106 protein-coding genes and 2 pseudogenes are annotated in these 115343 nt (G+C 52.5%); 53 read left to right on the top strand and 55 right to left on the bottom strand.

Annotation, left to right across the window (positions count from 1 at the left end; translation table 11 throughout):
- Positions 1-749, top strand: a 749-nt coding sequence (locus EDI29_RS04660) for a LysR substrate-binding domain-containing protein (protein ID WP_206664356.1), incomplete at its 5' end; no start/stop codon positions are given.
- A gap of 210 nt (positions 750-959) precedes the next feature.
- Positions 960-1088 carry an entericidin A/B family lipoprotein gene (locus tag EDI29_RS04665; protein WP_039347108.1) on the top strand — a complete coding sequence of 43 codons (129 nt, stop codon included), beginning with the start codon at positions 960-962 and terminating at the stop codon, positions 1086-1088.
- A gap of 93 nt (positions 1089-1181) precedes the next feature.
- On the opposite strand, the gene EDI29_RS04670 is transcribed toward EDI29_RS04665, so the two are convergent.
- From EDI29_RS04670 to aas, 3 genes are read right to left on the bottom strand one after another with little or no spacing between them, the layout of a single operon-like run.
- Positions 1182-1637 (bottom strand): GNAT family N-acetyltransferase, encoded by a 456-nt coding sequence (locus tag EDI29_RS04670; protein WP_137739944.1) that lies wholly within the window; start codon positions 1635-1637, stop codon positions 1182-1184.
- Positions 1638-1648: 11 nt separating this feature from the next.
- Positions 1649-2872, bottom strand: a complete 1224-nt coding sequence (gene lplT, locus EDI29_RS04675) for a lysophospholipid transporter LplT (protein ID WP_137739945.1) — start codon at positions 2870-2872, stop codon at positions 1649-1651.
- Positions 2869-5040, bottom strand: a complete 2172-nt coding sequence (aas, locus tag EDI29_RS04680; RefSeq protein WP_103160673.1) for a bifunctional acyl-ACP--phospholipid O-acyltransferase/long-chain-fatty-acid--ACP ligase — start codon at positions 5038-5040, stop codon at positions 2869-2871. The genes lplT and aas overlap by 4 nt, the downstream gene beginning before the upstream one ends.
- Positions 5041-5673: 633 nt before the next feature.
- Between aas and EDI29_RS04685 the strand changes: the two genes are divergently transcribed.
- The gene (locus EDI29_RS04685; protein ID WP_137739946.1) at positions 5674-7329 is read left to right on the top strand and encodes a methyl-accepting chemotaxis protein; all 1656 of its coding nucleotides are present in this window, start codon (positions 5674-5676) and stop codon (positions 7327-7329) included.
- A 42-nt stretch (positions 7330-7371) separates the two neighbouring features.
- Here the strand turns inward: EDI29_RS04685 and EDI29_RS04690 are convergent, their stop codons facing one another.
- From EDI29_RS04690 to EDI29_RS04710, 5 genes are all read right to left on the bottom strand, one after another.
- On the bottom strand, positions 7372-7824 hold the full coding sequence (locus EDI29_RS04690) for a GNAT family N-acetyltransferase (protein WP_180999007.1): 453 nt from the start codon (positions 7822-7824) through the stop codon (positions 7372-7374).
- Between the two features lie 62 nt (positions 7825-7886).
- Positions 7887-8654: an FCD domain-containing protein gene (locus EDI29_RS04695; RefSeq protein ID WP_103160671.1), complete on the bottom strand. Its 768-nt coding sequence runs from the start codon at positions 8652-8654 to the stop codon at positions 7887-7889.
- An 89-nt stretch (positions 8655-8743) separates the two neighbouring features.
- The gene (locus EDI29_RS04700) at positions 8744-9061 is read right to left on the bottom strand and encodes a PTS sugar transporter subunit IIB (protein ID WP_048262149.1); all 318 of its coding nucleotides are present in this window, start codon (positions 9059-9061) and stop codon (positions 8744-8746) included.
- A 29-nt stretch (positions 9062-9090) separates the two neighbouring features.
- Complete coding sequence (locus EDI29_RS04705) at positions 9091-10527, bottom strand: glycoside hydrolase family 1 protein (protein ID WP_137739947.1); 1437 nt, start codon at positions 10525-10527, stop codon at positions 9091-9093.
- Positions 10528-10551: 24 nt separating this feature from the next.
- The gene (locus EDI29_RS04710; protein ID WP_102117277.1) at positions 10552-11889 is read right to left on the bottom strand and encodes a PTS sugar transporter subunit IIC; all 1338 of its coding nucleotides are present in this window, start codon (positions 11887-11889) and stop codon (positions 10552-10554) included.
- A gap of 253 nt (positions 11890-12142) precedes the next feature.
- On the opposite strand from EDI29_RS04710, the gene EDI29_RS04715 reads away from it, so the two are divergent.
- Together EDI29_RS04715 and EDI29_RS04720 are read left to right on the top strand one after the other, a co-directional pair.
- Complete coding sequence (locus tag EDI29_RS04715) at positions 12143-12487, top strand: PTS lactose/cellobiose transporter subunit IIA (protein ID WP_103160668.1); 345 nt, start codon at positions 12143-12145, stop codon at positions 12485-12487.
- Between the two features lie 120 nt (positions 12488-12607).
- Positions 12608-13621 carry a LacI family DNA-binding transcriptional regulator gene (locus tag EDI29_RS04720; protein ID WP_137739948.1) on the top strand — a complete coding sequence of 338 codons (1014 nt, stop codon included), beginning with the start codon at positions 12608-12610 and terminating at the stop codon, positions 13619-13621.
- 60 nt (positions 13622-13681) lie between these two features.
- Here the strand turns inward: EDI29_RS04720 and EDI29_RS04725 are convergent, their stop codons facing one another.
- The 5 genes from EDI29_RS04725 to EDI29_RS04745 form a co-directional block, all read right to left on the bottom strand.
- The gene (locus EDI29_RS04725; RefSeq protein ID WP_137739949.1) at positions 13682-14836 is read right to left on the bottom strand and encodes a CdaR family transcriptional regulator; all 1155 of its coding nucleotides are present in this window, start codon (positions 14834-14836) and stop codon (positions 13682-13684) included.
- A 325-nt stretch (positions 14837-15161) separates the two neighbouring features.
- Complete coding sequence (pyk, locus tag EDI29_RS04730) at positions 15162-16604, bottom strand: pyruvate kinase (RefSeq protein WP_137739950.1); 1443 nt, start codon at positions 16602-16604, stop codon at positions 15162-15164.
- A 99-nt stretch (positions 16605-16703) separates the two neighbouring features.
- Positions 16704-17861, bottom strand: a complete 1158-nt coding sequence (locus tag EDI29_RS04735; protein ID WP_206664357.1) for a glycerate kinase — start codon at positions 17859-17861, stop codon at positions 16704-16706.
- A 12-nt stretch (positions 17862-17873) separates the two neighbouring features.
- Positions 17874-19178: a GntP family permease gene (locus tag EDI29_RS04740; RefSeq protein ID WP_137739951.1), complete on the bottom strand. Its 1305-nt coding sequence runs from the start codon at positions 19176-19178 to the stop codon at positions 17874-17876.
- Positions 19179-19566: 388 nt separating this feature from the next.
- Positions 19567-20148 carry a helix-turn-helix domain-containing protein gene (locus tag EDI29_RS04745; protein ID WP_241664891.1) on the bottom strand — a complete coding sequence of 194 codons (582 nt, stop codon included), beginning with the start codon at positions 20146-20148 and terminating at the stop codon, positions 19567-19569.
- Positions 20149-20298: 150 nt separating this feature from the next.
- Between EDI29_RS04745 and EDI29_RS04750 the strand changes: the two genes are divergently transcribed.
- Complete coding sequence (locus EDI29_RS04750; protein ID WP_137739953.1) at positions 20299-21258, top strand: DMT family transporter; 960 nt, start codon at positions 20299-20301, stop codon at positions 21256-21258.
- On the opposite strand, the gene lysA is transcribed toward EDI29_RS04750, so the two are convergent.
- Complete coding sequence (gene lysA / locus EDI29_RS04755) at positions 21255-22517, bottom strand: diaminopimelate decarboxylase (RefSeq protein WP_137739954.1); 1263 nt, start codon at positions 22515-22517, stop codon at positions 21255-21257. The genes EDI29_RS04750 and lysA overlap by 4 nt on opposite strands.
- A gap of 120 nt (positions 22518-22637) precedes the next feature.
- Here lysA and EDI29_RS04760 point away from each other — a divergent pair, with 120 nt between their 5' ends.
- The gene (locus EDI29_RS04760; RefSeq protein ID WP_137740173.1) at positions 22638-23561 is read left to right on the top strand and encodes a LysR family transcriptional regulator; all 924 of its coding nucleotides are present in this window, start codon (positions 22638-22640) and stop codon (positions 23559-23561) included.
- Positions 23562-23574: 13 nt separating this feature from the next.
- Here the strand turns inward: EDI29_RS04760 and EDI29_RS04765 are convergent, their stop codons facing one another.
- On the bottom strand, positions 23575-24492 hold the full coding sequence (locus tag EDI29_RS04765) for a LysR family transcriptional regulator (protein WP_137739955.1): 918 nt from the start codon (positions 24490-24492) through the stop codon (positions 23575-23577).
- Positions 24493-24600: 108 nt separating this feature from the next.
- Between EDI29_RS04765 and EDI29_RS04770 the strand changes: the two genes are divergently transcribed.
- The 3 genes from EDI29_RS04770 (at position 24601) to EDI29_RS04780 (ending at position 27083) form a co-directional block, all read left to right on the top strand.
- Positions 24601-25482 (top strand): MBL fold metallo-hydrolase, encoded by an 882-nt coding sequence (locus EDI29_RS04770; protein ID WP_137739956.1) that lies wholly within the window; start codon positions 24601-24603, stop codon positions 25480-25482.
- Positions 25470-26126 carry a DsbA family protein gene (locus EDI29_RS04775; RefSeq protein WP_137739957.1) on the top strand — a complete coding sequence of 219 codons (657 nt, stop codon included), beginning with the start codon at positions 25470-25472 and terminating at the stop codon, positions 26124-26126. The genes EDI29_RS04770 and EDI29_RS04775 overlap by 13 nt, the downstream gene beginning before the upstream one ends.
- A gap of 258 nt (positions 26127-26384) precedes the next feature.
- Positions 26385-27083, top strand: coding sequence for a tetratricopeptide repeat protein (locus tag EDI29_RS04780; RefSeq protein ID WP_167494479.1), 699 nt, complete (start codon positions 26385-26387; stop codon positions 27081-27083).
- A gap of 184 nt (positions 27084-27267) precedes the next feature.
- On the opposite strand, the gene EDI29_RS04785 is transcribed toward EDI29_RS04780, so the two are convergent.
- Positions 27268-27648: a hypothetical protein gene (locus tag EDI29_RS04785; protein ID WP_137739959.1), complete on the bottom strand. Its 381-nt coding sequence runs from the start codon at positions 27646-27648 to the stop codon at positions 27268-27270.
- A gap of 383 nt (positions 27649-28031) precedes the next feature.
- Between EDI29_RS04785 and EDI29_RS04790 the strand changes: the two genes are divergently transcribed.
- From EDI29_RS04790 to pspG, 3 genes are all read left to right on the top strand, one after another.
- Positions 28032-28811, top strand: a complete 780-nt coding sequence (locus EDI29_RS04790; RefSeq protein ID WP_137739960.1) for an ATP-grasp domain-containing protein — start codon at positions 28032-28034, stop codon at positions 28809-28811.
- Between the two features lie 181 nt (positions 28812-28992).
- Positions 28993-30015, top strand: a complete 1023-nt coding sequence (dusA, locus tag EDI29_RS04795; RefSeq protein ID WP_137739961.1) for a tRNA dihydrouridine(20/20a) synthase DusA — start codon at positions 28993-28995, stop codon at positions 30013-30015.
- A gap of 177 nt (positions 30016-30192) precedes the next feature.
- Positions 30193-30465, top strand: coding sequence for an envelope stress response protein PspG (gene pspG, locus EDI29_RS04800; RefSeq protein ID WP_137739962.1), 273 nt, complete (start codon positions 30193-30195; stop codon positions 30463-30465).
- 24 nt (positions 30466-30489) lie between these two features.
- Here pspG and EDI29_RS22700 read toward each other — a convergent pair whose 3' ends face one another.
- Entirely contained in the window at positions 30490-30630 is a 141-nt protein-coding gene (locus tag EDI29_RS22700; protein ID WP_167494480.1) for a hypothetical protein, read from the bottom strand.
- A 201-nt stretch (positions 30631-30831) separates the two neighbouring features.
- Positions 30832-31815: a quinone oxidoreductase gene (locus tag EDI29_RS04805; protein ID WP_137739963.1), complete on the bottom strand. Its 984-nt coding sequence runs from the start codon at positions 31813-31815 to the stop codon at positions 30832-30834.
- Between the two features lie 236 nt (positions 31816-32051).
- Here EDI29_RS04805 and dnaB point away from each other — a divergent pair, with 236 nt between their 5' ends.
- The 3 genes from dnaB to EDI29_RS04820 are packed head-to-tail and all read left to right on the top strand — an operon-like array spanning position 32052 to position 35213.
- Positions 32052-33458, top strand: coding sequence for a replicative DNA helicase (gene dnaB, locus EDI29_RS04810; RefSeq protein WP_010279223.1), 1407 nt, complete (start codon positions 32052-32054; stop codon positions 33456-33458).
- A 41-nt stretch (positions 33459-33499) separates the two neighbouring features.
- Positions 33500-34582, top strand: coding sequence for an alanine racemase (gene alr, locus EDI29_RS04815; protein WP_137739964.1), 1083 nt, complete (start codon positions 33500-33502; stop codon positions 34580-34582).
- Positions 34575-35213, top strand: coding sequence for a hypothetical protein (locus EDI29_RS04820; RefSeq protein ID WP_137739965.1), 639 nt, complete (start codon positions 34575-34577; stop codon positions 35211-35213). The genes alr and EDI29_RS04820 overlap by 8 nt, the downstream gene beginning before the upstream one ends.
- A gap of 91 nt (positions 35214-35304) precedes the next feature.
- Here the strand turns inward: EDI29_RS04820 and EDI29_RS04825 are convergent, their stop codons facing one another.
- Complete coding sequence (locus EDI29_RS04825; RefSeq protein ID WP_137739966.1) at positions 35305-36690, bottom strand: amino acid permease; 1386 nt, start codon at positions 36688-36690, stop codon at positions 35305-35307.
- Positions 36691-37051: 361 nt separating this feature from the next.
- Here EDI29_RS04825 and EDI29_RS04830 point away from each other — a divergent pair, with 361 nt between their 5' ends.
- The 4 genes from EDI29_RS04830 to EDI29_RS04845 all read left to right on the top strand — a co-directional run bounded on the left by EDI29_RS04830 (position 37052) and on the right by EDI29_RS04845 (position 40286).
- Positions 37052-37531, top strand: coding sequence for an Lrp/AsnC family transcriptional regulator (locus tag EDI29_RS04830; RefSeq protein WP_039306464.1), 480 nt, complete (start codon positions 37052-37054; stop codon positions 37529-37531).
- Positions 37532-37782: 251 nt separating this feature from the next.
- Positions 37783-38397, top strand: coding sequence for a YitT family protein (locus EDI29_RS04835; protein ID WP_137739967.1), 615 nt, complete (start codon positions 37783-37785; stop codon positions 38395-38397).
- 59 nt (positions 38398-38456) lie between these two features.
- The gene (locus EDI29_RS04840; RefSeq protein WP_137739968.1) at positions 38457-39650 is read left to right on the top strand and encodes an amino acid aminotransferase; all 1194 of its coding nucleotides are present in this window, start codon (positions 38457-38459) and stop codon (positions 39648-39650) included.
- A gap of 132 nt (positions 39651-39782) precedes the next feature.
- The gene (locus tag EDI29_RS04845; protein WP_137739969.1) at positions 39783-40286 is read left to right on the top strand and encodes a M48 family metallopeptidase; all 504 of its coding nucleotides are present in this window, start codon (positions 39783-39785) and stop codon (positions 40284-40286) included.
- A 562-nt stretch (positions 40287-40848) separates the two neighbouring features.
- Here EDI29_RS04845 and EDI29_RS04850 read toward each other — a convergent pair.
- Positions 40849-41268, bottom strand: coding sequence for a secondary thiamine-phosphate synthase enzyme YjbQ (locus EDI29_RS04850; RefSeq protein ID WP_137739970.1), 420 nt, complete (start codon positions 41266-41268; stop codon positions 40849-40851).
- A gap of 16 nt (positions 41269-41284) precedes the next feature.
- Positions 41285-44119 (bottom strand): excinuclease ABC subunit UvrA, encoded by a 2835-nt coding sequence (gene uvrA, locus EDI29_RS04855; RefSeq protein WP_137739971.1) that lies wholly within the window; start codon positions 44117-44119, stop codon positions 41285-41287.
- 249 nt (positions 44120-44368) lie between these two features.
- Here uvrA and ssb1 point away from each other — a divergent pair, with 249 nt between their 5' ends.
- The 4 genes and pseudogenes from ssb1 (at position 44369) to EDI29_RS04875 (ending at position 48059) form a co-directional block, all read left to right on the top strand.
- Positions 44369-44911, top strand: a complete 543-nt coding sequence (gene ssb1, locus EDI29_RS04860; RefSeq protein WP_014701314.1) for a single-stranded DNA-binding protein SSB1 — start codon at positions 44369-44371, stop codon at positions 44909-44911.
- 233 nt (positions 44912-45144) lie between these two features.
- Positions 45145-46986, top strand: coding sequence for an amidohydrolase (locus tag EDI29_RS04865; protein ID WP_137739972.1), 1842 nt, complete (start codon positions 45145-45147; stop codon positions 46984-46986).
- Between the two features lie 135 nt (positions 46987-47121).
- Positions 47122-47214 (top strand): annotated as a pseudogene (locus tag EDI29_RS22940) (GNAT family N-acetyltransferase); the annotation flags it as partial.
- Positions 47215-47468: 254 nt separating this feature from the next.
- A complete protein-coding gene (locus tag EDI29_RS04875; RefSeq protein ID WP_137739973.1) occupies positions 47469-48059 on the top strand; it encodes a hypothetical protein in 591 nt (196 codons plus the stop codon).
- Positions 48060-48066: 7 nt separating this feature from the next.
- On the opposite strand, the gene EDI29_RS04880 is transcribed toward EDI29_RS04875, so the two are convergent.
- The 6 genes from EDI29_RS04880 to EDI29_RS04905 are packed head-to-tail and all read right to left on the bottom strand — an operon-like array spanning position 48067 to position 55851.
- A complete protein-coding gene (locus EDI29_RS04880; RefSeq protein WP_039470141.1) occupies positions 48067-49104 on the bottom strand; it encodes a LacI family DNA-binding transcriptional regulator in 1038 nt (345 codons plus the stop codon).
- Positions 49104-50156 (bottom strand): carbohydrate ABC transporter permease, encoded by a 1053-nt coding sequence (locus tag EDI29_RS04885; RefSeq protein ID WP_010295141.1) that lies wholly within the window; start codon positions 50154-50156, stop codon positions 49104-49106. Before EDI29_RS04885 ends, EDI29_RS04880 begins: the two co-directional genes overlap by 1 nt.
- A gap of 8 nt (positions 50157-50164) precedes the next feature.
- On the bottom strand, positions 50165-51163 hold the full coding sequence (locus EDI29_RS04890) for a carbohydrate ABC transporter permease (protein WP_039470140.1): 999 nt from the start codon (positions 51161-51163) through the stop codon (positions 50165-50167).
- Positions 51164-51186: 23 nt separating this feature from the next.
- Positions 51187-52278, bottom strand: coding sequence for an ABC transporter ATP-binding protein (locus EDI29_RS04895; protein WP_137739974.1), 1092 nt, complete (start codon positions 52276-52278; stop codon positions 51187-51189).
- Positions 52279-52280: 2 nt separating this feature from the next.
- A complete protein-coding gene (gene bglB, locus EDI29_RS04900) occupies positions 52281-53387 on the bottom strand; it encodes a beta-galactosidase BglB (RefSeq protein ID WP_137739975.1) in 1107 nt (368 codons plus the stop codon).
- A gap of 1 nt (position 53388) precedes the next feature.
- Complete coding sequence (locus tag EDI29_RS04905; protein ID WP_137739976.1) at positions 53389-55851, bottom strand: hypothetical protein; 2463 nt, start codon at positions 55849-55851, stop codon at positions 53389-53391.
- 441 nt (positions 55852-56292) lie between these two features.
- Here EDI29_RS04905 and EDI29_RS04910 point away from each other — a divergent pair, with 441 nt between their 5' ends.
- From EDI29_RS04910 to EDI29_RS04940, 8 genes are all read left to right on the top strand, one after another.
- Positions 56293-57600: an ABC transporter substrate-binding protein gene (locus EDI29_RS04910; RefSeq protein WP_137739977.1), complete on the top strand. Its 1308-nt coding sequence runs from the start codon at positions 56293-56295 to the stop codon at positions 57598-57600.
- Entirely contained in the window at positions 57597-58148 is a 552-nt protein-coding gene (locus EDI29_RS04915) for a glucosamine kinase (protein WP_137739978.1), read from the top strand. Before EDI29_RS04910 ends, EDI29_RS04915 begins: the two co-directional genes overlap by 4 nt.
- On the top strand, positions 58145-59050 hold the full coding sequence (locus EDI29_RS04920; RefSeq protein WP_137739979.1) for a glucosamine kinase nucleotide-binding domain-containing protein: 906 nt from the start codon (positions 58145-58147) through the stop codon (positions 59048-59050). Before EDI29_RS04915 ends, EDI29_RS04920 begins: the two co-directional genes overlap by 4 nt.
- A gap of 41 nt (positions 59051-59091) precedes the next feature.
- Complete coding sequence (locus EDI29_RS04925) at positions 59092-60915, top strand: metallophosphoesterase (protein WP_137739980.1); 1824 nt, start codon at positions 59092-59094, stop codon at positions 60913-60915.
- Positions 60916-61038: 123 nt separating this feature from the next.
- On the top strand, positions 61039-61215 hold the full coding sequence (locus EDI29_RS22705) for a hypothetical protein (RefSeq protein WP_167494478.1): 177 nt from the start codon (positions 61039-61041) through the stop codon (positions 61213-61215).
- A gap of 326 nt (positions 61216-61541) precedes the next feature.
- On the top strand, positions 61542-62252 hold the full coding sequence (locus tag EDI29_RS04930; protein ID WP_137739981.1) for a metal ABC transporter ATP-binding protein: 711 nt from the start codon (positions 61542-61544) through the stop codon (positions 62250-62252).
- Positions 62249-63103 carry a metal ABC transporter permease gene (locus EDI29_RS04935; protein ID WP_137739982.1) on the top strand — a complete coding sequence of 285 codons (855 nt, stop codon included), beginning with the start codon at positions 62249-62251 and terminating at the stop codon, positions 63101-63103. The genes EDI29_RS04930 and EDI29_RS04935 overlap by 4 nt, the downstream gene beginning before the upstream one ends.
- Positions 63104-63143: 40 nt before the next feature.
- On the top strand, positions 63144-64022 hold the full coding sequence (locus EDI29_RS04940; RefSeq protein ID WP_137739983.1) for a metal ABC transporter substrate-binding protein: 879 nt from the start codon (positions 63144-63146) through the stop codon (positions 64020-64022).
- A 116-nt stretch (positions 64023-64138) separates the two neighbouring features.
- Here the strand turns inward: EDI29_RS04940 and EDI29_RS04945 are convergent, their stop codons facing one another.
- From EDI29_RS04945 to EDI29_RS05000, 12 genes are all read right to left on the bottom strand, one after another.
- Positions 64139-65638, bottom strand: a complete 1500-nt coding sequence (locus tag EDI29_RS04945; protein WP_137739984.1) for a helix-hairpin-helix domain-containing protein — start codon at positions 65636-65638, stop codon at positions 64139-64141.
- 30 nt (positions 65639-65668) lie between these two features.
- Positions 65669-67417, bottom strand: a complete 1749-nt coding sequence (locus tag EDI29_RS04950; RefSeq protein ID WP_137739985.1) for a PP2C family serine/threonine-protein phosphatase — start codon at positions 67415-67417, stop codon at positions 65669-65671.
- Entirely contained in the window at positions 67417-68457 is a 1041-nt protein-coding gene (locus EDI29_RS04955) for a TerY-C metal binding domain-containing protein (protein WP_005975029.1), read from the bottom strand. The genes EDI29_RS04950 and EDI29_RS04955 overlap by 1 nt, the downstream gene beginning before the upstream one ends.
- Before the next feature lie 130 nt (positions 68458-68587).
- On the bottom strand, positions 68588-69226 hold the full coding sequence (locus EDI29_RS04960; protein WP_107168046.1) for a vWA domain-containing protein: 639 nt from the start codon (positions 69224-69226) through the stop codon (positions 68588-68590).
- Positions 69227-69871 (bottom strand): TerD family protein, encoded by a 645-nt coding sequence (locus tag EDI29_RS04965; protein WP_137739986.1) that lies wholly within the window; start codon positions 69869-69871, stop codon positions 69227-69229.
- Positions 69872-69898: 27 nt separating this feature from the next.
- Positions 69899-70537, bottom strand: a complete 639-nt coding sequence (locus EDI29_RS04970; protein WP_107168044.1) for a vWA domain-containing protein — start codon at positions 70535-70537, stop codon at positions 69899-69901.
- A 274-nt stretch (positions 70538-70811) separates the two neighbouring features.
- On the bottom strand, positions 70812-71279 hold the full coding sequence (locus EDI29_RS04975; RefSeq protein ID WP_137739987.1) for a tellurium resistance protein TerW: 468 nt from the start codon (positions 71277-71279) through the stop codon (positions 70812-70814).
- Positions 71280-71619: 340 nt separating this feature from the next.
- The gene (locus EDI29_RS04980) at positions 71620-72573 is read right to left on the bottom strand and encodes an HpcH/HpaI aldolase/citrate lyase family protein (protein ID WP_137739988.1); all 954 of its coding nucleotides are present in this window, start codon (positions 72571-72573) and stop codon (positions 71620-71622) included.
- Positions 72573-73655, bottom strand: coding sequence for a cysteine protease StiP family protein (locus tag EDI29_RS04985; RefSeq protein WP_137739989.1), 1083 nt, complete (start codon positions 73653-73655; stop codon positions 72573-72575). Before EDI29_RS04985 ends, EDI29_RS04980 begins: the two co-directional genes overlap by 1 nt.
- Positions 73648-74430: an HAD family hydrolase gene (locus tag EDI29_RS04990; protein WP_137739990.1), complete on the bottom strand. Its 783-nt coding sequence runs from the start codon at positions 74428-74430 to the stop codon at positions 73648-73650. The genes EDI29_RS04985 and EDI29_RS04990 overlap by 8 nt, the downstream gene beginning before the upstream one ends.
- Positions 74423-75565, bottom strand: a complete 1143-nt coding sequence (locus EDI29_RS04995) for a phosphoribosyltransferase domain-containing protein (RefSeq protein ID WP_137739991.1) — start codon at positions 75563-75565, stop codon at positions 74423-74425. The genes EDI29_RS04990 and EDI29_RS04995 overlap by 8 nt, the downstream gene beginning before the upstream one ends.
- Before the next feature lie 6 nt (positions 75566-75571).
- The gene (locus tag EDI29_RS05000) at positions 75572-76636 is read right to left on the bottom strand and encodes an ATP-grasp domain-containing protein (protein WP_137739992.1); all 1065 of its coding nucleotides are present in this window, start codon (positions 76634-76636) and stop codon (positions 75572-75574) included.
- Between the two features lie 321 nt (positions 76637-76957).
- Between EDI29_RS05000 and EDI29_RS05005 the strand changes: the two genes are divergently transcribed.
- The 6 genes from EDI29_RS05005 (at position 76958) to EDI29_RS05030 (ending at position 81522) form a co-directional block, all read left to right on the top strand.
- On the top strand, positions 76958-77539 hold the full coding sequence (locus tag EDI29_RS05005; RefSeq protein ID WP_137739993.1) for a TerD family protein: 582 nt from the start codon (positions 76958-76960) through the stop codon (positions 77537-77539).
- Positions 77539-78693, top strand: coding sequence for a TerD family protein (locus EDI29_RS05010; RefSeq protein WP_137739994.1), 1155 nt, complete (start codon positions 77539-77541; stop codon positions 78691-78693). The genes EDI29_RS05005 and EDI29_RS05010 overlap by 1 nt, the downstream gene beginning before the upstream one ends.
- Positions 78694-78716: 23 nt before the next feature.
- The gene (locus tag EDI29_RS05015; protein ID WP_005975059.1) at positions 78717-79172 is read left to right on the top strand and encodes a tellurite resistance TerB family protein; all 456 of its coding nucleotides are present in this window, start codon (positions 78717-78719) and stop codon (positions 79170-79172) included.
- 25 nt (positions 79173-79197) lie between these two features.
- A complete protein-coding gene (locus EDI29_RS05020) occupies positions 79198-80241 on the top strand; it encodes a TerC/Alx family metal homeostasis membrane protein (protein ID WP_137739995.1) in 1044 nt (347 codons plus the stop codon).
- A gap of 52 nt (positions 80242-80293) precedes the next feature.
- Positions 80294-80872, top strand: a complete 579-nt coding sequence (locus EDI29_RS05025; RefSeq protein ID WP_107168034.1) for a TerD family protein — start codon at positions 80294-80296, stop codon at positions 80870-80872.
- Between the two features lie 74 nt (positions 80873-80946).
- The gene (locus EDI29_RS05030; RefSeq protein ID WP_014701349.1) at positions 80947-81522 is read left to right on the top strand and encodes a TerD family protein; all 576 of its coding nucleotides are present in this window, start codon (positions 80947-80949) and stop codon (positions 81520-81522) included.
- A gap of 44 nt (positions 81523-81566) precedes the next feature.
- Here the strand turns inward: EDI29_RS05030 and EDI29_RS05035 are convergent, their stop codons facing one another.
- The 4 genes from EDI29_RS05035 to dtnK all read right to left on the bottom strand — a co-directional run bounded on the left by EDI29_RS05035 (position 81567) and on the right by dtnK (position 85650).
- Positions 81567-82250 (bottom strand): HAD-IB family hydrolase, encoded by a 684-nt coding sequence (locus EDI29_RS05035; protein ID WP_137739996.1) that lies wholly within the window; start codon positions 82248-82250, stop codon positions 81567-81569.
- Between the two features lie 15 nt (positions 82251-82265).
- On the bottom strand, positions 82266-83087 hold the full coding sequence (locus EDI29_RS05040) for a DeoR/GlpR family DNA-binding transcription regulator (RefSeq protein ID WP_137739997.1): 822 nt from the start codon (positions 83085-83087) through the stop codon (positions 82266-82268).
- Between the two features lie 261 nt (positions 83088-83348).
- Entirely contained in the window at positions 83349-84329 is a 981-nt protein-coding gene (locus EDI29_RS05045; RefSeq protein ID WP_137739998.1) for a D-threonate 4-phosphate dehydrogenase, read from the bottom strand.
- Complete coding sequence (gene dtnK / locus EDI29_RS05050; RefSeq protein ID WP_137739999.1) at positions 84322-85650, bottom strand: D-threonate kinase; 1329 nt, start codon at positions 85648-85650, stop codon at positions 84322-84324. The genes EDI29_RS05045 and dtnK overlap by 8 nt, the downstream gene beginning before the upstream one ends.
- A gap of 235 nt (positions 85651-85885) precedes the next feature.
- On the opposite strand from dtnK, the gene EDI29_RS05055 reads away from it, so the two are divergent.
- The 10 genes and pseudogenes from EDI29_RS05055 to EDI29_RS05100 all read left to right on the top strand — a co-directional run bounded on the left by EDI29_RS05055 (position 85886) and on the right by EDI29_RS05100 (position 96765).
- The gene (locus EDI29_RS05055) at positions 85886-87022 is read left to right on the top strand and encodes an iron-containing alcohol dehydrogenase (RefSeq protein ID WP_137740000.1); all 1137 of its coding nucleotides are present in this window, start codon (positions 85886-85888) and stop codon (positions 87020-87022) included.
- Positions 87023-87090: 68 nt separating this feature from the next.
- Positions 87091-87975 (top strand): dihydrodipicolinate synthase family protein, encoded by an 885-nt coding sequence (locus EDI29_RS05060; protein WP_137740001.1) that lies wholly within the window; start codon positions 87091-87093, stop codon positions 87973-87975.
- 38 nt (positions 87976-88013) lie between these two features.
- The gene (locus EDI29_RS05065) at positions 88014-89429 is read left to right on the top strand and encodes a sodium:solute symporter family protein (RefSeq protein ID WP_137740002.1); all 1416 of its coding nucleotides are present in this window, start codon (positions 88014-88016) and stop codon (positions 89427-89429) included.
- A gap of 3 nt (positions 89430-89432) precedes the next feature.
- On the top strand, positions 89433-90620 hold the full coding sequence (locus tag EDI29_RS05070; protein ID WP_137740003.1) for a sialidase family protein: 1188 nt from the start codon (positions 89433-89435) through the stop codon (positions 90618-90620).
- Positions 90621-90685: 65 nt separating this feature from the next.
- The gene (locus EDI29_RS05075) at positions 90686-91153 is read left to right on the top strand and encodes a NanQ anomerase/TabA/YiaL family protein (RefSeq protein WP_137740004.1); all 468 of its coding nucleotides are present in this window, start codon (positions 90686-90688) and stop codon (positions 91151-91153) included.
- 32 nt (positions 91154-91185) lie between these two features.
- Positions 91186-91875, top strand: coding sequence for an SDR family NAD(P)-dependent oxidoreductase (locus EDI29_RS05080; protein ID WP_137740005.1), 690 nt, complete (start codon positions 91186-91188; stop codon positions 91873-91875).
- A gap of 659 nt (positions 91876-92534) precedes the next feature.
- Positions 92535-94910, top strand: a pseudogene (gene cutC / locus EDI29_RS05085) (choline trimethylamine-lyase); the annotation flags it as partial.
- Positions 94911-95001: 91 nt separating this feature from the next.
- A complete protein-coding gene (cutD, locus tag EDI29_RS05090) occupies positions 95002-95952 on the top strand; it encodes a choline TMA-lyase-activating enzyme (protein ID WP_137740174.1) in 951 nt (316 codons plus the stop codon).
- Positions 95953-96004: 52 nt separating this feature from the next.
- A complete protein-coding gene (locus tag EDI29_RS05095; protein ID WP_137740007.1) occupies positions 96005-96421 on the top strand; it encodes a DMT family transporter in 417 nt (138 codons plus the stop codon).
- A 17-nt stretch (positions 96422-96438) separates the two neighbouring features.
- A complete protein-coding gene (locus EDI29_RS05100; RefSeq protein ID WP_137740008.1) occupies positions 96439-96765 on the top strand; it encodes a DMT family transporter in 327 nt (108 codons plus the stop codon).
- A gap of 4 nt (positions 96766-96769) precedes the next feature.
- Here the strand turns inward: EDI29_RS05100 and rbsK are convergent, their stop codons facing one another.
- The 9 genes from rbsK to EDI29_RS05145 all read right to left on the bottom strand — a co-directional run bounded on the left by rbsK (position 96770) and on the right by EDI29_RS05145 (position 106476).
- Entirely contained in the window at positions 96770-97726 is a 957-nt protein-coding gene (gene rbsK, locus EDI29_RS05105; RefSeq protein WP_137740009.1) for a ribokinase, read from the bottom strand.
- Complete coding sequence (gene alsK / locus EDI29_RS05110) at positions 97723-98616, bottom strand: allose kinase (protein ID WP_137740010.1); 894 nt, start codon at positions 98614-98616, stop codon at positions 97723-97725. Before alsK ends, rbsK begins: the two co-directional genes overlap by 4 nt.
- Positions 98613-99305 carry a D-allulose 6-phosphate 3-epimerase gene (alsE, locus tag EDI29_RS05115; RefSeq protein ID WP_137740011.1) on the bottom strand — a complete coding sequence of 231 codons (693 nt, stop codon included), beginning with the start codon at positions 99303-99305 and terminating at the stop codon, positions 98613-98615. Before alsE ends, alsK begins: the two co-directional genes overlap by 4 nt.
- Positions 99305-100351 (bottom strand): ABC transporter permease, encoded by a 1047-nt coding sequence (locus EDI29_RS05120; RefSeq protein ID WP_137740012.1) that lies wholly within the window; start codon positions 100349-100351, stop codon positions 99305-99307. Before EDI29_RS05120 ends, alsE begins: the two co-directional genes overlap by 1 nt.
- A 17-nt stretch (positions 100352-100368) precedes the next feature.
- Complete coding sequence (locus EDI29_RS05125) at positions 100369-101358, bottom strand: ABC transporter permease (RefSeq protein WP_137740013.1); 990 nt, start codon at positions 101356-101358, stop codon at positions 100369-100371.
- Complete coding sequence (locus tag EDI29_RS05130; protein WP_137740014.1) at positions 101351-102871, bottom strand: sugar ABC transporter ATP-binding protein; 1521 nt, start codon at positions 102869-102871, stop codon at positions 101351-101353. Before EDI29_RS05130 ends, EDI29_RS05125 begins: the two co-directional genes overlap by 8 nt.
- A 4-nt stretch (positions 102872-102875) precedes the next feature.
- Positions 102876-103859, bottom strand: coding sequence for a substrate-binding domain-containing protein (locus EDI29_RS05135; RefSeq protein WP_137740015.1), 984 nt, complete (start codon positions 103857-103859; stop codon positions 102876-102878).
- 24 nt (positions 103860-103883) lie between these two features.
- Positions 103884-104714: a DeoR/GlpR family DNA-binding transcription regulator gene (locus EDI29_RS05140; protein WP_137740016.1), complete on the bottom strand. Its 831-nt coding sequence runs from the start codon at positions 104712-104714 to the stop codon at positions 103884-103886.
- A gap of 571 nt (positions 104715-105285) precedes the next feature.
- Positions 105286-106476, bottom strand: coding sequence for a LacI family DNA-binding transcriptional regulator (locus EDI29_RS05145; protein WP_137740017.1), 1191 nt, complete (start codon positions 106474-106476; stop codon positions 105286-105288).
- Between the two features lie 298 nt (positions 106477-106774).
- Here EDI29_RS05145 and EDI29_RS05150 point away from each other — a divergent pair, with 298 nt between their 5' ends.
- Genes EDI29_RS05150 through fsa form a run of 4 tightly spaced genes read left to right on the top strand, consistent with a single transcriptional unit; the run spans position 106775 to position 109521 of the window.
- Positions 106775-107218, top strand: coding sequence for a PTS sugar transporter subunit IIA (locus EDI29_RS05150; RefSeq protein WP_137740018.1), 444 nt, complete (start codon positions 106775-106777; stop codon positions 107216-107218).
- Positions 107219-107240: 22 nt separating this feature from the next.
- The gene (locus EDI29_RS05155; protein ID WP_010286822.1) at positions 107241-107528 is read left to right on the top strand and encodes a PTS sugar transporter subunit IIB; all 288 of its coding nucleotides are present in this window, start codon (positions 107241-107243) and stop codon (positions 107526-107528) included.
- 14 nt (positions 107529-107542) lie between these two features.
- A complete protein-coding gene (locus EDI29_RS05160) occupies positions 107543-108802 on the top strand; it encodes a PTS ascorbate transporter subunit IIC (protein WP_137740019.1) in 1260 nt (419 codons plus the stop codon).
- A gap of 53 nt (positions 108803-108855) precedes the next feature.
- Positions 108856-109521 (top strand): fructose-6-phosphate aldolase, encoded by a 666-nt coding sequence (fsa, locus tag EDI29_RS05165; protein WP_137740175.1) that lies wholly within the window; start codon positions 108856-108858, stop codon positions 109519-109521.
- Positions 109522-109584: 63 nt separating this feature from the next.
- Here fsa and yacL read toward each other — a convergent pair whose 3' ends face one another.
- Both yacL and acnB read right to left on the bottom strand, forming a co-directional pair.
- The gene (gene yacL / locus EDI29_RS05170; protein WP_137740020.1) at positions 109585-109944 is read right to left on the bottom strand and encodes a protein YacL; all 360 of its coding nucleotides are present in this window, start codon (positions 109942-109944) and stop codon (positions 109585-109587) included.
- A gap of 181 nt (positions 109945-110125) precedes the next feature.
- Positions 110126-112723 (bottom strand): bifunctional aconitate hydratase 2/2-methylisocitrate dehydratase, encoded by a 2598-nt coding sequence (acnB, locus tag EDI29_RS05175; protein WP_137740021.1) that lies wholly within the window; start codon positions 112721-112723, stop codon positions 110126-110128.
- Positions 112724-113166: 443 nt separating this feature from the next.
- Between acnB and EDI29_RS05180 the strand changes: the two genes are divergently transcribed.
- On the top strand, positions 113167-113673 hold the full coding sequence (locus tag EDI29_RS05180) for a DUF3060 domain-containing protein (protein ID WP_137740022.1): 507 nt from the start codon (positions 113167-113169) through the stop codon (positions 113671-113673).
- Between the two features lie 143 nt (positions 113674-113816).
- On the opposite strand, the gene EDI29_RS05185 is transcribed toward EDI29_RS05180, so the two are convergent.
- The gene (locus EDI29_RS05185) at positions 113817-115217 is read right to left on the bottom strand and encodes an RtcB family protein (RefSeq protein WP_137740023.1); all 1401 of its coding nucleotides are present in this window, start codon (positions 115215-115217) and stop codon (positions 113817-113819) included.
- Positions 115218-115343 lie beyond the last annotated feature (126 nt).

The following is a 115343-nucleotide window of genomic DNA, read 5'->3' on the forward strand; positions in this document are numbered from 1 at the left end:
TGTTAAACCGCACAACTCGTAGCGTGGCACCAACCGCTGCGGGACAGCGGCTTCTTGCGCGCCTGGCACCAGCTCTCGGCGAGATTGCTGAAGGCATCGAAGCTCTTGCCGAAGAACGGGGCAACCCCTCCGGCGTCGTCAGAATCAACACCCACGGCAGTGCCGCCCTCCTGCATGTGGTGCCCAGGCTAAGAGCGTTGCGCGAGGCCCATCCCGGCATCGTCATTGACCTCGCCGTAAACGACGGCTTGGTCGACATCGTGGCTGACGGATTTGACGCTGGAATTCGCTACGGAGAGCAGTTGGCTCGTGACATGGTTGCCGTTCGCATCGGGCGAGAAGTTCGCACGGCAGTTGTTGCGGCACCGGAATACCTTGCAGACCGCCCGGCGATCCGATCGCCGTCAGACCTTCTCCAGCACGACTGCCTATCTTGGCATCTCCGGACACAGGGAGAGCAATTGCGATGGCAGTTTCTACAGGACGGACAAAAGCTCAGCGTGAAGGTCAGACCTGTGTTCATGGCCAACGATTTCAGCATCCTGATGGCTGCTGCTCTGTCGGGATCGGGACTGGCTTACCTTCTGAAGGAACAGGTTATTGAGCACCTGAACAGCGGCCAGCTTATCGAGGTGCTGCCCGACTACTCGGTGCCGCACGAAGCCTGTTATCTCTACTACCCGGATCGAAGGCAAATGCGTCCGGCGATGCGGGCTGTCATCGATATTTTGAAAGACGCAGATCCTTAATAACAGACGTGCCACTTTTTATTGGTGACAATCAGGCTTAGCCAGCAGATCCCTGTTTACCTGACACATAAGCCGCAACATAATCTCAAACGATATCAGCCAGTTCAGGCCATGCGAGAATTGAATTTTTACCTGCGGTTATGACACAGTAGAAACCTATCAACATCTTTCTATCAAACCCTGTTTATCAACCACCTGCGGGTAACGATGATGAAACGTATAACAACAATCGTAGTAGCATTGCTGGTCACAGCAACATTGAGCGGCTGTAATACCACGCGCGGCTTTGGTCAGGACGTGCAAAAACTGGGTAGTAAAATCTCGCACGCCGCGAGCTAACCTACCGTCAAATAACAAAAAACCGGCAAGACGCTATGCCGGTTTTTTGTTTACGCCGCGGTATCTATTCCTTCCGCAGCACGCTCGATCCCCTCAGAACGCCGACAGCATATCAATGTGTGGAATGCCGTCTTCGTCGTATACCTCGCCGGTCGCCACAAAGCCAAACGCGCCGTAGAACGTTTGCAGATGAGCCTGTGCAGACAGGAAAAGGTGCTTTTGCGGCCAGTGACGTGCGCAGGCAATCAGCGCGTGTTCCATCAGTTGATGCCCCAGATGTTGTCCGCGAGCGTGTGGCGCGACAATCACGCGACCAATCGTTACCACATCATTGTTCGGATGCGGAGCGAGCAGCCTGGCATAGGCGGCCAGCTTACCATCGCGGTACGCCGCAATATGACGATTACCTTCAACCAGATCGCGCCCATCAATATCCAGATAGGGGCAGGTTTGCTCAACTACGAATACCTGACTGCGCAACGCCAGTATGTCATGCAGTGCATACACATTAAGGTCTGTCACATCCCAGTCATGCCATATCAGACTCATTTTCACCCTTCCTATTCTGCACTGGCGGAACGCGCACGGCGCTTAGCCAGAATCAGCCATACCCACAGCAACGCAATCGACAACGCAAACAAGACGCCAAAGCCTATCCCAATCGCGATAACCGAGACGCCCAGTTTCACCACCAGAGAATAGAGCCCCAGCATTAGCAGCATAGCGCCGTTTTCACCCAGATTCTGTACGGCGATTGCATTACCCGCGCCGACGCTGGCCTTCCCCCGTTCCTGCAACAGCGCATTGAGCGGGACAATAAAGAACCCACCGAGCGCCCCCAGCAGAATCAGCAGGGAATAAGCGCTCATAAGATTATGCTGAAGCGTGAAAATCACCACCACCACGCCGATCAAGAACCCCGCAGGCAAGCAGCGCCGTACGTTATCAAGCGTAACCAGTTTGGCAGCGCCCCCCGCCCCCAGCACAATCCCAACGGCGACCATTGCATTAAGCAGCGTCGGCGTCGCGTTATCGGTAATCCCAAGCGCATGTGGCACCCACAGCACCAGCAGAAAGCGCAGCGTCACACCCGCTCCCCAGAACATGCTGGTGCCGATCAACGAAAGCCGGGCATCGCCATCACGCCACAGCACCCGACAGGCGGAAAAGAAGCTGCCCGCCATCTGTACCGGATGCCACGGCTGCCCTGGACGCGCGGCGTTGAGATGTGGGATCAGCATATTCGCCCCCAGCGCTATGCCGTAAGCCACCGCGCAAACTGACAGCGCGCCGTAAATGTTCCAGTCTGCCAGCACGCCCCCTGCGACGGAGCCAGTCAGGATCGCGGCAATGGTCGAGGCTTCCATCAAACCGTTGGCTTTTACCAACTGATCGCCACGTGTGATCTCACCCAGAATGCCGTATTTCGCAGGGGAATACGCGGCGGCACCAATGCCCACCAGCGTGTATCCCAGAAACGGGTTACCGCCCACGCAAATCAGCAGCGCGCCCGCCAGTTTCAGGGTATTGGCGAACATCATTACCCGTCCTTTGGCAAAGCTATCCGCTATTTGCCCGACAAACGGTGCTAAAACGATGTATGCCGCCACAAACCCCATCTGCAAAAACGGCTGGCTCCAGTCGGGATACACCAGCTGTTTGATCAGCGCTAGCGTGGCAAACAGCAGCGCGTTATCGCCAAACGCGGAGAAGAACTGCGCGATAATCACCGCGCTCATACTGCGCGACAGCAAAGGCGTCGCGGGTTCAGTCTGTTGGCTCATGCATTCGGCTCCGACGCGTTAGTTACGGACTCTTCGGCCATCTGGCGCAGCGTAACAAAATCAGGCTTGCCGCTGCCGAGTAACGGTAACGCTTTCACATAGCGAATATCGCGCGGTACTGCCAGTTCCGGCACACCGCTGCTGCGGGCTTGTGCAAGCAGCACATCACGGGTTATCTGGCTGTCCGTGGTAAACAACACCAGCGCCTCACCTTTGCTGCTGTCGCTTTTCGCACTCGCGGCATGCTGCGCCTCCGGCGACACCTTCACTGCCAGTTGTTCCACGCTTTCGAGTGAGACCATCTCGCCTGCCAGCTTGGCAAACCGCTTCACACGGCCGATGATGGTGCAGAACCCTCTTTCGTCCAGCTCCACAATATCGCCAGTGTCATACCAACCCTGCTGCAATTCGCCTTCTGCATTCTCTGCCGCAGGCGCTTCGAGCACGCCGGGGTTTTCCACCCGCAGATAGCCTTTCATGATATTCGGCCCACGCAGTTGCAGACGACCACCGCGCGTGATGCCCGGTACCGTAATCAAACGCGATTCAATTTCCGGCAATAGCAGGCCGACGGAATGGATTTTGGTCGCCATCGGCACGTTGATTGCCACCACTGGCGCACATTCGGTCACGCCATACCCTTCGAGGATGCGGATACCAAATTTGTCCTGCCAGACCTGACGCGTGGTTTCCGACAGCTTTTCTGCCCCCGCAACCACATAACGCAGACGAGCAAAATCATACGGATGGGCGAAGCGTGCATAGTTGCCTAAAAACGTAGACGTACCAAACAGCACGGTGCAGTTCTGGTCGTAAACCAGCTCCGGCACGATGCGGTAGTGCAGTGGACTAGGGTAAAGAAACACACGCGCGCCCGTCATCAACGGGGTTAACAGACCAACCGTCAGGCCAAACGCATGGAACAGCGGCAGCGCGGACATAAAGCGGTCACGCGGCGTGAAATCCGCTACGGTGCGAATCTGCTCGACGTTTGCCAGCAGGCTGTCGTGGGAATGCACCACGCCTTTCGGATTCCCCTCGGAACCCGAGGTAAACAGCACGATGGCTGCATCATCAGGTTTCTGCGGCAGCATCGCGCGGGCAGGAAACAGCAGATGAAACACAATCCACAGCTTATCGGCCAGCGTCACGGTGTCTTTCAAATCTTCCAGATAAACCCAGTTAGCCTCGCTGACCTGCTTCGGCAGCTCCGTCAACTTGCCTTTTTCAAGAAACTGGCGAGACGTGACGATCGTTTTGATCCCCGCCGCTTTCATCGCACTTTGTAGCCCTTTCGCGCCCGCCGTGTAATTCAGCATGGCGGGAATGCGGTTACGCAGCGATGCACCCAGAATGGATGCAGCAGTGATGGTCGCATTGGGCAACAGCATACCGACATGCTCATCTGCACGGGTGAAGCGCTGTAAAATGCGCGAGACACCCAGCGATTTTTTCAATAAACCTTGATAGCTGTCTTCATTGAATGAGATATCCGCAATACTGGCGGAGTGCCGCCCGTAGCGGGTTCTCGCCGCCAGAAAGGCCTGATACAGCGTATGCTGCGGACGCGTTTCCATGCGCGCCTTCATCATAATCTGGTGCAAACGTTCACCGGCCAGTGCACGACGCGCTCTGGCGCTGCTGGCTTCCGGCATCGGCAATGTGGTCGGAGGCAAATACGTGATAGTGATTTGTGGGAGGCAGCGGCGTTTAAATACGCCCGCCAGTCGACCAAACGGCGTGAACTCGGCACCCTCGATACGCACGGGGATGATCGTTGCCCCTGATTTCGCCGCGACAAACGCCGCGCCGCTGTAAATCTTCATCAGCGATCCGGTGACGCTAATACGTCCCTCAGGGAAAACAACGACAGGCTGGCCGCGTTCGATCACTTTAATCAACCCCTTGATCGCCAGAGGTTTGGTCGGATCTAACGGTACAAAATCGATATAAGGCTTCAGCCAGCGCATAAACCAGCGATCGGAAATGGAGGAATACACGGCAAAGACGGGTTTTATCGGTAAGAACAACGCTAGCAGAACACCATCAAGAAAAGAGACGTGATTGGGGGTGATGAGCAATTTGGATTGCTGGAATTGGCTGCTGTCGCCCTCGATCCGGATGCGGTACAGACGCTGGAACACCCAACGTAACAGGGTATAAATCATGCCTTCTCCCAATAGACAGATAAACGGGTAGCTTGCTGAGGCGCAAACCACCGAGCGATACGTCAAAATACTACATACTCATCAGACTTCAAGCGACGGATATACGGCTTAACGCGAAGATTGCCGTCGGCACATCATTCACCTAGCATTAATCGCGCTGGAGATAACGAAAGCGGGGAATTCAGGCAAAAAAAAACCTACGCATCCGCGTAGGTTGGTGTAATCAAATGATTTCAATGTACAGAGCACATTGATATATCACCAATCAATACCTCTGGGACTTGTTACTCTAAGGATCGCCACTTATCTTCACCAGCAATGAATCGAAAGAGTTATTCTATAAGTGCAACCAACTGTAAAATTCTAGCGAATCATGTAAGGCAATCGCCTTCTTTGCGCCCTTCCACCAGATAAATGCCGTTATTTTCCTCTAAAAGTTCCTTTTCTCTCCGATTCCACTTTTTCACCATTTTCCCGTCCGATCACATTTCCTGATTTTTTATCGGTAAATGACCACTCAAACAAAGGGGTGTTAGTCCACTTTTTCAACAGAATCAATCAGAAAGTGAGGAGTAGGATCGCGGAGTCTGCATGGGGCAGACGCTGAATTTAACCAGGTGTGTGTAACAAATAATGAAGAACTACAAAATAGGTACCCGACTGGCCGGCGGCTTTGGCCTGCTTATTGCACTTTCGCTGGCTATGCTGACCAGCGGTATTTACCAACTTAACCAGGTATCCAGCAGTACACAACAGATGATGCAAGAGCCGCTGCGCAAAGAAAGGCTGGCATCGGACTGGCATGCCACGCTCGTCGCTGGTGTCCAGCGCAGTATGGCGGTAGCACGCAGCAATGACGATTCGCTGGTTGAGCTATTTGCCGCCGAAAACACCCGTGCCAGTAAGGAAAGTGGTAAACGGCAGGAGGATTTTGCCGGACTGATCTCTACGCCGGAAGAAAAAGCCTTGTTTGATAAAGTCGGCGAATACCGTCAGGCCTATATCAAAAAGCGCGATGCAATTATCACGGAAAAAGGCGCGGGTAATTTCGATCGTGCCAGAACATTGTTCGACAACGAGTTCGTTCCGGCTTCCAATGGCTATCTGGCAAGCGTTGAAGCGCTGCGCGATCATCAGCGCGCCAGTATCGACAAAATGGGACAAGATATTAACACTGGCGCAAGCCGTGGCGATCTCATCCTTGCCGTCACAGGCGCACTGAGTGCCATCATCGGCGTTCTGATCGCCTGGGTGCTCACACGCAGTATCGTGCAACCGCTGTCGCGCGCCGTACAGGCTACGCAAGCCGTCGCGGCGGGCGATCTCACGCATAATGTGCAGCCTGAAGGACGCGATGAAGCCGCGCAACTGCTGCACGCCCTGCAAGATATGACCGTGCGCCTGCGCTCTATCGTTGGCGAAGTTCGTCAAGGGTCTGAATCCATCGCCGGGGCGTCTTCACAACTTGCCGCGGGTAATATCGACCTTTCCAGCCGCACAGAAGAACAGGCCAGCGCGCTACAGGAAACCGCCGCTTCCATTGAGCAGTTAAGTTCGACGGTAAGGCAAAATGCCGATAACGCCCGTCAGGCCAACCAGCTAGCGCAATCGACCACGCAGCAAGCGCAGTCAGGTGGGCAACTGGTGACGGAAGTGGTGGAAACCATGGGCGCGATCGACTCTTCATCGAAGAAAATCGTCGATATCATCGGCGTCATCGATAGCATCGCGTTCCAGACCAACATTCTGGCACTGAATGCCGCCGTAGAAGCCGCACGGGCAGGTGAGCAAGGCCGCGGTTTCGCCGTGGTCGCCAGTGAAGTACGCAGTCTGGCACAACGCAGTGCCTCTGCGGCTAAAGAGATTAAGGAGTTGATCGATCGCTCTGTTCAAACCGTGGAAGCGGGCAACCGATTGGTGGTACAGGCGGGCGCATCGATACAGGACATCGTTAACGGCGTGCGTAAGGTCAGCGATCTGGTCGGCGAGATCAGCTCTGCCAGCAACGAACAAACGATGGGTATTGAGCAGGTAAACGTCGCGGTGAACCAGATGGAAGTAACCACCCAGCAGAATGCGTCGCTGGTAAACGAAGCGTCGGCCGCTACGCAGTCTCTACAACAGCAAGCCGCACAGTTGGCCGAGACGGTCAGCCAGTTCCGTTTAGGCAGCAGCCATCAGATCGCCCGCACGCCAACGGTGACCCCATCGTTACCCCTACAACCTGCGCTGAGCGCACCGGGTAAAAGTGCTGCCATAGCAGGTGAAGGTGACTGGACATCGTTCTGACGCGCCCTCTTAGTCACGTTTCTATGCAGACTAAGAGACAGCCTACAGCGGCTGGTGATACAGCCGCACGGCTTTGTCTGGGTAATCCAGTCCCTCGCCGATGTAACGCCAGCCGTGCTTTTCGTAATAGCCGCTAAACGTGGCGTACAAATAAAGGTCATCAAAGCCCGCGCGACGGCAAAAATCTATAACGTGCCGTTGCAGCGCCACACCCAGTCCTTTATCACGAAAACTTTCTTCCACATACAGCGATGCCAGCCAGGGCGTAAGGTCCTGTCGGCTGATTAAGTCACAGCGCCAGAGCCCCACCGTCCCGACTAAACGCTCCCCCTCCAGTGCGATAAACGTCAGCGGCAGCGCCGCAGGATTCAGGCTATTTCGCACCACGCTAGCAAAGAATTCGCGGCTATTCTGGCTACCGAATGCCTGCCATATCCAGTCGACCACCTGCTCCTGATGCTGGGGATAATCCGCCAGATAAACGATATTCGCCACAGCCGTGTCTGCCAAAACAACGTTTCTCAAAGGAATGTCTGTCAAAGGAATATCCGCCATGACTACACCAGTTTCCCCTGGAAAATCGGTACAGAATCAAACAAATAGCCGTCGAACTCCGGCGCGTCAGCGTCAGAGATTTCCATCAGCGTATTTTTGACATTTTCGAGGTGCTGCCACATTGCCTGATAAGAGCCAGACACATCGCGACGCCGCAGTGCCGCCAGAATAGCCTGATGATCCGCCAGCCATTTCAGGCGATAGCCCTGCGTGCCAACATGGGTGTAAAGCTGCTGCCAGAGCGCGTTATCGTCACGACACGCCCAGATATTGCTGACCGTTTCCAGCAGCATCTGGTTTTGCGTCGCTCCGGCAATTTGCAGATGGAACAGGCGATCGAAATCGCCACGGTAATCTTTTCCGGCAATCGCGGCCTGCTCTTGTTCCAGCGTCTTACGCAGGTTTTCGATATCCGCCCGCGTTGCCATGCGTGCCGCAAACGCCGCGATGTTGCTTTCCAGCAGTTGGCGTGCCTGTAGCATTTCAAACGCGCCGATATGATTCTTGGCGCTGTCTGCCGCGTCATCTTCATCGGGAATACGCAGGACATAAACCCCAGACCCCTGACGAATATCGACCGTGCCTTCCAGCTCAAGCATCAGTAGCGCTTCGCGCACTATAGTGCGGCTAACGCCATAGGTTTCCGCAATATTTCGTTCAGGAGGAAGACGCGATCCGACGGGGTAGTCCCCTGATTGAATCTTCTGGCGCAAATCACAGCCAATTTCCTGATATTGCTTCTTCTCTTGCAGAACCACATCCTTCGCCACGCTTTCACCCTACATACACTGTCGTCCTGAATGCGGACGTCAGGCCCGCACGATTTATGCCCACCACGTACTGACGTCGTAGCGGGACATTAGTCTACCAAACTCAGCGCCTGATCCAGTACTTTTGCACCATTTAATGTGCCGTAGGCCACGGGATCGATCACTGCGATAGGGATCTGATAGCTATCCGTTAGCTTTTTATTTTCGTTAAGTTTGAAGCGCACCTGCGGCCCCAATAGAACCGCAATAATATCGCTGCCGAACTCCTGCAATTCATCCCGCAAATTTTGTTCCGGGATCGCGTAGATCTTAAATGCCATTCCCCGCGCTTCCGCTTCCTTCTCCATTTTGGTGACCACCAGTGAGGTCGACATGCCTGCCGAGCAGGCCAGTACGATTCTTTTCATATTCCATTCCTCATTTTGGTTATCTGCGCCTATTTATCTTCATCATCCAGCGTCAATTCAAGCCGACGCGTATCGTGCAGCTGACGAAACCAACCAGCAGATTTTTTCGGTCTTCGCTGCCGATCCTGTTCCAGGTCGATTTCGATCAATCCGTAGCGGTTTTTAAATGCGTTCATCGGCGAAACATTATCGGTAAACGCCCACAGCATGTAGCCGCGGCAGTTTGCCCCCTCTTCCTTCGCCTTCAACGTCCAGTAAAGGTGTTCAGCAATAAACGCGATGCGGTAATCGTCCTGAATCACGCCCGCGTCGTCTTTAAAGCGCGCTTCGTTCTCGATACCGATACCATTTTCCGCCACAAACCACGGTGCATTGCCGTAGTCGCGCTCTATGCGTTTCGCCATGTCGTAAATGATTTTGGGATTGATCTCCCAGCCACGGGAGGTGTTCATACGACGTCCCGGTAGCTCAAAATGCTCGTAGTAATAAGCCGGATGGAACGGGGTCTCCTTGTTCCATTCACGGCTAGGTGCTTTTACCCGATGCGGGTAATACAGGTTGATTCCTACCTCATCGACCGTGTTGTCGCGAATGATCGCCAGCTCTTCTTCCGTGTAATCCCAGTTCACCTGATGCTGAGCCAGTAGCGCGATCAGTTCCGCCGGATATTCCCCTTTTAACGCCGGATCGAGGAAAACCCGGTTATAGAACAGATCGTAAAGGTGTGCCGCTTTCACATCGTGCGCCGCACGGGATCGCGGATACGTGACTTCGGGATTGAGGATCACGCCAATCGATCCGCCGTCCAGGTCATACCCTTGTTGCCGAAACTGCTGCACCACTTTTGCCGTCGCCAGATTCTTGTGGTGATTCCACTGCATCCACGTGTGCGTGTTCTGCTCATAAGGGTAGCGTAGCGCGTCCAGATAAACGCGCGCCTGCACCACAATTGGCTCATTGAAGGTAAACCAGCGCTTCACTTTTCCGGTATAGCGAGCGAAAACCGCATCGGCGTACAGCACAAACCATTCCACCACCTGCTTTGATGACCAGCCCTGATACTTCTCCAGCAGGCAGGCGGGCAGTTCGTAGTGTTCAAGGCAGATCATCGGTTCGATCCCCTGCCGGTGCATTTCATCCAGCAGATTGTCAATGTAGGCTGCGTACTCCTCGTCAACGATGCCTTTCTCATAATCCAACATGAAGCGTGACCAATTGATCGACGTACGATAGTGCGTCAGCCCCGCCAACTTCATCAGCGCGACATCTTCCCGATAGCGGTTAAAGAAGTCCGTCGCTTTCGCCGGGCCATACCCGTTATGCCAGACCTGACGATCCTGCTTGTACCAGAGATCCAGATAGGAATCCTGCCCTGCTTTCTTGCCGCTCCACCCTTCCGTTTGCCATGCCGATGCCGCCGCACCCAGAATAAAATCAGGTGGAATAGCCAGTGAAACCTTACTCATGCGTTACCTCTCTTCTTGCCCGTTTCAGGCTTTTTCCGCTGCGGCCTGCTTTTCCGCTTCCAACTGCGCCAGTTCAGCACGACGGGACGCCACTTTGACAAACGGCAGATAGATCAGCATCGCAACGATGATGCACACAATCTGCGTCGCAACCGCCCCCATTGAGCCCGCCGTCGACAGCCAGGCGTTGATGATCGGCGGGGTCGTCCACGGCACCATCACCACGGCTTTGCCCGCAAAGCCCATACTGGTGGCGAAATAACCAATCGTACCGGTCACTAGCGGCGTGATAATGAAGGGAATAGCCAGAATCGGGTTGAGCATAATCGGCATACCAAAAATCACCGGCTCATTAATATTGAACACGCTGGGGCCGAAAGAGATTTTGGCAATCTCTTTCATCTCTTTGCGTTTAGACGCAATCATCACCGCCAGCAGCAGGCCAATGGTCAGGCCGGAACCGCCGATGCTCATGTACACATCCCAGAACGGCATAGTGATAATGTTCGGTATCTCATGCCCCTGTTCGAACGCGGTCATGTTGACGGCAATCGCCCCCAGCAATAGCGGTTCACGAATTGGTTTAATCATCTGGTTGCCGTGAATCCCGATCACCCAGAACAGCTGAGCGACAAACATCAGCACCAGCAAACCGGGCAGGCTTTGCACTACGGATTCCAGCGGCTGCTGTACGACTTTATAAACGGCATCATACAGATACATACCCGTCACGCGGTGAAACACAAACCCAAAGGTGGCAATCGCAACCACCGTGATGATGGAAGGAAATAGCGCGGAAAAAGAGGCGGCGACGTTGGGCGGCACGCTGTCCGGCATTTTAATCTGCAACCGATCAATATTTTGCAGCTTGGTATACATCTCGACCGACAGGATGGCGATGAACATCCCCAGAAACAGGCTTTTGGTATCAGAGAACTGCTTCGCCAGCACGTCTTTCACCACCATCATCTGCCCGTTGACGGCCATTTCGATCGTGGTTGGCGTGACGGCAATAAAACAAATCACCGCCAACAAGCCGGGAAACAGCCCGCGTGAACCGTTAATTTTCCCAAGTTCGATACCAATCAGGAAGACGGCACCGATAGTCAGAAAGCTGAGCGTGGCGTAGTTAATGCCGCTCATAATCGGTTTAAGTTCCGCCAGAAATGAAAACATGGAAAAACTGGCCAGACCATTTTTCGGGTCCATTACCATATTGGAAATCAGAACGGAAAACGCCCCGACGATAATGACTGGCATCAGCGTAATAAAGGATGCCTTAATCGCCATAATGTAACGCAGGCTATTAAACTTATTGGCAAAGGAGCCCAATGAATCAATCAGTTGGTCCTTAAATGACATAACACCACCTCTTTGATCATCATATTGTTATATCGCGTGTAACACGCGGGATGGCCGTTACGCGCAGGGTAAATGCAGGTACCGCGCTTTCGCGTTTGGCATACCAAAAATCAACCATAATGAATTATTTTTCTGTGACACGATTCTCACAAGACAATATTGGAATTCCAATATGATGAAAATGTGATTTTTGGCATACCATAAATTCTCAGCCCGCTTAGGCTGTTTTCCTGACAGCGATAAGGAAACCACGATGAAAGACACAGAGAACCTCCCTGCATTTGATATGGAACAAACCGTGATGGAACTGCTGATCAACGCGGGTGAAGCGCGATCAAACGCCATGATGGCCATTCAGGCCTCACGCCAGCGAGAGTGGCAACAGGCGGACGATCTGCTCGCCGCGTCACAAGAAGCGGCTCGTGCCGCTCACCGCGTGCAAACACGGCTGATCGGTTTGGATGAAGGAGAAGGAAAGGTGCCCGTCAATCTGATCATGGTGCATGCGCAGGATCATCTGATGACTGCCATGCTCTGCCGGGATTTGGCGGAAGAGATTGTCTTGCTACGCCGTGAAATGGCTGCATCACAAAATTAACAAAATCTGATTGAGAAACGAACATCAGGCGTTAAATCCGGCAATATGCCTGTGGTAATATGTCGTAACAAGGATGGATAGGCGCTTCAGCCCGTCATCATACTCAATTAAGGTGCAGCGATGAAAACCATGCTTGAGGTGGCGAAGCGCGCAGGCGTGTCTAAAGCGACGGTATCCAGAGTGCTAAACGGCACCGGTCAGGTCAAACAGGCAACACGCGATGCCGTATTTCAGGCGATGGATGAACTCGGCTACCGTCCTAATTTTCTAGCGCGTTCTCTGGCTCGCCGTACCTCAAACAGCATTGGTCTCGTTATCTCCAATTTTGACGGTCCCTATTTTGGCCGTCTGCTGCGCCGTGCGACGGATATCGCGGAAAACCACGGTAAACACCTCATCGTGACCGACGGACACGATACGCCGGAAGATGAACAGAGTGCGGTGCAACTTCTGTCTGACAGGCAATGCGACGCGATTATTCTCTATACCCGCTATATGTCCGAAGCGGACCTCATGACGCTGCTGAATACGCTGACCATTCCGATGATCGTGATGAATCGCGATCTGCCGCAGGCGCGGGAGCGCTGCATTTTCTTCCGCCAGCAGCAGGCCGCATTTGACGTGGTAAATTACCTGATCGAACAAGGTCACCGTGAGATCGCCTGCATCACCGCACCGATGCAAACGCCGACAGCACGGGCACGGCTCGCAGGCTATCAGCAAGCCTTAATCGCCCACCAGATCGACGTTGACCCGCGTAGGGTGGCACATGGAACTAGCCTGGTTGCCAGCGGCTATCAGGCTGCACAGCAGTTGCTGAATAACGGCATCAGCTTTAGTGCGCTGTTTGTCAGCAACGATCACATGGCGATTGGCGCAATGAAAGCGCTGTACGAAGCGGGGAAAAGATTGCCGCAGGATGTCTCCATTTTCGGCTTTGACGATGAACCCTGCGCAACCTACCTGCACCCTTCACTTTCTACCGTTTACATGCCGATCGAAGAAATGGCCGCCACCGCGATTACGCAAGTACTGGATCTGATTGCAGGCAAAGACGTTAAACCACTGCAACCTTTTACTGGCGAACTGAAGCTACGTGAGTCGGTACAGAAAGGGCCGTACTTTACCGTGTAATAGTATCGGCTCAGACACTTCAGCACGTCATTACCATAGTGAACGTTCCCGTTTCACGCTTTAGTCATCGTCCAGCTGTACCGCGACGTAAAGCAAAAAACGATCGTCAAAATTTGCCAGATTGAGTCCTGTCAGTTCAGAAATACGCCGCAGTCGGTATTCCAGCGTATTTTTATGAATATAGAGTGCATTCGCGGTGACAGCGGCCTGTAAATTATGCCTGAACCAGGTATGCAGCGTTTTTCTGAATACCCCATTGTTATCCATCGCTTTGAGACGCCGTAGTGGACGTACCAGTTCGTTGGCCTGCCATCCTCCACGTAGGCTATCAAGCAGGACAGGTAACTCCATATCCTGATAGCAGTAGCATGGTGTTTCTGGCATGCGCTGCTTACCCACTTTCATGGTCGTTTTTGCCGTATGGTATGAACGTTCAACACCGCCGTCACCGGGGAAAAAGTTGCCTAATGCCAGACGTACACGCAGAGAACTTCCTTCTTGCAGCCGATGATATAATTTCTCCATCCGCCGTTTATGTTCTTCAGGTTCCCACCGTTCAGCATGGATAAACGCAGGCTTAAGTACCACCATCTCCGTCAGAGAGACTATCGCCATCAGGTCGTCTTTATCGGTTTCCATCAACAGTGACTGCAATTGCTGGAGTTCTGTCATCGCGGTGCTGACCCCCAGTTGCCCGCTGTCCAATTCAACAACCATCGCAATCCGAGGCTTTTGCAGATCGACCCCTAATCGCTGCGCCCATTCGCACTGTGTGGCTGAATAGGCAGAACTGCGCACCAGACTGAGTACCAACTCTTCTCGCAAACGGCTATTTTGTGCCAGTAGTTGGAGTAATCGCGCCTGTTCCAGCATCATTTCCGCCGTCATACAGACCAATTCGCCATACTGACGCAACCTCGTCGGCGTCCCCGTTAGCCCGATCACGCCGACAATATTCCCATTCAAGCGTAGCGGCAGATTAACACCAGGCCTGACACCCTGTAGCATGTGCACGGATGCGTCATCAATATTAACAATGCGTTCCTGCGTGAGCGCTAACAGTGCACCTTCATGTATTTCGCCAACACGCTCCTTATCACCACTACCGATAATTCGCCCTCGTGCATCCATGACATTCACATTGCAATCAATAATCTGCATTGTCCTCGTCACAATAGAGCACGCCAATTTATCATCAAAATCATAGTCAGCCATAAATTACCCCCGGCGTAGGTGGCATAAAATATAACGTGAAAATTAAGTTTTCATTTAATATCTATTTATCGTCATCACATTTCACGTTAATAAAACCACGCCAATCATTATTATAAAAAAGGAAAAAGCCACTCATTGTTTCCCGACGGGAGTGAAAATCAACTTTAATTAGTTAAATTAGCTGTTAGCAATTATTTATTATCGTCAACATAAAAAACCAAATAAAACCATCAATAAAAATGAATTAAAAGGTATTTTATACCTGAAATAATTAACATTTCAGGTACATAATCAATGTATCTTTAATTTAACAAATGACGATATATTAGGAGACCCGCATGATACGGCAAGTATTTGAGCTACCAACCAGACTCATTTGATCGCCCTGGGTAAGCAGCACTAAATCTCCAGACGCCAGATAACCTTTTTCACGCAATAACGTAATGGCATCATGCGCAGCCGCAACCCCCTCGGCTTTGCTAGCAAAAAATAGCGGTGTTACACCACGATAGAGTGCCGCGAGATTCAGCGTCTTCTCATGACGGGACAGCGCAAAAATCGGTAAGCCCGACGTAATACGTGAGGTCATCCGTGCAGTGCGCCCGGATTCGGTCATGGTGACAATCGCTTTTACACCTTTGAGGTGGTTTGCTGCATACATGGCCGACATAGCGATTGTTTCTTCAACATTATCGAACTCAACGTCAAGCCGGTGCTTAGACACGGTGACCTTAGGCTCTTTTTCCGCTCCCAGACACACTTTCGCCATCGCGATGACCGTTTCTTCCGGGTAGCTCCCCGCGGCGGTTTCTGCCGACAGCATGACGGCATCAGTACCATCCAGCACGGCATTCGCGACATCCATCACTTCAGCACGCGTTGGCATCGGGCTGGCAATCATCGACTCCATCATTTGCGTCGCCGTAATCACAACGCGATTAAGACGACGAGCTCGTTGGATCAGCGCTTTCTGCACGCCGACCAGCGCGGCATCACCAATCTCTACTCCCAGATCGCCACGCGCTACCATTACCACATCAGATGCCAGAATGATGTCATCCATGCATTCCGGCGTAGCAACCGCCTCAGCCCGTTCAACCTTCGCCACAATGGCGGCCTGACAACCCGCCTCACGCGCCAGTTGGCGAGCATAACGGAGATCGTCACCATTACGTGGGAATGACACGGCCAGAAAATCGACGTTAATCTTGGCGGCAACCAAAATATCGGCTTTATCTTTCTCGGTCAGAGCATCAGCAGATAACCCACCGCCCAGTTTGTTAACCCCTTTATTATTGGATAAGACACCGCCGACGGTAACGAGAGTGGTAATTTTTTCATCTGCCACGCCCATGACTTTTAACTGAACGCGACCATCATCCAGCAGCAAAATATCGCCGGGTACAACATCGTTTGGCAGGTTTTTATAATCGATACCAACCTGATGATTATCACCTAGCCCTCTTTCCAGGCGGGCATCAAGAATAAACGTATCGCCAACATTCAAAAAAACCTTACCCTCTTTGAACGTTGACACTCTGATTTTAGGCCCCTGTAAATCCCCTAAAATCGCCACGTGTTTATCAAGTTTACGTGCAATATTACGAATTTTTTCGGCGCGAATAATATGATCGTCCGATGTCCCATGGGAAAAATTAAATCGAACAACATTTACGCCCGCTCTAATGATTTTTTCCAGATTATCATCACGATCGGTGGCTGGCCCCAGTGTTGCAACAATTTTTGTTCTTCTTAAAAACGCAGTCATTTTTCTTCCTGTTTTTATTCTAAAAAACGATGCCATGTATCTCTCCGGCATACAAAAATGGCAAGCAATCCTCTGCAAGAATAATGTCGAAAATATGGACTAATGATGGATAGAGGTCGCCTTAATTAACCGTCCAATATTTTCACAGGCGCGCTCCATATTTAACGCCCCTTCTTTTAATAAACCATCGATACTTTTTGCATGGGGAATAATACCGAAGATGGCATCAATACCTTCCTGATAGAGATCTTCAACACCGCTCCCTACACAGCCAGATACCGCAATCACCGGGACGCTATTTTCCTTCGCCGTTCTTGCCACGCCGTAGGGAGTTTTACCAAATTTGGTCTGGCTATCAATGCGCCCTTCCCCCGTAAAACAGAAATCGGCTTCAGACAATTTTTCCCTCAGCCCGCTGTACTCAATCACAATCTCAATGCCTTTTTGCAGCGTGCAATCGGTAAACGCCATCAGGCCTGCGCCCAATCCCCCTGCCGCTCCCGCGCCGGGCTGGCTGGCAATATCTTTACCCAACTGCGCTTTAATAAGATTGGCATAGTGAGACAGATTGCCGTCGAGCATACTCACCATTTCTGGTGTTGCTCCCTTTTGCGGCCCAAAAATATGTGAGGCACCATTTTCACCACAAAGTGGGTTAGTCACATCACACGCCACCAGAATATCGATGTTAGCCAGACGTTCATCAATGCCTGAAATATCAATATGATGCAGTCTTCCTAAGGCTCCACCACCACGGCTTAACCGTTCACCGGCCTCATCATAGAATTTCACACCCAGTGCTTCTGCCATCCCTGCGCCACCGTCATTCGTTGCGCTACCACCGATGCCCAGAATGATCTTTTTGATCCCCTTATCCAGACAGGCACGAATCAACTGACCGGTGCCGTAAGTCGTCGTGATCAAAGGGTTTTTGGTGTCCTGATTAACATGGTGAATACCGCTGGCAGAGGCCATTTCAATCACGGCAATGTCACCGTCGCCCATCACACCATAGGTTGCTTCAACCAGCTCGCCCAATGGACCCACCACCGTTTGCTGGAAAATCTGGCCCTGTGTCGCATCAATCAATGATTGCACGGTGCCTTCACCGCCATCTGCCATGGGTACGTGAATATACGTCGCTTCAGGGAATATCTTTTTCAGACCTTTTTCCATGGCAATACACACTTCTTTTGCCGTCATGCTTTCCTTGAAGGAGTCCGGTGCCAAAACAAACGTTTCCTTTTTCATGCTCATTATCTCGCTACCTTATAAAACAAAACCGTACAAAACCGTTGAGACAATGGCCATCGTCCCCCCTACCAGCGCCTCATAAGGAATTAAGGCCATACGTTGCCGAATGCTCATATTCATGCTTTGTGCTGTGACGTGGAAATAATTACCCTGCGGCAGAGAGTCAATCACGGTAGCACCAGTATGAACCATGACGGCAGAGGCAATAGGAGGAGCGCCAATATGCGAAATAGCATCGCCAAATGTTCCTGTCGCTAAAATAACGCCAGTGGATGTTGATGCCGTGGCAGCAGCCATCAAAATACCCGATATCGGTGCCAGGAAGGTGCCAGAAATACCAAGAACATTAATTAATGCGACAACCTGTATCGATAAATTTGAAGCGGCAATTAACCCAGCAATCGCACCTGCACCAATTAAAATCAGCACGGTAGCGGTCATTTTCTCCAAACCGGACGCCGTATAAGCCAACATTTTATGTTGTTGCCCCATCGCGACCAAACCAATAAATCCCGCCAGCGGCAATACATACATCGCATCAAGTTTAAAAGAAGAGAGCAGGCTAATATGCAAAATAGAACCAATAGGATTAAGCATCAGCAGAACAACGGCAACCAACGGTGCCACAATCGCTTTGCCAAGCGTCGGATAGGCCTTTTCACTGGCTGTGGCTGACAAGGCATTCGCTTCGTGTTCGCTGACCTTGACACCTTTGTTTTTCAGTAACGTAGCGACAATCACAGCCATTACCATGCCGCAAACCGCAGGAATAAAGCCGGCAATCATCACATCACTCAAGCTCAGATGAAACCCATTCGCGGCGGCAATAGTATTCGGATTAGGTGAAATAATATTGCCCGCTTTTCCGCCACCAGACAGTGCCAATAACAATGCCAATTTTGACACGCCCATTTTATTCCCAACAGACAGCGCGATCGGTGCAACAATTAACACGGCAACGGGAATAAATACGCCAACGGAAGTAATAATCATCGTCGCCAACGTCAGCGCTAAAATGGCTTTCCCTTCTCCCATTTTCCTTACGATTGCCTGAGCAATCGTTTCTGCGGCTCCAGACTCCATCATCACACCCGCTAAAACACCAGCCGCCAATACACGGATAACGGTTCCCATTACACTTTGTGTGCCGGAGGTTAATAATGAAATGGTTTGGTCTAAATTGGCACCGCCAATCATCGCACCAATGATGGCACCAAAAAACAAAGAATAGACGGGGTTAACCTTTCTGAGAATAAGAAATATAGCAATAAACAAACCTATTAAAGCCCCATACCAGCCAAGGGGTTCCATTGCATGCATAATTAAACCTCTTCTTGTTTTTTATAAAAAATAGACAGCAGGGTACGAATACAAATCTTTTTCCTGGCAGATTTGTATTAAATGATGTTTTTAATTTTATTAACGATTAATAAATAATAACGTTAAAACCTCGTCCTATTAATATTTCACGATAGTTATTCTATGCTTTCCTAATAAATCGACCTATGTGTCCAGACACGAAAAAAATGGGCATTTGAATAAAAAAAACTGTGTCAGAGAACAAGATAGCGAGAGGTTTATCACATTGTGATTTGGCTACAGCAGAAACGAGGGTTCGTCAGGAAGAAGCAAAAGGCGTAGAAGACCAGCGCGAGAAGGAAGCTGTATGCTAATCCAAACAGCCTCCTGACATGACTGGCGCACGTTACTAGCCATGTTCAATCAACATCACCGCACTCGTATCCGCTTCCAGCGCATCAAACAGATGCGGGACATCTGCCGAATAGCTGATGTAATCCCCCGCGCTCAGTTCAACAGGCTGTGTGACAGGCCCGATTCTGGCGCGGCCACGGCTCAGGATCACATGTTCAATTGTCCCCGGCTTGTGTGGCTGGGAGACTCTGGCCTCCCCCGGCTGCACGCTAAGCCGATAGATGTCACGCTGTGCGCCAACTGGGCACGCGGCCAATAGCGTCGCCGCATAGTTGGCCTGCTCCGAATAGGTTGCCGTACCTTCATGGGCTCGAATCACCTGAACATGCTGGCGAGACTGTCCGATCAGTTGGCTTACCTGCACATCTAGCGCCATTGCCAATGCCCAGAGCGTTTCCAGGCTCGGGTTACCGATTCCACTTTCCAACTGTGAAAGGGTTGATTTTGCTAGCCCCGCACGTTTTGCCAGTTCGGTCACTGACAGGTTCAACCGTTCACGCTCACGCCGAATAGAGACGGCCAGCCGCGCGATAGGCGTGACCATCTGTGAACCATTTTCCTGATTATCGATTGTCATACTGTTCACCATAACGACCATATGTTCGACTTGACGAACATATGGTTAATGTTCATTATTTCGTCCTGATGTTCATTATAAAAAACTTTATTCGATATAAAAGCATTCTCTTCACTCAGATGCTTTCCACTCTCATAGGCTGGAAAAAAAATGACACCTCAGACGCGTGGCACAATAGAAATGGCGATTGCCATGGTCATTTCCGGTACGGTTGGCTGGTTCGTTTTGACAACAGGACAACCCGCCATGACCGTGGTGTTCTGGCGCTGCGCATTCGGCGCATTGACGATGCTGATCGTGTGCGGGTTATTGGGATTACTGCGACGGGACGTCATTAATAAGAAGCAGGCTGGCATTGCCATACTCGGCGGGCTGGCGCTGGTGTTCAATTGGACGCTGCTGTTTGGCGCGTATACACACGCGTCTATCGCCATCGCCACGGTGGTTTATCATACGCAGCCCTTTATGCTCGTGGGGCTAGGCACGATCTTTTTCAGGGAAACACTGACCCTCAACAAAGTCTGCTGGCTACTGTGCGCTTTTTGCGGCATCGTCCTGATCGTCAGCGCGCAAACAGGTGCTGACAGCGCTGACAAAGGCTATCTGTCTGGCGTACTGATGGCATTGAGCGCTGCGTTCTTCTACGCCGTAGCGGCTGCGATAACGAAAAAGCTCTCGGGGCTTCCGCCACATGTGCTCGTACTGATACAGCTGCTGGTTGGCGTCGTTATCCTTGCGCCCTTCACGGCAATGCCTGCTTCTCCTACGGCTTCACAGTGGGGAATGCTTGTCGCGATTGGTGTGATCCATACCGGTCTGATGTCGACGCTGTTGTACAGCGCGATCCAAAAAATCCCGACCGCACTGGTTGGTGCGCTATCGTTTATCTATCCGGTCATTGCCGCTCTGGTAGACTGGGCAGCCTTTGGGCATCGGCTAGACGCGATGCAGCTTGCGGGCGCCGTCGCGATTCTGCTGTCCGCCGCCGGGATGACGTTCGGCTGGCATATCAGGTTCAACCGACAAAGGGATAACCGGCGTCATGATGCACCACGTTCAGGGGAAAAACAGGACGCCTTTCCCCCGACACAGCCAAACAATGTCGATTAAAGCACTTCCAGCGCCAGCAGCTCTTCCAGGCTCTGACGGCGGCGAATCAAGCGCGGTTCGCCATTTTCAAACAGCACTTCCGGCAGCAGCGGGCGGCTGTTGTAGTTAGAGGACATGGATGCACCGTACGCGCCGGTGTCATGGAATACCAGATAGTCGCCAACCTGCGCATCTGGCAATGGGAAGGTTTCTACGCCGCCTCCCGCCTGTTGGGTAAACACATCACCAGATTCACACAGCGGCCCCGCAATCACGCTGTCGCGCAACGCAGACTGGCTGATATCGCGGCCGTCGCCCGACAACAGAGAAACATGGTGATAGCTGCCGTACATCGCCGGACGCATCAAATCGTTAAACCCGGCATCGACCAGCACAAAGTGACGGCTGCCCATGGATTTTATCGCACGGACTTCCGCTACCAGCACGCCGGATTCCGCGACCAGAAAACGCCCTGGCTCAATTTCCAGCGTGACCGGATGGCCGAGATGCGCAGCAATTGTCTCCCGTGCCGCATTCCACAGCCCGTAATAGTGTTCGGTATCAATCGCTTCTTCGCCGTGGCGGTAGGGAATCGACAGCCCGCCGCCCGCTGAAATCGCCTCAATATCCTGACCCAGCTCAACGACCTGACGAACCATCGCCTCGCACACCTGCTCCAGATGGCCGTAATCCACGCCGGAGCCAATGTGCATGTGAATCCCCACCAGCTTTAACTGGTAGCGCTGAATGTGTTCCAACGCCAGCGGCAAATCGCCGTACCAGATACCGTGCTTGCTGTTCTCGCCGCCGGTATTGGTTTTCTGGCTATGGCCATGACCAAACCCCGGATTCACACGCAGCCATACCGGATGCCCCGGCGACTGCTGCCCAAGCTGTTCTAGCATATCCACCGAACCCGCGTTCACCGGGATATTCAGTTCGGCAATGCGTTGCAGCGTCGGGCGATCCAGCAGATCGGCAGTAAATACGATCTCATGGGCGTCAGTACCCGGCACAAACCCCGCCACCAGCGCACGCTCAATTTCCCCCAGCGATACCGAATCGACTTTCACCCCTTGTTCGCGCATCAGGCGCAAAATATGCGTGTTAGAACACGCCTTCTGCGCGAAGCGAATCGTATCGAACTGACGCAACTGGGCAATACGGTTAATGATGGTCTGCGCATCATAAGCCCACACCGGGCAGCCAAAACGAGCAGGCAGTTCACGCAGGCTTTGCGCGTTCAGAGCATGTGTTACGTCATTCAGATCGTTAGGCATAAATAGTTACCGATTTACAGGGTTAAACGTGGTTGAGGATCACTATAAAAATTACCCAATGGGTAAACAAATATCGTTTTAAGCAGACTCTATTCATCTATGATATGGGTAGAGGGGAACATAATGGCAATATCCTTACGACACATCGAGATTTTCCATGCGGTTATGACGACCGGGAATCTGACGGAAGCGGCAGCGCTGCTAAATACGTCACAGCCGACCGTCAGCCGTGAGTTAGCGCGCTTTGAGAAACTGGTTCAGATGACACTGTTTGAGCGGCTACGCGGCAGGCTTTACCCCACCGCTCAGGGGCTAGAGTTATTTGAAGAAGTGCAACGCTCTTACTATGGACTAGAACGGATCATCAACGCCGCCCGCGATATTCGCCGTTTTCAGCAGGCTCAGCTTTCCATTGCCTGCCTGCCCGTGTTCTCACAATCGCTACTGCCTGACGTCTGCAAGCCGTTGCTGGCACGCTATCCGCTGCTTAATCTGCACATCATTCCGCAGGAATCGCCGCTGCTGGAAGAGTGGCTATCCGCGCAGCGCCATGATTTAGGGTTAACGGAAAACAGCTTCACGCCAGCCGGTACAGAGCGGCAAACGCTGATGTTATTAAATGAAGTATGCGTGCTGCCTGCCGAACATCCACTGGCACAAAAAGCGGTGCTCACACCGCAGGATTTTGCTCATCAACCCTTTATTAGCCTGTCGAGCGCCGACAGCTATCGTCAGTTGCTGGACAAACTGTTTCAGGAACAGGGTGTGTCACGCCGGATGGCGCTGGAAACCCACAGTGCTGCATCGGTGTGTGCGATGGTGCGGGCAGGCATTGGGCTGTCCATCGTCAACCCGCTAACCGCCTTGGATTATGCGGCCTCCGGCGTGGTCGTGCGGCCTTTCAGTATCGATGTCCCCTTTACCGTCAGCCTGATCCGCCCGTTGCACCGCCCAGCGTCGGCACTCGTCGATACCGTCATTGAACAACTCAAGCAGTACGCCGCAAGCGTGCCTGCACGTCTGGAACAGGCCTTACAACCGTAGCGCTCGGTTCGCTCTACATCACCCTCTGTGTCAGCGTTCGCCAGCGCGGATCGTGGGCAAACCACTCCACCAGGAAATCTAACAGAGTACGCAACGCAGCGGGCATCTGGCGGCGCGAGGTGTAAATACCGTAAATGCCCATCGCCTGCGGGAGATATTCTGGCAGCAGCGCGACCAACTGTCCGCTGGCGAGATAAGGTGTTACAGAATAGCGTGGTTGCAGCGCAATCCCCGCGCCTTCCAGCGCACCTGACAGCAGCACAAGCGATTCATTGCCGCTCAGGTTCCCGCTAACGGGAATCGTAAATTTTTCATCATCGCGGGAAAAATGCCACAGGCTTTTGCCAAAATAGGTGTAGGTCAGGCAGTTATGAATTGACAGATCGGTAAGTAGACGTGGAATACCATGCTCATTCAAATAAGAAGGTGACGCACACAATACCGACTCGCAGCTTGCCAGAGGGCGCGCAATCAAATTGGGATCGAGCTCGTTGGTGATACGCAACGCCAGATCGATACGCTCCTCGACCAGATTCACTGGCCGGTTATTCATTTGCAGATCGATAGCGACCCGAGGATGGTGCCGTAGAAAAGTCGTTATCGCCATGCCGAGCGCCCCTTGCGCCAGCGACTGCGAACAGCTGAGGCGTAGCAGGCCGCTTAACATGGCATTGTTTGTATCAGCCTCGACGCGCATATCCGCCGTCAGCGCCAGCATCTCCCGACAGCGCGCCAGCGTTTTTTCTCCCGCATCCGTCAGGCTCAGCTTGCGCGTGGTGCGATGCAATAACCGCGCGCCTGCCCACGCCTCCATCTCTGCCAGATAGCGCGTTACCATCGCTCGGGACATATCCAGCGTCTCTGCCGCTGCAATCATGCTGCCGCGGTCTATAATAGTGACAAACACTTCCGCAGCCGTAATGCGATCCATAGATTAGTCCGTTATACGCAACAAACAATTGCCGTTTTTGCGGTTTTTCGTACGATTAATGCAACATAACATAAGCCCATGTTTTGTCATAACCTGTGGAGTATCACCATGTCTAAATCTATCGCTTTTACCGTATCTTTACTCGCTGCATCACTGGGTCTGGCTTCAGCGGCCAACGCCGCCGAGTTAAAAATCGACGTATTTAATCCAGGCGAAGCCAGTGTATTCCCGGTTTCTTCTGAGATTATCAGCGGCGATAAAGAAGTTGCTCTGATTGATGCACAGTTCCAGCGTAACGATGCTCAAACGCTGGTTGATCGCATCAAAGCCACTGGCAAGAAACTGACTACCGTGTATATCAGCCATTCCGACCCTGACTATTACTTCGGTCTGGATGTGATTAAAGCCGCGTTCCCAGACGCTAAAATCATTGCAACCCAAGCCACCATTGATGCCATTAACGCAAGCAAAGACGGCAAAGTGGCGCACTGGGGTCCGGTTCTGAAAGAAAACGCACCGAAAGAGATCGTTGTTCCTCAACCATTGGCAGGCGATAGCTTTACCGTTGATGGTCAGAAACTGGAAGTGAAAGGACTGAAAGGGCCAACGCCGGATCGCACGTTCGTTTGGATTCCTTCTCTGAAAGCCGTTGTCGGTGGTATTCCGGTCTCTGCCAACATCCACGTCTGGCTTGCCGATACCCAAACGCCGGAATCTCGCGTTCACTGGCGTGAAACGTTGAAATCCATTGAAGCGCTGAAACCGACCACCGTCGTACCAGGTCACTTCATTGCGCCAACAGATTACACCCTGAAAAATGTGACGTTCACACTGCAATATTTGGATACGGTGGAAAAAGAGCTGGCGAAAAGCAAAAATTCTGCCGAACTGATCGCCGCAATGAAGAAACACTACCCGACGCTGAAAGAAGAATCTGGTCTTGAACTGAGCGCACAAGTTCTGAAAGGTGAGATGAAGTGGCCGCAGTAAGACTGCATTATATTTACGATCCCTTGTGCGGCTGGTGCTACGGCGCCGCCCCACTCGCGCTGGCTGCGCAGGAGATTGACGGACTGGATCTGATCCTCCACGGCGGTGGGATGATGACCGGCAGCAATAGCCGGACCATCACCCCAGAGTGGCACGATTATGTGATTCCTCACGATCGCCGTATTGCGCAGTTAACGGGGCAGACCTTCGGGGAAGATTATTATGAAGGGCTGCTGCGCGATACCAGCGTCGTGCTGGATTCTGCGCCACCGACGGCGGCTATACTGGCTGCGGAAGCCATGGACGACAAAGGCATGGCGATGCTGTACCAGATTGAGCAAGCACATTACGTTTCCGGGCTCAAGATCGTCGATACCCCCGTGCTGCGTCAATGTGCAGAAGCGATCGGCCTGGATGGCGATGCCTTCTGCACGGAATTGGCGTTTATTCGAGCAGAAACACTGTCACGGCATATCAACGCCAGCCGTGAACTTCTGGCGAAAGTACGTGGACAAGGCTTCCCCACTTTTGCACTGGAAGATGCCAACGGGAATTTCCAGCAAATCCCTGCGGCAAACTACCTCGGTCAGGTAGAAGCGTGGCGTCGCATGCTCATACAGATGGTCAACCACGCTACCGCATAATCACAGCGTCCCACCTTCCTCAAGGGAGCAAGCCAATAGCCTGCTCCCTTTCCTTTTTCGTTCTCAATACCGTCCTATATCATTTTAAATTAGCAGGTTATCCCGCTAAAATATCCTTCATAGCTAATCAGCTCACTACTGCGGGCGCGATTCATCGGTATCGCGGATATGGCCGTTGGAAACAGATTGCCCTTGAGCCGTTATTTTTATTCGTTGCGCCTTATCAGCGCTTTTTTATTAAAATGTGAAGGATTACACATGAAATTTATCTCGTTATTTTTTGCCACCGTACTCTTATTTTCGTTGTCCACGGCATACGCCACAGCCGACGACATTGAGAACAAGCCCCTCGCAGAAATACAGCAGCTTGCGAATGAGGGGAATGCAGATGCCCAATTGGAACTGGCCGATAGATACTATGAGGGAAATGGGGTAGAAGAAAATGACGAGCAGGCAAAAATCTGGTACATGAAAGCAGCGGAGCAAGGCAACGCCGATGCGCAATATGAACTTGGTGTCATGTATTTTGACGAACAAGAGTCAGCCAAAGCGATTCCGTGGTTTAAAAAAGCCGCGGCTCAAGGCAATGCTGATGCACAATTCCAACTCGGTACGATGTATATCAATGGATTTGGTACAGCGTCAAACTACAAGACTGCATTTGAATACATAAAAGACGCGGCGGAGAATAATCTGCCAATGGCACAATTTGTGCTATCGGGTCTGTACATCGAGGGAATAGGGGTTAAGAAAAATGACTCACAAGCTTATTTCTGGTTCTCCATATTCCAGCGCAGTGAAAAAGACCGGGAATTAACTGAAATACCAGAAATAAAAAAAGCCCTTCAGGATATTGAGAAAAAAACGCAACAAACTGAAAAAAACATGTCGCAAAGCGAACTTCAGGAATCCAAACGGTTACAGGATGCCTTTATGAGTAAACATAACCATCAATAATCCCCCAGAGTCGCCGTTCCGTTCACGAGGTCACTCAGGTGGCCTTTTTTAACATTATGATTTACTTTATATGGAAACCATCCATAGATGAATGGCTATTTAATTTTAGCATAAAAAAAGCCTCGACGAATCTGTCGAGGCATAGTGAAAACCCACGTTAATGACGGATTATAATATTTTTATATCAGTCAACTTGACGGGTAAAAACAACATCTTCAAATGAAAAACGCTGTTGCCCACCACTAATCGTAGTATATGAACGGCTGCCGCTTAACGTAATTTGTTGAGGGGTATCCGTTGATGTTCCAACCCAATAGTCACGAATGACATAGTTGTAACCACCAATATTATTACGATAGGTACATGCAACACCTAAATTAATCGTGGCCCGACCAGCGGTATAAAGCCATGACCCAGAGAAAGACTCGCCTTGATAAGTGTATTCACCTACAGGTGTATCTTTTGCGGTGAATGTCCCGGTAAATGTTGCTCCTGCAAAATCAGGATCGGTAATGACGAGTGTGTGTTTACCATCTTCACTAGAATACGTTCCGGCTTCTAACATGATTAACCTCTCTATATTGAATCATTGGTAAGATAAAGCCCTGTTGCATCCCGGAATAAACCGAACATGACATATTAGCCAGCAAGCAACTAAATGTAATGTGAGATACACAGTGCACCGAGAGTGTATGAGGAAAAGTGGAAATAACTTATTAAACTGTTTTATAACCTAATCATGTTAACGCCAGCATCCAATCCACTTCATGGGTCTGACGCAAGCGATACCTTTCGGCTCGGCATATTCAGCAGATTACCGCTAGTATTCCGATTGGTTCTCAGGTTATTTCTCGGAAAAAACCTGGCTAACTAGCAACTGATTATTTTCAATAAATGTGATAAATTATTTAAAACTTAAAAATCACATTTTCATTTCAAGAGTATTACATGAACATAATTTACCCCAGTGATTACTTTGATACCGCCAAAGTGGATGAGATGTTTGAGACAGAGTATAACTGTGCGAGAGAAAGTGGTTTATCGTGTGTATTGTTATCAACCCAACATGCATCAAACGGGAAATATCGATTTTCAACGAAAATTGAACCGAATACCCCCGTAATTTGGCGAGGTTGGATGCTAAAAGCAGAAGAATATGAAAGGTTGAGCGCTGCCGCGAACCACAATGGTGGTAACATGCTCATATCATTAGATAACTACCTCTCATGCCATTATATTACGGGATGGTATAAATCATGCGAAAAATATACGCCAAAGACCGTTTTCTTAAAAGAAAATGATGACATAGAACAGATTACTAACCAGTTAAAATGGCCTTCTTATTTCGTTAAAGACTATGTTAAATCGCTAACCACTTCCAGAGGTTCTATTGCCAACAGTGCTGAGGAAATCCAGGAAGTCATAGCGTCTATTAAAAAATTTCGTGGTGAAATTGAAGGCGGACTTAGCCTAAGGCAGGTTGAGAACATTGTAAAAACCAGCGAACGCCGGTATTTTTCGTTTAAAAATAAAGTATATTCCTCTAATGGTATTGTTCCCGACATTGTTATTGAAATAGCACAACGCATAAGCTCTCCCTTTTTCTCCATTGATATGGTTGAAAATGCTTCGGGTGAACTTCGCCTTATAGAAATTGGTGATGGGCAAGTCTCTGATACTAAAGAATGGGACGTCGCAGCCTTTATTAAAATATTCCTTAATGCTTAGTGAATAGAGCCGTGATTCATCTTTATTGAGATAACGTTATCGCGAACTGGCGATGTATTTTCCCTGATTCAGGGTAAGATAACTATCAGTCACGGCTTTTCCCCTGTGCTACAATCCCGCGCCAGCAAAGGTAACCTCAGACAACACCGCCAAAAACACACGAAACGATGACTGACAAACCATGACCGACGTAAAATCAGGTAAAAACAACGCGGTATCAGCCGATTCCCGCGTCTCTCATCTTAACCGCTTCTCCATTGCGCCGATGCTCGACTGGACCGATCGTCATTGCCGTTACTTCCTTCGCCAACTCACTGGCCAAACGCTGCTGTATACGGAAATGGTAACAACCGGTGCAATTCTTCATGGCAAAGGCGACTATCTCGCCTATAGCGAAGAAGAACACCCATTGGCGCTGCAACTCGGTGGTAGCGACCCTACTGCGTTGGCTCAATGCGCCAAACTGGCAGAGCAGCGCGGCTACGATGAGGTCAATCTGAACGTCGGTTGCCCGTCCGACCGTGTACAAAATGGCCGTTTCGGTGCCTGCTTGATGGGCGAAGCCGAGCTGGTAGCAGACTGCATCAAGGCAATGAAAGACAGCACATCAATCCCGATTACGGTGAAAACCCGCATCGGCATTGACGATCAAGACAGCTATGAATTCCTGTGCGAGTTTATCCAAACCGTTGCTGGGCGCGGCGAGTGCGATACTTTCATCATCCACGCGCGCAAAGCCTGGCTTTCGGGCCTTAGCCCGAAAGAGAATCGGGAAATTCCACCGCTGGATTATCCGCGCGTTTACCAGCTCAAGCGCGATTTCCCGACGCTCACCATCGCCATCAATGGCGGCGTCAAAACGCTGGAAGAAGCCAAAACCCACTTACAGCATCTGGACGGCGTGATGATGGGGCGTGAGGCTTACCAGAATCCCGGTATTCTGGCGCAGGTCGACCGTGAGCTATTTGGCATTGATGCCACCACGCCGGACTTGGCTGGCGTGGTACGAGCCATGTATCCCTATATCGAGCGCGAACTCTCTGGCGGTGCGTCATTAGGCCACATTACACGCCATATGCTCGGCATGTTTCAGGGCATCACCGGTGCGCGTCAGTGGCGACGCTACCTCAGCGAAAATGCTCACAAACCCGGTGCCGACGCTGCGGTAGTAGAACGTGCGCTGACGCTAGTTAATCTGGTTTAAAAAATACTAACTATTAGTATTTTCCATCAATACTCTTTCATTTCTCTTCCTCGCGCTGCTGGTAAATCAATCACTTACCAGCAGCACATCTTGGCACGATTCTTGTTATAGCTTATGTAGCACGCAGACCCACTCTTTCCTGCGTCAGATACGGTTTAACCGCTACAGGAGCACACCATGTTAGAAATTTTCTTCGTTATTGGCTTTTTTATCATGCTGATGTTGACGGGCGTGTCACTGCTGGGCGTGATTGCAGCACTGTTTGTGGCGTCCCTTTTTATGCTGATTGGCGGGCTGTTTAGCATGGCAATAAAGGTGCTACCGTGGCTGATTTTGGCCGTTACAGCGGTATGGCTATGGCGCAAGTTTAGCGGGCGACCGGTCTACAACTCGCACCGTTATACCTATCAAAAATACACCTATCGCCAGCGCAATGGGAATCAGTGGTAATGCCATAAAAGGGAAAAATCTGAATTACGCGCGAAAATGATGGCCAATGCCATGTTTAACACCCATTTGTTGAATACCGCCTTGTTTTAATACAAGAGGTTTTAGTACAAAAGTGTGCGCCAGCAGATATTTTTTCCCTGATGTGGCTGCTAGGATGACGCCCACAGTTTGCCTCTTTGTCGTTTAAAGGGTAAGCGGATTCAGTGGCAAAGCAGCCACACGATTTCATCGTCGTCAGGAAAATAATAGCCGCATAGCGGCACCTTCGTGACGATCACCACGCTGTACCCTACATACAGTCTGATGAAATTTGCGTAACGGCACAGGCCTCCCAATGGGAGGCCTTCTGCTTTTCAGCAACAGATATTAGGGAATCAGCAGGCAGGAGCCCTGCGTACTGCGGCTTTCCAGCGCCCGATGAGCCGCTTGCGCCTCCGCCAGCGCGAATTTCTGGTTCTGCGGCACATCAACCGTAATCGCTCCACTCGCGATCAATGAGAACAGTTCGTTGCTGGCCTGTTCGAGCTCAGCACGATTCGTCACATAGCCAAACAGTGAAGGACGCGTGACGTACAACGAACCTTTCTGGTTCAAGATCCCCAGATTGACACCCGTTACTGGCCCAGACGCATTGCCGAAACTGACCATCAACCCGCGACGGCGCAGGCTATCGAGCGAAGCTTCCCAGGTATCTTTCCCGACCGAGTCATACACGACTGCCACTTTCTGCCCGTCGGTCAGTTCCGCAACGCGCTGTGCGATATTCTCAGTACGGTAGTTAATGGTCGCCCAGGCACCGGCCTGTTTTGCCCGCTCTGCTTTCTCATCAGACCCCACCGTCCCGATCAACTTCGCCCCCAGCGCCTTTGCCCACTGGCAGGCAATCAACCCTACGCCGCCCGCCGCGGCATGGAACAAGAAGACTTCATTCGGCTTGATTTCATACGTCTGACGCAGCAGATAGTAAACCGTCAGCCCTTTCAGGAAAGAAGCCGCAGCCTGCTCAAAGCTGATGGCCTCCGGCAGCAGCGCAACCTTCTCTGCCACCACATTATGCACCTCGCTATACGCCCCCAACCCGGACTGCGCATACACGACGCGATCGCCCACGTTCAGCGCGCTAACCCCCGCGCCGACTTTCGTTACGACGCCCGCCGCTTCGGTTCCCAGCCCGGAAGGTAAATCAGGCACGGGATACAGGCCGCTGCGAATATAGGTATCGATAAAATTAATACCGATGGCACGGTTCTCCACCTGAACCTCTCCCGCAGCGGGTTCGGCAGGCGTAAAATCCCCATATTGCAGAACCTCTGGGCCACCATAAGCCCGGAACTGAACGCGTTTTGCCATGTTATCTCCTTAATCGTGACAGGTTCGTTGTCTCTCCATAATACGTATACCCTAAATAATACGAGTTTCAGGCAGGCAGCGGCCCCAACAGGGCGAGGCACACGTAAATGTGCCGAGTCGCGTAGCCAACACACATGCAACTTGAAGTATGACGGGTATATTGTGTTATTTCGGACGAGTGGCATATACAATGCCCCCTTATCCAATGGCAAATCAACCGGTAAAGAATCCGTTTCATGGCAGAGAAAAGACCCACCAATAAATCGAATGAACCCCGTGACCGCCAGATGGAAGGTCTGAAACTTCCGCCACATTCGCTGGAAGCGGAACAATCGGTGTTGGGTGGCCTGATGCTCGACAATGAACGCTGGGATAACGTTGCTGAGCGCGTTGTTGCTAACGATTTCTATAACCGTGCCCACCGCTTAATCTTCACCGAGATGCAGCGACTGCTCGAAATGAGCAAGCCGATCGACCTGATTACGTTATCCGAATCGCTCGAACTGCAAGGTTCATTGGAATCTGCCGGTGGCTTCGCCTATCTGGCCGAGTTGGCAAAAAACACCCCAAGCGCTGCTAACATTGGTGCCTACGCCGACATCGTGCGTGAACGCGCCGTGGTGCGTGAGATGATCTCTGTCGCTAATGAGATCGCCGATGCGGGTTACGATCCACAGGGCCGCAGCAGTGAAGATCTGCTCGATCTGGCGGAATCCCGCGTCTTTCAGATCGCCGAAAACCGTGCCAGCAAAGATGAAGGCCCGAAAAGCATCGACCGCATTCTGGAAGACACGGTTTCCCGTATCGAACAGTTGTATCAACGCCCGCACGACGGCGTAACCGGCGTGTCTACCGGCTATCAGGATCTGGATAAAAAGACTGCTGGCTTGCAGAAATCCGATCTGATCATCGTCGCGGCGCGTCCGTCCATGGGGAAAACCACCTTCGCTATGAACCTGTGTGAAAACGCGGCGATGATGCAGGATAAACCCGTGTTGATCTTCAGTCTGGAGATGCCCGGTGAACAGATTATGATGCGTATGTTGGCATCGCTGTCTCGCGTAGATCAAACCCGTATCCGTACTGGTCAGCTAGACGATGAAGACTGGGCGCGTATCTCCAGCACCATGGGAATCCTGCTGGAAAAGCGCAATATGTACATCGATGATTCCTCTGGCCTAACCCCGACTGAAGTGCGCTCCCGCGCGCGCCGCGTGTTCCGTGAACATGACGGACTCAGCCTGATCATGATCGACTACCTGCAATTGATGCGCGTGCCGTCATTATCGGACAACCGCACGCTGGAAATTGCAGAAATTTCCCGCTCACTCAAAGCGTTGGCAAAAGAATTGCAAGTTCCGGTCGTCGCCCTGTCGCAGCTTAACCGTAGTCTGGAACAGCGCGCCGATAAGCGTCCGGTCAACTCGGACCTGCGTGAATCCGGCTCTATCGAGCAGGATGCCGACCTGATTATGTTTATCTACCGTGATGAGGTTTATCACGAAAACAGCGATCTCAAAGGTATCGCTGAAATCATTCTGGGGAAACAGCGTAACGGCCCGATTGGTTCCGTTCGCTTGACCTTTAACGGGCAGTGGTCGCGCTTTGATAACTATGCCGGCCCACAATATGACGATGAATGACGCAGCGCTCAGCAATGACAACACTGCACTAAGGACCAAGAATGAAAACGGCAACCGCCGTCATTAGTCGGCGTGCGTTACGCCACAACCTGCAACGAATCCGCCAGCTTGCGCCAGGCAGCCAGGTCGTTGCCGTCGTGAAAGCCAACGCCTACGGCCACGGCATGATCGAATCCGCTCGCACCTTCTGCGACGCCGACTGCTACGGCGTCGCACGGCTCTCCGAAGCATTGGCGCTTCGCGCGGCAGGCATCACCAAACCTATTGTCTTGCTGGAAGGCTTTTTCTCCGCAGACGATCTCCCGCTTCTGGTGGAACACCAGCTAGAAACCGCCGTTCACAGCCCCGAGCAACTTGCTGCGTTGGAACAGGCCACGCTGCCGCAACCGATACGCGTGTGGATGAAGCTCGATACTGGCATGCACCGTCTTGGCGTTCTGCCGGAACACGCCGACGCATTTTGGCAACGCCTGACGGAATGCCGCAATGTGGTGCAGCCAGTCAATATGATGAGCCACTTTTGCCGCGCGGATGAACCCGAAGCCGGAACCACCGAACGCCAGTTAGCCTGCTTCGATGCCTTTACACAGGGTAAGCCCGGTGCACAGTCGATCGCGGCTTCCGGCGGCATTCTGCTATGGCCACAAGCACACCGCGATCGCGTCCGTCCCGGCATCATCCTCTACGGTGTATCGCCGCTGGATAACGAAGATGCCGCACATTTTGGCTTTCAACCTGCGATGACCTTTACGTCTCACCTGATCGCCGTTCGCAAGCACAAAGCAGGGGAATCCGTCGGTTATGGGGGCACCTGGACTAGCCCGCGCGATACACTACTGGGCGTTGTGGCCGTTGGCTATGGTGATGGCTACCCACGCTGCGCGCCAGCGGGTACACCCGTGCTCATCAACGGGCGCGAAGTGCCACTTTCTGGCCGTGTATCGATGGATATGATTACCGTTGATTTAGGGCCGGATGCGCAGGATAAAGTGGGCGATGAGGTTATTCTCTGGGGGCAAACGCTATCGGTTGAGCGCATTGCCGCACACACGGGCGCCAGCGCCTACGAGCTGATTACCCGCTTAACACAGCGCACTACGTTGGAATACGTCGACGGTGAGTAAAAACGGACTGATTGGTTTTTATCGGCAAGCCACTGGCTTGCCAACTTTCAGGCTGGTTATCTACTATGCGGCAAGCTGGCTTGCCGCATCCGCTATCCTGACGCTGTTTGCCCTCATTAATTTTTATACGCTAAAACCAACGGATGTTGGCGGCACACTGTTTGGCGGTATGTTCGGTGCGATATTCGATCTGATTTACTGGTCTTGCGCTGCGTTAGGGTTCTGCTTTCTGGCGCTCTTTCGACTCTCGGGATGGCGTGTTACCTTGGTATTAGCGGGTTTGGTGCAAATCGGTATCAGCGCGCTGTGGCGTATTCAATACTGGCAGGATTATGAAAATGAGGAGTTGATACTTTCTCCGACACCTGGCGAACTGCATGTTTCCATATTGGTGGGTATGGCGATGACCACTATCGGCATCGTGAAGTATCGGCACGCCCAGCGCAATTCCATCGCGCCACGCCCAACGTATCCTAAAGCTATCGCCGCATTACTGCTGGTCGCACTTTATTTGGTGCTTCCGCTACATCTCTACCTGCGTGAACCTCTCCCCTACTGCGCCTTTAGCCCTGACGGGCAGCAGCTAAGTATCTGTCTGGGAGACAGTGACGAACGGATCATTGTGAAGTGATGATGCCCGAGATTGTTATCAAACGCTCCCGGGACTCATCGTTAAACAAAACCAGAAAACTGCGCCTACACAGCAAGATATGCTTTGTTGATTAATAGTCCGCTTTCACTGCCAGCGTCGCCACCGCACTTTTTTTCTTTTTCACCCTGTAGCTCACCGCCAGCGCGAATAGCCAGATCGGGATCAACAATACTGAGATCTGAATACCCGGCGTTATCGCCATAATGACTAAAATCCCCGCCAGAAACAGCAAACAAATCACATTCGTCACCGGATAACCGAGGCTTTTAAAGCGTGTGTCCTGACCTTCCTGCTTTTTCGCCGCACGAAATTTCAGGTGAGTAATACAGATCATCGCCCAGTTAATCACCAGTGCAGACACCACCAGCGCCATCAGCAATTCAAAGGCTTTACCCGGCATGAGGTAGTTGATCACAACACACAGTGCCGTCGCAAGTGCCGATACGCCGAGTGCCATCAATGGAATACCGCGCTTATTGACGTTCAGCAACGCACGCGGTGCGTTCCCCTGCTTCGCCAGACCAAACAACATCCGGCTGTTACAGTACACACAGCTGTTGTAAACCGATAACGCCGCCGACAGCACCACCAGATTCAACACCGTTGCCACCGCGTTACTATCCAGCGCATGAAAAATCATGACGAACGGGCTGCCGCCTTCTACCACTTTCCCCCATGGGTACAGCGATAACAGCACCGCCAGCGCCCCAACGTAAAACAGCAGAATGCGGTAAATAACCTGATTCGTCGCGCGTGGAATGCTGTTTTGCGGATCGTCCGCTTCAGCCGCGGTAATCCCTACCAGTTCCAACCCACCAAAGGAGAACATGATCACGGCCATCGCCATGACCATGCCACTCACGCCGTTCGGAAAGAACCCGCCATGCTGCCACAAATTTGCGACACTCGCCTCTGGGCCACCTGCGCCGCTGAACAACAAATAGCAGCCAAACACGATCATCCCCATAATCGCCGCAACCTTGATGATCGAAAACCAGAATTCCATTTCGCCATACACTTTAACGCTAGTCAGATTGATGGCGTTGATCAGTACAAAGAAGATCCCCGCAGACACCCAGGTTGGCACATCTGGCCACCAGTATTGAATATAGATTCCGACAGCGGTTAATTCAGCCATACTGACCAAAACATACAGCACCCAGTAATTCCAACCGGACATAAACCCGGCGAACTCGCCCCAATATTTATACGCAAAGTGGCTGAACGACCCCGCAACGGGCTCTTCCACCACCATTTCGCCCAACTGGCGCATAATAAAGAAGGCAATCACGCCCGCAATCGCATAGCCAAGCAGTACTGACGGCCCAGCCATTTTGATCGTCTGTGCGATACCCAGAAATAGCCCGGTTCCTACAGCACCACCCAGTGCAATTAATTGAATATGGCGATTTTTTAATCCCCTCTTCAACTGCCCTTCTGTTTGTTGTGTCTCCATTTTTTTCCCCGTCAGCAATAAAATTCAAACCGAGAGGATTTAGCAACTATCAGGCCAGATAGCTGGCGGCGAAGATCCAACATCGTCACTATGCTGATAACACGATGAAAATTTTAAGAATTTATTTTCTTCGTAATTTCACACATCATGCATAAAACAGAGAAATATCTACACTTAGTGCACGAAAAACCCAAATTACGCACACAATAACGGCGCTTTACGCTCAACAATGCATGAATGTGACCCATCATGGTGCAAACTGCTACTGAGTGCGCCTATAGCGATAAAAACTCATACGCAACGCAGCTTAAAAAGCTGGTAGTCTGTTTGAGTGACTATCTGACATGGTTTAAGGAACACGATGTACAACATTGATGATTTCGATCTGAAAATCCTGACGCTGCTACAGACTAACGGCCGCCTGACCAATCAGGAATTGAGCGAGCTGGTCGGGCTTTCCGCCTCGCAATGCTCCCGCCGACGTATCGCGTTAGAACAGGCGCAGCTGATTCTCGGTTATCATGCCCGACTGTCGCCAAACGCGGTTGGGTTGGAATGCCTGGGGTTGATCGAAGTACGGTTAATCAACCACACCAGTGAATACGTTGAGCGCTTTCACCAGATGCTAGGAGAAGTGGATGCGATTATTGACGCCTATAAAACCACGGGAGATGCCGATTATCTGTTAAAGGTTGCCGTGGCGGATCTGCCAGGGCTCAGCACGCTGATTAGCCAGATTCTGTCGCAGAACAAGAGCGTCGCGCATCTGAAAACCTCAGTGGTATTGAACCGCCTTAAAGAGAACGGTTTGATCACGCCAGAACCCCCAGCGTTGCCCTGAATTGGGGCAACTGCGTCTATTTGGTGCAGAAAAACGAACGATACACGCAAAAAATCACAATACACTGCACAACATAACCAAATAATCGACCATAAACGCACAAATCACGCATTGTTTTCATTCATATAATTCAATACGTTGCTCTTATTACCGCGGATATTTCGCGCAAACCCGTCGTTAAGCGGCATCATCTGGCGTGATTATTGCTTTGGTAAGCACATGTTTTTACGACAGTCGATTGAGTGCTCACCATGGATAACGTTATTCCCACACAAAAAATATCACACACGCGGCTGGAAGATGTTCTGGCAATACTGATCGGCACGCTGATGGTGTCATTTGGCGTCATTCTGCTGCGTCAGGCTGGAGCCCTCACCGGTGGCACTGCTGGCATCGCTTTTCTTGTGCATTATCTGACCAACATATCCTTTGGCGTCGCATTTTTCCTGCTGAATTTACCTTTCTATTATCTGGCCGTGCGCCGCATGGGGTGGGAATTCACGGTAAAAACATTCAGCGCTGTTGGGCTGGTTTCCTTATTTTCCGATCTGCACCCACTGTTCGTTCATTTTGATCAGCTCAACCCGTTCTACGCCACGCTATTCGGCAATATCATCACCGGAATAGGCTTCGTTGTTCTGTTTCGCCATAAGGCTAGCCTCGGCGGCGTTAACATTCTGGCACTGTACCTTCAGGATAAATATGGCTTGCGAGCGGGAAAACTCCAGATGGGCGTTGACGTTGTGATTGTGCTGACTTCCCTGTTCGTGGTAAGCATACCGATGTTGATTGCTTCGATTCTCGGGGCCACTATTTTGAATCTGATTATTGCGATGAACCATCGCCCCGGCCGTTACGCGGCCTGATTATCCCCTTCGTCGGGGTTACGGCACCTATAAAATGACACTCTTAGGAGAGCTATACTGTGTTTCAAAACGTTGATACCTATGCCGGAGATCCTATCCTGTCTCTGATGGAAAAATTCAAACAGGACCCAAGAGCGGATAAGATCAATTTGAGTATCGGGCTCTACTACAACGAGCAGAATATTATCCCGCAGCTGCGCGCCGTCAGCGCGGCGGAAAGCGCCCTGCGCCAGCCGGCTCAGAGCGCAAGCTCCTACCTGCCGATGGAAGGGCTACAGCCTTACCGCACCGCAATACAGCATCTATTGTTTGGTGAAAACCACGCAGCGCTGGCAGCGAACCGCATCGCTACCATCCAGACGCTGGGCGGTTCCGGTGCGCTGAAAGTCGGCGCTGATTTCCTGAAACGCTACTTTCCAGATTCAGAAGTGTGGGTCAGTGACCCTACATGGGAAAACCATATTGCGATCTTTGAGGGCGCGGGCTTTAACGTTCACACCTACCCATATTTCGATGGTGAAAGTCTGGGTGTGAAATTTGATGCCATGCTTGCCACCTTACAAACGTTGCCAGCACGCAGCATTGTGCTGCTGCACCCATGCTGCCACAATCCGACTGGTTCTGACCTCACCACCGAACAGTGGGATCGCGTGATTGAAGTCATCATCGCGCGTGAATTAATTCCATTTATGGACATCGCCTATCAGGGCTTTGGCCTCGGGATCGAGCAGGATGCCTATGCGATTCGCGCCATTGCCAGCACAGGCGTACCGGCACTCATCGCCAATTCGTTCTCCAAGATTTTCTCACTGTATAGCGAACGCGTCGGTGGCCTTTCCGTGGTGTGTGACGATGCCGACAGCGCAGTGCGTGTGCTGGGTCAGCTAAAAGCAACCGTCCGCCGCAACTACTCTTCTCCACCAAATTTTGGCGCACAGGTGGTTTCTAAAGTCCTGAACGACGTGCAGTTGAACGCAGACTGGAAAGCGGAAGTCGAAGAGATGCGCACCCGCATTCTAAGCATGCGTCAGGAGTTGGTTTCTGCCTTGAAGAACGCGCTGCCGAACCGCAACTTCGACTATCTGCTCACCCAGCGCGGCATGTTCAGCTACACTGGCTTCAGCCCAGAACAGGTTGATCGCCTGCGTGAAGAATTCGGCGTCTATCTTATCGCCAGCGGACGTATGTGCATGGCGGGACTGAACCACAGCAACGTCCAGCGCGTCGCCGCGGCTTTCGCCGCCATTCAGTAAACCGTACAATGACAACGCCACACGTTACCCGATTCACCTTTGTGCACTCGCTTAACGTGTGGCTTTTATTTTTGCTTAGCCGCTGTTACGGTTAGGAACTCGTTTCTTTGTATTGTGTTGATCAGAACGTCCATGACTACGTTACGCTACCTAAATGGTTATCCCCCTGCGATTGTCGCGCAAGCGCAAACCCTCGTTGATCGAGGCAAGCTCGGCCTGTGGCTGGAAAAAAGATACCCTGACCGCCATCACATCCAGAGTGATAAATCGCTCTATCAATTTGTCGCAGAATTGAAGCAGCGATATTTGAAGAATGCTCCCGCAATATCCAAGGTGCTTTACGATAATAAACAGAATCCAATAAAAGGGACGCTCGGGACCAATACGTTTGTGGCACGCGTACAGGGCGGGAAATTAAAGTCCAACAACGAAATTAGAATAGCGACGTTATTTCGTGACGGCCCGGAAGATTTTCTACGCATGATCGTGATACACGAACTCGCCCACCTCAAAGAAAAAGACCACAACAAAGCCTTCTACCAACTCTGCTGCCATATGGACCCAGACTACCATCAGTTGGAATTTGATATGAGAATCTGGCTGAACTGGCGAGAAATGGATACAACTTCGGTATAAAAGACCCTTTTACTCTACATAACTCGAGTTTCAGGACGAGCAGATAACCCCAGCACAGCTACGTTCTTCCATTTCTATACTACCTGTACGATAGTGAACGCTAAGTTTGTGACCGAGCAAGGTCACTCTATTTTCTAAGCTGCCTATGCGGCAGTGAACACGATATTTTTGCGAGGGGATATTTCCCCGCATTTCTAAGCTGCCTATGCGGCAGTGAACCCCGCCATCGTTGATGCTCAGAGCTGTAATCGTTTCTAAGCTGCCTATGCGGCAGTGAACACAGGATGCGGTGTTGATGACGGTCATGGTGTTTTCTAAGCTGCCTATGCGGCAGCTTAGAAAGGAATAGCTTTCGTCAACAGCAGATTCAAATTGTTCACTGCCGCATAGGCAGCTTAGAAAAGCTGCAAGCGGAGGATGTTGCGTCAGGATGGGGTTCACTGCCGCATGGGCAGCTTAAAAAGCAATTGCTGAAATCGGTGCACAAGCGGTTGTGTTCACTGCCGTGCAGGCAGTTCGGTATTTATCAGGATGCGTCGCTGGCACGACGCATTCCGTTAGACTATTCCCCATTCAGCGTAACAACCAGCGAGCGGCTGCCACCGTGGTTGCGGTGTTCGCACAGGTAAATACCCTGCCAGGTGCCGATGTTCAGGCGTCCGTTGGTGATGGGGATTGTCAGACTGTTTCCGAGCAAGCTGCCTTTTAGGTGCGCGGGCATGTCGTCGCTCCCCTCATAAGTATGAAGGTAATACGGTTCATTCTCCGGCACTAACCGATTAAAAAAGCTCTCGAAATCCTGTCGCACCGTGGGGTCGGCATTTTCATTCATCGTTAGTGCCGCCGAGGTATGTTTGATGAACACATGCATCAGTCCAACGTTTATCTGGCGCAGAGCAGCAACCTGCGCCAGTATTTCGTCAGTCACCAGATGGAAACCTCTGGCTTTCGGCTTCAGGCGGATTTCATATTGCATCCACATCGCCATCTCCCTGCTATCAGGCTTCGCGTGCCAGAATCGGTCGCAGGAAGCGTGCAGTGTGGGACTGTTCGCACTCCGCTACCGTTTCCGGCGTGCCGGAGACCAGAATTTCTCCGCCGCCGCTGCCGCCTTCCGGCCCTAAATCGACAATCCAGTCTGCCGTTTTAATCACGTCCAGATTGTGCTCAATCACCACGATGGTATTGCCCTGATCGCGCAGTTGATGCAGCACAGCCAAAAGCTGCTGAATATCGGCAAAGTGCAGACCGGTCGTGGGTTCGTCGAGGATATACAGCGTCTGCCCGGTTCCACGTTTTGACAGTTCACGCGACAGTTTTACACGCTGCGCTTCCCCGCCGGATAGCGTGGTGGCCGACTGCCCAAGGCGAATATAGGACAAACCAACGTCGATCAGCGTTTGCAGCTTACGAGCCAACGCCGGGATGGCATCAAAGAACTCACGCGCTTCTTCGATGGTCATATCCAGCACTTCATGAATGCCTTTACCTTTATATTGAATTTCCAGCGTTTCACGGTTATAGCGTTTGCCTTTGCACTGGTCACACGGCACATAGACATCCGGCAGGAAGTGCATTTCGACCTTGATCACGCCGTCGCCCTGACAGGCTTCGCAGCGCCCGCCACGCACGTTAAAGCTGAAACGACCGGGATTATAGCCACGGGTACGCGCTTCAGGCACGCCAGCAAACAGTTCGCGAATCGGCGTGAAAATGCCGGTGTAGGTTGCGGGATTGGAACGTGGTGTTCGACCGATCGGGCTTTGATCGATATCGATCACCTTGTCGAAATGCTCCAGCCCCTGGATCTCACGGTGAGCGGCAGGCTCTGCCAACGTCGCACCGTTCAACTGACGCTGTGCCAGTGGGAACAAGGTATCGTTGATGAGCGTAGATTTACCCGACCCCGACACACCGGTAATGCAGGTAAACAGGCCAACCGGCAGCGTTAGCGTGACGTCTTTCAGGTTGTTGCCCTTCGCGCCAATCAGCTTCAGCACTTTAGTCGGGTCCGCAGGCACGCGCTGTTTCGGAATTTCGATCTTGCGCTTACCGCTAAGGAACTGCCCCGTCAGCGAACCCGGCACCGCCATAATCTCTTCCATCGTACCTTCTGCGACAATCTGCCCACCGTGCACGCCCGCACCGGGGCCGATATCAATCACATGGTCAGCAGCACGAATCGCGTCTTCATCGTGTTCCACCACAATGACGGTATTACCCAGATTGCGCAGGTGAATCAGCGTTTCCAGCAGGCGCTCGTTATCGCGCTGGTGCAGGCCGATGGACGGTTCATCCAGCACATACATCACGCCAACCAGCCCGGCACCGATCTGGCTCGCTAAACGAATACGCTGTGCCTCGCCACCAGACAGCGTTTCCGCCGAGCGGGAGAGCGACAGGTAGTTCAGCCCAACATTTACCAGAAACTTCAGGCGATCGCCGATTTCTTTTAGCACTTTCTCGGCGATTTGGGCACGCTGCCCGCTAAGCTTCATATTCTGGAAAAACGTCATCGCATGGCCGATGCTCATATCGGAAATCTGCGGCAGCGTCGTTTGCTCAACAAACACGTTACGCGCTTCTTCCCGCAGACGCGTCCCGCCGCAGCTAGCACAGGAACGGTTGCTGATAAATTTCGCCAATTCTTCGCGCACTGCCGTGGATTCCGTCTCTTTGTAGCGACGCTCCATGTTGTGCAGCACGCCTTCAAACGGATGACGACGCACGGAGGTGTCGCCGCGATCGTTGATATATTTGAATTCGACGTTCTCTTTACCGGAGCCGTACAGAATCACTTTCTGCACCGCGGCGGTCAGCCCCTCAAACGGAGCATCGACGTCAAATTTGTAGTGCTCCGCCAGAGAACGCAGCATCTGGAAATAGTAGAAGTTGCGGCGATCCCAACCGCGAATCGCGCCCCCCGCCAGCGACAGCTCCGCGTTTTGCACCACGCGAGCCGGATCGAAGAACTGCTGCACGCCCAGGCCATCACAGCTTGGACACGCGCCCGCCGGGTTGTTGAACGAGAACATACGCGGTTCCAGCTCGTGCATGCTGTAGCCACACACCGGACAGGCAAAATTCGCCGAGAACAGCAGTTCAGGCTGGGTTGGGTCGTCCATATCGGCCACGACCACGCTCCCCCCGGACAGATCCAGCGCGGTTTCAAACGACTCCGCCAATCGCTGAGCCAGATCTTCGCGCACTTTAAAGCGATCGACGACAACTTCGATAGTGTGTTTTTTCTGTAATTCCAGCTTCGGCGGATCGGACAGATCGCACACTTCCCCGTCGATACGGGCGCGGATATAGCCCTGTGACGCCAGGTTTTCCAGCGTTTTGCTGTGTTCGCCTTTACGATCTTTCACTATTGGTGCCAGCAGCATCAGGCGCTTGCCTTCCGGCTGTGCCAGCACGTTGTCGACCATCTGGCTGACCGTCTGCGCATCCAGCGGCACATCATGCTCCGGGCAGCGCGGCTCACCCACGCGTGCAAACAGCAAACGCAGGTAGTCATGAATTTCGGTAATCGTCCCGACCGTAGAACGCGGGTTATGAGAGGTGGATTTCTGTTCGATAGAGATAGCGGGCGACAACCCTTCGATATGATCGACATCCGGTTTTTCCATCAGCGACAAAAACTGACGGGCGTAGGCGGAGAGAGATTCCACATAGCGCCGTTGCCCTTCGGCATACAGCGTGTCAAACGCCAGCGATGACTTACCCGAACCAGACAGACCGGTGATAACGATCAGCTTGTCACGAGGGATTATCAGATTGATATTCTTGAGATTATGGGTACGAGCACCACGAACTTCGATCTTATCCATTCACACACTTCCCGGAATAAAAACGGTTTGTCATCGCCTCTCGAACGGAGAGAACCGGTACGAAACGAGCAATTATGGCACAAAAAAAACTGAATGGATATCCAGTATTAAACCCGTTTATCTTGCAAACGCTGCAAATATTACTTTCATTTCTGAAGCCATTTCGCAGGTATGACAGAGAGTTTTCCCATGTTAAGATTGATCGTTTAGACTTAAAATAAATCTATCGATTCATCAGGAGATACGAGCATGGCCAGCAGAGGCGTTAATAAAGTGATTCTTGTCGGGAATCTGGGTCAAGACCCGGAAGTCCGCTATATGCCGAATGGTGGTGCAGTTGCCAACATCACGCTGGCTACGTCGGAAAGCTGGCGTGACAAGCAAACCGGTGAGCAGAAAGAGAAGACCGAATGGCACCGTGTGGTTCTGTTCGGCAAACTGGCAGAAGTGGCGGGCGAATACCTGCGCAAAGGCTCTCAGGTTTACATCGAAGGCGCACTGCAAACCCGTAAATGGGCCGATCAGGCTGGCGTAGAACGTTACACCACAGAAGTGGTTGTTAACGTCGGCGGCACCATGCAGATGCTAGGTGGACGTCAGGGTGGCGGCGCACCAGCAGGTGGTAACGCTGGTGGCGGCCAGCAGCAAGGCGGTTGGGGTCAACCTCAGCAGCCGCAGGGCGGCAACCAATTCAGCGGCGGCGCACAAGCTCAGCAGCGCCCGGCACAGAATAGCGCACCCGCGCAAAGCAACGAACCACCAATGGATTTCGACGACGACATTCCGTTCTAAGTACGCCGTTTATCAAAACATCCTATTGAAACCCCGATTTATCGGGGTTTTTCATTTTGTGATGAATGGAAAAACCGAAAATAAACAATCAACCAAAGAAATCATCACATCATGTGCGTTTCGTGCTCAACGGTATAATCAGAGCACAATCGGTACAGTTATTTCTCCATCGCTACTGAAAAATAGCAAAGCCTTATCAATAAGGTATAAACGTTATATATGGAGATATACGTATGGAAAAAAATAGTGCACATCGCACCGCTAACAAGAATCAATCCCAAAACACTGTCAACAACACATCTTCGACCCAAGCTAACTACACAGCCACAAGACACGATTCTTTCAGGCTCGCGGCGCTTGCTGTTACCGTCTCCGGTTTGCTTTTTTCCTCACCCACGCTAATGGCGGCAGAAACGGCAGCGACGGCCGATTTAGTTTTACGCAATGGCAATATTTATACCGTTAATCAAGGTCAACCGTGGGCAGAAGCCGTCGCGGTACGTGATGGCCGCTATGTGTTCATCGGTTCAAATGCGCAGGCCGCAGAGTTCATTGGCCCGAAAACGCAGGTGGTTGACCTCAACGGCAGCATGGCAATGCCGGGCATTAATGATGTCCATGCGCACCCGTTAGACGGTGGCTATGAAGATATTTACTCCTGTAACTTCACGCAAACAAGCTCACTGGACGACATTCTGAACCAGGTCAGTGAATGCGCGAAAAAAGCAGGTCCGGGAGAATGGGTGATCGGTTCTGCCTGGGGCAGCCCGCGTATGGCGGAGCTTTCTAACGCTGAAGCGCTGGCAAAATTGGATAAAGTCAGTAACGGGCGACCGGTGATTCTACGTGATGATTCTTACCATAACCGTTGGATTAACAGCGAAGCGATGCGTCTGGCTAACATCACTGCGCAGTCCGTTAGCCCAGCCGGTGGCGTTATTGTTAAAGATGCAAAAACAGGCGAACCCACTGGCCTGTTACAAGAATTCCCCGCGTTTCAGCATGTGCAAAGCCTGGTCCCTGTACGCACGGAAGAACAACGTCTGACGTCAGGACGCGGAGCCGCAAAAACGATGGTGTCATTAGGTATTACGGGCGTGCAGGAGGCGGTCAGTTCTGAAGTCAATCTACGCATCTGGAGCAAGATTGACCGGGCAGAGGGCCTGCCTCTGCGTATTATCGGTTCTATCGTCTCCACCCCGCTGTTGGATGAAGGCGCTGCGGGCATGGAGCTGGTTGCCCGACGCGATGTCTACCGCACCACGAACTTCCTTCCCGATCGTTTTAAATTTGTGTTGGATGGCGTCCCTCCAGCCCACACCGCGAAGTTGATTGAGCCCTATCTGCCAACCAAAGCCCATGGCGATCACTATCACGGCGATACCCACTACACCACCGAGCAAGTCGTCGAGATTCTCTCCAGGCTGGATAAGCAAGGAATATCAACCAAGCTTCATGCTGCGGGAGATGGTTCACTCCGTCTGGCGCTGGATGCCGTTGAGCAAGTGCGTAAAATTAATGGGCCAAATGGTCCGATGCATCAAATCGCGCATACGCATTTGATCTCACCGCAAGATATGCCACGTTTTGCGCAGTTACGGGTCGCCGCCGACCTCTCGCCGATGCTGTGGTTCCCGTCCGATATGACTAACGCCAGCGTAGTAACCATTGGCGAAGAACGTATGAAAGATTTTGTCCCAACGGTTAAGTTGTTACGTTCTGGCGCAGTGGTCGCTGGCGGTTCTGACTGGCCAGCCGGTGGCCCTACACCATCTCCCTGGATCGGTATTGAAGGACTGGTAACACGCCAGAATCCGCTAGGTGATGCGCCCGGTACACTGGCTCCCGAAGAAGCCGTCGATCTATCTGAAGCGATTCGTATCTATACCATCAACAGCGCGAAAGCGATGGGCATAGAGAAAGAGACGGGATCGGTCGAGCTGGGTAAATCTGCCGATCTGATCGTATTGGATCGCCACTTGTTCAACGTACCGATCAAACAGGTTCATCGCGCCAACGTGGTCAAAACGTATTTCAAAGGCCAGCTCGTCCATTCAGCACCAGAGAAATCCTGACGTACGGCGCTGTCGGTAATACTGAGTAAATATCAGGGACGTTCGATGTGAACGTTCCTACAAACACAGTACTCACCTCCCCCATTGCCCCTATCCGCACTTCACGCGCTAGGAACAAATCACGATCGTTTGTAGTGGCGCACGCAGGAAACCAATAAAACAGCCCAGCGGCTTTATGATTGGGTAGCAGAAAAACCAGGCGTTATAAAATACAGAATGCCGCTTTAACTATAAAAAGAGAAGCAGTAGAGTAATGCGGCGAAAACACCGTATCTCCCCTAAATAATTCGAGTTTCAGGACAAAACGTTAACGTTTTGAACAACGCGAAGCGTTAGCCCTTTAGGGCGATGATCAGTAATGAGCATCGTAACGCGGCAAGCGAAAGAATCCCGATGAACTTACTTGAGTAAGTGATTCGGGTGAGTGAACGCGGCCAACGCACATGTAACTTGAAGTATGACGGGTATAAATGGATTTTAAAATGAACTATCAATCTGCTTCTATTTTTATCTACACCGTCAGGATCTTTTTTGCGATTTGCCTCTGTGGCGCGCTGGCGCTTGTCGGCATCAGTTCACCAATCTTCTACCTTCTGGCAATGGGGCTGGTTTATCCCGTCATCCTCTCTCTGCGATTACACAGCCTAAGTGAAAAAGGCATCGTCTTTTTACCAAAGGAAAAGAGTGAGTGGATGGTCTATGTGCACGGCATTCCCGTGCGCGAAACCAGAACGTCATTAACCAACCCGTATTTTTTTAGTGCCGAAAGCGCGCAGACATTTTTCCTGCGCGCCTATACCGGAAAGTTGCTGATTCAGGTTTGCGCCGTCGTCTTATTAGCTCGGCAGACGATGGCGGTCAGCTGGCCGTGGTTTTATCTTGGCGCGGTTATCGCCGCGCTCTGGTTTGCTTATGCGATTGCCATGACCCTTATTGAGCTTGTCTCGATCATGAAAAATGGCTGGTTTGTCGAAAAGCTCGTCTCCCCCAGCCAGAGCGAATGGTACGGTGGATATATCGATTCCCGCGACTACCGCGTCACAGCGCTTGAGCGGCTGTTGTCGCTGAAATAACGCTCCTCTATCCCACCCGCCGCACCGATTCCCTAACCACCACCTGCCCAGCCAGTTCAGTACGCTGGGCAATACCGAGCGCCTGCGCAGGCGTCATTTGCTGCGCCAGCAGCTGTAGCGCGGCACGGGCAATCGTCTCAAACGGCAGATGCACCGTGGTGAGTGAAACCGGCAACATGTCGAACGGCAGGATGTCGTCCATGCCCATGACGGAAATGTCCTCCGGCACGCGTAGCCCGTGCTGATACAGCGCGTCGATCACGCCGATAGCCTGATTGTCTGCCGCACAGAAAATCGCGGTAACGCCCAATCTGTCGGGGTTAGCCGTCAGCCAGCGCAGCAGCGCATCGCGTGCCGTGCGCGGGTGGAAATCAGGCAGCGACAGAATCAGATCCTCATCCACCGCAATGCCCGCCTGCGCGAGTGCATCGCGATAGCCGCGCTCGCGCTGTTTGATCGTCATACGCGACGTCCAGGTCAGGTGCAGAATCCGCGTGTGCCCTTGTTCAATCAGATAACGCACCGCGGCGGCGGCAGCATAGTGGTTCGCGGGCGTGACGCTGCTCAGGCGCATGGAGGGATCTTCCCCGTTGATCAGCACCGCCGGAATGCCGCTTTCCGCCACGGCGTTCAGCAGCGTTGGGTGATCGTCATTCACGATCAGAATACCGCTCTCTTTTCCGCCCTGAAGCTCACGCAACAGTTGCTGTTCGTTAATGGTATCGTGCTCCCCGAGAAACGGACGCAGTTGGATATTACGTTGCAAACACAGCGTTTTCAGGGCGTTAATCAGCGTTAGCGACACCAGATTGTACTCACTTTCCAGCATCAGGTTGCGCGGCGTCGCCAGCAAAATGTGGCGCAGCGGTTCCGTTTGCGCGACGGTCGCTTTGCCCACTTTATGCAACGGATAGCCTTGCTCGGTGGCAATCGCCATGATGTGCTGCCTGACTTTGGCGCTGATCGGTGCCGTCCCGTTCAGCGCGCGGGAAACCGTGCTGATGGAAACCCCAGCGCGGTCGGCAATATCCTTGAGTGTCGCCATTATTTCATCCCCGTGTTGGCAATCCCCGTCGTGATGTATTTTTGCAGGAAGACGAACACCGCCGTCACCGGCAGAAGCGAGAGCATCGTCATCGCCAGTATATAGTGCCATTGCACCGAGAACTGCCCCTGAAACGCATTCAGGCCGATTTGCAGCGTAAAATTGTCCTGACTGGAGAGGACGATCAGCGGCCAGAGGAAATCGTTCCAGCGCCAGATCACTGAGAAGATCGCCAGCACCGCCAGCGCGGGTGCGGTCAGCGGCAGGATGATCTTCCAGTAAATACGGAACTCGCTGGCGGCATCGATACGCGCCGCCTCGATCAGCTCATCGGGGATCGTCAGCATGTATTGCCGCAGCAGGAATACGCCGGTCGGCGTTGCCACCGTGGGAATAATCACGCCCCAAAGGTTATCGCCCATGTTCAGGCCAATCACCACCAGAAACGTCGGTACCATCACCACCGACAGCGGAATCATCATGGTGGAAAGAAACAGCGTCAGCACCGTGCCGCGCCCGCGAAACTCGTATTTCGATAGCGCAAACGCCGCCATCGAACTGAGCAACAAGGTCAGCAACGTCGCCATCACCGTCACGAACACGGTGTTCTTCAGGTAGGTAGCAAAGTGGAACTTCGTTATCGGCGTCGTGTAGTTCTCCGTCTCCAGATGCAAGGCCTTCATCGGCACCAGATCTTTGGTCGACACACGCACCACTTCACTCGGCGCATCCGGGTTCACCAACTGTGCGATCAGCCCGATACGCCTAACCAGCGCCATGGTTTTTGCTTCGCCGTCTTCCTGCTTAACCTGCCACAGTTCCAATGGTTTAGGGTACTCCGGCAGCGTGACAGTATCCGCCGCCTGCGGCAGAAAACTCGGTGGAAAGCGGTTGATCTCCGCAGGCGTTTTGAACGACGACATCGCCGCCCACATCACCGGAATCATCACCAGCAGCGTACCCACCACCAGCCAGACCCAGCTCATAATATCCGTAATATGGATGCGCCCCGGATGACGGGTACGGGTGAGAAATGCGATTATTTTCATCATGGCTCCCGTTATTTTTTCCCTTCCAGCCGACGCGTCAGCAGGAACTGCAATGCCGTCAGAATCATCAGCACCACGCCCATCAGCACCGACGCTGCCGAGGCCAGACCATAGAGCGAAGCATTCGACGAGAAGGCGGTCTGGTAGATGTACTGCACGATAAAGCTGTTGGCCGTGCCGGGGCCGCCGCCGTTGGTCAACACCCAGGCTTCATCGAAGATCTGCACGCTGTTGATGGTCAGCAAAATCACCACCACCAGAATGTTCGGTGCCAGCAGCGGCAACGTCAGGCGATAAAAACCACGCCAGCGCGAGGTGCCGTCCACCGCCGCCGCCTCATAGATATCACGCGGGATCGCCTGCAATCCGGCCAGCAAGATCAGGGTATAAAATCCGACGTGAAACCAGACGGAGACAAACACCACCCAGAAGCGTGAAAATGTCGGGTCGAGCAGGAAGGTAATCGGCTGCCCGCCCAGCGACGACAGCACCAGATTCAGCAGGCCGTTGCGGTTAAGGAACCACTGCCAGATCAGGCCAACCACCACCGGTGACAGCAGCACCGGATAGAAGAACATGGCGCGGAAAAAGCCACGGGCGATAATCTTGCGGTTGAGGATCAGCGCCGTCACCAGCGCCACCAGCAGCGTGCAGAGCACGTTGAAAAAGGTGAACGACACGGTGTTGTAGACGCCGGTCCAGAACAGATCCTGTTCACAGGTGGATGGCTCGGCGTAGTTGCCACAGCTCAGCAGCGTGGAAAAGTTATCCACGCCGACGTAGGGGCGTTCCCACAGCAGGATATTGGTGCCGCCGGTAAAGGCGTAGCACACCGCCAGCAGAATCGGAATAAAGACAAAAACGGCGAACAGCAGCATATTCGGCGCGATAAAAAACCACGGCATCACTTTGCGGCCACCGAGTTTTTGTAGCAGATTCACCGCTTTTTCCACTGGCGTTACCAGCTTATCGATCAGCGATCCTGCGGGCAGTAAGGCAATCTTTTTCATGTCGTCCTCTCCCGTCGCGATAATTAATGCTCGCTACCGCGCGGCAATGTGTCATCCGTTTTGCCATCGAACAGATGGCAGTACGTTGGCGGGAAGCGGACGAATACCGATTCACCCGTGGCGAACTCGCGGTGCTGCGCCAGATGGACGATCATTTCATCGTCAATGCCGCCCATTCGCCCGTAGATAAAGGTTTCATGCCCCATCATCTCGCAGCGATCGACACACAGTGCAATCCCCTCGCCTTCCTCCACCAGCTCACAGTGTGAAGGGCGAATGCCGAGCGTGACGTTCTGCCCGACGGTGCCGATAAACGGCAGCACCAGACGATTGCCGGACGGACACTGCACTTCGACGCCGTCGGTACCGGTGGCGACGATCTGCGCCGGGAACATATTCATGCGTGGGGAGCCAATGAAGCCCGCGACAAATTTGTTTTTCGGCCGATTGAACAACTCCAACGGCGTGCCAACCTGCTCGATGCGGCCAGCGTTCAGCACCACAATGCGCTGCGCCATCGTCATCGCTTCCACTTGATCGTGAGTCACGTAAATCATGGTGGTGCGCAGCTTCTGGTGCAGGCGAGACAGCTCGCCGCGCGTCTGCACGCGCAGCTTGGCATCCAGATTCGAGAGCGGTTCGTCAAACAGGAACAGGTCCGGTTCACGCACGATCGCGCGGCCAATGGCGACGCGCTGCTGCTGTCCGCCCGACAGCGCGCGCGGTCGGCGATCCAGATAAGGTTCCAACCCCAGCATACGGGCGGCTTCATCAATACGACGGATGATTTCGCCTTTGGGAAAGTGCAAGTTCTCCAGCCCGAACGCGAGGTTCTTGCGCACCGAGAGGTGCGGATAGAGCGCGTAAGACTGGAACACCATCGCAATCTTGCGCTCTGCTGGCGTGAGATCGTTCACCTTGCGGTTGTCGATCCACAGCTCGCCGCTGCTGATCTCTTCCAGCCCGGCAATCATGCGCAGCAGCGTGGATTTTCCACAGCCCGACGGGCCGACAAAAACCATGAACTCGCCGTCATGAATCGTTAAGTCCACGCCTTTGATGATGCTCACCGCACCATAACTTTTGTGGACGTTTTTTAGTTCCAGACTCGCCATTGTCAGCCCTCGCAAACAGAATCTAACTGTGCCAATAACATCAGCATGACCAGCGCCTGCCCGTAAGGCACAGCGACATTGGGAATATCGCGATAGAACTGTAAGTCGTGTCCCATCGCCGTGCCGTCCGAGACACCTTGCACCACGCCCTGCGCGTCAATCTGCGCCACCACGGCGGCATAGCCTTTTTCCAGCACGTCCTGCGGGAAGTCGCGCAGCATGCCCAGCCGCCGCGCCGTCAGAATCCCGGCAATAAACCCGGCGCTGGCGGACGTCTCCAGCGGAGAATCCGGGTCATCCAGCAGCGTGTGCCACAGGCCGGAATCGTGCTGGCAGCGCGCCAGCGTTGTCGTTTGCTGTTCCAGAATCGCTTCCAGCGTACGCAGTACCGGCGCAGACAGCTGATCCTCCGCCAGCACCCGCATTTCCGGCAGCACCAGCGTGATCCAGGCGTTGCCGCGTCCCCAGAACGCATTGGCATAGTGATGGCGACCGACGAACGTCCAGCCGTGATACCACAGCCCGCTGCGCACATCGGCCAGATAGCGCGCGTGCGTGACCAGCTGGTATTCCGCCTCTTCGATCAGATCGCGGCGGGAAAGCAATTTCCCCGCGACCACCAGAAACAGGCCCGCCATAAACAGCGTGTCGTCCCACAGCTGTCCGGTATTCGGCCGCTCTTTTACCGTATGCTGGAAGCCGCCATCCTCGGTTTTTGGCAGCGAGTGCAGCAGCCAGTCCGCCCAATCGCTCACGGTTTCGCGCCACGGTGCGGGTGCGTCCGGCTTGTCCTGACACAGCAAAGCCAGCACCAGCATCGGAGCCGTCGAGTTAATCTGGCGCGGCGGCAGCCCGGCATCCAGCTTTTGCTGATACCAGTTCGCCAGCGTCGTCAGCATGGTGTCATCCTGCGTCAGATGCGCCAGCTTCCAGAAGCCGTACAGCCCGACGCCAACTTCCCAATCCCATTCTTCAAATTGAATCGTTAGCCCGGCGTCCGATGCGTCGTCCTGCGTTACGCTGTCGATCGCTTTCAGGCGGCAAAACGCCCGCGCCACCTGCGCCAGCAGCACTTCGGTTTGTTGTCGGTTAAGTGAACCTGTCTGCATGTCATGGGTTTCCTGTGTTGAACTGCGGGACGACCGGGACATCGTCGGGGAAAAGGAAAGGCTGCTGCGCCACGCTGAATCCTGCCGCATAGCTAAAGGCCAGTTCGCCGTAATCGGGATCGTCGATACGCACGCCGTCGCTATCTTTCACCAGCGAATGCCCTCGGAAGCGGTCAGCAAACGTGGCAAATCCCTCTGCACCATCGCCGCTGTCCACGGCAACGAACCAGACGTTCTGTTCGCCATACGCCCGCAGTTCGCCTTCCGCCTGCTGGCCTGCGGTCGCAAACGGCTGCAATCCGGCGGGATTATGAAACGCGGCATAGCCGTTGCCGCCGCGCACAAAGCACCAGACATCTTCAACGATGACCTCATCCAGTGCGGTTTGCGGCAGATAAAGGTGCGTCCACGGGCGGATATCCTGTTGCAGATCGAACACCATCAGCGCGCGATTACGATGTTGCATCAGGTGCGGCAAACGTCCGTTTCCCGCCCAGTAAGAAGGACGGTGTACGCCGTCGGGACGATCTTCGCCGGGGTGGTTCACCCACAGGCGGGCGGCATAGTGTGTGCCCAGCCGCACATCCAGCAGATGCTGCTGGTGCCCATGCTCGCTGGGGTGATGATCGAAAACAGAAGAAAAGGCAACGTCGCGCTGCTTCCAGGCGATGATGCGGGCGCTGCGGTTCAGCCCTTGCACCCAGCGCGCTTCTGCGCCGTGCGGCAGTGACCAGTGCGCGATCCGATCCGTCGTTTCCGGCGGCTGATAGTCGCTCAGGCACAGCAGCGGCAGCGCAGCGCAGTGCGGAATCAGCCAGCCCTCGCCCCACATCAGCGCACACAGGCCGGACAGCTCGGTCAACATGCCGGAGCGCAGCTCTTTATCGTAGGCGCGTCCCATGGTGCCAACCGCGACGCCGTTCTGATGCACCCACGCCGTCATCAGCATGATGCGGTCAATCACCACGCGGGATTTCTCGCGTAGATCGGCGTCCTGCGCCAGCTCGTACAACGCCACCAGACCAATCAGATCGATGGGGTAATAGGCCGCCGAATTCCACTCCACCAGCCCGTGTTCCAGAATGGAATCAAACCAGCGCGTCAGGCGTTCATGGGCAATCGCCTTTTGCTCCAGACCGCGACGGCCGCTGCACGGGAAGGTGTCATCCGGGAAGTTTTGTCCGGCCAGATACTGCGCAACGTGGAAGCACAGGCAGTGGTTTTCGCTCCAGAACCACATGGTGTCGTTGCCCGGCTCATCAATCCAGTAGCGGAAACCGAGAATCGAGCTGCGCACGCGCCGCCAGTCCTGCGGCGGCAACTGCTGTCCCTGATAGCGCTGCCACAGCCAAATCAGCGGCACCAGTTGGAAATCGGCACAGTCTTCGCGACGGCTGATTTTCTGCAATGCACTATTGAGAATCGGCGCAGCGGCATCGTTGCCCTCACCGGTTTCGACAATCGCCAGCAGCCGCCCGAGGCGCTCAAAACCGTGTAACGCGGTATGGCGCAGTACCGCTTCACGCCGTGCCGCTAATGTTGGCAGCGCAGGCATCGTTTGTTCAGGCAAGCGCCCAAAGCTGAGGGTGCGCGTCAGCGTAATGCCGTTGCAGGTCGCGGCGCAGACCAGATCGTAATAGCCAACCAAGATTTTGGGTAAATCCACCTGCCAGCCCAGATTACCCGCAGGCAGCGTCTGTTTCTGCTGCCATGCGGGGACAGATTCGTTGACGTTGCCAATCAGCCGATGCGCCATCGTCACGGATTCCGGCAGCGGCTGCGTGCTATTCAGCACCAGTACGGGCGGTTGGATCAGGTTATTCTCCAGCGTCAGCCCGTTCACCCAGCCATCCAGCGCGGTCAGCTGTGCGCTGAGCGCCGCGTCTTCATCAAGCTGCCAGAAGAGCGTGTCTTCCCCCTGATAGCACAGGCTAAACAGGTAGTCGGTATCGCGCTCGCACAGCTCTTCGCTGTGCACCACCAGCGTGTTCAGCCCCGCTCTCAACGGCAGCGAGATCGCACAGGTTTGCTCGGTGTTGCGGGTAAACGGCGTAAAGCGGGTAATCGGCTCACCGTTCAGCCACAGCGTGACGCCGCCGCAGGTGCTGAGCGTAAACGGTGCCGTCTGCACGCTGTCGCTGTGGATCACGCAGCGAGCAAAGCGCTGAACGTGAACCGGACACGGCCAGAAATCGCTGAAATTCACGCTGCGGCTTTCATCGCCGCCGCTCCACATCAGCGGGAAACGTAAATCGTCCGGCAGCACCACTTCGCGCTTTGCCTCTTCCTGCAAAAAACGCACGCGACAGGGCAGTACGCCAACATCGACAAAACCGTTAATAAAGCGGTAATTCACCTTATCCGGCAGCGTATCCGGCTCGGCGAAATAACGTTTTTCCGTCAACTCGGTGATGAGAAACCGATTAATGACGCCGTTCTTCTTTAATTTCCAACCGATATTCATACGGAATCCTGTTTACGGCGTTGAAAATAAAATAACGAAAATGTATGGCTGCACTTATTTGCACTTTCGCTGTGCACGCCCTGCCAATATTTAGGGCAGCGGGTCATTCCCTGCACTGTGATATCGCAATTAGAATGCAAATTTGCATTAAATTGTCATTTGCATTCATTTATTGACATTTCGCATTAATAAATAAGATTATCGCGTTTATATATGTGATTAATATCACAAAAATGCTTTATTTAAATCAACATTTAAAATATCTTTAACCTGCTTCACATAAATCAGTCAGGGTTCTGTCCATGATTGCATGATGAAAATGACAGATGAATGCAAATTTGCATTAATTAAAAGACAGGATAAACCGCAGGAATAAAATAAGCCCGTCGCCAACGCTTGGGTATTTGCGCCATTAATCAAACCTATGATGTGGAGATGTTTATGATACGTCCCAACACCGCGTTATTTTTTTCCGCCCTTGCACTGGGGTTATTCGGCAACAGCGCGTTAGCCGCCAAAACGCAAATAACATTTTTATATAGTGACGACGATCCCGAATTAGTGCATTTCATGGAGCAGAAAGTTAAATCCTTCTCTCAAAGTAATGAACGCATTGATGTGAATTTCGTCAGCACTGGCTATAACGCGCTGCAAACACAGTTACCGATGCAGTTGGCTGCGGGCTTAGGCCCCGATATTGCTAAAACCACGCAAATGGGGCTGCTCGGCTATACGCTGGATTTACGTCCCTACTTGAAAGATCCCGCTGCATTTGAGAAACGCTACAGCGCGGGTATCGAAAAGATCATGCGCGTGAAAGGCGTGCATAAAGCGGATGCGCTGCCGGGTTTTGTCGCTTCCTGGACCGCCGACCTGCCATTTATTAACGTGACGCTGTTTGAGCAGGCGGGCGTTCCGCTACCGCAGCCGGGCTACACGATTGATGATTTGATGAAAGCCTCGAAGCTGGTCGCAGACAAAACCGGTGTGCATATTCCCTTCACCATCGACCGAAGCGGTTTTCGCTTCTCCGGCCCGGCCTACTCCTATGGCGCACGTTACGATAAAGACGGGCTGATCAACTTCCCGGATGCGGCAGCGCAGCAGTGGATTAAAGATCTGAAACGCTGGTCGGATGAAGGTGTGTTCCCGCGTGAAATGTGGGGCGCGGCGGGCGGCGGTCAGTACAAGAGCATGGCGGACGATTTCGTGAACGGCAACATCGTGACCTACTTCTCCGGCAACTGGCTGTTGAACCAGTTCAGTAAGCAGATTGGCGACGGTTTTGACTGGAAAGTGCTGCCCGCACCTTGCAAAGAGAAGTGTATTTCGATGGGCGGCGCGACTTTCATCATGCCGTTCACCACCACCAAACACCCGCAGGAAGTCGCCGAATTCATGGAATGGCTGGGCAGCGAACCGCTACAGCGTGAGATTGCCGAGCGCTTCAATATCATCGTCGGCGCGGATATTGCCGATCTGCACTACCAGACCAAAGATAAGCACGTGATCGACGGCCTGAACACTGCGCGTGAAGAGATCAAAAAGATCCCGTCTTACGTCTTTGATTGGGAACGCATGGAAAGTCTGGGCGCGAACGAACTGTACCCCATCATCCTGACGCGCTTTACCCAATACCTGAACGATCAGGTGTCGTTTGATGAGTATCTGCGCCTGACCTCAAATGATGTGAAGCGCCTCAACGAAACGATCGCGACGAATCAACAACAGCGGAAAAACGCACCGTGAAAGGGCAACTGAGGGAGATCGGCATTGATGGCGATCGCCCCTTTGATCGGGCGCAGGAGAGCACGTTGTGCGAACAGCGCTGGCCGGGGCAAAGCCGCTATCTGCTGGTCACCGGCGGTTTTACCCGGCTGCTGTACTGGCATGACGGCCTCCTGACCTGTCGCGGCAGCGATAGCTTTCCCATCGGCAACCCAGCCAGCCTGTCGCGGCTGGGGCTGTGGGCGGTGCAGGAGATGCTTCAGGCCGTTGAGGGCATCACCCCACTGACGCCACTCAGTGAAGCGCTGTTCCTGCACTTCGATAAGCATATCGATCGGGTGATCGACTGGTCAAAACAGGCGCAGGCCGCAGACTACAGCACGCTAGGACACGTTGTGCTGGCGCACCCGCAGGATGTGCTGGCGGTGCAACTGCTGACCCGCTGCGCGGGTGAGCTGGCTCTGCTGCTCAGCAGCCTGCCAGACTCGCAGACTGAAACCGTCAGTCTCAGCGGCGATCTGGCGGTTGCCTGCCTTCCCTATCTGGATTCTGGAGCACGCGCATCATGACAACATGGCTGTATGCCGGTGTAGATGGCGGCGGAACAGGCTGTCGGGCACGGATTTATCAGGCGGACGGTACGCCGCTTGGGCAGGGACACGGCGGTCGCGCCAATCTGCTGCTCGGCGTGGAGAACGTTCGCCAGTCGGTGGACGACGCTATCGCGCAGGCGTTGAAGCACAGCGGACTGTCACCGGATGACGTATCCCGGCTGAAAGTCGGGCTGGCACTCGCCAGCGCAGAACACCGCGCCGCCTATGATGCCTTTCTGGCGTTGCCGCATCCTTACGCCGCTCAGGTGCTCAATACCGATGCGCTGGGCGCCTGTCTGGCGGTCAACCAAGGGAAAGATGCGGGCGTAGTGATTGCCGGCACGGGTTCCTGCGGGCTGGCGTGGCAAAACCGGACGATTACCGCCTACGGCGGCCATGAATTCCCTATTTCCGATCAGGGCAGCGGCGCACGGCTTGGGCTAGCGGCACTGCAACATACCTATGATGTGCTGCAAGGCTGGTGCGCGCCGTCTGCGCTCAGTCAGCGCATCGACGATTTCTTTTCCGCCCGCGTAGCGCCCACACAGGCCGCGAACACGCTCGACGCGCTACAGACGTTTAGTCAGCAGGCGAAACCGGGCGACTATGCGCAGTTCGCCCGCCACGTATTTGACTGCGCTCAGCAGGACGATACCGTTTCTCACGCGCTACTGGCGCAGACGGCCAGCGAAATCGGCCTGCTGTTGGCCGCCGTGGCACGCCATACGCCTCCCCGCCTGTCGCTCATGGGCAGCATCGGCTTACATATTCGCCCGTGGCTAGCGGACGAGTGGCAATCCCAACTCGCCGCCCCGATGGGCGATGCACTCGACGGCGCACGATTGATTGCCTGTCATGATTATGCGTTATACCGCTAGTCCTTTGGGTTCGACCAGCAACCCCACCTATGGAGATAGTCATGGAATCACTCACTCGCAGAACCTTCGTCAAGCTCGGTGCAGGCAGCGCTATTACGCTGGCTGGCGGCTTTTTTCACGCTAACGGCGAATCAGCTGTACCCGCTGGGCCGCTACGTATTGCCATTATTTCGGATGTTCACGTTCATAATATCTACGGTAACTACGATTTTGACGGCCTGCCCGATGCGCAGACGGGAAAGACGCTGACCATTCGCACCCTGAAAGATTCGGTGAATTCGACCCGTATCTTCAACGAGCCCTACTTTGCGCTGCTGGCGGCGCTGGACGAACTGGCAAAACAGCAGGTGAAATACGTGGTGCTGTCCGGCGATTATTCTGATGACGGCCAACAGCCTACCGTTGAAGGCATTGCCGCCATCCTGACACAGTATGAGCAGCGTCACGGGATGCGCTTTTTCGCCACACCAGGCAATCATGATATCAACCGCCCACAGGGGGATGACTCGTGGGAAAGAATGCTCAACGCCGACGGCACCAGCACTCTGTTAAGCAGTAAACCCGGCGTTAAACTGGGTGACGCGCAGTCGCTGATTGTCACGGCCAAGATGCAGGCGCTCGGCTATGAGCGCGGCCTGCCGCTGATGAAGCCGTTTGGTTTCTTTAAACGCGACGATTTTCTGCACTGGGAAACGCCGTTTGGTGACAGTGATGAACTCAGTCAGCGTCAGTATCTCGCCCGTTCGCCGGACGGCAGCAAACAGTGGAACATCGTAGACGCCTCCTATCTGGTGGAGCCGGAAGCCGGACTGTGGCTGCTTTCCATTGACGCCAACGTGTATCAGGTTAAAAACGGCCCGGAAAAACGTGAGGAGATCAAAGGCTACTCCACCAGCAGCGACACGGGCTGGAACGCCTTGTTGACGGAAAAGCCGTTCATGCTGCCGTGGGTGAAATCGGTAGTGCAACGGGCGAAAGCGCAGAACAAGAAGCTGCTGGTGTTCTCGCACTATCCGCTGGTCGATTTTCTCGACGGCACGGTAGAAGATGAAAAACAGCTCTTTGGCAGCAACAGCTTCATTAAACGCACGCCGCGGCCAGAGGTCGCCGAACAGGCGCTGGCAGCCGGAATCCGTCTGCATTTCAGCGGCCACCTGCACGTTAACGACACTGGCGTGTATCGCGGGTCACAAGGCACACTGGTGAATGTCGCGGTGCCATCGCTGGCCGCTTACCCGCCCGCAATGAAGCTAGCAACGCTACATAGCGACCGAGTAGATATTGATACGCTGGTACTGCGCAACGTGCCGCAGTTTAACCATCTGTTTCCGTTTTATCAGAAAGAGTTGGATCGCACCGGCGAGCCGCTGGGTGATATTCTGAAAAGCCGCGACTATTACGACTTCCTGCACCATCATCTGGCGCTGTTGGTACGTCAGCGTTTCCTAGTGAAAGACTGGCCAGAAGATTTATCGCCTCTCATCAATACCCTGAACTGCGGCGATCTACTGTGGATTGCACAGCAACAGGAACCGCTCAGCGCCAAAGCACTCCCCGACGTCGCCGAGCGTAAACCGAAGGCAATCGCAGGCACCGAAGGGTTACAGGATATTTCCCTGCTCACGCTGGTGACCGACTGGTACTGTCTGCGCAACGGCAGCGATCTCGCCTGGCAGGATATTCCAGCTGCGCGGGTGAAACTGTATCGCGCACTGCTGGCGGCCTACACGCCAACGACCGCACTGCCGCCAGACAGCCTGCAACACCGCTTCGGCCTGATGCTGAAAATCCTCGCCGGTTATATTAATGACGAGCCTGCGACTCGCTTTGTAGTTGATATGCAGGGGAATTTTTTAACGGTATAAGATTTTCTCTTTCGGTGGCGGCTTCGTACGCCACGCTAAAGATAAAACTGAGCCAACTCATATTGCTCACGGGTCTTCTCTTCACGGCGTAAAAAATTATGCTGAGGTGAACATGAACGCCGAGTGAGCGGCATGGACGCCGCGAAAGCCAGTGCCGCGTCGGACAAAAATGTCAGAGACATTTTTGAACAGTACTTGTGCTGGCCCGAAGGGCGAGCCCCATTTATGGGGCGAGTAAACGCGTCACTGGCGGCTCGAAAAGCGGGCATGGGCACCGAAGGCACCGCGTTAGCGGCATAATTTCCGCCAAAAGCCGGGGTTCATAGGGGGCTGGCGTAGCCCCCTATGTCGGGCGCGTGCTACGACGTAGCATGAAGATAACAGTGCTTGAAGCGCACGAAATATTGCCCCCTGCCTCATCAATCACACCCAATCGACTTACATAATTTTTTACCTATTCCCTCTGTCGTCATCGTCAAAAAATGATATGTTATAATATAACAATTCAATTTTTAACCGATGATAATGACAAGTTTTTACTCCCTCTCCGCGCTGAAGCGCGTGTTACTGATTTCCCTGCTGTTAGCACTGTTGTGGCTATTCGTCGGGTGGGCGGTGATGCTGCCATGATTACTTTACAGGAACTGGCTTTTGGCTACCGTGGACAACCGCCATTAGGTACGCTCAGCGGGTGTTTTCATCAGGGATCGTTGACGGCAATGATTGGCGCGAACGGTACGGGGAAATCGACCCTGCTGAAAACGCTGGCGGGGTTGCTGCCGCCGCTTTACGGTACGTTCAGCCTCGGAGCGAGTAGCCAAGAGAATGCTATCGGCTATCTGCCACAGCTCTCCGAATTCGATCGGCAGTTTCCTATTAACGTGCGCGATCTGGTGCTGATGGGTTCACTGCCCCATCGCGGCTTGTTACGGAGTATTAACGCCAACTGGCACCGCAAAGCCACTGATGCACTCGACGCCGTCTCAATGGGAGATTTCGCCAATCGTCATATTGGCGTCCTTTCCGGCGGGCAGCTACAGCGCGTGCTCTTCGCGCGACTGCTGCTGACACAGGCTCCCATCATTCTGCTGGACGAGCCTTTTACCGGCGTCGATAGCCAAACCACGAAAACGCTCTTGCAGATTATCGAACAGCTTCACGCCGAAGGCAGAACCATTCTTACCGTGTTGCACGATCTGGAACTGGTTAATCAGCATTTTCCAACTATCTTGCACCTTACCCCAGATGGCCATCGCTGGGGAGATGCCCATCCCATATTACATAGCCTGCGCAAGGCGGAAAGTGATACGCCAACGCTCAGGATCGTCACGTCATGATGCTATTTCATCTTATTACTTCTCCGTTTACCGAATTTGGTTTTATGCGCCGTGCGCTGGTCGGTTGTCTGGTCATCACGCTGAGCGCCGCGCCATTGGGCTGCTTCCTGCTGTTGCGACGCATGAGCTTGATTGGTGATGCGCTGTCACATGCGGTGTTACCCGGCGTCGCCATCGGCTACCTCATTTCGGGGATGTCGCTGCTGGCGATGGGCATTGGCGGCTTCATTGCCGGGCTGTCCGTCGCCATGCTCTCTGGCTTCGTCACCCGCCACACGGAATTGAAAGAGGATGCCAGCTTTGCTGGATTTTACCTCGGTTCGCTGGCGCTCGGCGTGACGTTGGTTTCACTGCGCGGCTCCAGCGTCGATCTGCTGCATGTGCTGTTCGGATCGATTCTGGCGGTAGATCGCGCGGCACTGATCGACATTGCACTGATTGGCTCTGCCTCCTTGCTGGTACTGGCCGCTCTCTATCGGGCGCTGGTGATTGAATCATTTGACGTGACCTTCCTGCGCATGAACTCAGGGCGGTATCGGGCATTGATCCACGGCCTGTTTCTGTCGCTGGTAGTGCTCAATCTGGTTGCCGGGTTCCAACTGCTAGGCACGCTGATGACGGTCGGCATGATGATGCTGCCAGCCGCCAGCGCACGGTTCTGGACGCAGCGCCTGCCCGCAATGCTCGGCATCGCAGTGCTGCAAGGAATGATTGCCAGCCTGATCGGGCTGCTGTGGTCTTACTATGCCGAGTTGCCTGCTGGCCCCGCCATCATCCTGACGATGACGCTGTTTTTCTGTTTCTCGGTCTGTGTTGGTCACCACGGCGGGCTGTTACGCCTGCGTCGTTGACCGATCCATTTCGTTATCTGCAACTGTCTGTGAGGGAAAAATGAAACGTTCACTATTAGCTATCGCGTTATCCGGCCTGCTGCTTAGCCCACTGGCGATGGCAAAAAATCTTGATGTAGTTGCCAGCTTTTCCGTACTTGGCGATATGGTCAGCCACATCGGCGGCGATCGTGTTACCGTGACCGATCTGGTGAAACCGAATGGCGATCCGCATGAGTTTGAACCGTCGCCAAAAGACAGTAAAACGCTGGCTAGCGCCGATCTGGTTTTCGTTAATGGTCTAGGCTTAGAAGGCTGGATCGACAGACTGGTCACCGCATCTGGCTATCATGGCGACGTTATTACAGCCTCCAACGGGATTGAAACACGCTCAATGGTGGAAGACGGCAAAACGGAAACCGATCCGCATGCCTGGAACAGCATGAGCAACGGCGTGATCTACGCACACAATATCGTCAATGCGCTGGCAAAAGCCGATCCTGCCAATGCCGATTACTATCGTCAGCAGGGAGAAGCCTACATCACACAGCTACAGGAGCTGGATCGCTACGCGAAGAAAACCTTTGCCGCTATCCCGCCAGAAAAGCGCAAGGTGCTGACCAGCCATGACGCATTCGGCTACTTCAGTCAGGCCTATGGCGTGAAGTTCCTGTCGCCGGTGGGCTACTCTACCGAATCTGAAGCCAGCAGCAAAAAAGTGGCCTCGCTGATTAAGCAAATCAAGCAAGAGAAGGTGAAAAGCTACTTCATTGAGAACCAGACCGATGGGCGTCTGGTGAAGCAAATCGCCAATGCCAGCGGCGCACAGCCCGGCGGTGAACTGTACCCTGAAGCCCTGACCGACGCGTCCGGCCCGGCAGCGACCTATACGAGCGCGTTTAAGCACAACGTCGATACCCTCGTCGCCAGCATGAAATAAGCCCCGCGCCTGCTAACGCCAGACGGCCAAGAGAAATAGACAAGGGCAGCAATGCCGGGAAACTTCCCGCCAGACGCTGCCCTTAATGTTATGCACGCTGTTGGTACAGCCGAACGTTAATTGGATACCAGTTGTACCACCACCAGCCTTCCCCCCTCTTGGGTGGAAAGCACAAACTGTGCGCCGTCCGTCAACGCCAGTTTATCCCCGATAGCGACCCTCTGTTTATCAGGTAATGACATCAACTCATCAATACCTTCATTCACCAGCCACCATTGGTCATTATGAAAAACAAAATAACCCACACGTTTCTTCTGTTCTGGCGTCGTGCGCTCATTGGGGGCAATCAGGCGATTAACATGCCAGGCATACAGGGACTGGCCGTTCCAGACCATCAGACGGTGGTCATCAGGGCGATAGCTCCCTGTTTTACGCGAAGAATACAGGTTGAGTATCGGCAGCTTGCCTTTATACGGCGTACCGCAATAAGGGCATGAGGGCTGAGTCTTACCCGAAAAGACATACCATTCCTGTTCGCACGCTGAGTTCTGGCACGGCTGGATAAGATCGACCGTTTTCACCAGTGCCGTTTCCCACTCATCCGCCGTCGGACGCTTGGCTGGCTCATGCAAACCGGTAATAAATGCTTTCTCAAACAGAGGCGTAAGATAAGGCCCCAAAATGGTAAAAGGGATCTTATCCGTATCCGCCCATGGCAGGGACGACGGACTGATTTGGCCGAGCTTAACCGCATTGCTGCGGTCTGTCGGATGTTCGATAAACAGCGCCCTTTCCCCCATGGACAGGGATTCGTCCCGCATCTCATCATCCATATCATGAATTTTACCACCCCGTAGCGGGTGCCGGTAAAACAGATACATGTAGATCAATACGGCTAACGCATGGCGATCGGTACTGATGCTAGGCAGAATCCGATTGGCATCTTCTTTCGCCAGATGCGTCGTTTTCACCACTTCGGGGGCAATAAAGTCCGGCGTACCCACGACGTCCGGTGGATATTTCCCCGGCACCACCAGACCATCGATATCGATCACGCAGGCATGACCCGCTTCGGGATCAACCAGCACGTTCTTATAACTGAGATCGCTATGGCACAGACCGGCGGCGTGCATACGGCGTACTGCCCGAGTCAATAGCAAGCAGACTTTTAGGTAATTCAGCAGGTTACCGCGCTCACGCGGATCGAGAAATTTATTCTGGTTATTCGCACTGGCGAACCATTTTCCTTCTTTTTCTCGCCCTTTGATGCCAAGAAAATCATTATTCTTGGAACCATACTTAAAGAAAAAGTGGCTGTGGTAGGTTGGCACCACAATACCAATTCGCCCCTCGTGTTCAACCACGCTGGTCGGCCAGCAGAACAGATCTTGCCAATATTCGCCGCCCGCCTGCTCAAAAATACTTTGCCGATAGCGGCCGGTGATCATCGCAATTCGCTCTTTCGCCTGCTCATTCTGTGGCTTTTTATAGAAAGCCACCACGTAGGTCTTGTCGGGAGAGAAATAGACATCTTTCATCGAACCCGAACCGATGACTTCGTCAACGTACTGGACGAGCTCGCCATCTCGGGTGGTACAACTAATAATATTAGCCATTTATTATCACCAGCAATCCATTTCTGAGACTCACCATGCCACGACAATCGTCCGGTCATCATGGTTTCCGGGCGAGAAAAAGTTTAGCCACTCAGTCAGTTGTTCTGCCGCCTGTTCGCTGTCATTCAGGCAAGGAGCAATGTCGGCAATCAGTGCATCCCATTTTGCCGCGTTTTGTAGCCCGTTATCCGTTTCAAAATAGGGATCGGATACCCCATCGGTCATCAGGATCAGGTGCGAAATATCGCTCCATTTACCAATAATAACGCGTTTACTAAATTGAGGGTCTTGCACGGCATCCTGATCCAGAAAGCGAGTTTGCCCGGCATATTCACCACTATCCGGCATGCCTAATAGACGGACTTTCCCCGCGGGTCCATAGGCGGCGATAGCACCGTCTCCTAACCAGAACGACGCGGCAAATAACCCATCATCCGTGCGTAACGCAACCGTCGCTAGCAGCGTGGTGGAGTAGGATTTAATGCTTTCGCTTGTTTCCAGCGCTTCGCCGTGGATCTTATGCACCGCAAGCTGTGCGGCCTTATGAAATTGGCTGACAAAGAAGGTGCCGACCTCCCGCTGATCTTCCGGCGTCCAATCGGCGATCGCGCGCTTTAACCCTGACGCCGATTCCCCTGCCAGTTGCCGCGCTAAATAGTCGCCAACCACCGCCGTGACCAGCCGAGATCCCTGCCGAGAATTTTTCGCGCTCCCAGCACCGTCAGCAACCAACAGGACACTCCAACCGCTGTCGTTGTCGTGCGCGATAAAATAGTCATCATCACGAAACGTACCGACATGTTCATGCGAACGTCCTCGGCGGCTGGCGGCAACAATGTTAACGCCCGGCAACCGAATCGCCTGTTGCGCCATGTTCGCTTTAAAATAACGATCGTCTGCGGGGGGATCGATGATTTTCCATAGGCTGCGCGGATCGGGATTCACGATCAAGAGTACCTTTGTGACTCCCACCGTCGCGGTTCCGCATGACCAGTGGACAGCAATTTCCCAATCACCACTTCGTGTCGGCATGCCCACCAACGCAGCAGCCTCGCGGTCGAATTGCAACCCGATCGCTTCGCTAAACACCACCTCCTGCACATCAGGCTTCATCCCGTTATCAAGGCTAATCTCAATGGGAGAGTTAAAGGGTGTACCGACGCGGGCATTCGCGATATTAACTTTTGCTTGTGGCAGACTCACTGCCGCTGGAGGTGCTTTATTACTCAGGCTCGGTGTGGGAACTTGCCCAGGTTTTAGCGCATTTACCGTGGCTGGGCGAGCTTGTGCGGCATTCAACTCTGCAAACGACATCGCTTCCCATTGTGCTTTTTCCACGTTCTCCTGTTCCACAGGCACCGGCGGTGGCTCTACGGCTTCTGGTGCCGCTATCTCAGGGGAAATAACCTCGTCCTGTACCGATACAGTGGCCATATCCTGTGATATCTCCACGGCATCCGGCTGCGTAATAACAGCGTCCGCCGATGTCTCTAAGGCTTCAACAGCGTCAGGCTTCACGCTCTGAGGGGCATTATTTCCTATAGGATCATCGTTTTCTGTAGAACCACGGCTTCCTGTAGCGTCACCGCTTTCTGTAATAGAAAGAGGCGGTGCGATACTTTCCGCTTTGAGCATGACCTGTTCACGCAGTTTGTCTAACAGTGCGCGTAGCTCAGCATCATCGCCCCACGCGTTAACTTCAGCGTTGGGAAACGTTTTTCCTGCCTGCTGCAAAATCAGCGCGAAGATCTGGAGATTCAGACGGACATCACTATCCATTAGCCCCTCCCGCGATTGACATCGAAATCATCCACACCGCCGTTTTCACTAAAGCTAATGTTATGATTGCACCAAGGGCATATCACAGTTTCTGGCCCGTTAATGCACAGCAGTTTTCCGCAGGAACACATCGCAAAAGCACTGGCATTACCGCAGTGGGGGCAACCCGGCGCGCCGTGTAATTCGCTCGTGTTTACTTGCAGCGCAGAGGCTCTGGCATCACTCCAGGCAAAATAATCTTCATCTATCGGGAAACAGCCCGCCAGATTAAATCCGTTGATATTGAGCTTAAAATTGAGGGACGACAGGTTAACGTTGGGGCGCTCATACTTCATCAGATAGGGGCGGCGAGATTTGTTGCAGCGGCCAACCAGAATGACACAGTTCTCATCATACGCCCGCGCAACCTCATCCTTAGCCAGCCGAACAATAGACTCATTATTCGACAACAACGGTGGCGCATCTTCCCCGACGCTGCGGCTATGGGCAGTGACAGACGCGGTGATCCATTTGATAAAGCGGGTGAAATCCCCTTCTTGCGCCTCAGTAAACAGCAATACATTTTCGGTGAGTTGGCGCAATGTATTCAAATCGGCAGAGGCTCCCAGACCAATCGCGATCAGGTTGACCTTATTAGCGTAGTGCTGTTTCCAACGTGTAATCTCCGGTGCGGTATCATCCGTCGGGCGACCATCTGTCAGCAGATAGACCACGGGTTTCCAGTCACCTTTACGCTCTTGCGTCGTCTTTCTTACTTGTTCATCGATCTGTTTAGTCAATTCCCGCAGCGCAGCGCCAAGGCTGGTGCCGCCGCCTAACGGCAGACGCGGTGGATAGAATGATACCACCTCCACCAAGGGAACGATGGTTTGCGCCACACCGGCAAAAGCGATGACGGAAATCCAAGCCGTTTCGAGGGCGTGAGGATCTTTTTTCAAATCGCTAACGATAGCCTGTAGGCCATCGTTCATTTTCTTCAGATTATCTCCGATCATCGACTCCGAGCAGTCGAGAACGAAGAAAACGGGTAGTCGTCTCATAACAGACACCTTTATTAAGCCAATAGCCTGTAAGCGAATCACCTTCGCAGCAAGCACTGCTATGGGTTTAAATGTGAGCGTGGTCGCTAAATAAAAGGCAAGGTTCCCTGTCGGGAGCCCTGCCTTGACGTCACAGAACCAGCTGTATTTCGGGAGGCGGAGGCGGTAGGTTATCCTGACCCGCCGTGACGCCGGAGCTGGTGCTGCCGGACGCGACGCTCGCAGAAACCCATTTGAAGAAACCGGCAAACGCCGTAGAGTCCAGCGTTTCTAAGGCCACCACTTGGTTGGTCAGTTTTTTCAGGTGTTCATGCTTGGCTTTCGGCCCAACCGCACAGGCAATGATCGAACCGAAGGCACGCTTTTTGACTTCGGTCACGGCTTCATCATACGCGTAGGCGTCAGAAGGGCTACCGTCCGTCATGAGGAATACCAGAGGACGCCAGTCGCCTTTCTGATCGCCATCGGAGCGTTTGACATCGCGATCGACGGACTGGATCAAACACTCAAGGGCCGCCCCCGTAAAGGTGCCACCCGCGCTGGGAACCACGATATCGGTAAACTGGAAATCTTCCAGCGGCGTCAACGGGATAAACTCTCGCGCGTCATTGTCGTAGGTGATGATCGAGATATGGACGCTTTCTAGCGCGTAAGGGTCCTGACGCAGTGCGCTGAGCATGGCCTGAATCCCCACATTGACCGCATGAATGGACTCGCCGCGCATTGAGCCTGAAGTATCAATCAAGAGATAAACAGGTAGCCGCCTCATTTACAGGTAGCTCTTTAAATGTGTAATAAAGCTATCTGAATCGGAAGGTTCACCGATAGCACAGAGTTTCCAACCCGTGCCTTCGCGCACCAGTTCGGCAAATACCATAGAGCATTGTTGGTTAAATGCAGGCCCGCCGGAAAGATCAAAACGCGCCATTTCTACATTCTTGGCATCGACAGCGCGAATAAACGCGTTCTTCACTTTACCAAAATGCTGTTGCTGTTCCTGACCGTTATAAATTTGGACGATAAAAACAATTTTTTCGTATTTGGCATCCAGCGTATTCAGGTTAGCGATGATTTGCTCATCGTCGCCATCCCCCGCTCCGGTGCGGTTGTCGCCAGTTAACCAGATTTGACCTGAGTGGTGCCGCTGGTTATTGAAAAAGATCACATCCCCGTTATCCAACGTGGGGCGGCCATCTTCTATCTGCCCCAAATCAACCACTTTTCCTTCGGCATTGCACAGGAAAGCGATAACATCGAGATCATACTCATCTTCTGTTTTCTTACCAAATATTCCCCCCAGGAAGCCTTTTTTCTCTTCGCTAATGTCCCACCCCAGACCGATGGTGACAGAGGAGAGATCAAATTCATTCTTCTTGAGGCTAACACTTTGTCCTTTACGCAAACTGACTGACATACAGTCTCCTTGTTTTTGATAATAGAATTAGAGCACTACATTCACTTCTGGCGGCGGTGGGGGGAGATCGTCAAGGCCTATAACGTCTTTTTTACCCGACTCCACTTTTTGGCTTCCCACAGAAATACTCGCCGATACCCACTTGAAAAATGCTTTGATGGCGTTCGAATCCGCCGTATCAAGCTGTAAAACGATTTCGGTAATTTCCTGTAAAACCTTTGTTTCTGCGACTTGCCCAGCGGCACAGGCGACAACGACGCCAGTACGCGCCGACTTAAAGTCAGCGACACCTTTACGCCAGTCATCCGTTGGTGCACCATCAGTCATGATGAAGACCAGTGGACGCCAGTCACCCTTCGTTTCCGCCGTAGTTTTCTGAACCTCGCGTTCAATAGCCTGAGCCACCAGCGATAGCGCCTCACCCAGAGCGGTCGTTCCATTCGCAACCAGATCGGGGGATTTGAAAGTAAGCAGGTCAGTTAGCGGTACAACTTGGCGGGCGGAGGTATCAAAGGTAATGACGGAAACATAAGCGGTTTCCAACGCGTAGGGGTCTTGTCGCAACGTCGTGAGTAACGTCTGTACCCCATTTTTGACGGCTTCAATTGGCTCACCGTGCATAGAACCAGAGGTATCCAACAACAAATAGACGGGTAGTCTTCGCATATCATCAATCCGTTTATCTTATGCATAATATGATGGAGATATCATAATCCTTCTGGTTGTTATCTCAACAAAAAATGCGCACCACCAACCTAATGCTGATCGTTTAAGAAGCGAGATACACGGGGCGACCACAGGGGTGAGGCCTCCCTGCGGGAACCTCCCCCTGTGTTTCCCCTTATAACGGGCTTAAGTAAACAGCGTTACATCACCAACCCGCAGAATTGAGAGGGTTGAATGGGATGTGGTTCAGGAGGATAACGGGAAGACGTGGGGCTTATTTTCGCGGTGGTAAAGACGTACGAATCAGTTCATCAGCACATTTACCGATCAGCATTTCCACCGCTTCGCTGCGCGTAACGTCTTTCAGGCCTGCAAGCGTATCGATTTTACGCAGCACCGACATCCTTAATGACAGGGAAACGGCCTTCTTTTTTTCTTTATCCAGAAAGACCCGGCTAACCGTTTCTTCTTCTTTCAACTCGGCATTGGACTCAAGCGCTTGCGCCATACGACGCAGTTCTTTTTTATCAAGCTGGCCGGGATGAATCATCTGATAAGCATGCAGAGATTTACTGTACTTTATCTCAGCTGAGTAGGCACTTCTCAACTCTTTCAGTACCCGAGTCAATGTGGGTTCCGAACAGTCCAACATCGTGATGATCTGCTTTGCGGCAACGGGTTTTCCTGCCCCTAGAATTTTGGCAAGACGGTAAACACGAACCTGACGGGTGCTTAGTTGCATAAGAAATCACACCCTGTATTCCAGGACAACGATCGTATGGGCTGAAAAATAAGTGTGTTCACTAACATTCTTCTGAGGACTCTCTCATGCTAATCGTTGTTAACTAAAGAATTATCAATCGTACCGCAGCCCTTTATGCTGGGGTAATTGCCGCCTCGCCGTCATTTCCGAGCGTGGGCAGACGATGTAGGTGACAGCGAATAAACGCGCGCTCCCGCATCCTTAAGTAAAATTTTAATCGTTTTTCACTCTAACAGACAAATTTTCAACGTGAGATAAACCAGAAACACTATCGAACAACGCCCCCACTCAAAATAGGGCGTATAGCCTATCAACCGCCTCAATGATTATGGGTCGCAACGATAAGGCGAGCTCCCAGGTTTTGCTCTGATGCAATGCCATAGACCTTCGCTCGTTCCAAAATTCCCGATGCCCAGCGGCGATGCGTGGCAGGTTCGCACATCGATCCCTGAGATTTAAAAACTGCCTGGCTGGAATTCAGAATGCGCAACGCATCCGCATAATCAGTCGCGGACACCATCAGCGCCTGCTCAATGATATCGATTTGATTGGGATGAATAGCCGTTTTGCCGACCAATCCGTGCGCCATATCCAACGCCAGCTCACGCGACATGATGTGATGGTCATCAATATGTTCACAGACTGGCGCGGTCAACGCGAAATTACGTGCTGCAAATATCGAGACCAACATTTTGATCACGTATCCCATCGGTCCATCATATAAAGTCAGATGGCGTGACCGCCGCAGTGAGATCACATTCATCAGATCGTTGCCGCCAATACGCAAGGCAATAATGCGCTCATGGCAGGGATGAGACTGGAGCTGAGTGGCTAATTCACGCATCTGCACCACGTCAAAAACGTCTTCAGTTTCCAGTGTCGGCATCATGCAAAGCTCGCTGTTCCGCACCACCTCCCACCACTGTGGCAAAGAAGCCAGGGTAAATTTGGGCAACACCAGCCCATCCAGCGGACTCAAGTCCATTTCATGCGCAAGCCAGCGGCCCATCTCAGCGTCGCGCGGACGAACAAAAACCAACGGCCAGTCGGTTTTTCCATGAGCCTGTTTCGCCTGCGCTAATGTCGTCAAAAGCTCACGAAGCCGTAACAGCGCCAGAGGGACATCGCTTTCCGCGACGGCATCTTCAAGGCAAATAACCAGCGAGCGCAGTCCGCTAATTTTATCGGTCAAAATAACGTCAGCGATATCGGCACGCGTCGCGGGCATATAGAGCGTCGCACCTAAATTCCAGGGAGAAAGCCTTTTATTCATCAGTGCACCTTTTTGATAATGGTAACCGCACGGTACTGACCGATTTCATCGCCGACTTCAGTAATAGTGATGCCCTTTTCCTTCGCAAGATACACCAACAGCGCAACATCCGGGTCGTCCAGCGTTTGTACCAGGACATGATCCGGCACCCGGCGTAGCACCGCGCGGGTCGCTTCAGCAATACCGGGTTTGATTCTATTGATGCTATCGATGCCATAGCGCTCAGCCAGAGTGCGGATCACCCTTTCACTCTGTTGTTGAAGATCGCGTTGCCGTTCAGGCAGTGATTCACTGCATGGCTGAACTACAGGGGAGGTAGTACGACGCAGCGCCTCGACGGTATCCGCCAGCATTTGGCTACACTCATAGCGCTCAAGGTGCTCGCATATCACGCAGCCGTGTAGCCCTTCCGCCGACCACAGCGATCGGGATATCAGACCCGAAACAGGGGCTCCCATAATCCCAAACGGAATCAGCCAGTCATCATTACTCGCCGACAGCCAGGCACAGCCGCAGGGGTCCGCCAGTACTACCAGACGTGGCCGTTCGGGATACCCTTCTCTTCCCTTCAGGGATCGGATCAACTCTCCCGTGATAGCGCCTTTACCGGTCCAGCCATCAACAAACACAATTCCTTCGCTGCCGTGACGCGCTTCAATCCATCCCAGCGCGGTTTTATCAATCCCCCGATCGCGGATAATGCTGATGCCATAGTGGTAAGATGTTTTTCCCATGGCGCGCAGTGCTCGATGCAACATCACGCCCAGAGGAACACCGGCACGCACCAAGCTAGTCAATATCACTGGCGTATCGGCAAAACGCTGTGCCAGCGTTTGCGCAAGCATCTGCACCTCGCGCGCCAAACGTGCGCCCTCTTGTTCAAGCGCGCGGGAGAAAAGCTCAAGGTGCCAGACCGTCGGTTCCGGTTCCTGGCTCAGCATGTCTGAATAGTGCTTAGCGCCCGACTGAATCAGCCGTTCCTTCTCTTCCACGGGCGTCACGTCTATCTCGACAGGCTGAAGCAAAAAATGGATATCGTTTGGCAAGTAGGAGCCAGAGAAAGGCGTGATGTCGTCATGCATCTTGGGCATCTCCGAAAATGCGGCGAGCGATTGCCTCGGCAAACTGACTTTGCCGAGGCAATCCGTACCAGGTGCAAAGCGTCATAAAGCGATGATCGCTGAGACTATCGCCCAAACCAATCACGGGAAAGGTGCCTCGTTCCGCACGTAATTTGTTGAGTAAATAGGTCACTGCGTGCCCTTTTTCTACCGGATCAGGTAACCAGGCCACGTTGTTGCTGTTGCGATGCAGATAAAAACCCGCTGTTGGATAGCGCTGCTCTATTTCATCAGCAATGGCGTAGAGTTCTTCGATTCTGGTGCTATCGCGGTGCTTCATCACCAGATAAATCGGCGTATCGCCATATTCGTAATTAATTCGCGCCCAGCCGTTAATATTGCGCTCTGCCATCAGTTCGGTGATACCGTGCTGCATCGTGTGAAGCTGCTCCGCATACGGTGCCAACGCAGTCAGTATCTGCGCTTTCCAGACAGGCTCAGGTTCCCCTTCTGGGGTAAGAATGACAGCACCATGCGTGGTAACGGCCCAGGAACGGAAAGGGATGGTCACACGGGCAATTTCCTCCGTGCCGCGTGCCGTCACGGGGATCAGCTCCGCGTATTCCAGCATCCAGTCCACCAGCATGGCCTGTTCTTCGGTCATAAAACTGCGCGGCGTCAGGCTAGGGTCCAACGCTCCCGTACGATAAGGTTCAAGCGCCAACTCATTCACCATCTTACGTCGCGTCTGAAACAACGTATCGTCAAGATCGGAAAAAATAACGGGCTTAGTCATAGCTGATAATCTCCACGCTGGGCGCTACCGTCGCCAGCGCATCGAGTAATTGGGGATCGACACTCTCTGGCGGCGTTTCCACGCAGATCAGAATACGATCGAAACGTTGATGCATAACGTTGTAGACAAAATTTGCAATGCCTAGCCCGTAATTGTCATTGAACGTTATCGCCGACTGAATGGCGAATCCCGTTGCGATAGGGGATCGCGTGGTAGAGCCGAACTTAACGTCAGCCCCTTGAGCCTGCAAATGCTCTGCCAGTAAAAAAGGTTCCCAAACAAACTCACTACTGCCCAGAACCAATATTTTTTCACTCGGCACGACACGCAAATCACGCCCTAAATCTCCCGCAGGTTCGGCCATGCCCAAGCGTCCCCAGCTCTGTTTTCCCGTGATAGCAACGTTACCGCGCGCCGTGACGTTCACCGTCGGCATGATTGGAAGAGGTGCATCAGGTTTGGGCACCCATTGCCAGTCGCCCTGAACCAAAGAAATGGAATGAAGCGGTAAAGGACAACGCTGTGCGAGCGCACTACCGCTCCAGTCGGTCAGCGTTACAGCAAACACCTGCTGCAAGTGCGTAAGCCATGCGGTTTCTCGCAGAGCGGCCAGTAAATTAATGAACGTATTGCCCGTCGTCGCTTCGTCATCAATCAGTATCAGGGTACGTGCTTCACGCACGCGGCGACGTAACTGCTCATCTTCTGGGAGATAGATTAAGTGATCGGTGGCATGACTATGCGCTTCCTTAAACTCACAGAGCAATTCAGCGTCTTGCGGGTGGCGGGTGGAGGTCAAATAAACTGACTCACTGACCCGCTGCCTTACCTCATCAAAAACACCTGCACCTAAGCCTACTGCCGTTTCGGCCATACCGATAAACAGCACTGGCCCCTCGATAGAAGCTGGGATCTGCTCTGCAAGCTGGCGATACACACCGCGCATCGTCGCGGGAGAGACAGGAATGTGTCGCCCTAGTACCTTGCTAACAAACAGGAAAGCACGCTTAGGGTTACGACGTTCAGCAATATCAAACAAAGTATCCAGCGCCGCCGCGCCGCCGGTTGGCGTAACGCTGAGTGTGCCGCAGGAAAGGTGACGGGTATAAACAGGCTGTTGTGGAATGGGTGACATCGCGGCTTACCCTTCCTGAAGTCGGTTAGATAACGTAGTCTGGTAGCGGACAACGTCGGTGATGGTACGCACTGTCGCGGGCTCAAAGGCCTCCGCTGCCAGTTCAGCCACCTGCTGCGTATTCAGCAATTCCAACTGGCGCAGGGCGAAGAGCCCAGGCAGGTTGACGCCACTAAAACGGGTATAACCAATCCCCCCAGAAGGGCGCATGTTAATCTCAAGCAGTTGAGGGACGCCATCATCATTGTGGCGGGTCTGCACGTTGACTAACCCATCCGCTTGCATCGACTCCGCACAGGCAATAGCGAGCTGGTAAGCTTCGCCGCTGTTTTCCAGATATTGCAGCGCACCGGCCTTACGCCGTGCCACTGCGGCCAACACCTTGCCTTTTTCTACCAGCATATCGACAGAATATTCCGGCCCAGGCAGGTAGGGCATCAACACCAGCGGCGCAAAATTTCCCGCGTCACTGAGTGCACGTAGGTAGTGATCTGGAGCAACCACACGTCTTTCTGGATGGGTAAATACCGCCATCGGCGAGGCGCTATCATCAAAACGCCAAAAACCCATGCCATAAATACCCGTTACAGGCTTAACACACAGTGGCGCACCAGAAAAAGGTGCCGCGGCGATCTGCTGCCGGAGTTCATCGACGGAGGACACGCGAATCGAAGGCACGACGGCTAGCCCTAATTTCTCCATTTCATGAGCAAAAGAGACTTTGTCATCGGCTATCAGTAGAGAATCGACATTAACGGTGCCGGTAGTGAGTTTCACGCCAAGCAATTCAATTTCATGTCGATGGGTTTCGCACCAACGGCCGTGTCGACCGGCATGGATCGCATGAATCCCCTGCGTTTTGACGGTAGTCAGGATAAATGAGAGGCGTTCTGCCTCGTCCTTTGGCTCCAGAAATGCACGATCGGCAAGCGACAGGATTTCATTACGCTCATTGCGATGAGAAGCAAAAATGGTGACGTCCGCACCGCGGATTTCAGCAAAAGATTTAATCGCCAAAATCATATCACGCTGGGAAGACAAGCCTTCCATTAGCCAAATTCTCTGTGTCATTGGTATGCATTCCCGTGCTGTGTTGCCAGATTGAGTTAAGCGCATTGAGTCTATTGACGCCACCACAATATGTCAATCATATGATGATTTACATTAGATAAAGAAAAAACATGATGAAAAAGCTTATGAATATTAAGTAAAAACGTAAAATCACAACAAAAAATACATTTTTCACATAAAAATCATATAATTGTAAAATTTAAAACAATAAAAGACAAAAAGTCACTTGCTCACAAACTACATCATGATATGATTTTTTAAAGAATGGGATTTGGTGTAAAAAGCGTTGTTCTTTTCAATACCTTTATAAGGAATGTGGCTATGGTTTCTTTAAGTAAAAACCAGACAATTTCTCTCAGTAAACAGTCTTCTGCTATCAGTAACCTTCACTTTGGGCTCGGCTGGGACCCGGTGAAAAAGAAAGGTCTCTTAGGGGGATTATTTGGCGGTAATGCGTCAATCGATCTTGATGCCGGATGCGTACTGCTCGACAAAGCAGGTAATGAGATCGATACCGTGTGGTTTCGTAAACTGAAATCATCCTGTGGCTCGGTGGTACACAGCGGAGACAACCTGACTGGCGAGGGTGACGGCGATGACGAAGTGATCCGCGTTGACCTGAACCGGCTCCCACAAAACGTCGAGTTTCTGGCATTTACCGTCAATAGCTTTCGTGGCCAAACGTTTAATGAAGTTGAAAATGCATTCTGCCGCGTCGTTGATCAGGCCAATAAAGAACAGGCTCGCTATCAGTTGACCGAACAAGGCTCTCATACCGGGATCGTTATCGCCTCACTGCGCCGTAACAATGGTCAGTGGGATTTCACCGCTCATGGCCAAGCCTGTCGGGGTCGCACGATTAGTGATATGCACGCCGATATTGTTACTGCGGTGGTGCGCTAATGAATCTGACCCCAGGCGGCAACGCGCCCGTCCCTAACAAAGCGTTGCAGGTTCGCGTCCTTTCCGGTGCCGCAGTTGATGCCAGTGCTTTCCGTCTGTTTGCCACAGGCAAGGTACAGGGCGACGCAGATATGGTGTTTTATGGTCAGCCACGCAATGATGACGGCAGCATCAGTCTGATGCATGAAGGGCACAACACCCTCTTCACTATCGACGTCACTCGACTAAAGCCAGAAGTACAAAAGGTCGCCTTTACCGTTGCTTGTGACGGTAGCCAAACCATCGCAAATTTACAGCGGCTCAACATTCAGGTTGAGGCTGATAATGAGGTTCTGGTTAACGGCAATGTCGAGCTGGCAGGGCGTCAGGAAGCGGCGTTGATCCTGGGAGAACTTTATCGTCGTAACAATGACTGGAAGTTTCGCTTTATTGCGCAGGGATTCAACGGTGGCCTACAGCCCCTTGCCGAGCACTTCGGCATCGAAGTGGCAGCCCCTGCCGCACACGCTGAACCGACGCCGCCTCCGGCACCACCAGCTACAAGCCGCATCAATCTGAGCAAGGTGTCGCTCACCAAAGAAAAACCGGCCATTAGCCTGGAAAAACGCGATAACTTCGGTGAGATTCGCATCAACCTAAACTGGCATCGCGAGGCCAAAGCGTCCGGTCTGCGTGGGATGTTTGGCGGCAGTAACGGTGTCGATCTCGACCTCGGTGCATTTATCGAGATGCAAGATGGTTACAAAACCGTGGTTCAGGCGTTGGGCAATCGCTTTGGTGATTATCAGAACGAACCCTATGTCCTGCTAAAAGGGGACGACCGTACTGGCGATGTCTCAGAAGGCGAATGGCTGCATATCAACGGTCGCGAATGGAAGAACCTGCGCCAGGTACTGATTTATGCCTTTATCTACGAAGGTGTCGCAAGCTGGGATAAAACCGATGGCGTAGTCACGCTACACATCCCCGACCAACCACCGATCGAAACCCGCATGACGGAAGGGCAAAATAGCCGCAACATGTGTGCGGTTGCGCGTCTGGTCAATGAAGGCGGAAGTATCAAAGTTGAGCGTATCAATCAGTTCTTCAATGGTCATAGCGATATGGATAACGCACTTGGCTGGGGATTTAGCTGGAAAGCAGGCTCAAAATAGTTTCATTTTACGAGGGGTTCAGCATGAGTTTTCTTAATAAGGTTAAAGGCGCCTTCAATGCCAGCCGAGAAGAGTTGACCAAACAGGTCGGACGCTTCAAGAACAAGAAGTTTCTGCAAGGTACTGTCGCCGTTTGTGTCCGCATCGCGGTATCCAGCGGCGGCGTGAGTACGGAAGAAAAACAGAAGATGATTGGTTTCCTCAAATCATCAGAAGAGTTGAAAGTGTTTGATACTGCTGAAGTTATTGAATTCTTTAACAAACTGGTTGCCAGTTTCGATTTCGATGAAGAAGTCGGAAAAGGTGAAACCATGAAATATATCCTGGCGCTCAAAGATCAGCCTGAAGCCGCACAGCTGGCGCTACGAGTCGGTATTGCCGTTGCTAAAAGTGACGGTGATTTCGATGCAGCAGAGCAACATGCCGTGCGAGAGATCGCGACTGCGCTTGGGTTTCAACCCGCCGACTTCGGCCTTTGATGTCAATATCCTCTAAGGGTTATCTATGGTATCCACTCATATCGGCTTCCCGACAGAAACCGTCATTGTTTTTATAGCACTGGCCGTCGGGGCCATTTTTATCGACCTGTTCATGCACCGCCATGACAAGCCGATTTCATTGAAAAGCGCAGCGCTGTGGTCAGTGTTCTGGGTCATTGTGGCAATGGCTTTTGCCGGTTTCCTCTATATTCATCACGGTACTGAGGTCGCCAGCCTGTTCATTACCGGCTATGCGCTGGAAAAAGTGCTATCGGTGGATAACCTGTTCGTGATGATGGCGATCTTCTCGTGGTTCGCTGTTCCCGATCGTTACCGTCACCGCGTACTCTACTGGGGGATTATCGGAGCCATCGTGTTCCGGGGTATTTTCGTCGCGATCGGTACAGGGCTGCTCAGCCTGGGGCCGTATGTAGAAATCGTCTTTGCGTTGATCGTTGCCTGGACCGCCGTCATGATGCTGAGAAGCGGCGACGATAACGACGAGATCGAAGATTACTCACAGCATCTCGCTTACCGTTTAGTGAAACGCTTCTTCCCTATTTGGCCAAAATTGAAAGGCCACGCATTTCTGTTAAACCAGAAAGAAGTGGACGAAGAGCTGGCCAAGCCGGAAAACAAAGACGTCACGATTGGTCGTGGTACCAAAGCCGCCTTCTACGCCACGCCACTGATGCTCTGTGTCGCGGTAGTAGAACTTTCTGACGTAATGTTCGCCTTTGACTCGGTTCCCGCTATTATTGCCGTGAGCCGTGAACCGCTGATTGTCTACAGTGCGATGATGTTCGCTATCCTAGGTTTGCGTACACTCTATTTTGTACTGGAAGCACTGAAACAATATCTGGTTCATCTGGAAAAAGCCGTTATTGTGTTGCTGTTCTTCATCGCTGCCAAGCTTGGCCTGAATGCAACCGATCACATATGGCACCATGGCTACAGCATCTCGGCAACCTCCAGCCTGTTTGTTGTTCTGGGCGTACTGGCGCTAGGTATTATCGTCAGCGTACTGTTCCCAGCCAAACCCGATGCTGAGGAGAACAAGGAGAGTTAATCTTCTGCTCCTAACACTACATTCTGAAATATCAACTTAAGAGGTTAATTTAATGAGCGTTTCTCTTTCTAAAGGCGGTAATGTCTCACTGAGTAAAGCAGCACCGACGATGAAAAATGTCTTAGTCGGTCTTGGCTGGGATGCACGCGCGACGGATGGTCAGGACTTTGACCTGGATGCTTCGGCATTCCTGCTCAATGCGAATGGCAAAGTCCGCGGCGATACTGACTTCATTTTCTACAACAACTTGAAGTCTGCTGATGGCTCAGTGGCCCACACCGGCGATAACCGTACAGGCGCGGGTGATGGAGATGACGAATCATTGAAAATTAAGCTGGATCTGATTCCGGCTGAGGTCGACAAAATCGTTTTCGTTGTCACGATTCATGATGCACAGGTTCGTAACCAGAGCTTTGGTCAAGTATCCGGCGCGTTCATTCGCCTGGTAAACGATGACACCCAAGCTGAAATCGCACGCTACGATCTGACTGAAGATGCTTCAACTGAAACAGCAATGCTGTTCGGTGAACTGTATCGTCATAATGCAGAGTGGAAATTCCGTGCCGTCGGTCAGGGCTATGCGGGTGGTTTGGCATCGGTCTGCTCACAATACGGTATCAACGCATCCTGATAGACCTCACCTTGTCTTTCCCTTTGGGCAGTCTCGCGCTGCCCAGTAATCCACTCTAAAGCAGGAGCTATAAAATGGCAGTTTCTCTGGTAAAAGGCGGTAACGTATCCCTAACGAAAGAAGCACCAACCATGAATGTTGCCATGGTCGGCCTGGGATGGGATGCTCGCGTCACCGACGGGCAAGCATTCGATCTGGATGCGTCAGTATTTATGGTGGGAGAAGATGGCAAGGTCCTGTCTGACGCTAATTTTATTTTCTTCAATAACAAACTGAGCCCTTGCGCCTCCGTTGAGCACCAAGGCGACAACCGCACCGGAGAAGGTGACGGCGATGATGAGCAAGTAAAAATTCATCTGGCGAAAGTGCCGGCTGAAGTGAAAAAGCTGGTGTTTTCCGTGACGATTTATGATGCCGAAGGCCGTAAACAAAACTTCGGTATGGTCAGCAACAGTTTCATGCGCGTCTATAACAACGACACCAGTGCTGAAATTGCGCGTTTCGATCTGTCTGAGGATGCGTCCACCGAAACGGCCATGATTTTTGGCGAACTGTACCGTAATGGCACCGAGTGGAAATTCAAGGCAGTCGGTCAAGGCTTTGCGGGCGGCTTGTCAGCCCTTGCCGCTCAACACGGCGTTAATGTGTGATTGATACCGTCTCCCCGACTTAGGTCGGGGAAATTTCTTGATGTTTAAGGATGAACCTTAATCACGCCCGATAGAAGTAGTCGTTCCGAAAGCGGTTTACGCCGCAGCCAGCGCGGATGAAAATGACGCCAGTGCGCATCGTGAGCGGATGCCAACAGCTCGTAGTCGCCACGGGTGTCGCCCCATGCACGTATATGGTATTGGTTTAGCGGGCCATACACGCTTTCCAAGCGCTGCACCTTATAGCTACACCGACAATTATGCCCGTTAATCTTTCCGGTCAGTATGCCGTTTTCTACCTCAAGCTGTGTCCCAATCAGTTTCACGCCTAATCGTTCGGCAAAAGGACGTAGCACGATCTCCGGCGATGCCGAGCAGAGAGTCACTTCAGCCCCGGAATGCAGTTCCGCAGCGACGCCAAGCACCCCGGACTTACGCATTAACGTATTCCACTTACGCTGACAAAACGCTTCTGCTTTTTCCTGAATCCAGGATGCTTCAATGCCAGAAAGAAACGTAGCAATGAGATACTCTTTGAGCTCATCACGCGTCAACTTACGCTGTACACAACGCGCAGAAGGCAGCACCAGATGCATCATGCGCCGGGCAAAAACACGCTTACCGAAGGCAAAACGTAAAAAAGGAATAAAGCTGTCATGGTAGGTCAACGTTCCATCGAAATCGAAAACCGACAGAACCTGACGAGTCCCATTGAACTCAGTACTCATTACAAAACTCTCCTGTCAGCCACCAACCAACGTAAGATTGAATGTTTTACCTTTCAGCTGCGCCTGTACGTCAGGCACTAACCCGCTGTCGGTGATGATATCGGTTAATTCTGACAACGGTGTCACGCAGAACAAAGAATACGCACCATATTTACTGCTATCGGCCAGCAACACGCGTCGACTGGCATTCGCGCCGAGATCTTGCTTCACACCGGCCTTTTCTTCTGTCGGTGTGGTCACCCCTTTATCGAGGCTCCACGAGTTGCAGCTGATAAACGCAATATCAGGGTAAATATTGCGTAACAGGCGACGACCATGTTCACCGATACAAGATTGGCTGCTGTCATCAATACGCCCGCCAATAATCGTCACTTCGATCTGCTTAAATTCAGACAGAAATAACGCAATTTGTAAATCAGCGGTAATCACGCGCAGCGGCAGATGCGTTAAGTTACGCGCCAATTCCAGCATCGTCGTTCCCGCATCCAGTACGACTGCACTGCCTGGCGTAACCAATGTTGCGGCATAACGCGCAATCGCCTGCTTTTCCTGAAGATTGCGATGCAGCTTCTCGTTCGTGGTCGGCTGGGAAGGAATAAAGCGATTAAGCGTCACACCACCATGACTACGGCTAATCACGCCCTGCTCATCCAGCTTAATCAAATCACGACGAATTGTCGCCGGGGAAGCGTCGATCACAGACACCAGTTCCTCTACCGTCACCAGATTATGGCTTTTCAGATAATCCATAATCTGATCAAGGCGACTTTGTCCTTTTACTTTATCCCCGCTCATGCGGAAAGCATCAGTTAATGTAGGGTCCACGGCGATATCCATCTGGCAGTCATAAAATGATTTTACGTTGTTGGTCAATCGGTATAAAGAATGAAAACAATGATAATGGGATAATAGAGGAGTAAAGCGTTTACGCCAGGAACGCCTTTACGCGTTACCTAACAAACGTTATCAGCAATGTAATGCGTAATCATTCTTGGTTGCAGGATACCAGAAACCTTCCCGAAGGCGGGAAGGAAGATATCCTGCAATGTGCACTGTCACTTAAAAAATCGTACTAACCGCAGCCATAGTCACCGTAAATCAGGCCAGTTGCATCGCGAGCTGAATAGAGATCGCCATACTTTCAGGCTTCGCTTTACCCGTCCAGGCAATGTCAAAGGCCGTGCCGTGGTCGGCCGACGTGCGGATAAACGGCAGCCCTGCGGTAATGTTCACCCCATCATAGAAGCCCAATAGCTTGAGCGGGATATGTCCCTGATCGTGATACATCGCCACCACCATATCGTACTGACCTTCATACGCCTGCAAATAGACGGTATCCGGCGGGCACGGGCCATACACATCAATACCTTTGGCCTTCATAGCTTCAACCGATGGCGCGACAATTTTAATCTCTTCATCACCAAACAGACCATTCTCCCCCGCGTGCGGGTTAACCCCGGCCACGGCGATACGTGGGTGGGTAAAACCGACGCGCTTAAGGAAGACATCCGCCATGTCGATCACCGTTTCCACGCGATCGCGGTTCAGCGTATCGAGGAATTTACGCAGCGCGATGTGCGTTGAAACATGGATAACTTTCAGCTTATCGGTATACAACACCATTGCATAGTCGCGGCTGTTGGTCAGCTTAGCCAACAGCTCCGTGTGGCCTGGGTAGAGGTGGCCTGCCGAGTGCAGTGCTTCTTTATTCAGCGGCGCAGTCGCGATCGCATGCACGTCACCCGCCATTGCCAGCTCAGTGGCCTTCTTGATACAGCGATAAGCTAAATCGCCCGCCTGTGCCTGAACGACGCCAGGCTCTAGCGCCTGAGGATCTTCCAGCGGCTCGTCGATAATGTTGATGACGCCAGGTGCGAATACGGCGTCAGCCGGTTTATCAATGATTTTTAGCTCTACGGCAGGCACCACATTCAATGCCAGAACACGCCGCATCGTCTGTACGCAACCCACCACCACGGCAGATGCGCCGGAAAGCTCGCCTTCGGCCAGAGATTTGATAATAATTTCCGGTCCAATCCCCGCCGGATCACCCATCGTTACTGCAATAATTTTACTCACTGACCTTCTCCTCAATAAAACGTAAAACGTCGAGCAGAGTCGTTTCGTTGCCAAAACCCCCCGCTTTAGTCATCACAGGGGTCATGCCGACAACGCTGTTCAGCAGGTATCCCCAAGGCACGCAGGATGCGATTTGCCCCTTAATCTGAAAACCGGTAGCACCCAGTGCGGTTGCCACGGCAATCGCGATATCGCCCCCTGATAAATACAAACCTCCCGGCAAGCGTCGGCTAGCGCCATCCGCTGCCTGGCTATCTAGCGTCTGAACAATGCTGCGCGTAAGTTCCCCCAGATAGTGGCTGATCGTTTCGCCAAGCTGCTGGCGACTCAGTCCAAGTTCCCGGCAGCGTGAGTCGATCTCGAAGCGCTGATTCTCATTGTGGCAAGTACGAATAATGCAGTGATGCCCACTCATCAGTGCGTTCACTGCGTCCTGACACTGGGACGCCATGCCAGTAGATGAATGAGATGAAAAAAGCGCGCTGATATCGACCTCAACCAGCGTGACATTGCGGCGTAGCCGAGCAATTGCAATCTGCTTTTGAGCGATATCGCTCATTGAACCGATGACAGCCAGCAGCGGTTTCTCCGTTTTGTGCGTAAAATCCAGCACAGTTGCCAGCGCGTCGCTCAAACCTGCCGAGCCAACCAGCAACGGGCGAAACGGCAGCGCCTTCGCGGCATCAACGATATGCGTCAGATCGTCTTGCTCGTCCGTATCAAGAATAATCAGACGCGTTCCCTCGTCTGCCAACTGCTGCAAACGCTGAGCTAAATTAGCCTGGCGTACCTCATCAAGATGGATTTCTGCCACGGGCAACGCGGTCTGTTCCGCCAGACGAGCCGCAATAGAAGCCGACGCCACTGGGGTTTTCGGATCGCTGGCAAATTCTGTATCGCTAAGCAAACGACCATTAACCCAGACTTCACCTTTTCGGGTAATACGTCCCAGCATCGGCGATGCGGCAGCAATCAGTGCAACAGGCGCCTCTGCCGCAGACAGCGCGGCGGCAATCTCTGCTCCCAGATTCCCACGCAGCGTCGAGTCTATCTTCTTAATAATCCAGCCTCTCCCGCCAACAGCCTGCCAGACTGCTATCGCTTCTGCGGTGCGTTGAGACGCCACGTCGCTACGCGCCGCCCGGCTATCGGTGTTAATGACCACCGCATCACCCAGCAAATCCGTATGCAGCTTATTAACGTCAAATACGACGCTAACCCGCGCGCCATGCTGCGCCAACCCGACGCCCGCATCATTGGCACCCGTAAAGTCATCAGCGACAACGACTACCTGCTCTGCTGATTGCTGCATGTTTGGCATACCTCATTTCCGGTTCATGGTTATCTGGTAATGATTATATTGAATCACATTTGATTATATGTGAGCAACATCAAATTATTTAAAAGGAATTTCACCTATAAATTATCACCACGATGTGGCAAATGGCGTTAAATCGTGATGAGAAACACGCCATTTGACTGAAAGTAATCACCATCGCAACCATTATCATCGCGATAACGCTCTGGCGAAGAAGAGAAAAGACAAGGTAATAAGCATGAACATCAATAGCACTATCCTCAGCGGCTACCGGGTACTTCAGGACATCAGTCATCTGTTGTCAGGGAAACAGCACGTTTTATTTGTCACCGACAAAAACATTGTCGGGCTGCCTGACGTTCAGGCGCTGATCGCACAAGTTAAGCAAGCCGTTCCGCAGGTTCTGCTGGTTGATAACGTGCCTGCCGAGCCGAGCCAACATGACGTCGCCCAGATACTGAGCCAGCTCACACAAACCCAGACCGATCTGGTCATCGGCGTAGGCGGCGGCAGCGTGCTGGATGTTGCCAAACTGCTTTCCGTACTGTGTGCAGGCGATGAAACCGTGACGTTGGATAACCTGCTGGCAGGGGAAAAACCCACCCGCCGCACAACATCACTGCTCATCCCAACCACAGCGGGAACCGGCTCTGAAGCCACGCCAAATGCCATTCTGGCGATCCCAGAGAAAGAGACGAAAGTCGGCATTATTACGCCAGTGATGCTGCCGGACTACGTTGCGCTCGTGCCAGAGCTGACTATCAGCATGCCGCCACATATCGCCGCATCAACCGGCATTGATGCGCTTTGCCATCTGATCGAGTGCTTCACCTCGACGATTGCCAACCCAGTCAGCGACAACTACGCGCTGATTGGCCTGAAAAAGCTGTTTGCCAATCTTGAAACCTCGGTGCGCGAGCCGGGCAATATGGAAGCCAAACTGAACATGCTGTGGGCATCCTATTATGGCGGTGCCGCCATTGCCCACTCCGGTACGCATCTGGTTCACGCGATGTCCTACCCGCTCGGCGGCAAGTATCACATCCCACACGGCGTGGCGAACGCCATCCTGCTCGCCCCTTGCATGCGTTTCGTACAGGACGCCGCACAGGACAAATTCGCACAGGCGTATGACCTGTTGCCGGATGCCGACCTAACCCTCAGTACCGCGGAAAAAGCGCAGGCGCTGGTGGCCTATTTCAGCGAATTGGTCAAACGGCTCAATCTGCCCAACACCCTACAGCAGCTCGGTGTGGAAAAAGACCACCTGCCCTATCTGGTCGATGCCGCATTACAGGTTCAGCGGCTGATGAAAAATGTACCGACGCAGGTCAGTGCCGACGATGTGCGTGAGGTTTATCTGACCCTGTTTTAAAGCGCGCGGATTTAGGTAGAACGCTTTTAAATTTTCATCTTTTTGATTACGTGTCACGAGGAATAACAATGAGTAAAAAAATTACTGGCGTCCTGACCGCCATCGTCACGCCGTTTGATAATCAGGGCGAATTTAACCCCGCAGCCATGCGTCTTCAGGTTCAGCGCCAAATGCGCTATGGCAACGGTATTTTCTGCAACGGCACCAACGGTGAGTTTTTCGTTCTACACACCGATGAGAAAGTTGCCGTCACCGAAACCTGCGTTGATGAAGTTGCCGGAAAAGTGCCCGTTGTCGGCCACATCGGTGAAATCTCCACTCGGGAAACCATTAAGCTCGGCAAACGCATCGCCGCGCTGGGTGTTGATGCCGTTTCGGTCATCACCCCGTATTTTATCCCATTAAAACAGGAAGAGCTGATCGCCCACTACACCGCCGTCGCCGATGCGCTGACCGTGCCGGTGTTCCTCTACAACATTCCTGCACGCACGGGGAATACGCTAGCGCCGGAAACCGTCCGCACGCTGGCGGATCACCCGAACATCATCGGCATCAAAGACAGCGCAGGCAGCTATGAAAGCCTGAGCAGCTATGTGCAAGCGGTGAAAGGCGTACAGGGTTTTAACGTACTGAATGGCCCAGACTCGCTCATTCACCAGGGCTTTGTTGACGGCTGCTCCGCCTGTATTTCCGGGCTGGCTAACGTGGCACCGGAACCGATCAGCCAAATTTGGCACCGTTTCCATGCGGGTGACATCGAAGGCTCCCGTCAGGCACAAGAACAGGTTGCCGAATTGCGTAAGACGCTGTACGCCATCGCGTTTTCACCGGCTGTGGTGAAGAAAGCGCTGGCGATCATGGGTGAAGATGTTGGCGTCAGCCGCTATCCGATCCAGTTTTCCGCACAGGATGAAGACAACATCCGCAACATCCTTAATCAATTCTCGCAGTAACAGAGAAATTACAATTTCCACTTATAGGCCGAGAAGATATGAACCATTTTAATTTTACCGACACCCTCATAATCATCGGGATGATTGTATTTTATATCGCATTCACCTCGTGGTTAACGCTCAAACTACGCAGTAAATCGAACACCGAGTTCATGGAAGGATCGCGTGCGCTACCGGCATTTATCGTCGGTGTTCTACTGATGACCGAGTTCATCGGTGCCAAATCCACAGTAGGTACGGCGCAGTCCGCTTTTGAAAATGGTATCGCCGCCTCCTGGTCAGTGATTGGCGCCGCCATCGGCTTCCTGCTGTTCGGGATGATTCTGGTCAAAAAAATCTACAACACAGGCAAAGTCACCATTTCCGGTGCAATCGCTGAGAAATACGGTACATCGACCAAGAACATCATCTCAATCATCATGATCTATGCGTTGCTGCTGGTTAACGTGGGCAACTACGTCAGCGGCGCGGCAGCTATCTCAACCGTGTTGAAAATTTCTCTGCCCGTTGCAGCACTGATCACCGCTATCGTCAGTACGTTCTACTTTTATTTTGGCGGTTTAAAGGGCGTGGCTTACGTGACGTTGATTCACAGCGCCGTGAAATACGTCGGCGTCATGATCATTCTGTACGTGGCACTGAAAATGACCGGTGGCATCACACCGATGATTGAAAAAATGCCGGATTACTACTGGACATGGGACGGCAAAATTGGTGCCAGTACGATCTTTGCCTGGCTGATCGGCACAATTGGATCGATTTTCTGTACCCAATTCGTCATTCAAGCCATTTCAGCGACCAAGGATGCCACATCTGCCAAACGCGCTACCTGGGTCGCCTTCTTCTTCTGTATGCCGATTGCGATTGCCATCGCGGTTATCGGCGTCGCGGCGAAGTTTGCTCACCCAGAAATCAACAGCCTGTACGCCATGCCAGTCTTCCTGCAAGATATGAACCCATGGGTGGCTGGACTGGTGACAACCTCACTGGTTGCATCAATCTTTATCAGCGTGAGTACCGTAGCACTGGCGATCGCCTCACTGATCGTGAAAGACTTTTACGTCCCGTACTACAATCCGACGCCAGAAAAAGAGATGAAAATGACGCGTGTATTCTCGCTCATTATCGGATTCCTGCCGTTAGTTTTCGTCCTGCTGGTGCCTGAAGTTCTGAAACTGTCGTTCTTTACCCGTGCCATTCGCCTGTCGATTTCCGTGGTTGCGGTGATTGCCTTCTATCTGCCGTTCTTTAATAGCACCCGCGGCGCAAACGCCAGTCTGATCTCAGCCTGCGTGGCCACCTCCGTCTGGTACATACTCGGCAACCCATACGGTATCGACAACATGTACGTCGCACTGGTTACCCCGGCTATCGTCATGCTGATCGATCGTCTGATTCCGAATAAAGAACACAAAATCAAAATTTCTCAAACTGAAAATAAATCAGGAGCCTGAGTCATGAGTAGCGAAACCATTACCGTGGAACGTAGCGGAAAAGTTCATCACGCAGAAGGCGATGCCGCGCGTCTGGATGCCTACATTCCGTCGGAATGCCCGCAGAATCATGCAGCCAACCTGCTCCATCTGCCAAACGGCGATGTGCTGTGCGTCTGGTTCGGCGGTACGCAAGAAGGGATTGCAGATATCTCTATCTATATGTCCCGCCTTGTGAAAGGCAGCGATAGCTGGAGTAAAGCCGTTAAGCTGTCCGAGGATGCGACGCGTTCTGAACAGAATCCCGTGCTGTTCCTCGCGCCGGATAACGTGCTGTGGCTGCTGTACACCGCACAGAAATCCGGTAATCAGGACACCGCAATTGTGCGTTATCGCCAATCCACCGATTTGGGTGCCACCTGGGGTGAGATCGGCACGCTGCTCGATCAGCCGGGCACCTTTATCCGCCAACCCATCACCGTGTTGGAAAACGGTGACTGGCTGCTGCCGGTGTTCTACTGCCGCGTTCAGCCTGGCGAGAAGTGGGTCGGTAACGATGATGATAGCGCCGTGAAAATTTCCAGCGATCGGGGTAAAACCTGGCAGGAATATCCGGTGCCAAACAGCACGGGCTGTGTACACATGAACATCACCCCGTTGCAGAACGGCACGCTGCTGGCACTGTACCGCAGCCGCTGGGCCGATTTTATCTATCAGAGCCGTTCAACCGACGGCGGTAAAACCTGGTCAGAGCCAGTACCGACCGATTTACCGAATAACAACTCGTCTATTCAGGTGACTACGCTGAAAAACGGCCATCTGGCACTGGTGTTCAACCACATGAGCGCCGCCGATGCTACCGAGCGACGTCTGTCACTGTACGATGAAATCGAAGATGAAGAAGACAAAGCCAGCAATGCCAAAATGCCGGAAGTGCAAGCCGGTGGTCGTAGCGCCTTCTGGGGCGCACCGCGCGCGCCAATGACGCTCGCCATTTCGGAAGACGGCGGTAAGAGTTGGCCGTGGCAGCGCAATGTCGAAGTGGGTGACGGTTACTGCATGACCAATAACTCAACGGAGAAGCTGAACCGCGAGTTTTCTTACCCCAGCGTCAAGCAAGCACCGGACGGTAAGCTGCATCTTGCGTTCACCTACTTCCGACAGGCGATCAAGCACGTCGTGGTGAGTGAGGAGTGGGTCAAAGCGAACTAAACCACGCTGCTTTTTTCTCTTTTCCAGCGGGGGCTCTCCCCGCTATCTTCCTTCAGGACACGATAATGATTGCAGGAAACCTAAACGCCCTCAAACTCGCCACACTGCCCGACGCGCTGTGGACCATTCTGTCCGCATCAGGCATGTCGTTGGCTGAACTGAATGCGCAGCCAGAAGGCCGCTATCAGCCAGAAGGTGCCGAGTGGTTTTACAACATCGGTACGACCAAGACTGCACCACGTGCCGAACGCCATACCGAATTTCACAGCAACTATCTCGATATTCAATTGATTCTGGAAGGCGAGGAGATTATCGGTTACGGTCTGAATGATGTACATGGTCGGCCTGCAACTGAACGTAAACCGGATCTTTATATTCTGGACAACCCGCAGGTGCCGCATCAGATCCATCTGCGGGCAGGCGATTTCGTCACGTTCTATCCGGGAGAAGCCCACCAGGCGCTGTGTGCCATCAACGACAATCCAGCCCCCGTCAAAAAAGCCGTGTTTAAGATCCCCGTTACGTTGTTGTAATAAGAACGGTTGAATATTAAGGAAATGATGTCATGTCAGCGATAGCCCCTAAACACGCCCTGATTACCGGTAGCAGCTCAGGGATCGGTGCCGCCATCACACAAAAATTACTGGCGGAAGGCTGGTGGGTAACCGGCCTGTCACGCAAGCCGGGCGACTATTCACATCCACACTTTACCCACCGTGCGGTGGATATCATGGATACGCACGCGCTGACCGCTATTCTGGACGAGATTGCGCAGGTTGATGCCGTTATCCATGCGGCTGGCATTATGAAATCTGCTCCACTCGGTCAGCTTTCGTTAGAAGACGGAGAAACACTGTGGCGCTTGCATATCAACGCAGCGCAGGTACTTGCCGATCGGCTGGTCGATAAGCTGCCGCAAGGGGGCAGAATCGTGCTACTGGGCAGTCGCACCTCCAGCGGTGCGGCGGGGCGCAGCCAGTACGTCACCACAAAATCCGCGATGATGGGTATGGCGAGAAGCTGGGCGGCGGAGCTGGCACCGCGTGGAATTACAGTCAACATTGTTGCGCCGGGCGCAACGGAAACCCCGATGCTGACGATGCCGGGACGCCAGAGTTCTCCGCCGAAGCTACCGCCGATTGGCCGTTTCATTCAGCCGCAGGAAGTGGCCGATTTGGTAGGCTATCTGCTCTCCCCTTCAGCGGCAGCCATTACCGGACAACAGTTGGTAATCTGCGGCGGTGCCTCACTGTAGCGCACGTTTCATTATTACAGGCCAATTTTCTTCAGCGGTGATTGGCCTGAATTCTCTTACCCTCTACCATTTCCCTGCCAATCTAATTATACCGTGCATATAAAATCCTTTTTATTTATTGTGAATATATTCTTCAACAATAATTAATAGAATAATAATATAAATTACGTCGAAAAATAAAACATAATGAATTGATCTTAGTCAATCAATTAACAACATCACCTTCACCCCTATTTAAATAGCACCTACACTACTTTGAGCAATTAAAAATAAAGAAAAAATCACAACCATTAAAATACAAGCCATTAATTAAAAAAACTAACGATGCAATAAAACATAAGTTCAATATATTGAATAGCCATCTATTCAATAAAAAACCATCAAAGCCGTAAAAATACCCATTAGTAAATATATTAACATCGATATTCAGATAGATACCTTCCCTACCTATTGCGCATTTCGGAGATTGTTCACAGTAATTTTCTTATCCCCTTTATTGAATCAGAAAAAAAACAGCAGGAGATTCTCGTATGGATAATGACACGTTAGCCCCCGACACAATCCCTTTCTCACTCGGTAACAGTATATTGAATAGCGGAAAAATAGCCGGGCAGAATAGCGGCAAAAAATCTTCTGCCGATGACATCGCCGCAGAGCAAGAAGCGCTTACGCCACGCATGCAGCGTCTGCGCACCCGCTATTTAGCAGCACGTCCCAGTGTCTCTATTTATCGCGCGTTAGCCTTTACCGACGTCGCGAAACACAATCCCGGACTGCCACCCATTCTGCTACGCGCCAAATCCTTTCGTCGCGCCTGCGAAACCGCCCCCATCCTGATTCAGGATGAAGAATTGATCGTCGGCCATCCCTGCGGTAAACCGCGCGCGGGTGCGTTTTCTCCCGATATCGCCTGGCGCTGGGTGCAGGATGAACTGGACACCATGAGCACGCGCCCTCAGGACCCGTTTCAGATCTCAGAAGACGATAAAAAAACGATCCGCGAAGAAATCGCGCCCTTTTGGCAAGGCCGCTCGCTGGATGAGGTGTGCGAAGCACAATATCGTGAAGCCGGCCTTTGGGCATTCAGCGGAGAAACCTTTGTCAGCGATCTGTCTTACCATCAGATCAACGGCGGCGGTGATACCTGCCCAGGCTATGACGTATTGCTCTTCACGAAAGGGATGAAAGGCATCAAAGCCGATGCGCAAGCAAAGCTTGCCGAACTGGGTATGGAAGATCCGGCTCATATCGATCGTATCTACTTCTACAAGGCCGCGATTGAAACCTGCGATGGCGTCATGACCTATGCAAGCCGCATTGCCGCACAGGCGCGTGAGCAGGCCACGCAGGAAACCGATCCCTCACGGCGCGCCGAACTCCTGATGATTGCTGACGTCAACGAGAGCGTGCCTGCCAATCCCCCGAAAACGTTGCAGGAAGCCCTGCAAAGCATCTGGACGCTGGAGTCTTTATTTGAAATTGAAGAAAACCAGACCGGTATTTCGTTAGGCCGTGTCGATCAGTACTGCTACCCAATGTATGAAGCCGACATTCAATCCGGCCGCCTGACGCGTGGGCAGGCACTGGAGCTGCTACAGATGTTCATTCTGAAATGTGCAGAGCTGATGTGGATGTCCAGCGAAAGTGGTGCAAAATATTTCGCCGGCTATCAGCCATTTATCAACTTGACGGTGGGCGGGCAGAAACGCACCGGAGGCGATGCCTGTAACGATCTCACCTACCTGATCATGGATGCAGTACGTTTTGTGAAGGTGTATCAACCTTCGCTTGCCTGCCGGATTCATAACCAATCGCCCCATGAGTACATGGAAAAAATTGTCGATGTGGTCAAATCCGGTATGGGTTTCCCAGCATGTCACTTCGATGATTCCCATATCAAGATGATGTTACGCAAGGGCTTCGATTTTGACGATGCACGCGACTACTGCCTGATGGGCTGCGTAGAGCCACAAAAATCAGGTCGTATTTATCAGTGGACATCGACGGGCTATACCCAGTGGCCGATTGCCATTGAGTTCGTGTTAAACCGTGGCCGCATGATCCTATTTGATCGTGTTCAGGGGCTGGATACCGGCGACTTGAACACGCTGGACACCTTTGAGGCGTTTGACCGTGCGGTGAAAACGCAGATTGCACACATCATCCGCCTGTCGGCCATTGGCACCGTGATCAGTCAGCGCGTACATCGTGATATCGCCCCTAAACCACTGATGTCCCTGCTGGTAGAAGGCTGCATGGAAACCGGCCGGGATGTCACCGCTGGCGGAGCGGTCATCAATCATGGACCTGGGCTCATCTTCTCTGGGTTAGCCACCTACGTCGATTCCATGATGGCCATTCGGAAACTCGTCTATGAAGACCGTCAGTACACGCTGGAACAACTGCGTGACGCACTGTTAGCCAACTTTTCAGGCTACGAAACACTGCATAGGGATTGCCTGAATGCCCCGAAATACGGCAATGACGACAGTGATGTTGACCCGCTCGCGCTTGATATCACGGAATGGACGGAGCGCGAGTGCCGCCAATACAAGATGCTCTATTCCACCTTTAGCCACGGCACCTTATCTATCTCCAACAACACGCCAATCGGCGCACTCACCGCAGCCAGCGCAAACGGGCGTCTGGCATGGACCCCACTCTCCGACGGGATCAGCCCAACACAGGGCGCAGACAAAAAAGGGCCGACGGCAAGCATCAAGTCTGTCAGCAAAATGAATGTTGAAAGCATGAACATCGGCATGGTGCATAACTTCAAATTCCTTAAAGGCATGCTGGACACGCCGGAAGGTCGCAACGGACTGATCACCCTGCTGAGAACGTCATCTATTCTGGGCAATGGTCAGATGCAATTCAGCTACGTTGACGATGAGGTGTTGAGAAAAGCCCAGCAAGCACCGGAGAAATACCGTGATTTAATCGTCCGCGTGGCGGGCTATAGCGCGTACTTCATTGAGCTCTGCAAAGAGGTTCAGGATGAAATCATTAGCCGCACCATGATTGAGAAATTCTGAACCCTCGGCACGCGTAGGGGAGTAAGTAAGGCACACACCGTGAACAAGGATGTTTACCTTGCCGCAGGTAGAGTGGAATGTGGGGAGTGAAATGGAATTAGCAAAAGACATCACCGGCCGAATATTTAATATTCAGAAATACTCCCTCCATGATGGGGAAGGCGTTCGCACGCTGATTTTTTTGAAAGGCTGCAATATTCTCTGCCCGTGGTGCGCCAATCCAGAGGGGATACGTCGCGCCTATCAAATCATGTTCTCGCCGGATAAATGCCAGCACTGCGGCAAATGTGTCGAAGTCTGTCCCCATAACATTCATACACTGATCGCTGATGAGCGTGGGCAGCGATTTCATCATGTCGATCGCACTATTCAATGCACAGGTTGCCGAAAATGTGAGACGGCATGCCCTTCTCATGCGCTTGATATCATAGGGCAAGATGTGACGGTCGCAGAATTGATGACCGTCATCATGCAAGACTACAGTTTTTATCAGTCTTCGGGCGGCGGCGTGACGCTCAGCGGCGGAGAGGTGAGCCTGCAAACGGATTTTGCCGTTGCGCTCCTTCAGGCGTGCAAACAAAAGATGATCAATACCGCAGTAGAAACGCAGGGAACGACATCACTCTCACATTATGACCGACTGGCAACGGTAACGGATATGTTCCTCTTCGATATCAAACATATCGACACAAATCAGCATAAGGCGCTGTTTGGCATAGGAAATGAAAACATACGGCGCAATCTGGAGCATCTGGTCGAATTGGGTGCAAATATCGTTATTCGTATGCCGCTCGTTCGCGGGTATAACGATTCGTATGACGCCATCACGGGGGCGATTCGCTACGTACAAAAACTCGCAGAACGTGGCAATGTGCGGCGTATCGATATCTTGCCCTACCACCAGTTAGGCCGCAAAAAATACGAAAGACTAGGCGCAATTTATCCAATCAAAGCCGATCCAAGCTACAGCGAGGAAGAGTTAAACCGTTTGGCCACGTTCTTTGACGAATTTGATTTCGACATTCGGCTGGTTCGTCATTAAAGAGAAAACCACACAAGGTATTCTTAACAGCACATCAATCAGGAGCAATACTATGTCACCCAGAAAGCAGTCATGGCTATGGATGTTATTCGTCATCTTGTCAGAAACGTCTGCCACGTCCACGTTAAAAATGTTTGATAATAGTCAGGGCTCAGCAAAGATAGCCTTATTGGCCGTTATTATTCTGCTGTATTGCATTTGTTATTATTCACTGTCAAAAGCCGTAAAACATCTTCCCGTGGGGCTGGCCTATGCCACCTGGTCTGGCACGGGTATTTTATTAGTCTCAACGCTCAGTATTATTTTCTACGACCAGCATCCCGATATTCCCGCCATCATTGGAATGGTAGTGATTGCGACGGGTATAGCAATCATGAATCTCTTTTCTAAAATGGGCACAGATGAACAACCTGAAGCAATAACCAGCACTGACCAGAATCAACCATTAAATACCAAAATCATTCATTAATAATAAGGATACCTATTATGTTAAACGGATTTTTATGGTTGGCACTGTCCATTGGCTCAGAAATCACCGGCACTTCGATGATCAAAAAAACCGATGGATTTAGAAAACGCACGCCTTCCGTTATCGTTATTCTCGCTTATTGCCTCTGCTATTTTTCGTTAACCCGTGCAATGGGCTATTTACCCGTGGGCGTAGCCTATTCCCTATGGTGCGGTTTTGGCATCGTCGGCGTGACATTTATTTCAATGCTGCTTTATAAACAAAAACCGGATTTACCCGCTGTACTTTCAATGGCGCTCATTATCAGCGGAGGCGTTATCATGAATATGTTTTCGAGTATGTAACGTGCTAACGCACGTTCCCCACATCATGCAACCGCTCTGCATGCTGTTGCATCCGTTCAAGCGCTTCCTCATAGCGCGGCATCGCATGTGCGGCACCTTCGCGCTCAACGCAAAGTGAGGCATAGGCGGAGGAAAATAGTGCCGCCTGTTCCAGAGTGTCACCCGCTGCCAGCCTCGCGGCCAGCGCGCCATTAAACGCATCGCCCGCTCCCGTGGTGTCCTTGGGCTGCGCAGGAAACGCAGGAATATGTGCCTGAGTATCACCAGTGGATAAAAATGCCCCCTGCATGCCAAGCGTGATCACCAGTTGCCGTACCCCTTTTTGATGCAGCACCGTAGCGGCACGCTGGGCGCTGTCGATATCGGTGACGGAGATGCCCGTCAACAGCGTTGCCTCGGTGCTATTTGGCGTCAGCAGATCGATCTTACTGAGCAAAGCATCGCTTACTTTCTGCCAGGGAGCGGGATTCATAATGATGAAGGTATTCGCTGCCTGCGCGCTATCCACAATGCGCTGAATCGCACTTAGATTATTTTCTAGCTGGATCAATAAAATATCTGCGGCGGCGACCGTCGGCTGGCAGCGCGCGATCTCCGCCGCCGTTACCATCAAATTGGCACCGGGATAAACGGAAATCATATTTTCCGCATCATTACCGGCCACATAGATCAGCGCATTCCCCGTCGGTTTTTCCTTACAGGTAAACAGCGTAATGGCATCAAAGCCGGTCTTTTCGAGATGACGCCGGGCAAACAGGCCGAAGTCATCATTACCAATTTTACCGATGTAGTGTACGCGCGCACCCGCACGCAACGCCGCCGTCGCCTGATTTGCCCCTTTTCCGCCCGGCCCCATCATGCTGCGATGCGCGATCAGCGACTCTCCCGGCTGCGGAAAGCGGGACATGCCCGCCACAATATCCAGATTGAACGAGCCAAATACGCAAACCTTGCCTTTCATGCCTTTCTCCCGAATTGACGCTCCGCTGCCAGACAGGCTCCGCGACAGCCGGTATAATCCGTCGCCTCACTGAACACCATGTTTAGCTTCTCTCGTGTCATTGGCGGGCGCAGGTGCCGCCAAATCCCATCGCGTAGGGCAGCATGCGGAAAATCGGCCATCGACAGCACGCCTCCGCCAAGAACCAGATAGTCGGGATCGAAAATATTCATTTCCATCGCAACGACCTTCGCCAACCGATCGATAAACGCCTGTAAATCCGGGTGCGTTCCCCAGCGCGTAAACAGTGACGACATGGCGGAGTCCCCCTGCTGAATTGCCCAGTTTTTCAACCAGTTCCCCGACGTCAGGGTTTCTACACAGCCAACGTTACCGCAGGGACAAGGCTGTTGATTATCCGGCCAGGGTATATGCCCCAACTCACCCGCACCGCCGTGCTCGCCGTGATAAAAACGGCCATTAAGCCACAGACTATTGCCAATCCCTGTACCAAGGTAAATCCCCATTGCCGTGTCCGGCAGCGTTTTCAACTGCATTAAATCCCACAGCATCAAATGGTTGACGTCTTTATCCATCGCCACAGGTATGCCCAAACGTTCGCTAATCTTCTGGGCAACCGGCTGACCATCCAGCGCTGGGATAAACGGCAGCGACAGCACGGATTGGCGGTCGCGGCTCAAAATCCCCGGTAGCCCCAGCATCACGCCGTTCACCGTCTGCTGTTCCAGCGTCTGCGCAATTACCTCCGTCAAGGCGGCCAGCGCATCAGGCTGCTGCGCCCAACTCTCCGTTGCTATCTTGCGAAACCCCGACCACTGGTGCTGCGCATCCATCAGCATTAACCGTGTACTGGTCCCGCCAATATCGATCCCCAGCCAGCGTTCAGTCATGCCGACTCCTGTATCAGGCGCTGTGCCTGCGCGATGTGTCCCGTCATGGTTTCCCATGAGGTTGCCAGATCGTCATGCAGGTTGAAGAGTCCCGATGTCCCCACAATCAGGACTTCCGCCCCCGCAGCCAAAAGCATACCGTAGGTTTTTTGATTACAAGATCCATCAATCTCAATCAGATAGGAATAGCCATGCTGCTGCTTTAACGCCTTCAACTGCGCGATCTTTTGCAGCATTTCAGGGATAAAGGGTTGTCCCGCATAGCCCGGATCAACCGTCATGATCGTAATCTTGTCCAGCAGATGAATATAGTGATGAATAAATTCAATCGGCGTCGCCGGATTCAGCACCACTCCCACTTTTTTGCCTAGCGCGCGGATCTGATTGATCACTCGAAACGCATCTCGGTTGATGGTCTCAGCGTGAGGGCAAATGTAGTCCGCCCCCGCCTTCGCAATCGCATCGATAAAATCAGTCGGCGTTTCCACCATCAGATGTACATCTATCACCAGCGGCGTATGTGGCCGAATCTGCTCAATGAAGAACGGTGACAGCGTGATATTTTTCACGTAGTGCCCATCCATGATATCGACATGTAAAAAATCCGCACGCGAGTTTAAGACTGCCAACTGTTGCTTGATCTCCATCAGATTCATGCACATCAGCGAGGGAGAAATTTTAGTACGCATCAGATTTCCTTTTTTTCAGTTAAATGAGCGGCGCGGGCGCGTAAGGCACTCAGGCGCACCGCACGGTAATCGGAGTAGCGAGCTTTAAAGAATTTCAGCGCCAGGACGACAATCAACACGGCTCCCCACATCGCCAGGCTGAAGTGCTGGCTGATATTCATCAGGTTGAAGCCTGTGGAGAGGATCTGGAGCACGATGAGCGACAGCACTACGCCAGTCACCCGACCAAATCCGCCGTTTGGATCGGTGCCGCCAAGAATGATCGCCAGCACCGTGAGCAGTAGGTAGGAGTCGCCGTATCCCATACGAGCCGAGTTAAAACGCGCCATCATCACCAGTCCAGCCAACACGCACATCAGGCTGGAAATGACGTACACCAACATCAGCATTCGATGCGTATTGATGCCGCTGAACCAGGTGGCATTAATGTTGCTTCCGCCCATATAAATGCACTTTCCTGCCCGCGTTTTGCCGAGAAACAGAGCCAGTGCACCAGCGGCGGCCATAAACAACCAGAGCGGCAACGGAATGCCAAGCCACGTGCCGGAACCCAGCGTGCGCAAGACATCCGGCATTCCGCTAACGGCCGCCCCTTTGGTTAACCAGATGCCGATTCCGTTAACCGTCATCATGCTCGCCAGCGTCACCAGAATGGGGTGCGCCCCCACTTTCGTGACCATAAAGCCCGTTAACGCACCAATCACCACGGCAATAACCGATGCGCCTAGCAGGCCAATCCCCAGCCACAGCAGTTGCATCACCGTTCCTGCCCCTTCAGGCAAAAAGTGCAGCAACACCCAGGCAATAAACAGGCTGGTCAGGTTCGCCGTCGCAATAATGCACAGGTTTAACCCACCGCTGAGAATGGCGATAAACATACCCAGCGTCAGCAGTCCCAGTTCGGGAAGCTGAAATGCCATACTCATGAACGTCGAGGTAGTAAAAAAACGGCCGGGCAGCATCACGCTAAACAGCGCACAGCACAGTGCGATGAGGAACAATAGTCCTACGTCAGCGCCGCTCGGTTTGAAGATGTATCGTTTCATCAGGACCCTCCGGTCGGTCACACAAAGCTGACGTCGGTTTCTTTGCGTTTTTTGTAATGTGTGACGGCGATGGCCAGCATAATCACCACGCCGATAACGATATTCATGAAGTAACTCGACACACCGATCAGATTCAGACCGTTTTTCAGGATGGCAATGAGAAAGACCCCCATCAGCGTACCCAGAACCGTCCCTTTCCCCCCCATCAGGCTGGCACCGCCGAGTACGGTAGCGGCCAGCACGTCGAGTTCTCCGCCCACGAGCGCATTTGGCACCACCTCACCCATGCGATAGGTCTGCACCAGTCCGCCTATCGCAGCCATCGCCCCTAAATAGCCATAGGCGAAGAGATGGATCAGCCCCACCCGAATGCCAATTCGGCGAGCGGATTCCTGATCGCCACCGACCGCATAGAGCTGGCGCCCCAGATGAGTTTTATTCAGGAGAATCCAGGTCAGCCCAGTAATCACCAGCAGCGTGACCAGAGGTAGTCCGACCTGAAAAGGCAGGCCGTTCAGCGTAAACGGCAAGACTTGCCGCAGCGTGACCCACCATTCGGGCAACGTGTACAGGCTGCGGCCGTCGGTCAACCACATCAGGAGGCCGAACAGCAGCGACTGCATACTGATCGTGATGATGATCGAGACGATTCTCAGCGAATAGATCAGCACCGCGTTGACCATGCCGAACACGATGCCGCAGGCAATCGCCAGTACAATGCTGAGCACGGCATTATCGAATTGAAACTGAATGAACAGCGTGGCGATCAGGTACTGCACGACCGACGCCACCGCGGCAAATGAAATATCGATTCCCCCGGTCACCAGCACCACGAACAGCCCCAACGCAAAGATCCCTGTCACCGCATAGCTTTCCGCCAGATCGAGCAGGTTCTGCATCGACAAGAATTGGTCGCTGGTGAGTGAGAAAAACACGATAGCGACAAGCAACACCCAGGCCAGCCATCCTTGGCTACTTTTGGGTTTGAAAAAGGAGAAATCAGGCATTGATCACCTCGGCAAGTTGCTGTTGTTCCAGCTGTTCTGGCTGATACTCCGCGTGAATAGCGCCATTGCGAAAGTGTAAAATCCGGTCGCAGTTGTAATACACTTCCGGCACCTCGTCAGAGATCAGGATGATGGCGAGCCCTTCCTGCGCAAGTTGATGGATCAACGCGTAAATACTGGCTTTCGCCCCCACATCGACACCCACCGTGGGCGAATCCAGAATGAGGATTTTCGGCTGCGTCAGCACCCATTTCGCCAGCACGATTTTCTGTTGATTGCCCCCAGACAGGGTAGAAATCGCCTGCTGCGGATCGGCCATCCGCACCCCTAGCTGCTCGATCCAGCTCATGATCAGTTTATTTTTACGATACTCATCAATCAGGTGGAATCGGTTGCGAAGCTGATCGAGGATGGTCAACACCATGTTGTCTGCAACCGACTGCTGCTGCACCAGCCCCAGAGTCAGACGATCTTCAGAAACGTAGCCAATGCCCGCCTTGATCGCGTCTTCGTGGTTACGGAAGGTCACCGGCTTACTATCCAGCCAGATCTTTCCGCTATCGGGACGCGTCATACCGAATAAAGACAGTGCCAGTTCTGTTCGCCCAGAGCCCAACAGCCCACACAGCCCCAGAACTTCCCCTTCACGCAGAGTAAAATTGATGTCGTGGTACTGGCCTGCACGGGTCAGGCCAGCCACCTCCAATAGCGTACGGTCTGGATTCAGCGTTGGCGTTTTACGCTGATAATCCAGCGTTAGTCCCGTCATCAGTTCAGTCAGACGATGACCATCCATTTCACTGGCAGGCCAGGTGCCAATCTTCCGCCCATCACGGATCACGGTGACGCGATCGGAGATCTCCAGCACCTCATCCAGACGATGGCTGACAAACACCACACAGATACGTTTCTCTTTCAGGTAACGCACGGTACGTAGCAACTGGTTCACTTCGGTCCGCGTCAACGATGCTGTCGGTTCATCCATGATCACCAGTCGGGCATCTGCCACTAGCGCGCGGCAGATGGCAACCTGCTGGCGCTGGGCGATGGATAGAGCAGACACCTTTTCATCCAGATCCAGATCAAAATTCAGTTCACCAATGACCCGCTGCGCCGTTTCCCGCAGCGTTCCTGCGCGATACCAGCCCAGCAACCCCTTCAGGTTGTGTTCAAACGCGATGTTTTCCGCCACGCTTAGATTGGGAAACAGCGACAGATCCTGATAGATCACCTGAACCCCAAATTCGCGCGCCTGCTTGGGGGTCAGACGGGGAAATTGCGCTTCCGGCGCCGTCTCACCGTTAAAGAGCGAAATCTGGCTACCAGCATCCGGCGCGTACACGCCGGAAATCACCTTTATCAACGTACTTTTGCCGCAGCCATTGGTACCAGCAAGGCAGTGAACCTCCCCGACAGCCAATGACAGATCGACCTCGTGCAATGCGCGGTTGCCGCCAAACGTCTTGGAGACAGAGCCGAGCGCAATCAACGTCTGTGGTTCGGTCAGCGTCATTGGTCTACAGCCCCATTTCGATCAGTTTTGGCAAATTGGCTTTATCAAGGCTTTCGGTATTGTTGCCAAGAATGGTACGCGCCTGCGCATCCACATTGACCTTACCCAATCCCTCAATCGTCATACCGTCTGTAATCGGCTGATTCTTCTGCATCATGTCGGCCAACCGAACAAACACCTCGCCCGCCGTTTTCGGGTTCCAGATATAGCCGCCTTTGATGGCACCCCGGTTGACCAACGTGGCCCCTTGTCCAGGGCTAAACGCGCCAATCACACAGATCTGATCGGTTTTATTACGGTTCATCACCGCACGTCCCGCCCCAATCGGCCCTTGTGAACCAAAGGCCATGATGCCTTTAAGGTCAGGGTATTTAGACATCAGTTCGTTACTGGTGCGGATAGACCCATCCAGCGATTCACCGACGCCAAACTTATCGGTTACCAACTGCATTTTTGGATAGTGCGTTTTTTGATATTCCAGCGCGGCATCGGTCCATTCCTGATGTAAAGGCACCGTCAGGCTCCCTACATACATGGCGTATTTACCTTCCTCTTTCATGCATGCAGCCAGTGCTTTCATATGGTTAATACCGTGGGTCGGCGCATCCACCAGCTCAAAATCCCAGTCTGCATATTTCTGACCAGGAGATTCATGCACCAGAACTTTAATACCCGCCTCTTGCGCACGTTTGAGCACGGGTTCCAGCACTTTCGGGTCATTCGGCACGACGCCAATGATATCCACCTTCTGTGCGATTAAGTCTTCAATGGCACGAACCTGTAGAGCAGGGTCAGCCGCAGTAGGGCCAACCTGCCAGGCATCAATACCGAGTTTGGCCGCTTCGCTTTTGATGCCCGCTTCCATTGCATTAAACCAGGGAATACCACCAATTTTGACGACGACGCCCATACGTAATTTCTCGGCAGCATCGGCGTGGGCTGAACTCAATAAGGCAAGGAGGGTACAGGCGAGGAATGTTTTTTTCATAATCTCTCCAGGGTGATGATCTTGTTAGTTATTAATTAACTGCATGGACTGGGGACGTTGCGAGCAATCAATAATATTGACACCGTTCCAGGCCAATTCCTGTGTTAGATCTTTGTCGTCCATTTTGTCGGTAATAAGAAAATCCACATCACGGTAATGGCAAATACGTGCAAAAGAAGGATGCAAAAATTTACTCGCATCCATCAGCAAATATTTCCTTTCTGAAGCAAACAACATTTGCTGTTTCAGGTGTGCTTTATTTTCATTTCCTTCACGTAAATAACCGTCATTACCCAAACTGCTACAGGAAAAGAAAATCTTATTAATCAAAAACTCTTTTAACGGCTGTTCTGCCACTACACCATTAAAATCTTCATCACGATCGGAATATTCACCACCCAGACAGATTGTGCGAATATTACCTTTCGGTGCCAACGTCTGTACCGTTCGTAGTGAATTGGTTATTACCGTTAATTCTATATCGGGTAATTGTCGAGCGAGAAACCAGCATGTGGTGCTACTGTCGAGTAATAAACAGTCTCCCACACTAATAAAATCCAGCGCACGTTTAGCTATCTGCATTTTTTGCGAAATATTTTCATTCGTGCGCTGGTGAAAGGTTAATTCATACTCATTATTCTTATTTATATTATTTATTATATTTCCCTGGTGTTTTTGCGCTAATACTGCACCGCCATGACTCCGCAATAACATGCCTTTCTTTTCTAAACTTGATAAATCACGGCGAATCGTTTCCTGAGAAACCTGTAACAAACTCACTAACTCTGCCACCAGTACACGGCTATTCAGGGTTAATATTTCCATTATCCGCCGCTGACGTTCAATCGGTAGCATGATGACCTCCTGTGTTAATAAAGTAATGGATAGAGAGTTCGAAAAATGTGCACTGTGCAAGAGTACCAAGGGGTAAAATTGGCAGTTTTAATTAAGTGATATGAATCAAATAAAAATGAAATCAGTTGAAGATAACTGTTAATTATTGTGATCAACTTCACACTTAATGCCATTATGCGCCATTTTTTTTACCGACATCCAAATTAAGAAAAAATAGTGACAGCGCACCACAATGACCGAATATGACCGAATGTGTGTATTTGACCGTTTTATCTTGTTGCAGTTCTGTTAAAAAAATTATTTTCCGATCTCAGCCTTCTCAACGGGAGAAGCTGGAAAAGTTCGCAGGTGTCGCGTACAGACAAATAGAAATGTAGATAACGTTATGATTAATAAATTCGAAATAGAAATATCAGGCCTGCTGATATCCGAAAAATGGCTGGAAGGAGCGAAAAACAGGGAATGGGATCGATGGAGCGTTGTTGCATAAGTCGGCTCTGGGCTGCAACAACGCCATGTTTTGATTGTAAGATCTTAGTGGTCAGTTTATCTCTGCCGCTTTTTCTCCCCGTTAACTACTCGCCCGAGGCTCAAAAATAAACTTAACCTTTTCCAGTACGGGGGGATGAGCGTTGTTGTCCATCATGGCGAGTACCAGACGCCCGACTTCCTCCCCCAACGTTTCATAGTCAAGCCGCATCGCAGTCAGCGCTGGGAACGTGTGTTCACATTGTTCAGAACCATCCAGGCAGGCAACCGCCAGATCGTAAGGGACTTTCATCAGACGGCGCTGGCATTCAAAGAGTGCACCTATGGCAATTTCCTCGTGGCTACAGATAATCGCGTCCAACTCAGGCTGGTTCTGTAGCAGCTCGATCATCGCATAGCGACCAAACTGTAGGCTGGGTGCCTCTGGGATCGTGATTTTCAAATCTGCATTGTGGTAGTGCGCCAGCATGGCTTTATTCCAGCCGTTCAACTGCTGTTTTTGCAAGCGGTTATCGGTATGAGCGCCAATATAAGCAATGTGACGATACCCTTTATCCAGCAGCGAAAGGGTTAGCTGCTCTGCCGCATCGGCGAGGTCGATATCAATATTAATGTTCGTACTCAACGAGGAAGCGCCGGAAACGTTCACCGTAATAACGTTGCTGTTCTGAATGATGTCTTGAGTACGTTGTGAAAGTTGCGCACTGAACAACACCAGTGCCGCAGGCCGCTGCTGTAAGAGTTTTTCAACCATTCCCGCTTCAGTATTCTGACGATATTCATGGCAACCCATGATCAACGGGATACTCTGTTTGCCAACGACCTGCTGCAATGCCTGCACGAAACGAATGCTGGCACGATCTTGCTGAAAAGGATATAGCACCGCGATACTGGGCTGGAAGGACGATGCCAGTGCTCCCGCCGCGTGGTTCGGTACATAGCCCAGCGTTTTTATCGCATCGTTGATTTTCTTCTGCGTGGCGTCAGAAACCAGCCCTGGTTCCCTTAATGCGCGGGACACCGTCATGGCACCAACCCCCACATACCTTGCAATATCCTGCAACGTCACACGATTCGTGCTCTCAGTAAGCTGGCTGGCCTCTTGATTCGGTTCATAGCCAAGTGTTCTGGCGGCCAGTTCCACTTTTCTCCGTAACTTCTCAGATACCAGATCGGGTTTGCGCATCACGCGCGATACCGTCATCGTCCCTACGCCCGCGTAGTCGGCGACATCCTGTAGCGTAACCTTACCGGTACTGCGACGCTTGCGCATGCTCACTTCCTCTCCATTCGTCATTTTTCTCGGTACACAGCCACGATAAAACCTGTTACCCATTGCTTTCAGACAAGACGCCGTGCGTACATCACGATTTTCCTGCTACACCCCATACAGCGTCATCGACAGTGTGCCTGCGTCTACACGAGGGGAACACGTCATAGCCCCGCTTGTGCTAAGCAGGTCACAGTTAATGATACTCATATCAGTTAGCGCTATCTTTTTAGATATTAATCACATTATTTTCGGGACTGGCACACTATCCTGCGTTCGGAATGATACAGAGGTGACCCTAATGCTTAACACTTTACTAACACCAAACGTTATTCAGATTTTACCTGCCAGTGATGACTGGCGTCACGCTATCTCCCTGTCCTGTAAGCCTTTACTAGATAATGGAGCCATTGAGCCCACCTATGTTGAGGCCATCTATCGCTCTCATGAGGCCATCGGCCCTTACTACGTTGTCGGCCCAGGGATCGCCATGCCGCATGCTCGCCCAGAAGACGGTGTGAACAGACTCAGTGTCAGCCTGACGCTGATTCGTGACGGCGTGGTTTTCCACTCTGAAGGTAACGACCCCGTGCATTTGTTGATTGTTTTGGCCGCCACGGACAGCAATAGCCACATCGATATTATTTCACAGCTTGCTCAGTTGTTCGACACGCCTGATGACGTCGCCGCGTTAATTAACGCGACGGAGATAGAACAGGTGCTTTCCGTTATTTCTCGTTATTAATCGCCACCAGAGGACACAGATTATGAAAATTACAGTCGTATGCGGTAACGGTCTTGGTACCAGCCTGATGATGGAAATGAGCATTAAAAACATCGTTAAAGAACTCGGCGTAGTTGCTGACGTAGATCACGTGGATTTAGGTTCGGCGAAAGGCACGGACAGCGACATCTTTGTCGGTACAAAGGATATTGCCGATCAGCTCGTCGCGCAGGCGGTGGGGGGCAAAATTGTGTCCCTGAATAACATGATCGATAAAGTGGCGATGAAAGAACGCCTGTCGGTCGCCCTGACAGAACTTGGCGCGTTATAAGCGAGGAATCAAAAATGGAATTCTTCCGTTTTTTAATGAGTGATGTGCTGTCTGAGCCGTCCATCCTAGTCGGTTTGATTGCGCTTATCGGCCTGATTGCACAGAAAAAACCGGCCACGGAATGTATCAAGGGAACGGTGAAAACCGTAATGGGTTTCCTGATCCTCGGGGCGGGCGCGAGCCTGATCGTGTCCTCGCTGGGCGATTTCGCCGCGATTTTCCACCATGCGTTTGGTATTGCCGGTGTGGTACCGAACAATGAAGCCATTGTCGCCGTCGCACAGAAGAACTTCGGCACCGAAATGGCGATGATCATGTTCTTCGCGATGGTCATTAATATCGCGATCGCCCGCTTTACGCCGTGGAAATACATTTTCCTGACCGGGCACCACACGCTGTTTATGTCGATGATGGTTGCGGTGATTCTGGCGACAGCAGGTATGAAAGGGGTGCTGCTGATTACCGTTGGATCGCTGGTCGTTGGGGTATCAATGGTGCTGTTCCCTGCGATTATTCATCCGTATATGAAGAAAGTAACGGGATCGGATGACGTCGCCTTTGGTCACTTCTCTGCGATATCACAGCTGCTGTCCGCGTTTATCGGCAGCAAGTTCGGTAATAAGGAGAAATCAACGGAAGACATGGAAGTACCGAAGAGCCTACTGTTCCTGCGTGATACGCCGGTCGCCATCGCCTTTACCATGTTTTTCATCTTCATTTTCACCTGTCTGTTTGCTGGCCCAGAAGCGGTGAAAACGATGAATGCCGGTGGGAAAAACTGGTTCATGTTTTCGCTGATCCAATCCATTACCTTTGCCGCCGGCGTGTACATCGTGCTGCAAGGCGTGCGGATGGTGATTGCGGAAATCGTACCCGCGTTTAAAGGTATTTCGGACAAGCTGGTTCCCAATGCAAAACCCGCATTAGACTGCCCTGTCGTCTTCCCCTACGCCCCAAATGCCGTGTTGGTCGGTTTCCTGAGTAGCTTTGCGGCTGGAGTGGTCGGTATGGTGCTGCTCTATCTGCTGGGTATGACGGTGATCATTCCCGGCGTGGTGCCACACTTCTTCGTCGGCGCGGCTGCGGGCGTTTTCGGTAACGCTACCGGCGGACGTCGCGGCGCGATTTTAGGATCTTTTGCCAACGGGCTCCTGATTACCTTCCTGCCTGTGTTCCTGCTGCCAGTGCTGGGCAGTATCGGGCTGGCAAACACCACGTTCAGCGATTCCGATTTCGGCGCGGTGGGTATTCTGCTGGGTATTATCGTGCGCTAAGCCCGCGCGATGAATGTCATCCGACAGACCGGTTTTAGTTAACGGGGGAAATGATGGAATTCTATTTAGATACGGCGGATGTAGCCGCAGTAGAACGACTCGCAGGCGTGTTACCGATTAAAGGCGTGACCACCAATCCGAGTATTGTCGCACGCGGAAAATCCGATATTTATAGCGTGCTACGGGACATGCAGGCTGTTATCGGCACGGAAGGACAGCTGTTTGCTCAGGTGATGTCGCGCGATCCTGACGTGATGGTGGAAGAGGCGTTGAAGCTCAGAGATGTGATTCCTTCTCTGGTCGTCAAAGTACCGGTGACGCATGCGGGTTTAAGTGCCATCAGACAGTTGACGGCGCTGGATATTCCCACCCTCGGCACCGCCGTATACGGTGCGGGACAAGGGTTTTATGCCGCGCTGGCGGGGGCTCGCTATATCGCACCTTACGTCAACCGCATTGATGCGCAGGGTGGCGATGGAATTGCGCTAGTGAAAGAGCTGCAAACTCTGATTAACCTGCACAGCCCGCAGACTCAAGTGCTGGCAGCCAGCTTTCGCACGCCGCGTCAGGTGCTGGACTGCCTGCTGGCGGGGTGTCGGGCGATTACCGTCGACCCTGCTGTTGCTGAGCTGTTCCTGCAAGATCCTGCGGTTGATGATGCGCTTAACCGGTTCGATCATGACTGGCAAACACGCTTTGGTCATGCCGACCTTGGCTGATTGGTGAAAAACACCACTCGCCCGTCGGGTGGTGTTTTCAACACGATCGGCTTGCTATCACGATCAATGCAGGACGAATTCGCGGTACTTTTCCACCAGCGTCAGAAAGTCGTCCAGGCCGCATAAAGACAGGCTCTCTTCATCGTAATAGCTCATGCCTTCCTCTAACTCATCCGTGGTGAAAGACAGTTGATTCGCCTGCACCATCACTTCTTCTTCATCCAGCAGCAGCGTGTATTCATGGCCCACGCGCCGCCACTGCCGTTCGCTGCCCGCAACAGAACGCGCGGCATCCTCAACGTCAGCCAGTATCGTCAGTTGCCCTTTCACTTCCTCGTTAAACCAGTGCCCAATCGCTTCATGTCCCATCGACATACGAACGATGACCTGACCCGTCACATCCCGCAAAAATTCATAGTCCATGATGCCATCCTCACTATGATGTTTCTTTTATTCAGTTTAGTCGCCTCTACCCCCTACTGTAGTGATGCACCTTCACCTTTGATGCCTATCTGTTGTAATCAGATATGGTGAAGTAAAGCAGGCACAAAAAAAGGAGGCCTGTTTAGGCCTCCTTCGGTGTAGGGATGCGAACTATAGCGAGTTAGACAGTCGTCTGGAAGATCACGCCATCGGCTTTCTCGGTATATTGACCTAACTGGTCGAAATTCAGATAGCGATAGGTGTCCTGCGCAGTTTTATCCACCTGCGACATGTAGGTCTGGTACTCTTCTGAGGTCGGCAAGCGGCCCAGCAGCGAAGCCACCGCAGCCAGTTCAGCAGATGCCAGATACACATTAGCACCGGTTCCCAAACGGTTTGGGAAGTTACGGGTCGAAGTAGAAACGACCGTCGCACCATCCGCTACGCGCGCCTGGTTACCCATGCACAGCGAGCAGCCTGGGATCTCGATACGCGCCCCGCTCTTACCAAACACGCTGTAGTAGCCTTCTTCCGTCAGCTGTGCGGCATCCATTTTGGTCGGCGGCGCAACCCACAGGCGGGTCGGCAACTGGCCTTTGTGACTATCCAGCAGTTTACCCGCCGCACGGAAGTGGCCGATGTTGGTCATACAGGAACCGATGAAGACTTCATCAATCTTCTCGCCCTGCACGTCAGACAACCAGCGCGCATCGTCTGGATCGTTCGGTGCACACAGGATCGGCTCTTTGATATCGGCCAGATCGATGTCGATCACCGCCGCGTACTCGGCATCGGCATCGGCTTCCAGCAGTTGCGGATCGGCCAGCCATTTTTCCATGCCCTGAATACGGCGTTCCAGCGTACGACGATCGCCGTAGCCTTCAGAGATCATCCACTTCAGCAGCACGATATTGGAGTTCAGATACTCAATGATCGGCGCTTTATCCAGTTTGATCGTACAACCAGCCGCAGAACGTTCCGCCGAGGCATCGGTCAATTCAAACGCCTGCTCAACTTTCAGATCCGGTAGACCTTCGATCTCCAGAATACGACCAGAGAAGATGTTCTTCTTACCTTTCTTCTCAACGGTCAGCAGGCCTTGCTTGATGGCGTACAGCGGAATGGCGTGAACCAAGTCGCGCAGCGTAATGCCCGGCTGCATTTTGCCTTTGAAGCGCACCAGAACGGATTCTGGCATATCCAGCGGCATCACGCCCGTCGCGGCAGCAAACGCCACCAGACCGGAACCCGCAGGGAAAGAAATACCGATTGGGAAACGAGTATGAGAGTCACCACCTGTACCGACGGTATCCGGCAGCAGCATACGGTTCAGCCAAGAGTGGATAACCCCATCGCCTGGACGCAGCGATACGCCGCCACGGTTCATGATGAAATCAGGCAGCGTGTGGTGTGTGGTCACGTCAACCGGCTTCGGATAGGCCGCGGTGTGGCAGAATGACTGCATCACCAGATCGGCGGAGAAGCCGAGACAAGCCAAATCTTTCAGCTCATCACGAGTCATCGGCCCAGTGGTATCCTGTGAACCCACAGACGTCATTTTAGGTTCGCAGTATTCGTCAGGGCGAATACCCGCGACACCACAGGCACGACCGACCATTTTCTGCGCCAGTGAGAAGCCTTTTTTGCTGGCTTCAACGGCTTTGGAAATACGGAAGACATCGCTGTGCGGTAAGCCCAGTGACTCACGCGCTTTAGACGTCAGTCCACGTCCGATGATCAGCGGAATACGGCCACCAGCGCGCACTTCGTCCAGCAACACGTCGGTTTTCAGCGCAAATGTTGCCAGTACGTCATTGGTATCATGACGGCGTACTTCACCTTCATACGGATAGATGTCAATCACATCCCCCATATTCAGATCGTTCACATCGACTTCGATCGGCAGCGCACCGGCATCTTCCATCGTGTTAAAGAAGATTGGCGCGATCTTGCCACCCAGCACCACACCGCCACCGCGCTTGTTAGGAACGTGAGGGATGTCTTCACCCATGAACCACAGCACGGAGTTAGTTGCAGATTTACGCGACGATCCTGTACCGACAACGTCACCGACGTAAGCCAGCGGGAAACCTTTTTTATTCAGTTCTTCGATCTGTTTGATCGGGCCCACGGCACCAGGTTGATCGGGATCGATACCTTCACGGGCGTTTTTCAGCATCGCCAACGCGTGCAGCGGAATATCAGGGCGTGACCAGGCATCTGGTGCCGGAGACAGGTCATCCGTGTTAGTTTCACCGGTGACTTTAAAGACGGTAACAGTAATTTTTTCCGCCAGTTTCGGACGGGACAGGAACCACTCGGCATCAGCCCAGGATTGAATCACTTTCTTGGCGTGCGCATTGCCTGCTTTCGCTTTTTCTTCCACATCATAGAAGTTATCAAACATCAGCAGCGTGTGGGACAGCGCTTCAGCGGCAATCGGAGCCAACTTATCGCTATCCAACGCATCAATCAGCGGATGGATGTTATAACCACCCTGCATGGTACCCAGCAGCTCGATCGCTTTTTCCTGGCTAACCAAGGGGGAAGTGGCTTCGCCTTTAGCGACGGCAGCCAAAAAACCGGCCTTTACATAGGCGGCTTCATCAACACCGGGGGGGACACGGTTAATCAGCAGATCAAGCAATGCTTCTTCTTCGCCTGCCGGGGGGTTCTTGAGTGACTCAACCAGCGCGGCCATCTGCGTGGCATCTAACGGTTTAGGAACAATCCCCTGCGCAGCCCGCTCGGCTACGTGCTTACGATATTCTTCTAGCACGACGTTCTCCTCGCTCTCATTGTCTTCATTATGCCGGCGCTCTTGTTCCCAATTGTGGTGTCCATGCCTGGGTGTCAGCGTGTGGATGTAAGGTAGTAGAGTGTCCGGTCCAGCCTCGTCAGCATATCAGGATTTGAATTGATTGTTAATTCGTTCACATAATAGCAACATTAATTTTTATTCAACTGCGCTATGTGCCAAATATCACTATCACTGAAAAATACCGACATCAGCAGAATAGCATGTCCCTGACGGCGCACACTAACTATGCTGATTTAACCATAAAATATCTGGGCTTTTAACAACATAACGTGATTAAGCGTCGTCTAAAAACGCCGCGATAATCAGAATGTTCGCAATAGAGTCTGAATAAGTGTTAACAGATGATAAGAGCTCCCACGGCAACGATGCCGGATTGCTTCATTGATAATAGGAAGGACGCCATGAGGGTGAAACGGTATCTACGCGTGGTTTCTGCCACACTTTTGGCGTTCAGCGCATCGGTCTATACCGCACCTATCGAACTGGAGGGTCTCGCTTTAACGCGCGATATTCCTTGTAATGGCAATGATGTCACTATTTCGGGCAATGGCAACCGCATCGCGCTGACGGGGCAATGTGCCAATATCTACATCAATGGTTCCGAGCACAACGTCACATTTGATACCGCCACATCGCTTACCGTGACTGGCTCCGAGATAGCCGTTACAGGCCAGTCAACCGGTGACCTGACCGTCGCCGCGTATAAGAACACCATTCACACTCATATCATTACCGAAGATAAGCCAGTAAAGGTGACGGTGACAGGTACGGAACATCATCTCGATTTGGGTTTTAACGGACCTGCGGTTGTCTCTTTCAATGGCATTAGTAACCGCCTCTCATGGGGAGGAACAGAGCCGAAATTCTCTTCTAGCGGTGCCAATAACGTTATCAAACAAAAACCATAACGCGCTGCATTCCTTTTTCTGAGTGACGCCGGACAAACAGGCACCGACGACAGAGAACACACGACCCAATCGACAACTCACCGATTGGGTCGTCACTTTTAGTACGAAGAATATCGAATCAATTCCCGCCAGAGCGGGTCACATCAGGCCTTAAATGTCAGCCACGGGCGCAGTCGCGCTACGGGTTGAATCAGCCCCGACCGTTCCTGAATATCAATCACGGGCGTAACCGGCTTATAGGCCGCCGGTGCTTCTTCCCGCAAACGCTCATCCTTCAGCGTAATACATTGCCAGGGCAACGTATCTGTCTGCTTCACCGCATCGACTTTGTTGCGCATATTCTGCCGGCGCTCGGCACGTCCTGCGCCGTGTGAACACGACCACAGCCAATCGGGATGCCCTTTCCCGGTAACGAGATAAGAATAGTCCCCCATTGAGCCGGGGATCAGTGCAAATTCCCCTGCTTTTGCGGGCGTAGCCCCTTTGCGGTGCAGGTTCATTCCATGTTCAGGCAGAATGATGTTATGAGACAGATCGACCACCAGCTTGCTGGCATCGCGCGTAAACACCTGTTTCCAAGAGGAACGGATCAGCTCAGTCAGCACGATCCGGTTGATCCACGCATAGCGGGCGGCGACACCCATGGCTTCCATATAATCCGTCGCCTGTTCATCAACCAGACCAAACAGGCCGGACACCGGATATTTTTCTCCCGCAGGCCAACAGGCTCGCGCTTTATCGATCCCACGCTGGCCGACATAAAAGCCCACGTCTCGTGAACCGGTATGAATCATAATCACGACCTCACCTTCCTTCACGCCAGCCTGATACGCCGCATGCCTGTCCAAGACGGCATCAACAATTTGCAGCTCAACGAAATGATTACCCGCCCCTACCGTGCCCAGATTGGAAGGTCGAAGTATCTCACGAGGCGCAAAAAACGGCTCAGGCGCATGTCGGCTATCGGCACGAACCGCATCGGTTCCGGCGATGGAACCGAGTTCCGCTGCCAGCCGTTGGAAGTCCACGTTCTGCCAAAGCCCCTGTAAGGGCAATGCCGCCAGCCACGCCGACAACCCTTCATCAAAGAGTGCAGAAAACGAATCTGGCGTAACGGGAACATCGCGCTGATCCAGAAGCAACGTATTTTTGAGCGCCTGAATCAGCGCGGGCTTGTACTCATCCGCATCCGCATGATGCACGCCCGTCGTCAACAATCGCATGCCGCAGTTGATATCGGTCCCAATTGCCGCAGGGATAACAAAGTTCTCCGTTGTAGCGACAATACTGCCAACGGGCGCAAGCGTACCGGGATGGAAATCCGGCGTCGCGCGAGCAGCACAGACGCGCGCATCGCTGCCCGGTAGGTGTACCGAGGCGAAATCCAGCAGTTGCTGAACCGCCTTTTCTTCCAGCGGCAACGTTTCCGGCAACAGAACCTGCGCTTCTGCATGCTGCCTGCGAAGATGATAAATAGAATGTTGGTAATCGGTGTCTATCCCCAAACGGGACAAACGTTTTTGTAAGCGAGTAAATGTAGACATGGTGCTACCTAGAAAAACAAAAAATCGCTCCTCCCGTTTCGGAGAGAAGGTTGTTTTTCCTGCAGCAGCAGATTCAGGAAAGGATGTCGGGCTATTCTAGGGAAGAACGCCTCTATTGTAAACCGC

The organism is Pectobacterium polonicum (assembly GCF_005497185.1).
GTDB lineage: Bacteria > Pseudomonadota > Gammaproteobacteria > Enterobacterales > Enterobacteriaceae > Pectobacterium > Pectobacterium polonicum.

Coding starts and splice junctions, on each gene's coding strand:
- EDI29_RS04665 (WP_039347108.1), top strand. CDS start 960: ATGAAACGTATAACAACAATCGTAGTAGCATTGCTGGTCACAGCAACA.
- EDI29_RS04670 (WP_137739944.1), bottom strand. CDS start 1,637: ATGAGTCTGATATGGCATGACTGGGATGTGACAGACCTTAATGTGTAT.
- lplT (WP_137739945.1), bottom strand. CDS start 2,872: ATGAGCCAACAGACTGAACCCGCGACGCCTTTGCTGTCGCGCAGTATG.
- aas (WP_103160673.1), bottom strand. CDS start 5,040: ATGATTTATACCCTGTTACGTTGGGTGTTCCAGCGTCTGTACCGCATC.
- EDI29_RS04685 (WP_137739946.1), top strand. CDS start 5,674: ATGAAGAACTACAAAATAGGTACCCGACTGGCCGGCGGCTTTGGCCTG.
- EDI29_RS04700 (WP_048262149.1), bottom strand. CDS start 9,061: ATGAAAAGAATCGTACTGGCCTGCTCGGCAGGCATGTCGACCTCACTG.
- EDI29_RS04705 (WP_137739947.1), bottom strand. CDS start 10,527: ATGAGTAAGGTTTCACTGGCTATTCCACCTGATTTTATTCTGGGTGCG.
- EDI29_RS04710 (WP_102117277.1), bottom strand. CDS start 11,889: ATGTCATTTAAGGACCAACTGATTGATTCATTGGGCTCCTTTGCCAAT.
- EDI29_RS04715 (WP_103160668.1), top strand. CDS start 12,143: ATGAAAGACACAGAGAACCTCCCTGCATTTGATATGGAACAAACCGTG.
- EDI29_RS04720 (WP_137739948.1), top strand. CDS start 12,608: ATGAAAACCATGCTTGAGGTGGCGAAGCGCGCAGGCGTGTCTAAAGCG.
- EDI29_RS04725 (WP_137739949.1), bottom strand. CDS start 14,836: ATGGCTGACTATGATTTTGATGATAAATTGGCGTGCTCTATTGTGACG.
- pyk (WP_137739950.1), bottom strand. CDS start 16,604: ATGACTGCGTTTTTAAGAAGAACAAAAATTGTTGCAACACTGGGGCCA.
- EDI29_RS04735 (WP_206664357.1), bottom strand. CDS start 17,861: ATGAGCATGAAAAAGGAAACGTTTGTTTTGGCACCGGACTCCTTCAAG.
- EDI29_RS04740 (WP_137739951.1), bottom strand. CDS start 19,178: ATGCATGCAATGGAACCCCTTGGCTGGTATGGGGCTTTAATAGGTTTG.
- EDI29_RS04745 (WP_241664891.1), bottom strand. CDS start 20,148: ATGACAATCGATAATCAGGAAAATGGTTCACAGATGGTCACGCCTATC.
- EDI29_RS04750 (WP_137739953.1), top strand. CDS start 20,299: ATGACACCTCAGACGCGTGGCACAATAGAAATGGCGATTGCCATGGTC.
- lysA (WP_137739954.1), bottom strand. CDS start 22,517: ATGCCTAACGATCTGAATGACGTAACACATGCTCTGAACGCGCAAAGC.
- EDI29_RS04765 (WP_137739955.1), bottom strand. CDS start 24,492: ATGGATCGCATTACGGCTGCGGAAGTGTTTGTCACTATTATAGACCGC.
- EDI29_RS04770 (WP_137739956.1), top strand. CDS start 24,601: ATGTCTAAATCTATCGCTTTTACCGTATCTTTACTCGCTGCATCACTG.
- EDI29_RS04780 (WP_167494479.1), top strand. CDS start 26,385: ATGAAATTTATCTCGTTATTTTTTGCCACCGTACTCTTATTTTCGTTG.
- EDI29_RS04785 (WP_137739959.1), bottom strand. CDS start 27,648: ATGTTAGAAGCCGGAACGTATTCTAGTGAAGATGGTAAACACACACTC.
- EDI29_RS04790 (WP_137739960.1), top strand. CDS start 28,032: ATGAACATAATTTACCCCAGTGATTACTTTGATACCGCCAAAGTGGAT.
- dusA (WP_137739961.1), top strand. CDS start 28,993: ATGACCGACGTAAAATCAGGTAAAAACAACGCGGTATCAGCCGATTCC.
- pspG (WP_137739962.1), top strand. CDS start 30,193: ATGTTAGAAATTTTCTTCGTTATTGGCTTTTTTATCATGCTGATGTTG.
- EDI29_RS04805 (WP_137739963.1), bottom strand. CDS start 31,815: ATGGCAAAACGCGTTCAGTTCCGGGCTTATGGTGGCCCAGAGGTTCTG.
- dnaB (WP_010279223.1), top strand. CDS start 32,052: ATGGCAGAGAAAAGACCCACCAATAAATCGAATGAACCCCGTGACCGC.
- alr (WP_137739964.1), top strand. CDS start 33,500: ATGAAAACGGCAACCGCCGTCATTAGTCGGCGTGCGTTACGCCACAAC.
- EDI29_RS04825 (WP_137739966.1), bottom strand. CDS start 36,690: ATGGAGACACAACAAACAGAAGGGCAGTTGAAGAGGGGATTAAAAAAT.
- EDI29_RS04830 (WP_039306464.1), top strand. CDS start 37,052: ATGTACAACATTGATGATTTCGATCTGAAAATCCTGACGCTGCTACAG.
- EDI29_RS04835 (WP_137739967.1), top strand. CDS start 37,783: ATGGATAACGTTATTCCCACACAAAAAATATCACACACGCGGCTGGAA.
- EDI29_RS04845 (WP_137739969.1), top strand. CDS start 39,783: ATGACTACGTTACGCTACCTAAATGGTTATCCCCCTGCGATTGTCGCG.
- EDI29_RS04850 (WP_137739970.1), bottom strand. CDS start 41,268: ATGTGGATGCAATATGAAATCCGCCTGAAGCCGAAAGCCAGAGGTTTC.
- uvrA (WP_137739971.1), bottom strand. CDS start 44,119: ATGGATAAGATCGAAGTTCGTGGTGCTCGTACCCATAATCTCAAGAAT.
- ssb1 (WP_014701314.1), top strand. CDS start 44,369: ATGGCCAGCAGAGGCGTTAATAAAGTGATTCTTGTCGGGAATCTGGGT.
- EDI29_RS04865 (WP_137739972.1), top strand. CDS start 45,145: ATGGAAAAAAATAGTGCACATCGCACCGCTAACAAGAATCAATCCCAA.
- EDI29_RS04875 (WP_137739973.1), top strand. CDS start 47,469: ATGAACTATCAATCTGCTTCTATTTTTATCTACACCGTCAGGATCTTT.
- EDI29_RS04880 (WP_039470141.1), bottom strand. CDS start 49,104: ATGGCGACACTCAAGGATATTGCCGACCGCGCTGGGGTTTCCATCAGC.
- EDI29_RS04885 (WP_010295141.1), bottom strand. CDS start 50,156: ATGATGAAAATAATCGCATTTCTCACCCGTACCCGTCATCCGGGGCGC.
- EDI29_RS04890 (WP_039470140.1), bottom strand. CDS start 51,163: ATGAAAAAGATTGCCTTACTGCCCGCAGGATCGCTGATCGATAAGCTG.
- EDI29_RS04895 (WP_137739974.1), bottom strand. CDS start 52,278: ATGGCGAGTCTGGAACTAAAAAACGTCCACAAAAGTTATGGTGCGGTG.
- bglB (WP_137739975.1), bottom strand. CDS start 53,387: ATGCAGACAGGTTCACTTAACCGACAACAAACCGAAGTGCTGCTGGCG.
- EDI29_RS04905 (WP_137739976.1), bottom strand. CDS start 55,851: ATGAATATCGGTTGGAAATTAAAGAAGAACGGCGTCATTAATCGGTTT.
- EDI29_RS04910 (WP_137739977.1), top strand. CDS start 56,293: ATGATACGTCCCAACACCGCGTTATTTTTTTCCGCCCTTGCACTGGGG.
- EDI29_RS04920 (WP_137739979.1), top strand. CDS start 58,145: ATGACAACATGGCTGTATGCCGGTGTAGATGGCGGCGGAACAGGCTGT.
- EDI29_RS04925 (WP_137739980.1), top strand. CDS start 59,092: ATGGAATCACTCACTCGCAGAACCTTCGTCAAGCTCGGTGCAGGCAGC.
- EDI29_RS04930 (WP_137739981.1), top strand. CDS start 61,542: ATGATTACTTTACAGGAACTGGCTTTTGGCTACCGTGGACAACCGCCA.
- EDI29_RS04935 (WP_137739982.1), top strand. CDS start 62,249: ATGATGCTATTTCATCTTATTACTTCTCCGTTTACCGAATTTGGTTTT.
- EDI29_RS04940 (WP_137739983.1), top strand. CDS start 63,144: ATGAAACGTTCACTATTAGCTATCGCGTTATCCGGCCTGCTGCTTAGC.
- EDI29_RS04945 (WP_137739984.1), bottom strand. CDS start 65,638: ATGGCTAATATTATTAGTTGTACCACCCGAGATGGCGAGCTCGTCCAG.
- EDI29_RS04950 (WP_137739985.1), bottom strand. CDS start 67,417: ATGGATAGTGATGTCCGTCTGAATCTCCAGATCTTCGCGCTGATTTTG.
- EDI29_RS04955 (WP_005975029.1), bottom strand. CDS start 68,457: ATGAGACGACTACCCGTTTTCTTCGTTCTCGACTGCTCGGAGTCGATG.
- EDI29_RS04960 (WP_107168046.1), bottom strand. CDS start 69,226: ATGAGGCGGCTACCTGTTTATCTCTTGATTGATACTTCAGGCTCAATG.
- EDI29_RS04965 (WP_137739986.1), bottom strand. CDS start 69,871: ATGTCAGTCAGTTTGCGTAAAGGACAAAGTGTTAGCCTCAAGAAGAAT.
- EDI29_RS04970 (WP_107168044.1), bottom strand. CDS start 70,537: ATGCGAAGACTACCCGTCTATTTGTTGTTGGATACCTCTGGTTCTATG.
- EDI29_RS04975 (WP_137739987.1), bottom strand. CDS start 71,279: ATGCAACTAAGCACCCGTCAGGTTCGTGTTTACCGTCTTGCCAAAATT.
- EDI29_RS04980 (WP_137739988.1), bottom strand. CDS start 72,573: ATGAATAAAAGGCTTTCTCCCTGGAATTTAGGTGCGACGCTCTATATG.
- EDI29_RS04985 (WP_137739989.1), bottom strand. CDS start 73,655: ATGCATGACGACATCACGCCTTTCTCTGGCTCCTACTTGCCAAACGAT.
- EDI29_RS04990 (WP_137739990.1), bottom strand. CDS start 74,430: ATGACTAAGCCCGTTATTTTTTCCGATCTTGACGATACGTTGTTTCAG.
- EDI29_RS04995 (WP_137739991.1), bottom strand. CDS start 75,565: ATGTCACCCATTCCACAACAGCCTGTTTATACCCGTCACCTTTCCTGC.
- EDI29_RS05000 (WP_137739992.1), bottom strand. CDS start 76,636: ATGACACAGAGAATTTGGCTAATGGAAGGCTTGTCTTCCCAGCGTGAT.
- EDI29_RS05005 (WP_137739993.1), top strand. CDS start 76,958: ATGGTTTCTTTAAGTAAAAACCAGACAATTTCTCTCAGTAAACAGTCT.
- EDI29_RS05010 (WP_137739994.1), top strand. CDS start 77,539: ATGAATCTGACCCCAGGCGGCAACGCGCCCGTCCCTAACAAAGCGTTG.
- EDI29_RS05015 (WP_005975059.1), top strand. CDS start 78,717: ATGAGTTTTCTTAATAAGGTTAAAGGCGCCTTCAATGCCAGCCGAGAA.
- EDI29_RS05020 (WP_137739995.1), top strand. CDS start 79,198: ATGGTATCCACTCATATCGGCTTCCCGACAGAAACCGTCATTGTTTTT.
- EDI29_RS05025 (WP_107168034.1), top strand. CDS start 80,294: ATGAGCGTTTCTCTTTCTAAAGGCGGTAATGTCTCACTGAGTAAAGCA.
- EDI29_RS05030 (WP_014701349.1), top strand. CDS start 80,947: ATGGCAGTTTCTCTGGTAAAAGGCGGTAACGTATCCCTAACGAAAGAA.
- EDI29_RS05035 (WP_137739996.1), bottom strand. CDS start 82,250: ATGAGTACTGAGTTCAATGGGACTCGTCAGGTTCTGTCGGTTTTCGAT.
- EDI29_RS05040 (WP_137739997.1), bottom strand. CDS start 83,087: ATGGATATCGCCGTGGACCCTACATTAACTGATGCTTTCCGCATGAGC.
- dtnK (WP_137739999.1), bottom strand. CDS start 85,650: ATGCCAAACATGCAGCAATCAGCAGAGCAGGTAGTCGTTGTCGCTGAT.
- EDI29_RS05055 (WP_137740000.1), top strand. CDS start 85,886: ATGAACATCAATAGCACTATCCTCAGCGGCTACCGGGTACTTCAGGAC.
- EDI29_RS05060 (WP_137740001.1), top strand. CDS start 87,091: ATGAGTAAAAAAATTACTGGCGTCCTGACCGCCATCGTCACGCCGTTT.
- EDI29_RS05065 (WP_137740002.1), top strand. CDS start 88,014: ATGAACCATTTTAATTTTACCGACACCCTCATAATCATCGGGATGATT.
- EDI29_RS05070 (WP_137740003.1), top strand. CDS start 89,433: ATGAGTAGCGAAACCATTACCGTGGAACGTAGCGGAAAAGTTCATCAC.
- EDI29_RS05075 (WP_137740004.1), top strand. CDS start 90,686: ATGATTGCAGGAAACCTAAACGCCCTCAAACTCGCCACACTGCCCGAC.
- EDI29_RS05080 (WP_137740005.1), top strand. CDS start 91,186: ATGTCAGCGATAGCCCCTAAACACGCCCTGATTACCGGTAGCAGCTCA.
- cutD (WP_137740174.1), top strand. CDS start 95,002: ATGGAATTAGCAAAAGACATCACCGGCCGAATATTTAATATTCAGAAA.
- EDI29_RS05095 (WP_137740007.1), top strand. CDS start 96,005: ATGTCACCCAGAAAGCAGTCATGGCTATGGATGTTATTCGTCATCTTG.
- EDI29_RS05100 (WP_137740008.1), top strand. CDS start 96,439: ATGTTAAACGGATTTTTATGGTTGGCACTGTCCATTGGCTCAGAAATC.
- rbsK (WP_137740009.1), bottom strand. CDS start 97,726: ATGAAAGGCAAGGTTTGCGTATTTGGCTCGTTCAATCTGGATATTGTG.
- alsK (WP_137740010.1), bottom strand. CDS start 98,616: ATGACTGAACGCTGGCTGGGGATCGATATTGGCGGGACCAGTACACGG.
- alsE (WP_137740011.1), bottom strand. CDS start 99,305: ATGCGTACTAAAATTTCTCCCTCGCTGATGTGCATGAATCTGATGGAG.
- EDI29_RS05120 (WP_137740012.1), bottom strand. CDS start 100,351: ATGAAACGATACATCTTCAAACCGAGCGGCGCTGACGTAGGACTATTG.
- EDI29_RS05125 (WP_137740013.1), bottom strand. CDS start 101,358: ATGCCTGATTTCTCCTTTTTCAAACCCAAAAGTAGCCAAGGATGGCTG.
- EDI29_RS05130 (WP_137740014.1), bottom strand. CDS start 102,871: ATGACGCTGACCGAACCACAGACGTTGATTGCGCTCGGCTCTGTCTCC.
- EDI29_RS05135 (WP_137740015.1), bottom strand. CDS start 103,859: ATGAAAAAAACATTCCTCGCCTGTACCCTCCTTGCCTTATTGAGTTCA.
- EDI29_RS05140 (WP_137740016.1), bottom strand. CDS start 104,714: ATGCTACCGATTGAACGTCAGCGGCGGATAATGGAAATATTAACCCTG.
- EDI29_RS05145 (WP_137740017.1), bottom strand. CDS start 106,476: ATGCGCAAGCGTCGCAGTACCGGTAAGGTTACGCTACAGGATGTCGCC.
- EDI29_RS05150 (WP_137740018.1), top strand. CDS start 106,775: ATGCTTAACACTTTACTAACACCAAACGTTATTCAGATTTTACCTGCC.
- EDI29_RS05155 (WP_010286822.1), top strand. CDS start 107,241: ATGAAAATTACAGTCGTATGCGGTAACGGTCTTGGTACCAGCCTGATG.
- EDI29_RS05160 (WP_137740019.1), top strand. CDS start 107,543: ATGGAATTCTTCCGTTTTTTAATGAGTGATGTGCTGTCTGAGCCGTCC.
- fsa (WP_137740175.1), top strand. CDS start 108,856: ATGGAATTCTATTTAGATACGGCGGATGTAGCCGCAGTAGAACGACTC.
- yacL (WP_137740020.1), bottom strand. CDS start 109,944: ATGGACTATGAATTTTTGCGGGATGTGACGGGTCAGGTCATCGTTCGT.
- EDI29_RS05180 (WP_137740022.1), top strand. CDS start 113,167: ATGAGGGTGAAACGGTATCTACGCGTGGTTTCTGCCACACTTTTGGCG.
- EDI29_RS05185 (WP_137740023.1), bottom strand. CDS start 115,217: ATGTCTACATTTACTCGCTTACAAAAACGTTTGTCCCGTTTGGGGATA.